General features: G+C 67.7%; 82 protein-coding genes, 6 tRNA genes, 1 pseudogene and 1 riboswitch. Of the genes and pseudogenes, 36 read left to right on the forward strand and 53 right to left on the reverse strand.

The window, feature by feature from the left end; all coding sequences use genetic code 11:
• Positions 1-196: 196 nt before the first annotated feature.
• From hisF to AC1DDO_RS19400, 15 genes are all read right to left on the reverse strand, one after another.
• Positions 197-973 (reverse strand): imidazole glycerol phosphate synthase subunit HisF, encoded by a 777-nt coding sequence (gene hisF / locus AC1DDO_RS19330; protein ID WP_390203010.1) that lies wholly within the window; start codon positions 971-973, stop codon positions 197-199.
• 60 nt (positions 974-1033) lie between these two features.
• The gene (gene hisG, locus AC1DDO_RS19335) at positions 1034-1876 is read right to left on the reverse strand and encodes an ATP phosphoribosyltransferase (RefSeq protein WP_476869082.1); all 843 of its coding nucleotides are present in this window, start codon (positions 1874-1876) and stop codon (positions 1034-1036) included.
• A gap of 104 nt (positions 1877-1980) precedes the next feature.
• Entirely contained in the window at positions 1981-2244 is a 264-nt protein-coding gene (locus AC1DDO_RS19340) for a phosphoribosyl-ATP diphosphatase (protein WP_018772463.1), read from the reverse strand.
• A gap of 142 nt (positions 2245-2386) precedes the next feature.
• Positions 2387-2872, reverse strand: a complete 486-nt coding sequence (gene ribH / locus AC1DDO_RS19345; protein WP_476972537.1) for a 6,7-dimethyl-8-ribityllumazine synthase — start codon at positions 2870-2872, stop codon at positions 2387-2389.
• Between the two features lie 55 nt (positions 2873-2927).
• Positions 2928-3590: a GTP cyclohydrolase II gene (gene ribA, locus AC1DDO_RS19350; RefSeq protein WP_476972566.1), complete on the reverse strand. Its 663-nt coding sequence runs from the start codon at positions 3588-3590 to the stop codon at positions 2928-2930.
• Between the two features lie 46 nt (positions 3591-3636).
• A complete protein-coding gene (ribB, locus tag AC1DDO_RS19355) occupies positions 3637-4347 on the reverse strand; it encodes a 3,4-dihydroxy-2-butanone-4-phosphate synthase (protein WP_476972538.1) in 711 nt (236 codons plus the stop codon).
• Positions 4344-5048 (reverse strand): riboflavin synthase, encoded by a 705-nt coding sequence (locus AC1DDO_RS19360; RefSeq protein ID WP_476972539.1) that lies wholly within the window; start codon positions 5046-5048, stop codon positions 4344-4346. The genes ribB and AC1DDO_RS19360 overlap by 4 nt, the downstream gene beginning before the upstream one ends.
• Positions 5048-6313 (reverse strand): bifunctional diaminohydroxyphosphoribosylaminopyrimidine deaminase/5-amino-6-(5-phosphoribosylamino)uracil reductase RibD, encoded by a 1266-nt coding sequence (ribD, locus tag AC1DDO_RS19365; RefSeq protein ID WP_476972540.1) that lies wholly within the window; start codon positions 6311-6313, stop codon positions 5048-5050. The genes AC1DDO_RS19360 and ribD overlap by 1 nt, the downstream gene beginning before the upstream one ends.
• Entirely contained in the window at positions 6310-7029 is a 720-nt protein-coding gene (gene pnuC / locus AC1DDO_RS19370; RefSeq protein ID WP_476972541.1) for a nicotinamide riboside transporter PnuC, read from the reverse strand. The genes ribD and pnuC overlap by 4 nt, the downstream gene beginning before the upstream one ends.
• Before the next feature lie 94 nt (positions 7030-7123).
• A riboswitch (FMN riboswitch) is annotated at positions 7124-7275 on the reverse strand.
• A 110-nt stretch (positions 7276-7385) separates the two neighbouring features.
• Complete coding sequence (rpe, locus tag AC1DDO_RS19375) at positions 7386-8042, reverse strand: ribulose-phosphate 3-epimerase (protein ID WP_476972542.1); 657 nt, start codon at positions 8040-8042, stop codon at positions 7386-7388.
• Between the two features lie 81 nt (positions 8043-8123).
• A complete protein-coding gene (locus AC1DDO_RS19380) occupies positions 8124-9719 on the reverse strand; it encodes an RsmB/NOP family class I SAM-dependent RNA methyltransferase (protein WP_476972543.1) in 1596 nt (531 codons plus the stop codon).
• A complete protein-coding gene (gene fmt / locus AC1DDO_RS19385) occupies positions 9716-10636 on the reverse strand; it encodes a methionyl-tRNA formyltransferase (RefSeq protein WP_476972544.1) in 921 nt (306 codons plus the stop codon). The genes AC1DDO_RS19380 and fmt overlap by 4 nt, the downstream gene beginning before the upstream one ends.
• The gene (gene def / locus AC1DDO_RS19390) at positions 10633-11205 is read right to left on the reverse strand and encodes a peptide deformylase (protein ID WP_476972545.1); all 573 of its coding nucleotides are present in this window, start codon (positions 11203-11205) and stop codon (positions 10633-10635) included. The genes fmt and def overlap by 4 nt, the downstream gene beginning before the upstream one ends.
• A gap of 89 nt (positions 11206-11294) precedes the next feature.
• Complete coding sequence (locus AC1DDO_RS19395) at positions 11295-12140, reverse strand: cytochrome (protein ID WP_441409831.1); 846 nt, start codon at positions 12138-12140, stop codon at positions 11295-11297.
• Positions 12141-12226: 86 nt separating this feature from the next.
• Positions 12227-12298, reverse strand: a tRNA-Val gene (locus AC1DDO_RS19400).
• Positions 12299-12721: 423 nt separating this feature from the next.
• Between AC1DDO_RS19400 and AC1DDO_RS19405 the strand changes: the two genes are divergently transcribed.
• The 6 genes from AC1DDO_RS19405 (at position 12722) to AC1DDO_RS19430 (ending at position 13800) form a co-directional block, all read left to right on the forward strand.
• Positions 12722-12794, forward strand: a tRNA-Gly gene (locus AC1DDO_RS19405).
• A gap of 46 nt (positions 12795-12840) precedes the next feature.
• Positions 12841-12911, forward strand: a tRNA-Cys gene (locus AC1DDO_RS19410).
• 39 nt (positions 12912-12950) lie between these two features.
• A tRNA-Val gene (locus AC1DDO_RS19415) sits at positions 12951-13025 on the forward strand.
• A gap of 60 nt (positions 13026-13085) precedes the next feature.
• Positions 13086-13158: transfer RNA gene (locus AC1DDO_RS19420), tRNA-Gly, on the forward strand.
• A gap of 49 nt (positions 13159-13207) precedes the next feature.
• A tRNA-Val gene (locus tag AC1DDO_RS19425) sits at positions 13208-13282 on the forward strand.
• A 248-nt stretch (positions 13283-13530) separates the two neighbouring features.
• Positions 13531-13800 carry an antitoxin gene (locus AC1DDO_RS19430; protein ID WP_476972546.1) on the forward strand — a complete coding sequence of 90 codons (270 nt, stop codon included), beginning with the start codon at positions 13531-13533 and terminating at the stop codon, positions 13798-13800.
• Between the two features lie 192 nt (positions 13801-13992).
• Here AC1DDO_RS19430 and zapE read toward each other — a convergent pair whose 3' ends face one another.
• Complete coding sequence (zapE, locus tag AC1DDO_RS19435) at positions 13993-15030, reverse strand: cell division protein ZapE (RefSeq protein WP_026536986.1); 1038 nt, start codon at positions 15028-15030, stop codon at positions 13993-13995.
• A gap of 225 nt (positions 15031-15255) precedes the next feature.
• On the opposite strand from zapE, the gene AC1DDO_RS19440 reads away from it, so the two are divergent.
• From AC1DDO_RS19440 to ybaK, 3 genes are all read left to right on the forward strand, one after another.
• Entirely contained in the window at positions 15256-16176 is a 921-nt protein-coding gene (locus AC1DDO_RS19440) for a sulfurtransferase (protein ID WP_476972547.1), read from the forward strand.
• 94 nt (positions 16177-16270) lie between these two features.
• Positions 16271-16744 (forward strand): SufE family protein, encoded by a 474-nt coding sequence (locus tag AC1DDO_RS19445; protein ID WP_476972567.1) that lies wholly within the window; start codon positions 16271-16273, stop codon positions 16742-16744.
• A 28-nt stretch (positions 16745-16772) separates the two neighbouring features.
• The gene (gene ybaK, locus AC1DDO_RS19450) at positions 16773-17270 is read left to right on the forward strand and encodes a Cys-tRNA(Pro) deacylase (protein WP_476972548.1); all 498 of its coding nucleotides are present in this window, start codon (positions 16773-16775) and stop codon (positions 17268-17270) included.
• Positions 17271-17369: 99 nt separating this feature from the next.
• Here ybaK and AC1DDO_RS19455 read toward each other — a convergent pair whose 3' ends face one another.
• Entirely contained in the window at positions 17370-18773 is a 1404-nt protein-coding gene (locus AC1DDO_RS19455; RefSeq protein ID WP_476972549.1) for an alpha/beta hydrolase family protein, read from the reverse strand.
• A 179-nt stretch (positions 18774-18952) separates the two neighbouring features.
• Between AC1DDO_RS19455 and AC1DDO_RS19460 the strand changes: the two genes are divergently transcribed.
• From AC1DDO_RS19460 to AC1DDO_RS19500, 9 genes are all read left to right on the forward strand, one after another.
• Entirely contained in the window at positions 18953-19441 is a 489-nt protein-coding gene (locus AC1DDO_RS19460) for a hypothetical protein (RefSeq protein WP_390202991.1), read from the forward strand.
• A 14-nt stretch (positions 19442-19455) separates the two neighbouring features.
• On the forward strand, positions 19456-19983 hold the full coding sequence (gene msrB, locus AC1DDO_RS19465; RefSeq protein ID WP_476972550.1) for a peptide-methionine (R)-S-oxide reductase MsrB: 528 nt from the start codon (positions 19456-19458) through the stop codon (positions 19981-19983).
• 241 nt (positions 19984-20224) lie between these two features.
• The gene (locus tag AC1DDO_RS19470; RefSeq protein ID WP_476972551.1) at positions 20225-21637 is read left to right on the forward strand and encodes a DUF6421 family protein; all 1413 of its coding nucleotides are present in this window, start codon (positions 20225-20227) and stop codon (positions 21635-21637) included.
• Positions 21634-22398: an SDR family oxidoreductase gene (locus AC1DDO_RS19475; protein ID WP_476972552.1), complete on the forward strand. Its 765-nt coding sequence runs from the start codon at positions 21634-21636 to the stop codon at positions 22396-22398. Before AC1DDO_RS19470 ends, AC1DDO_RS19475 begins: the two co-directional genes overlap by 4 nt.
• A gap of 73 nt (positions 22399-22471) precedes the next feature.
• On the forward strand, positions 22472-23560 hold the full coding sequence (locus AC1DDO_RS19480) for a threonine aldolase family protein (protein WP_476972568.1): 1089 nt from the start codon (positions 22472-22474) through the stop codon (positions 23558-23560).
• A gap of 72 nt (positions 23561-23632) precedes the next feature.
• A complete protein-coding gene (locus AC1DDO_RS19485; protein WP_476972553.1) occupies positions 23633-24280 on the forward strand; it encodes a DUF3000 domain-containing protein in 648 nt (215 codons plus the stop codon).
• 61 nt (positions 24281-24341) lie between these two features.
• Entirely contained in the window at positions 24342-25700 is a 1359-nt protein-coding gene (locus tag AC1DDO_RS19490) for an HRDC domain-containing protein (protein ID WP_476869059.1), read from the forward strand.
• Between the two features lie 149 nt (positions 25701-25849).
• On the forward strand, positions 25850-27172 hold the full coding sequence (locus AC1DDO_RS19495) for a thiolase family protein (RefSeq protein ID WP_476972554.1): 1323 nt from the start codon (positions 25850-25852) through the stop codon (positions 27170-27172).
• Positions 27169-29346: a 3-hydroxyacyl-CoA dehydrogenase NAD-binding domain-containing protein gene (locus tag AC1DDO_RS19500; RefSeq protein WP_476972555.1), complete on the forward strand. Its 2178-nt coding sequence runs from the start codon at positions 27169-27171 to the stop codon at positions 29344-29346. Before AC1DDO_RS19495 ends, AC1DDO_RS19500 begins: the two co-directional genes overlap by 4 nt.
• Positions 29347-29478: 132 nt before the next feature.
• On the opposite strand, the gene AC1DDO_RS19505 is transcribed toward AC1DDO_RS19500, so the two are convergent.
• From AC1DDO_RS19505 to AC1DDO_RS19555, 11 genes are all read right to left on the reverse strand, one after another.
• Positions 29479-31047, reverse strand: coding sequence for an ABC transporter ATP-binding protein (locus tag AC1DDO_RS19505; RefSeq protein WP_476869056.1), 1569 nt, complete (start codon positions 31045-31047; stop codon positions 29479-29481).
• A complete protein-coding gene (locus tag AC1DDO_RS19510) occupies positions 31044-31802 on the reverse strand; it encodes an energy-coupling factor transporter transmembrane component T (protein ID WP_476869055.1) in 759 nt (252 codons plus the stop codon). Before AC1DDO_RS19510 ends, AC1DDO_RS19505 begins: the two co-directional genes overlap by 4 nt.
• A gap of 71 nt (positions 31803-31873) precedes the next feature.
• Positions 31874-32758 carry an ECF transporter S component gene (locus AC1DDO_RS19515; protein WP_476869054.1) on the reverse strand — a complete coding sequence of 295 codons (885 nt, stop codon included), beginning with the start codon at positions 32756-32758 and terminating at the stop codon, positions 31874-31876.
• A gap of 112 nt (positions 32759-32870) precedes the next feature.
• A complete protein-coding gene (locus AC1DDO_RS19520; RefSeq protein WP_476869075.1) occupies positions 32871-33914 on the reverse strand; it encodes a nucleoside hydrolase in 1044 nt (347 codons plus the stop codon).
• An 86-nt stretch (positions 33915-34000) separates the two neighbouring features.
• Positions 34001-34978 carry an aldo/keto reductase gene (locus AC1DDO_RS19525; RefSeq protein ID WP_476869053.1) on the reverse strand — a complete coding sequence of 326 codons (978 nt, stop codon included), beginning with the start codon at positions 34976-34978 and terminating at the stop codon, positions 34001-34003.
• Positions 34979-35040: 62 nt separating this feature from the next.
• Positions 35041-35259 carry a helix-hairpin-helix domain-containing protein gene (locus AC1DDO_RS19530; protein WP_441409850.1) on the reverse strand — a complete coding sequence of 73 codons (219 nt, stop codon included), beginning with the start codon at positions 35257-35259 and terminating at the stop codon, positions 35041-35043.
• Positions 35260-35355: 96 nt separating this feature from the next.
• On the reverse strand, positions 35356-35913 hold the full coding sequence (locus AC1DDO_RS19535) for a hypothetical protein (protein WP_476869052.1): 558 nt from the start codon (positions 35911-35913) through the stop codon (positions 35356-35358).
• 75 nt (positions 35914-35988) lie between these two features.
• The gene (dxs, locus tag AC1DDO_RS19540) at positions 35989-37962 is read right to left on the reverse strand and encodes a 1-deoxy-D-xylulose-5-phosphate synthase (RefSeq protein ID WP_476869051.1); all 1974 of its coding nucleotides are present in this window, start codon (positions 37960-37962) and stop codon (positions 35989-35991) included.
• A 155-nt stretch (positions 37963-38117) separates the two neighbouring features.
• Positions 38118-40931 (reverse strand): aconitate hydratase, encoded by a 2814-nt coding sequence (locus AC1DDO_RS19545; RefSeq protein WP_476869050.1) that lies wholly within the window; start codon positions 40929-40931, stop codon positions 38118-38120.
• Between the two features lie 224 nt (positions 40932-41155).
• Positions 41156-42544, reverse strand: a complete 1389-nt coding sequence (locus AC1DDO_RS19550) for a class I SAM-dependent RNA methyltransferase (protein WP_476869049.1) — start codon at positions 42542-42544, stop codon at positions 41156-41158.
• Positions 42541-44517 carry an APC family permease gene (locus AC1DDO_RS19555; RefSeq protein ID WP_476869048.1) on the reverse strand — a complete coding sequence of 659 codons (1977 nt, stop codon included), beginning with the start codon at positions 44515-44517 and terminating at the stop codon, positions 42541-42543. The genes AC1DDO_RS19550 and AC1DDO_RS19555 overlap by 4 nt, the downstream gene beginning before the upstream one ends.
• A gap of 155 nt (positions 44518-44672) precedes the next feature.
• Between AC1DDO_RS19555 and AC1DDO_RS19560 the strand changes: the two genes are divergently transcribed.
• Positions 44673-45344, forward strand: coding sequence for a potassium channel family protein (locus AC1DDO_RS19560; protein WP_476869047.1), 672 nt, complete (start codon positions 44673-44675; stop codon positions 45342-45344).
• Complete coding sequence (locus AC1DDO_RS19565) at positions 45345-46088, forward strand: potassium channel family protein (protein ID WP_476869046.1); 744 nt, start codon at positions 45345-45347, stop codon at positions 46086-46088.
• A 79-nt stretch (positions 46089-46167) separates the two neighbouring features.
• On the opposite strand, the gene AC1DDO_RS19570 is transcribed toward AC1DDO_RS19565, so the two are convergent.
• The 4 genes from AC1DDO_RS19570 to dut all read right to left on the reverse strand — a co-directional run bounded on the left by AC1DDO_RS19570 (position 46168) and on the right by dut (position 49076).
• Positions 46168-47025, reverse strand: coding sequence for a DUF3159 domain-containing protein (locus AC1DDO_RS19570; RefSeq protein ID WP_476869045.1), 858 nt, complete (start codon positions 47023-47025; stop codon positions 46168-46170).
• A complete protein-coding gene (locus tag AC1DDO_RS19575; RefSeq protein ID WP_476869044.1) occupies positions 47022-47480 on the reverse strand; it encodes a hypothetical protein in 459 nt (152 codons plus the stop codon). Before AC1DDO_RS19575 ends, AC1DDO_RS19570 begins: the two co-directional genes overlap by 4 nt.
• Positions 47473-48219, reverse strand: a complete 747-nt coding sequence (locus AC1DDO_RS19580) for a DUF3710 domain-containing protein (RefSeq protein ID WP_476869043.1) — start codon at positions 48217-48219, stop codon at positions 47473-47475. The genes AC1DDO_RS19575 and AC1DDO_RS19580 overlap by 8 nt, the downstream gene beginning before the upstream one ends.
• A 338-nt stretch (positions 48220-48557) precedes the next feature.
• On the reverse strand, positions 48558-49076 hold the full coding sequence (dut, locus tag AC1DDO_RS19585) for a dUTP diphosphatase (RefSeq protein WP_441409861.1): 519 nt from the start codon (positions 49074-49076) through the stop codon (positions 48558-48560).
• Between the two features lie 210 nt (positions 49077-49286).
• On the opposite strand from dut, the gene AC1DDO_RS19590 reads away from it, so the two are divergent.
• The gene (locus tag AC1DDO_RS19590; RefSeq protein ID WP_476869042.1) at positions 49287-49772 is read left to right on the forward strand and encodes a DUF3093 domain-containing protein; all 486 of its coding nucleotides are present in this window, start codon (positions 49287-49289) and stop codon (positions 49770-49772) included.
• Between the two features lie 121 nt (positions 49773-49893).
• Here the strand turns inward: AC1DDO_RS19590 and AC1DDO_RS19595 are convergent, their stop codons facing one another.
• Positions 49894-50193: a DUF4193 domain-containing protein gene (locus AC1DDO_RS19595; RefSeq protein WP_091255680.1), complete on the reverse strand. Its 300-nt coding sequence runs from the start codon at positions 50191-50193 to the stop codon at positions 49894-49896.
• Between the two features lie 333 nt (positions 50194-50526).
• Between AC1DDO_RS19595 and sepH the strand changes: the two genes are divergently transcribed.
• Both sepH and AC1DDO_RS19605 read left to right on the forward strand, forming a co-directional pair.
• Positions 50527-51942: a septation protein SepH gene (sepH, locus tag AC1DDO_RS19600; RefSeq protein WP_476869041.1), complete on the forward strand. Its 1416-nt coding sequence runs from the start codon at positions 50527-50529 to the stop codon at positions 51940-51942.
• 26 nt (positions 51943-51968) lie between these two features.
• Positions 51969-52412, forward strand: a complete 444-nt coding sequence (locus AC1DDO_RS19605) for an N-acetyltransferase family protein (protein ID WP_476972556.1) — start codon at positions 51969-51971, stop codon at positions 52410-52412.
• Positions 52413-52476: 64 nt separating this feature from the next.
• On the opposite strand, the gene AC1DDO_RS19610 is transcribed toward AC1DDO_RS19605, so the two are convergent.
• The 3 genes from AC1DDO_RS19610 to AC1DDO_RS19620 form a co-directional block, all read right to left on the reverse strand.
• The gene (locus AC1DDO_RS19610; RefSeq protein WP_476972557.1) at positions 52477-53703 is read right to left on the reverse strand and encodes an alkaline phosphatase family protein; all 1227 of its coding nucleotides are present in this window, start codon (positions 53701-53703) and stop codon (positions 52477-52479) included.
• A gap of 52 nt (positions 53704-53755) precedes the next feature.
• The gene (locus tag AC1DDO_RS19615; RefSeq protein WP_441409865.1) at positions 53756-54499 is read right to left on the reverse strand and encodes a DUF5998 family protein; all 744 of its coding nucleotides are present in this window, start codon (positions 54497-54499) and stop codon (positions 53756-53758) included.
• An 80-nt stretch (positions 54500-54579) separates the two neighbouring features.
• The gene (locus AC1DDO_RS19620; protein WP_476972558.1) at positions 54580-57291 is read right to left on the reverse strand and encodes a bifunctional acetate--CoA ligase family protein/GNAT family N-acetyltransferase; all 2712 of its coding nucleotides are present in this window, start codon (positions 57289-57291) and stop codon (positions 54580-54582) included.
• A gap of 68 nt (positions 57292-57359) precedes the next feature.
• On the opposite strand from AC1DDO_RS19620, the gene AC1DDO_RS19625 reads away from it, so the two are divergent.
• Positions 57360-59888, forward strand: a complete 2529-nt coding sequence (locus tag AC1DDO_RS19625; RefSeq protein WP_476972559.1) for a DNA gyrase/topoisomerase IV subunit A — start codon at positions 57360-57362, stop codon at positions 59886-59888.
• 162 nt (positions 59889-60050) lie between these two features.
• Here the strand turns inward: AC1DDO_RS19625 and AC1DDO_RS19630 are convergent, their stop codons facing one another.
• Both AC1DDO_RS19630 and AC1DDO_RS19635 read right to left on the reverse strand, forming a co-directional pair.
• Complete coding sequence (locus AC1DDO_RS19630; protein WP_476972560.1) at positions 60051-60434, reverse strand: VOC family protein; 384 nt, start codon at positions 60432-60434, stop codon at positions 60051-60053.
• A 449-nt stretch (positions 60435-60883) separates the two neighbouring features.
• Positions 60884-62752: an HNH endonuclease gene (locus tag AC1DDO_RS19635; RefSeq protein WP_476972561.1), complete on the reverse strand. Its 1869-nt coding sequence runs from the start codon at positions 62750-62752 to the stop codon at positions 60884-60886.
• A 238-nt stretch (positions 62753-62990) separates the two neighbouring features.
• Here AC1DDO_RS19635 and AC1DDO_RS19640 point away from each other — a divergent pair, with 238 nt between their 5' ends.
• Positions 62991-63509, forward strand: a complete 519-nt coding sequence (locus AC1DDO_RS19640) for a DinB family protein (RefSeq protein ID WP_476972562.1) — start codon at positions 62991-62993, stop codon at positions 63507-63509.
• 94 nt (positions 63510-63603) lie between these two features.
• Here AC1DDO_RS19640 and AC1DDO_RS19645 read toward each other — a convergent pair whose 3' ends face one another.
• The 4 genes from AC1DDO_RS19645 to AC1DDO_RS19660 are packed head-to-tail and all read right to left on the reverse strand — an operon-like array spanning position 63604 to position 71122.
• A complete protein-coding gene (locus AC1DDO_RS19645) occupies positions 63604-64698 on the reverse strand; it encodes a GNAT family N-acetyltransferase (RefSeq protein ID WP_476972563.1) in 1095 nt (364 codons plus the stop codon).
• A 21-nt stretch (positions 64699-64719) separates the two neighbouring features.
• The gene (gene cydD / locus AC1DDO_RS19650; protein ID WP_476972564.1) at positions 64720-68409 is read right to left on the reverse strand and encodes a thiol reductant ABC exporter subunit CydD; all 3690 of its coding nucleotides are present in this window, start codon (positions 68407-68409) and stop codon (positions 64720-64722) included.
• A 7-nt stretch (positions 68410-68416) separates the two neighbouring features.
• The gene (cydB, locus tag AC1DDO_RS19655) at positions 68417-69466 is read right to left on the reverse strand and encodes a cytochrome d ubiquinol oxidase subunit II (RefSeq protein ID WP_476869578.1); all 1050 of its coding nucleotides are present in this window, start codon (positions 69464-69466) and stop codon (positions 68417-68419) included.
• Positions 69467-69520: 54 nt separating this feature from the next.
• Entirely contained in the window at positions 69521-71122 is a 1602-nt protein-coding gene (locus tag AC1DDO_RS19660) for a cytochrome ubiquinol oxidase subunit I (RefSeq protein WP_476869579.1), read from the reverse strand.
• A 356-nt stretch (positions 71123-71478) separates the two neighbouring features.
• Here AC1DDO_RS19660 and AC1DDO_RS19665 point away from each other — a divergent pair, with 356 nt between their 5' ends.
• On the forward strand, positions 71479-71865 hold the full coding sequence (locus tag AC1DDO_RS19665; protein WP_441409875.1) for a BlaI/MecI/CopY family transcriptional regulator: 387 nt from the start codon (positions 71479-71481) through the stop codon (positions 71863-71865).
• A 6-nt stretch (positions 71866-71871) separates the two neighbouring features.
• Positions 71872-72861 (forward strand): M56 family metallopeptidase, encoded by a 990-nt coding sequence (locus AC1DDO_RS19670; RefSeq protein WP_476869580.1) that lies wholly within the window; start codon positions 71872-71874, stop codon positions 72859-72861.
• 45 nt (positions 72862-72906) lie between these two features.
• On the opposite strand, the gene AC1DDO_RS19675 is transcribed toward AC1DDO_RS19670, so the two are convergent.
• Positions 72907-75015 carry a DNA gyrase/topoisomerase IV subunit B gene (locus AC1DDO_RS19675; RefSeq protein ID WP_476869581.1) on the reverse strand — a complete coding sequence of 703 codons (2109 nt, stop codon included), beginning with the start codon at positions 75013-75015 and terminating at the stop codon, positions 72907-72909.
• Between the two features lie 251 nt (positions 75016-75266).
• Between AC1DDO_RS19675 and AC1DDO_RS19680 the strand changes: the two genes are divergently transcribed.
• On the forward strand, positions 75267-75488 hold the full coding sequence (locus AC1DDO_RS19680; protein ID WP_208748566.1) for a DUF7455 domain-containing protein: 222 nt from the start codon (positions 75267-75269) through the stop codon (positions 75486-75488).
• Positions 75489-75775: 287 nt separating this feature from the next.
• Here AC1DDO_RS19680 and AC1DDO_RS19685 read toward each other — a convergent pair whose 3' ends face one another.
• The 7 genes from AC1DDO_RS19685 to AC1DDO_RS19715 all read right to left on the reverse strand — a co-directional run bounded on the left by AC1DDO_RS19685 (position 75776) and on the right by AC1DDO_RS19715 (position 84545).
• Entirely contained in the window at positions 75776-77110 is a 1335-nt protein-coding gene (locus AC1DDO_RS19685; RefSeq protein WP_476869582.1) for an RNA polymerase sigma factor, read from the reverse strand.
• Positions 77111-77394: 284 nt separating this feature from the next.
• Positions 77395-78963 (reverse strand): DUF4192 family protein, encoded by a 1569-nt coding sequence (locus AC1DDO_RS19690; RefSeq protein ID WP_476869583.1) that lies wholly within the window; start codon positions 78961-78963, stop codon positions 77395-77397.
• A 215-nt stretch (positions 78964-79178) separates the two neighbouring features.
• Positions 79179-80054, reverse strand: a complete 876-nt coding sequence (locus AC1DDO_RS19695) for a hypothetical protein (protein WP_476869584.1) — start codon at positions 80052-80054, stop codon at positions 79179-79181.
• Between the two features lie 91 nt (positions 80055-80145).
• On the reverse strand, positions 80146-80802 hold the full coding sequence (locus tag AC1DDO_RS19700) for a response regulator (protein WP_476869585.1): 657 nt from the start codon (positions 80800-80802) through the stop codon (positions 80146-80148).
• Positions 80799-82058, reverse strand: coding sequence for a sensor histidine kinase (locus AC1DDO_RS19705; protein WP_476869586.1), 1260 nt, complete (start codon positions 82056-82058; stop codon positions 80799-80801). The genes AC1DDO_RS19700 and AC1DDO_RS19705 overlap by 4 nt, the downstream gene beginning before the upstream one ends.
• 181 nt (positions 82059-82239) lie before the next feature.
• Complete coding sequence (locus AC1DDO_RS19710; RefSeq protein WP_441409883.1) at positions 82240-83571, reverse strand: MFS transporter; 1332 nt, start codon at positions 83569-83571, stop codon at positions 82240-82242.
• Positions 83572-83606: 35 nt separating this feature from the next.
• Entirely contained in the window at positions 83607-84545 is a 939-nt protein-coding gene (locus AC1DDO_RS19715) for a proteasome assembly chaperone family protein (RefSeq protein ID WP_476869587.1), read from the reverse strand.
• 399 nt (positions 84546-84944) lie between these two features.
• On the opposite strand from AC1DDO_RS19715, the gene AC1DDO_RS19720 reads away from it, so the two are divergent.
• From AC1DDO_RS19720 to AC1DDO_RS19735, 4 genes are all read left to right on the forward strand, one after another.
• Positions 84945-86486 carry a leucyl aminopeptidase gene (locus AC1DDO_RS19720; RefSeq protein WP_476869588.1) on the forward strand — a complete coding sequence of 514 codons (1542 nt, stop codon included), beginning with the start codon at positions 84945-84947 and terminating at the stop codon, positions 86484-86486.
• Between the two features lie 270 nt (positions 86487-86756).
• Positions 86757-88142 (forward strand): dihydrolipoyl dehydrogenase, encoded by a 1386-nt coding sequence (gene lpdA, locus AC1DDO_RS19725; RefSeq protein WP_476972565.1) that lies wholly within the window; start codon positions 86757-86759, stop codon positions 88140-88142.
• 123 nt (positions 88143-88265) lie between these two features.
• On the forward strand, positions 88266-90005 hold the full coding sequence (gene sucB / locus AC1DDO_RS19730; protein ID WP_476869590.1) for a 2-oxoglutarate dehydrogenase, E2 component, dihydrolipoamide succinyltransferase: 1740 nt from the start codon (positions 88266-88268) through the stop codon (positions 90003-90005).
• A gap of 157 nt (positions 90006-90162) precedes the next feature.
• A complete protein-coding gene (locus AC1DDO_RS19735; protein ID WP_476869866.1) occupies positions 90163-90513 on the forward strand; it encodes a hypothetical protein in 351 nt (116 codons plus the stop codon).
• A 107-nt stretch (positions 90514-90620) separates the two neighbouring features.
• Here the strand turns inward: AC1DDO_RS19735 and AC1DDO_RS19740 are convergent, their stop codons facing one another.
• A complete protein-coding gene (locus tag AC1DDO_RS19740; RefSeq protein ID WP_476869867.1) occupies positions 90621-91004 on the reverse strand; it encodes a VOC family protein in 384 nt (127 codons plus the stop codon).
• Between the two features lie 150 nt (positions 91005-91154).
• Between AC1DDO_RS19740 and AC1DDO_RS19745 the strand changes: the two genes are divergently transcribed.
• Positions 91155-91583, forward strand: a complete 429-nt coding sequence (locus AC1DDO_RS19745; RefSeq protein WP_476869868.1) for an OsmC family protein — start codon at positions 91155-91157, stop codon at positions 91581-91583.
• 135 nt (positions 91584-91718) lie between these two features.
• Here AC1DDO_RS19745 and AC1DDO_RS19750 read toward each other — a convergent pair whose 3' ends face one another.
• Positions 91719-95309 carry a S41 family peptidase gene (locus AC1DDO_RS19750; protein WP_476869869.1) on the reverse strand — a complete coding sequence of 1197 codons (3591 nt, stop codon included), beginning with the start codon at positions 95307-95309 and terminating at the stop codon, positions 91719-91721.
• Between the two features lie 74 nt (positions 95310-95383).
• Between AC1DDO_RS19750 and AC1DDO_RS19755 the strand changes: the two genes are divergently transcribed.
• The gene (locus AC1DDO_RS19755) at positions 95384-96277 is read left to right on the forward strand and encodes a TIGR01777 family oxidoreductase (RefSeq protein WP_476869870.1); all 894 of its coding nucleotides are present in this window, start codon (positions 95384-95386) and stop codon (positions 96275-96277) included.
• Here the strand turns inward: AC1DDO_RS19755 and AC1DDO_RS19760 are convergent.
• Positions 96274-98235 carry a serine/threonine-protein kinase gene (locus AC1DDO_RS19760; RefSeq protein ID WP_476869871.1) on the reverse strand — a complete coding sequence of 654 codons (1962 nt, stop codon included), beginning with the start codon at positions 98233-98235 and terminating at the stop codon, positions 96274-96276. The genes AC1DDO_RS19755 and AC1DDO_RS19760 overlap by 4 nt on opposite strands.
• 107 nt (positions 98236-98342) lie before the next feature.
• Here AC1DDO_RS19760 and lipB point away from each other — a divergent pair, with 107 nt between their 5' ends.
• Both lipB and AC1DDO_RS19770 read left to right on the forward strand, forming a co-directional pair.
• Entirely contained in the window at positions 98343-99011 is a 669-nt protein-coding gene (gene lipB / locus AC1DDO_RS19765; protein ID WP_476869872.1) for a lipoyl(octanoyl) transferase LipB, read from the forward strand.
• Positions 99008-99830: pseudogene (locus AC1DDO_RS19770) on the forward strand (lipoyl synthase); the annotation flags it as partial. The gene lipB and the pseudogene AC1DDO_RS19770, both read left to right, overlap by 4 nt.

Genomic DNA, 99830 nt, shown 5'->3' on the forward strand with positions numbered 1-99830 from the left:
CACCGCCGAGGACCTCAACACCATCGCCGACAAACTCAACAACCGGCCCCGGCCCACCCTGGACCTCGAAACCCCAAAGCAACGCATGCGCCAACTAATCGCCACCGCGGCCTAAACCCCGATGTTGCAACGACCAATTGACTTTGGACCTGCGGGATGGGCGCTGAGTGACCCCGCGTTGCTTTAAGCGAGTGGCTTAGCGGACCTCGAAGCCGGCCTCGCGGATTGCGGCCTTGACCTGGGCGATCATGTCGAGGGGCCCGAAGTGGAAGACCGAGGCCGCCAGGACAGCGTCGGCGCCTGCGGCCACTGCCGGCGGGAAGTGCTCGGGTTTGCCGGCGCCGCCGGAGGCGATGAGCGGGACCTTGACCCCAGCCCTCGCCAGGCGGATCAGTTCCAGGTCAAAGCCGTCCTTGGTGCCGTCGGCGTCGATCGAGTTGAGCAGGATTTCACCCACCCCGCGGTCGGCCGCCTCCTTTGCCCACGCGATGGCATCGATTCCGGTCCCCTGCCGTCCGCCGTGCGTGGTCACTTCAAAGCCCGACGGCGTGGGCTCTGAGCCCGGGCGCGTGCGCCGGGCGTCGAGGGAAAGCACCAGGACCTGGGAACCGAAGTGCCGGGTGATCTCGTCGATCACATCCGGCCGGGCCACGGCCGCGGTGTTGATGGCAGCCTTGTCCGCCCCGCAGCGCAGCAGTTTGTCCACCTCGGCGACGCCGCGGACGCCGCCGCCGACCGTCAACGGGATGAAGACTTCCTCGGCGGTGCGGCGGACGACATCGAACGTGGTCTCCCGGTTGCCGGAGGAGGCAGTGACGTCCAGGAAGGTCAGCTCGTCGGCGCCGCTGTTGTCGTAGCGGTGCGCCAGTTCCACCGGGTCCCCGGCGTCGCGCAGGCCTTCAAAGTTGATGCCCTTGACCACGCGGCCGGCATCGACGTCGAGGCACGGGATGACGCGCACGGCAACAGTCATGACTTCTCCTGTTATTTGTTGGAGGGACGTGTTTGCTGGAGGGAGGTGGCCGGTGGATGCTCAGATGCGGCAGGCGTGGATGCTGCTGACCAGGATGGCGCGGGCGCCGAGGTCGTAGAGCTCATCCATGATCCGGTTGGTTTCCCGCTTGGGGACCATGGAGCGGACGGCCACCCAGTCCGAATCGCGCAGCGGCGAGACGGTGGGCGATTCCAGGCCCGGAGTCAGTCCGGCGGCCTGTTCGACAAGTTCCTTGCGGATGTCGTAATCCATGAGCACATACTGCCGCGCCACCAGGACGCCCTGGAGCCGGCGGATCAGCACTTCAGTGGCCGGGTTCTGCTCGCCCTTGCGGCCGATCAGCACCGACTCGGAATTCAGGATCGGCTCGCCGAAGATCTCCATGCCGGCAGCCTTGAGCGTGGTGCCGGTCTCGACGACGTCGGCAATCGCGTCCGCGACGCCGAGGCGCACGGAGGATTCCACGGCGCCGTCGAGGCGGACCACCTTGGCGTTGATGCCGCGCTCGGCCAGGTAGCCGCGCAGCAGTCCGTCGTAGCTCGTGGCGAGGCGCTTGCCCTCGAGCTCGGCGACGGTGGTGAAGTCGCCTACCGGGCCGGCGAAGCGGAACGTGGACGCGGCGAAGCCCAGCGGCAGCAATTCCTCCGCCTCGACCTCTGCGTCGAGGAGCAGGTCGCGGCCGGTGATGCCGACGTCGAGCGTTCCCTGCCCCACGTACACGGCGATGTCGCGCGGGCGCAGGAAGAAGAATTCAATGTCGTTGTCCGGGTCCACCATGACAAGCTCGCGGGTGTCGCGGCGCTGGCGGTAGCCTGCCTCGGCCAGCATGGCCGCGGCAGCTTCGGACAGGGATCCCTTGTTTGGGACGGCAACTCTAAGCATGGGAAAAGTCTCTCTTGGGTGTGGAAGTCTCTGTGGGGGCACATCGGCCACGCGGTGCACGGGATCCGCCAGGGAAGTCATGGCGGATTCCGGTGCGGGCGCGGCTACAGATGCTTGTAGACGTCTTCCAGAGTGAGTCCTTTGGCGAGCATCAGAACCTGCAGGTGGTACAGCAGCTGCGAAATTTCCTCAGCTGCGGCTTCATCGGATTCATACTCGGCAGCCATCCAGACCTCGGCTGCTTCCTCCACGACCTTCTTGCCGATGCCGTGGACTCCGGAATCCAGTTCGGCGACGGTGCGGGAGCCTTCCGGGCGGACGGCTGCCTTTTCACTCAGTTCTGCGAACAGCGACTCGAAATTCTTCACGCCCCCAAGCCTACTTGCTCCCGGCGCGGGAACGCCTGCCGGGCCGTTGCATGACGGACGGGATGTGAGGCACTACACAAAACACAGCCGGCGCGGAACGCCAGGGTGGCCTCCGCGCCGGCTCTTGCTGGAGCCTGGGTGCTCAGCCGAACTGCTTGAGGGTCACTGCCGTGGCCAGGGCAGCGGTGACCGCCTCGTGGCCCTTGTCCTCGGTGGATCCCGGCAGGCCGGCCCGGTCGATCCCCTGCTGCTCGGTATCGCAGGTCAGCACGCCGAAGCCCACGGGGACACCGGTGCGGACGCTGACCTCGGTCAGGCCCAGGGTGGCTGCCTCGCAGACGTATTCGAAGTGCGGCGTGCCGCCGCGAATGACGACGCCGAGCGCCACGACGGCGTCGAAGTGCGGTGCCAGGCGGGCCGCCGCGACGGGGAGTTCAAAGGTGCCGGGGACCCGCAGGACGGTCGGTTCGCTGATGCCGGCCTCCTTCGCGGCGCGCAGGGCGCCGTCGAGCAGTCCGTCCATGATTTGGGTGTGCCAGCTTGCGGCCACGATGGCCAGTTTGAGCTGCGAGGTTTCCTCGGGCTTGAAGGTGCTGAGGTCGATCTGGGGGGCGCCGTGGCCGCTCATTGGTTAATCCTTGCTGTTGGGTCTGGTGGGTGGGACGGCCCGGGGGGCCACCCGGTCAGTCGTGGTCGGGCTCGAATCCGGCCATTCCGGCGGCCGGCGCGGGTTCACCGTCCAGGACCAGGCGGTGGTCCATCCGGTCCTTCTTGGTCTGCAGGTAGCGGATGTTCTGCTCGCGCGAGGGAACCTCGGTGGGGACCATCTCCACTACCCTGACCCCTGCCCGGGCGAGCCGGTCCTGCTTGTCCGGGTTGTTGCTCAGGAGCCGGATCTCATGGAGGCCCATCTCTGCAAGGATCTGGGCCGCGGCCTTGTAGCAGCGCGCGTCGACCGGCAGCCCGAGCTGTTCGTTGGCCTCCACGGTGTCAAACCCGGCTTCCTGCAGGGCGTAGGCCTTCATCTTGTTCGCCAGGCCGATCCCGCGACCCTCCTGGCCGCGCAGGTACAGCAGCGTGCCGCCGAGTTCGTTGATCAGCTCGAGGGCATAGGCCAGCTGCTCGCCGCAGTCGCAGCGGTAGGAACCGAACACGTCGCCGGTGAGGCACTCGGAATGGAGGCGGACCAACGGGGCCTGGCCGTCAGTGGGGGGCATCGGCGAACTGACCGCCAGGTGTTCCGCGCCGGTAGCCAGGTCGGTCCAGGCCTGCGCCACGAAATTGCCGAAGGCGGTGGGCAGCTGGACGATGGGTCCTGCGCTGACCGGATGCGGTTGGCGCGCCATGGGCATCTCTTCTCGGGTCTTCGAAGTCGTCACTTTTTCTCCTCCATCAGACGGGGTCCGTTGCGTGGCTGCCGTGCTGCCCCGCCTCGAGGTAGGCCACCAGATCCGCAATCGAAATCAGGGGGCAGCCATGCTCGATGGCGAAGCCACGCAATCCGTCCAGCCGCATCATTTCTCCGTTGTCGTACACCAGCTCTGCTATCACTCCCACGGGCTCCAGGCCCGCCAGCCGGCACAGGTCCACTGCCGCCTCAGTGTGGCCGGGACGTTCCCGCACTCCCCCCTTAACGGCGCGGAGGGGGAAAACATGCCCGGGACGGGTCAATGATTTCGGCTGGCTTTGCGGGTCGGCCAGGATCCGTGCCGTCAGGGCGCGGTCCGTGGCGGAAATTCCGGTGCTGACACCCACCGCCGCGTCGCAGGACACGGTGTAGGCGGTGCCCTTGGCGTCCTCATTGACTGCCACCATCGGCGGCAGCGCAAGGGCGTCGGCGCGGTCGGCGTCCAGCGGTACGCAGATCACACCGGAGCTGTAACGGACCGTCCAGCCCATCAGTTCCGGGGTCGCGTGCTCGGCGGCGAAGATGATGTCGCCTTCGTTCTCGCGGTCCTCGTTATCCACCACCAGGACCGGCCGTCCGGCGGCCACGGCGCTGATGGCGTCCTCGATCGGGTCCAGGCCTACCCGGCCGGCATCTGGGGTGACGGCGCCGAGCGCCTCTGCCAGGCCGTGGGCGGGATCTTTGACGCGGCTCATTTCGTGGCCCCTTCCGAGAGTGCTGCCTCGCCTGCGGGCACCGCGGCTGCTTCTGCGGCAGCGTCGGGCGCCCGGTGCGCGGCGGGGCCGGTTCCGCCGGCAAAGGACAGGAGGCGTTCGGTGTACTTGGCCAGGACGTCGACCTCGAGGTTGACGTGGCCGCCGACTGCCTTCTGGCCCAGCCCGGTTTCGGCCAGGGTTGTGGGGATCAGCCCCACTTCGAACCACGGTGCCCGATCGTTGGCCGGGCTCACAGTGGTAACGGTGAGGGAGACGCCGTCCACGGCGATGGAACCCTTTTCGGCGATGTAGCGGGCCAGTCCGGCCGGCACTCCAAACCGGAGCCGGTCCCAGTTGCCGAGGCCCTCGCGTTCCAGGAGCCGGCCGACGCCGTCGACGTGCCCCTGGACCACGTGGCCGTCCAGCCGCCCGCCGGCGGGCACGCAGCGTTCCAGGTTGACCGGATCGCCGGCGGTGAGTTCCCCGATGGTGCTGCGGTCAAGGGTCTCGCCCATGACGTCGACGCTGAAGTCCCTGCCGTCGATCTGCGTGGCGGTAAGGCAGACACCGTTGACCGCGATGGAACCGCCCAGGGCGAGGCCGTCCGTGGTGCCGGGCGCGTGGAGCCGAACGGTGGCGCTGTCCCCGTTGCGTTCAACGGAGAGCACCTTTCCCTGCTCGGCGATAATTCCGGTAAACATCAGTTGCCTCCTGCGGCGGTGTCCGCGCCGGTGCGGTGCGGGGTTGTATCGGATGAAGTAGGGGTGGCGGCCGCGACAGCCGCGGTGGCTGGTGTGGCCGGGGCAGCCGGGGTGGCCGCCGTGGCCGGGACAGCCGGGGCGACTGCCGTGGCCGGGCGAAGATGCAGCCGGAGGTCGCGGCCGAGGGCCTGGACGGCACCCCCGGAGGCCGGGTCCCATTCCCAGTGTTGGGCGTCGGCCAGGGTGGCGATGCCAAGGTCCTCCAGGGCCGCGGTGCCCGAGCCAAGGAGCGTCGGCGCCAGGTAAACGATGAGCTCGTCGACCAGGCCCGCCGCAAGGAACGCGCTCAGCACGCGGGAGCCGCCCTCCACCATGAGGTGCCTGACCCCGCTGTCGAACAGCTGGTCCAGGGCCTCGCGCGGGTCGCGGGTGGCAAGGTGCAGGACGTTGCCGTCTGCCCCGTGGATGGCGGCGTCCTCGGGAATCCCCCGGTACCCCATGACGGCGCGCAGCGGCTGTTTGCCGGCCGCCTCGCCGTCGGCGTTCCGGGCCGTAAGCCGCGGGTTGTCGACGAGGACTGTCTGGGTGCCCACCAGGATCGCGTCAATCCTGCCCCGCAGTGCGTGATTGTCCGCGAGCGACTCCGGGCTGGAGATCCACTGGCTGGTGCCGTCGCTGGCGGCGATGCGGCTGTCGAGGGTCTGCGCGATGTGCAGGGTAACGAAGGGCCGTTTGGCGTCGACGGCGTCGAACCAGCGCCGGTTCAGGTCCAGTGCGGCGTCGGCGGCCAGCCCGGAGCGGACCCGGACGCCCGCGGCGCGGAGCGTCACGGCGCCGCCGGCGGCAGGATCGTGGGGGTCATCAATGGCATAGATGACGTCGGTGATGCCGGCGTCGATGATGGCCTGGGCGCAGGGGCCGGTCCGGCCGCAGTGGTTGCAGGGTTCCAGCGTCACCACCATCGCGGCGCCGCGCAGGTCCTGGCCCGCCGCCGTCGCCTGGGTGATGGCATCAGCCTCGGCATGCGCGGTCCCCGCTCCCCGGTGGTAGCCGGTGGCGAGGTGCGTTCCGTCGGGCCCCATAATGACGGCGCCTACGAGCGGGTTGGCGCCCCGAGGGCCCTGCGCGGCGGCGGCGAGGGCATCCTGCATCGCAGCATTTTCGGCAGCGCTGAATTCGCCAATGCTGGATTCGGCGGCGCTGGATGGGCGGACGGCGTCGGGCACGCCGATTGCGGCCGTCGCGGCGGGCTGTGAGCCGCTCATGCCCTGAGCGCCAGGTCGGGGGCCGGGTCATCGGATGCTGCCGTGGCGGAAACTGCTGCGCCGGAGAGTGCGGCGACCCTGGCCGCGCGCCACCAGACAAAGAACCCGGCCAGCGTGAAGAAGCCGTAGAACAGGTACATGAAGGCGCTGGCGAAGTACCCGGCGCTGAAGAGCAGGGGGACGCCTACGATGTCGACGGCTACCCAGATGAGCCAGAACTCCGTCCAGCCGCGCGCCATCCCGTAGGTGGCGAGCAGGGACCCCATGAAGGTCCAGGCGTCGGCCCAGACCGGCGGGTAGGAGCCGAGCGAATCGAAGACCGGGGTCAGTGCCAAGGTGCCGGCCACCAGCGATGCTGCCAGGAGCAGCCGGGTCTTGTTGCTGGCCCAGCGTGGCGCAATGGCTTCCGCGGCGCCGCTTGTGTGTGCGGCCTGCCGCCAGCGGTACCAGCCGTAGACGGCGACGCCGATGAACATGACCTGGCGACCGGCCTGGCCCCACAGCGTGGCCGGCGTCGCCGAGCCGAAGACATTGCCGAGGAAGACGGTCAGGAGCAGGAGATTGCCGGCGATGCCGACGGGCCAGGCCCAGACCCGGCGGCGCATGCCGCCCAGGGCGCCGGCGAGCCCAAAGATGTTGCCAAGCACTTCGCGAAGAATCAGGACAGATCCGCCTACCGGGATCTGTGCTTCGAAGAGCCATCGCAGAAAGTCCATGTGTCTGTCGTTCCTTCCCTCAAGAACCGCGATGGCTCCGGGGGTATACGACAGCACAATTATGCGGTGCCTTCTGGGCACCGCCGTAACAGCTGTACGTGCTTCTCTCATCCAGACTTTAACTGTCGGTATCGGAATTTCACCGATTCAACCGTTTGCCGGTGTCCCTCCCGAAGGAAGGCGCTGGCGCGCGGGTCGCGGACTGTCACCGCCGGTTCGGACTTACACCGACCCCGGAGCACGTATGTGTGTTGCTATTCTGACACAACCCGGACCGGTCTCCGGCTATTCCCGGTCGCGGAAGTTACGGTCTGAGTCATCTTTGCGTGGCAGCTCCCCCGGGGACCGCCGGACCCTCAGCGGCTCCCGGCCGCGCGGAGCCGTTCGATCGCGTCCGCCGGGTCCGCGGCGCCATATACGGCCGATCCGGCGACGAAGACGTTTGCTCCCGCTTCCGCCGCACGCACGATCGTCTCCTCGGTGATGCCGCCGTCGACCTGCAGCGCCACGCCCACGCCGGAGCCGTCAATGGCCGCGCGGGCCCGCCGGATCTTCGGCAGCGTCAGGTCCAGGAATGACTGCCCGCCGAAACCGGGCTCAACCGTCATGATCAACAGCAGGTCCAGTTCCGAGAGCATGTCCAGGTAGGGCTCCACGGGGGTGCCGGGACGCAGTGCCATGCCGGCCTTGGCGCCGCGGGCCCGCAGTTCCCGCGCGAGTTTGATGGGCGCGATCGAGGCTTCGGCGTGGAACGTCACTGAGGCGACGCCGGCGTCGGCGAAGCCCGGCGCCCAGCGGTCGGCGTCGGCGATCATCAGGTGGGCGTCCAGCGGCACCGGGCTGACGGCCTGGATGCGCTGCACTACGGGCAACCCGATGGTCAGGTTGGGCACGAAGTGGTTGTCCATGACGTCCACATGCACCGCATCGGCATTGCTGATGCGGCGCAGTTCGGCTTCAAGGTTGACGAAATCTGCCGAAAGGATGCTCGGGTTGATGCAGCACTGGGCCATGGATGTCCTTCGTGTTCGTACTCAGCTGGTTCGTTATGGCTGGTTCTTTTCTAGGTATCAGTGCCCCAGTATCGGTGAAGCTCAGGCCTTCTTGTGAATCAGCGCCAGGAACATTGCGTCCGTGTGGTGCACGTGCGGCCAAAGCTGCGCGGTGAGCTCATTTCCGGCCTCGAGGTGGCCGGTGAGGCTGACGCTGTCCAGCACGGCGCCGGCGTCGAGGAGCTCGAGGTCCTCCCGCTTACGCAGGACATCACTCACGACGGCAGTCGTCTCCGCCGGGTGCGGCGAGCAGGTGACGTACGCCACCACGCCGCCGGGTTTGACGGCGTCGATCGCTGAGTTGAGCAGCTGGCGCTGCAGCGGACCAAGGTCTACGAGGTCCTTGGGCGTGCGCCGCCAGCGTGACTCCGGGCGCCGGCGCAAGGCGCCCAGGCCGGTGCACGGGACGTCGACGAGGACGCGGTCGAAGGATTCCGGCTGCTCCGCGCCAATCTCACGGCCGTCGCCGGTTCTGACTTCCCAGGCCTCCCGCGGGACGGCCGAGAGGGCTTGGCGGACCAGTTTGGCACGGTGCGGGGCGAATTCGTTGGCCAGCAGGTGCGCGCCGCGCTGCCGGGCGAGGGCTCCGAGCAGGGCGGCCTTGCCGCCGGGGCCGGCACAGAGGTCGAGCCAGCGTTCCCCCGCGCCTCCGCTGTCCGTTCCCGTATCTCCGTCTGCGCCGGGATTCCCGCCGAGGTCGACGGCGGCCATGGCCCGTGCCACGAGCTGCGAACCGACGTCCTGGACACGCGTGCTTCCGTCGCGGACCGAGGCAAGCCGGCCGAGGTCTCCGCCGCTGGAGAGGGCCGAACCCTCGACGAGTTCACCCGGGGTGGCCCCGCCTTCCAGGGCCTCGTCCAGGCTGCCGACGCCGGGCAGCGCCACAAGGTTCACCACGGGCGCGGCGTTGTCGGCCTCGAGGAGCGCGTCAATCTCGGCAGCCGACCGGCCGTGGGCCACGAGCGATTGGCGGAGCGCGCGGACGATCCACTCCGGGTGGGCGTAGCGGATGGACGCGATCCGGGTGGCATCGGTCTCGGTGCTGAGCAGCAGCTCAAGCCATTCTTCAAGGGTGCGTGCTGAGACCTTTCGCAGCACGGCATTGATCAGTGCCGAGGGCCCGGCGCCGATCACGGCCCGGGCCAGGCCGACAGTCTGGTCCAGGGCGGCGTGGGCGGGCACGCGCATGGCGAGCAGCTGGTGAACGCCGATCCGGAGCGCGTCCAGGATGGCCGAATCCAGTTCGTCCAGCGGCCGGTCAACGCATCGCGCCAGGATCGCGTCATATGTGCCTTGGCCGCGGAGGGCGCCGTAGCTGAGCTCGGTGGCAAAACCGGCGTCGCGCTTGTCCAGCCCGTGGTGCCGGATCCGGGCCGGCAGCACGAGGTTCGCGTAGGCGTCCTCGGACGCCACGGCGCGGAGCACTTCGAAGGCAACCAGCCGGGCGGGATCGGCGCGGCGGGTGCGCTGTGACGGTGCGTTCTCGGTGAAGCCGCGCTGTGGGCCGCGGTTGCGTTCCCGGCCCTGGGCGTTGCGGATGCTGCCGTCACGTCCCCGGCCGCTCTGGCCACCGCCCTGCCCGGCGCCGCGCTGAGGGCCCCTGCCTCGGCTGCTGCCGCTGGTCCCGGACTCGCTCATTCGAATACCACGCTTTCAAGTGTTGCCTGCCCACGCGCCCAATCAGCGGCGGTCATCATTTTCTTGCCCGCGGGCTGGACCCGGGTCAATTCCACGGGGTGCGACCCCGTGCCTACAAGGACGCGTTTCCCGTCCATGGCCAGCTGTCCGGGCCGAAGCGCGGCGGACTCCGGGGCGGGTTGCACCGGTTCCAGCTTGATCCGTTGGCCATCGAGCAAGGTCCAGGCTCCGGGCTCCGGCGTGACGCCGCGGGCCCTGCGCCCGATCGCCAGGGCGGGCTGCCGCCAGTCGAGCCGGCCGTCCTCGAGGCTGAGCTTGGGTGCCAGGCTGACCTCCCCCTGTTGCGGCATCGCGACGGCCTTGCCGGCGTCGATGGCGGACAGCGTCTGGGCCAGCAGGACGGCGCCGCTGTGGGAGAGCCGTTCCAGCAAGGCCCCGGCGGTGTCGCCGGGGTGCACGGTCTCCGTGAGCGTTCCGAAGACGGGACCGGTGTCCAGCCCCTCTTCGAGACGGAAGGTCACAGCACCGGTGACGTCGTCGCCTGCGATGACGGCACGCTGCACGGGGGCGGCGCCGCGCCAGGCCGGGAGCAGGGAGAAGTGCAGGTTCACCCAGCCGTGGCGGGGAACGTCCAGGGCGGCACGGGGAATCAGGCCGCCGTAGGCGACGATCGCCGCGACATCCGGGGCCGTGGCGGCAATGCGGGCGGTGACCCCGGCCTCCACTTTGGCGGCGTGGATGACCTCGATGCCGAGCTCGGCGGCCCGGGCCGCCACCGGCGACGGCGTCAGGACCCGTTTGCGTCCCAGCGGGGCATCAGGTCGGGTGAGGACAGCGACGACGTCGAACCCGGCGTCAACAAGGGCGTCCAGGGAGGGCACGGCGACGGCGGGGGTCCCCGCGAAAAGAACCCTCACGGGTTGAGCCCGAAGCTGGACCCGCCAAAGCTCGTCCCGACGTTTTTCGCGCGCTTGGTTGTGGTCTGTTCCGTAATGGCGTCGTAGTTGGCATTGCGGATGGCGCGCAGGGCGGCCTTCCGGTCATCGCCCTCCAGCCGGTCCGTGTAGAGGATGCCGTCCAGGTGGTCGGTCTCGTGCTGGAAGCAGCGCGCCAGCATGTCCTCGCCCTCCACCGTGACGGGGTTCCCATGAAGGTCCACGCCGGTCACGCGGGTATGGCGATACCGGCGCACCGGGAAGCCGAGGCCCGGGATGGACAGGCATCCCTCCACCTGGTCCGGCTGGAAGTCCTCGCTGTTTTCCAGCACGGGGTTGATGATGTGCCCCTCAACCCCGCCGATCCGGTAGGTGAAGACACGCAGGCTCACACCGACCTGGGGCGCGGCCAGGCCTGCGCCCTCGACATCCTCCATGGTTTCAGTCATGTCGGCGACGAGCTTTGCCAGTTCAGGCCCGAATTCCGTCACGGGATCGGCGACTGTGCGCAACACAGGATCGCCGATGATGCGGATATTCAAAATGGCCATGTGCAGTCTGTCCTCACGGTGGTCGGCTAGGGATCCAGTCCAGTTTAGTTGCAGCTGCCGGGCCAGCGCTCCGGCTCAGGGTTCCCGGCTCAGCGCTTCACGGGAGGTGCCAGCGGGAGCAGCGCCGCTCCGGCGGTTGCCGTATCGGCGGACATCTCCCAGACGCGGCGCAGCGCGCAGAATTTCCACCAGTGATGCTTCAGGACATCGGGGTTGGCCCGCTGCGGACGGACTTCGGTCTCGCCCACCGCCACCGCCAGGAGGATCGGGGATTCACCGTGCTGCCAGGCCTCCCACTCCCCCGCCACGGGATCGACCAGGCTCTCCTCTGCCTTCATGCCGGCGACGAGCTGCATGACCACCTTGTCATCCAGCGGCTTGACGGTGCCGTCGCGGCTGGTGCCCTTCGTCTTGTAGTCGATGAGGCACGTCCTGCCGTTGATCTTTGCCACGAGGTCCAGGGTGCCGGCGTAGCCGACCGTCTTGTTCCACACCGTAATTTCCGGGGCGATGGGCTCAACCTGGAACAGCTCCCACCATTCGTCGAAGCGCGCCGCGAAGGCTTCCTCACCGTTGGCGGCCAGCGCCTCCCGCGTTTCCTTCATCTGGTGCGGCCGGCCGAGCGCACGCAGCGCAACCTGCTCACAGTAGTTGTGGACCCGGTCCCCGCGCTTAGCTGCCTCGTCCCGGTACGACTCCGCCGCCTTGGCTGCGCGGCTTACGGCCTGGCGCAGTTTGGCGGGGCTTCCAAGGATGCCGGAGAGCTCGGGATCCTGGGCCAGGCTGTTCGCGCCCATGTATCCAAACCAGCCATCCAGGCCATGAGGCTGCTGGCCGATCACCGTGGTGATGGAGGGGACGGAGAACTGTGCCGATGTGGAGCGGGCGTACATGCGGCCGTAGTCAGTGGCGTGGGCGAGGAGTGGAGCGGTCATATGAAGACTCTTTCACGGGGGTCAGACAACGGTGAAAAGCAAAATGGCCCACCCCGCTGAGTCAGCGGAACGGACCATTTCGTTAGTGGGCGATACTGGGTTCGAACCAGTGACCTCTTCGGTGTGAACGAAGCGCGCTACCACTGCGCCAATCGCCCTAACGACATTGAATGCTAGCCCACCCGGACGGATTTTAGAAATCGGCCAGCAGAACCCGGCCGCACCTCGGATCCGCACTCCCTTCACCAGTGCCGAGGTCCCGTGTCTGCGAGGCAGTCATATTGCTCAGCGTCTTCGCCCTATCTCCATGACGCTTTCTCTACGACGCTTTCTCTACGGCCCAGTCTTTACGGTCCGCTGCATCCAGATCCGCATTCAGCTGCGACTTGTTCCGCGGCTCGGGAGGAGTGCGCTAATTACAGCGCTGTAATTAGCAAAATCCCCTAGAAATCAAGGAAGTAGGGACATCGAAGGAAGGCCGACGCGTCTCGATTTGTAGATTCTCTGAACCTCCTATAGAGTTCTTACTCGTTGGAACGCGAGGAAATGCCAAATGCGGCAGGGAAATGCACTCCAACAATGCGGACGTAGCTCAGCTGGTAGAGCACCACCTTGCCAAGGTGGATGTCGCGAGTTCGAATCTCGTCGTCCGCTCGCAGGACACTGTCACGGCAAAGGTTCTTCGGAATCCTGTCTACACGGTGGGTTGGCCGAGAGGCGAGGCAGCGGCCTGCAAAGCCGTATACACGGGTTCGAATCCCGTACCCACCTCGGTGAAAACCCTGGTTTCCGGTTCCGACCGGATGCAAGGGGCGATTGGCGCAGCGGTAGCGCGCTTCCCTGACACGGAAGAGGTCACTGGTTCGATCCCAGTATCGCCCACCAAAGCAAGGCAACTTGCTTGATGCAGCACCACCGGCCCAGCCGGCAAGGACTTCATAAATTGCGGACGTAGCTCAGCTGGTAGAGCACCACCTTGCCAAGGTGGATGTCGCGAGTTCGAATCTCGTCGTCCGCTCTGTTGTGTATTAGATTCACAAAAATCCACTCCGGATTCTTCCGGTTGCGGGCGATTGGCGCAGCGGTAGCGCGCTTCCCTGACACGGAAGAGGTCACTGGTTCGATCCCAGTATCGCCCACCATCAAGCAGCTCTCCGGAGCTGCTTTTTTCATGCCCACAACCGGAGCGGCCCGCGCCCGCGGCGCCTCAGCGCCCGTCCCGCAGCGGCACTTGCCCCGCGAACCCCACGCCGCCCGTTCCCCGACCGGGCCACAAGACTCTTGACAGCGCCGACTTCGGGAAGCGGATCAACCCTTGGCACGATCTTCTGCGGCAGTTACTATCGAAGCCGGAGGAGCGATCTGGCTCCGCGACCGAAGGGAGGTGCCCGTGGGTTTACTTGACGATCTGAAGGGCAAGGCTCAGCAAGTCATTGGTGGCAACGAAGAGACCATCAAGGACGGCATCGAGAAGGCCGGCGATTTCGTCGACTCGAAGACCGGCGGCAAGTACGCCGATCAGGTCGATGCAGTGCAGAAGGGTGCTTCCGACTTCGTGGACAAGGCAGACGACGAGCCCAACGAGGCTCCTGTCGCCAATCAGCCGCCCGTCGCGGAAGAGCCCCCTGTAACCGGTGAACCCCGGCAGCAGGGCCTCTGACCCAGGTACGTCAGCGAGGTGTCGGTCCCGCCGGGAGGCGGCGCCGGCACCTTCGGCGTTTAAGGCGCCTTAAAGAACAACGCGGAGTCACTCCGCGCCCATCCGGTAGGTCAGGAGGGCGCGGAATGACTCCGCGTTGCTGTGTGCAGTGGGAGCGCCACAAGCCGGGTAAGCCGGGTGGGCCCGGAGCGGCTACGACGGTTCGTGGTTTTGGCCCTCGCGGGCCAGCGCCGTGAGCCGGGAGACGGCGCGGAAGTACTTCTTCATGTACCCGCCGGTCATCATTTCCTCGGTGAAGAGCTGGTCGAACGGCACACCGCTGGCAAGGATGGGCACGTCCTTGTCGTACAGCCGGTCCGCCAGCACCACGAAGCGCAGCGCCACGGCCTGCTCGGTGATCGTGTGCACGTTCTTCCAGACGACGCCCTCGATCCCCTCCAGCAACTGGCGGTAGCGGCTTGGGTGCACGCCGGCCAGGTGGTTGATCAAGGTGCTGAACTCATCGCGGGCCACTGTCTTGCCGTCGAATTCGGCATGCATCTGGTGCGTCAGGTCATCGTTGCGCAGCGGCGCGGGCGCGGCCGGCAGGCCGCGATGGCGAAAGTCCTCGCCGTCGATCCTCACGACGTCGAACTGGTCGGCCAGCACCTGGATCTCACGGGCGAAGTCGACGGCCGCGAAGCGCCCGTCGCCCAGTGAGCCCGGCAGGGTATTCGAGGTTGCGGCGAGCTTCACGCCGGCGTCGGCGAGTTCGCGCATCAGCCGGGACATGAGCACCGTGTCGCCCGGGTCGTCGAGCTCAAATTCATCGATGCACACGAGCTTGTAGTGGCTGAGGGCCTCCACGGTCTTGCGGAAGGACAGCGCACCGACCAGGTTGGTGTATTCGACGAACGTGCCGAAGGCCTTGGGCCCGGGCGCGGCGTGCCACAGCGATGCCAGCAGGTGGGTCTTTCCCACACCGAATCCGCCGTCGAGGTAGATGCCGGCGCGGGACGTGTCCTTCTTGCCGAAGAGCCGCTTGAACAGGCCGTCACCGTCGCGCGCGCCAACACCGGCCGCGAAGTGCTGCAGGGCGTGGACCGCGTGGGCCTGGCTGGGCTGGGCGGGATCGGGCCGGTAACTGGCAAACGACACCTCACCGAACCGCGGCGACGGATAGAACCCATTGAGGAGTTCGTCCACGGAAACTGCCGGCGTACGGGCGGCGAGCTGTTCGATCTGTACCAAGGTGGTCCGTTCTGCTGGTCTTGTCCCCAGCAAGAATACCGGCAAAGAATGGCCGGCCTGCGTGCGCGGGCGCGAACGCGGCGCAGGCGTGAGCAAGGCCACATTTCCCCGTATGAACCCGGTGGAGCATTCCCGCCGGCCCGTGACTAGTGTTGTAACAGGCCCGGCGCCGCGCACGCTTTCCGCGCCCGGGCCTCCTGACCGTTCCAGTGAAAGGCCATCGAAATGTCCTACCCCGTTGAACAGAACGAGAAATTCTCCGCCTACGCCCACCCCGAGCGCCTGGTATCCACCGAATGGCTCGCAACGGAAATCGAGGCCGGAGCCCTCGACGGCGGCAACCTGGTGGTGGTCGAGTCCGACGAAGACGTCCTGGTGTACGAGACCGGCCACATCCCGGGGGCCGTGAAGATCGACTGGCACACCGACCTCAACGACGAAGTGACCCGCGACTACGTCGACGGCGAGGCCTTCGCCGCGCTGGCTGCAGCCAAGGGGATTTCCCGGGACAGCACCGTGGTGATTTACGGCGACAAGTCCAACTGGTGGGCCGCCTACGCCCTGTGGGTTTTCACGCTGTTTGGCCACGAGGACGTTCGGCTCCTGGACGGCGGCCGGGACAAGTGGATCGCCGAGGACCGGGCGCTCTCCACCGAAACAACCGTCCCCTCCCCCGCCCACTACCCCGTCGTGGAGCGCAATGACGCCCCGATCCGGGCGTTCAAGGATGACGTCCTGGCCCACTTCGGCAAGCCGCTGATCGACGTCCGCTCGCCCGAGGAATACACCGGCCAGCGGACCCACATGCCCGCCTACCCTGAAGAAGGTGCCCTGCGCGGCGGCCACATCCCCACCGCGGCCTCCATCCCCTGGGCCCGCGCGGCCGCCGGTGACGGCACCTACCGCAACCGCGGCGAACTTGAGGCCCTGTACCTCGGTGAGGCGGGGCTCAAGGAAGGCGACGACGTCGTGGCGTACTGCCGGATCGGCGAGCGGTCCAGCCACACCTGGTTTGCGCTGAAGTACCTGCTGGGCTTCGAGACTGTCCGGAACTATGACGGTTCCTGGACCGAATGGGGCAATGCCGTGCGCGTCCCGATCGTCAAGGGCGCCGAACGCGGCACGGTTCCGGCACAGTACAACTGAGGGCACAGCACAACTGAACCGGAGCCACTGGCATCATGGGCCGAAACCGGACGCGACAGGGACACATTCGGCGCGCGTGCGTAAGCTGGGAATGATGAATACTTCAGCCCTCCCCGCCGCGCTGGCGGAAATTGTCGACGACTTCCAGGCCCTGACCGAAGCAGACCGGCTGCAGCTGCTCCTCGAGTTCTCACAGGGACTCCCGGAACTTCCGGAGCGGCTCCGGGACCACCCGGAGCTGCTGGAGCAGGTTGTGGAATGCCAGACGCCGCTCTTCCTCACCGTCGAGACGGAACAGGCCGACGGCGTTGAGCCGGAACGCGTCCGGCTCTACTTCAAGGCACCCAAGGAAGCCCCCACCACCCGCGGCTTCGCCGGGGTGCTCCATGAAGGACTCGACGGCCTCAGCGCCGCCGAAATCCTGGCCGTCCCGGACGACATGCCCGAACTGCTGGGCCTCACCCGGGCCATCACTCCGCTGCGCATGCGCGGGATGACGGCCATGTTGGGCCGGATCAAGCGGAAAGTCGTCGCGTCCGGAAACCGGCAGTCGCCGGCACAGTCCTGAGCCCAGGCGCCCGGACAGCCAAGGGAACATGGCACGCAAACACGCCTCGCAGGGAACTCCGGCCACCGCAGCACTCGCGGCCGCCGGGGTTCCCTTTGTCGCCCATCCCTACACGCATGACCCCAGCGTGGCCAGTTATGGCCTGGAAGCGGCGGATGTGCTCGGCGTCGACCCGGCCCGGGTCTTCAAGACGCTCATGGTCGACGTCGACGGCCGGCTCGCCGTCGGCGTCGTTCCCGTGAGCGGAAACCTGGACCTCAAGGCGATGGCCGCCGCCCTGGGCGGTAAGAAGGCCGAGATGGCGGACCCGGCCGCGGCGCAGCGCCGGACCGGTTACGTGCTCGGCGGCATCTCACCGCTGGGGCAGCGCCAGCCCTCCCCCACGGTGGTCGATGAGAGCGCCCTGGCGCTGCAGACCATCCTGGTTTCGGGCGGACGGCGTGGCCTGGACATCGAGCTGGATCCGGCCGAACTCATCCGCCTCACGGCTGCCCGGACCGCCAGGATCGGCACCCGGCGCGACTGACGGCCGTAGTCGGCGTCGAGACGGCAGATCACGGCAGTGCCAGCGCGAAACACTGCCGTGTTCTGCCGTTTCGGCGGGGCCGCTGGTTCGGCGGGGCTGTTAGTTAGATGCCGCGTTCCCGGCCGCCGGCTCCTGGCCGCCGGGGTTGGCGCGGGGGGCCAGCTGCAGCCGGAGCCACGCCGTGACCTGCCGCTCCCACCGCTCCGGATCCACGTTCCATTCCTTAGTGTGCAGGGCCCGGTCGAAGGGCTCGAACGTGACCATCTCAGGATTTTTTTCGGCCAGCACGGCAGAGGGCCCGTAGGGGACGTATTCGTCGTCCACGCTGTGCACAATGAGGGTCGGCGTCCGCAGCTCCACGGCCCGCGAAACCCAGTCCATCGCCTTGAGGTCAACGGGGGCGGCCAGCCCGGTCAACCGCCTGCCCAGGCGGTGGCTGAGCATCAGTTGCCCGTAGCGGCCCACGGACGACGGGATCCGGTTCAGTTCAGCGTGGTGGGCCAGCACATTGACCCAGTTGATCACCGGCGCGTCCAGGACCATTGCCCGGATCAGGTGGCGATGCCGGGAGAGGTCAGCCGTCTGGAGGCAGATCGCGCCGCCCATCGACCAGCCGAACAGGACTACCTCGCGGGCACCCTGCTGCAGGGCAAAGTCAATGGCGGCCTCGACGTCGCGCCACTCGGTGGAGCCCAGGCCGTAGCGCCCGTCGCTGGCGGACGGGGCCAGTCCGTCGTTCCGGTAGGAGATCAGAAGACTGGACATGCCCAGTTCCCGGGCCGGACGAAGAGCGCGCAGGCCCTCCAGCCGGGTGGCGCCCCGGCCGTGGACCATGATCGCCCAGACGTTCGGTTCCTCATCCCGCGGTTCCGCATCCCGCGATGCCGCATCCTCCGCTTCAACGTCCCCCGACGCCGGCGCTGCGCGGACCAGCCAGGCCGGCGCCGTGCCGGCATCGACGTCGATCAGCACGTCCTCCACCGGGAGCCCCATTGCCGCCGGGTCCGGATAGGCAGCCCCGCTCCACCAGCCGCGCCGGACCGTGGCCAGGTCCCCGCTGTAGACGTGCTCCACCTCGCGGAGGACTGTGCGTTCGGCGGGCGAGTAGGACAGGATCCGGCCGATGCGCGCGTGGCCCCGGCCGCCGTCGAAGAAGAAGCCATAGACGCCGTCGACCGTCGAATCCGGGGTGGCGGCGAGAATGACCTGCAGCCCCCGCCCCTCGCCGATCACCGCCAGCACCTCCTGGTCCTCGGCGCGGAACCTGGCCGGAGTGATGACGCGGCGGGCGAAATACAGGGCGAGGGCGGACGACCCGGCGGCGAGCACGCCCGCGGCGGCGCTGCCGCCGATGATTCCCCCCAGCGCCCATTTGGCGCTCCCCGACGGCGAGGGGCCAGGGGCGGCCGCAACGGGGACCGCTTTCCCCCGGGGCACAGACCGGGCGGCGGCGCGGCGGAGGTCGGGGCGAGGGTCCGGGCTGAGGCGCAAGGAGGATGCCATGGCACCATTCTGACGGAACTCCGGCGCAACCACGGCATTGCTGCTGCTCAGGCAACCAAGGCAACGGGTTGCGCCGGCACAGACACAGGCACAGACACGGCCACGAACACGGGCACAGACACGCAGGCTCTGCGGGGCACAAGCATGCGGGGCAACACGAGCGCGACTAGGCTGGGGTCATGAGTGATCCAATCGTCATTTTGACAGAAGAGCCCCTCGGTGCGGATGACCGCGTCAACATTGAAACCCTGGTTGCCGGCGGTGATTCGCCCCTGCTGATCCTGGTGCCGGCCAACACCGAGCGGCACCTGGTGGTGGATTTCCTGGAGAACCTTTCCCTGCTTGAAATCGCCAAAGCCTTCCGCGAACTGACTGCACACTCCGATCCCGCCGGTGAGCGGGCCGAAGCAGCCGACACCCTGGCCGCGTCGCTGGCCGCGCTGGCCGGCCTGGGCGGCGGTGTCACGGGCGAAGTCGTCGAGGGCAAGGCCGTCGACGGGCTGGTTGCCAAGGTCAAGGAACTCAGCGCCGGCCAGGCTGTGGTGATCACCCGTCCGCACGCTGTCGCCGACACCTTCCACACAGACTGGGCCACCAAGGCTCAGGACAAGCTCGGCCTGCCCGTCCTGCATCTGTACGCCGGTTCGGGATTTATCGGGGACTCCTGAGCGTTATTTAGGCTATGAGCATCTTTAACAGGTCCAAATCCATGCCCCAGGCCATTCCCGGCGCAGCGTCTGCCGCCGACCCCGCCGGCGATCCTGCCGGTGCGCCTGACGGACAGCAGCCCGCGGCCGGGCAGCCGGCCGGAAAGACCGATGCCCAGTGGCGCGAGGAACTGACCCCGGAGGAGTACCGCGTGCTCCGCCAGGCCGGCACCGAGCGTCCGTACACCGGCGAATACTGGGACACCCACACCCGGGGCGTCTACCAGTGCCGGGCCTGCGGCACCGAACTGTTCACCAGCAACGAAAAGTTCGACTCGCACTGCGGCTGGCCCTCTTTCTGGGCGCCGCTCGCCGAGGGCACCGTGCGCTACATCCATGACCGCACCATGGGAATGGACCGGGTGGAGGTCCGCTGCGCCACCTGCGATTCCCACCTGGGCCACGTGTTCGACGGCGAGGGCTACGGCACCCCCACGGACCAGCGGTTCTGCATCAACTCGGTCTCATTGAAGCTGGTTCCCGCGGACGACGCCGGGAAGTAGCCAGGCAGCCGCGCCGGCAGCCAGTCCGGCGCCGCGCACTGCGGGTCCCTGCGGTTTCCCTGCAGGGGTCCGCAGTGGCCGGCAGGCCTCCCTTTCCTTCCGCTGGAACGGCTTCCCGGAATCACTTGCCACAGTCTTTCTTATGCTCAAGGCAATTTTGCATTAGGGCTCCTGTTTGCTTGCTACGCTCGATTTAGATTCAGCGACATGCTCCACAGCAACCAGAAAGGCGACGTCGACGATGACCACGACCGCTCTCACCGCCCCCGCCCCGATCACCTCCGGCAACCAGGAATGGCTGCGCCTCAAGGCTGCCGCCACCGCCCTGCAGGCCCTCCAGGTCAAGGACGGTTCCGTCCCGGATGCCGAAGCCCACGACGCCGCGGCCGGCCACGTCGCCACCATCACCGCCGCGATTTCGGCCCTGGCCCCGTCCTTCCCGCACGACGCCCGCTACCTGGATCTGCTCGTCACCGACTTTGGCCGGTGGGGCGACGGCGGGTTTGGCGTCCCGGACTTCCTGGATTCGCTCCAGGCCTTCCAGCCGCAGCAGCACCGGGTCAACGGACTCCAGCACCTCGTCGTGTTCCCGATGTACACCCAGAACGGCAGCAGCAGCCGCCTGGTCGAGGCCGTACTGATCGAGGTCATCTGGCCCGAATTCATCGGCGGCCTGGAAACGGGCGAGTACTCCAACAAGCTCTTCGTCCCGATCCGCTTCCTGGACTTCACGCCGGGCTACAACACCAACTCCGCCGTGCTCTTCCCCGAGACCGTCGCCGTCCGCGAGACCCCGACGTTCACGTGGGGCGCGATCTTCGCCGACCGCGAGGCCGCCCGTTTCCGCCGCGTCCTGCGCGCCGCCGCCGAGATCACGTCCCTGCAGCTGCCCGAGGACGCCGCCGCACTGCTGGAGGACCAGGAGCTGACGCAGGAAACGTTCGTCATGTGGGACCTCATCCACGACCGCACCCACATGCGCGGGGACCTGCCTTTCGACCCGTTCATGATCAAGCAGCGCATGCCGTTCTTCCTGTACTCGCTGGAGGAACTGCGCTGCGACCTCACCGCTTTCCGCGAATCGGTGAAGATCGAGAAGGACGAGGACGCTGATCCGGAGGCTCGCCGGCACGCCAAGCTTGTCCAGTACGCCGTGATCTTTGACCGCATCTTCCGCTTCGCCATCACCGGGACCCGCGTCCGCAACTATGACGGCCTCGGCGGCCAGCTCCTCTTCGCCTGGATGCACCAGCACCACGTCCTGCACTGGACCGACAGCAAGCTCAGCATCGACTGGGACGAGGCGGCCGACGTCGTGGTTGAACTCGCCGCGAAGATCGAGGAACTGTACTGGCGCTCGATCGACCGCCCCAAGATGGCCCACTGGCTCGCCGCCTACGAGCTCATCTCCGGCACGGTCACGCCCAACCCGGCCTCGGTGTGGGCCAAGGGTCCGGACGCCCTCCCGCTGGACGGCCCGCCCCGCGGCCTCACCGACCAGGTTCTCGACGACGAGTTCCCGCTGTCCATGTTCTACGAGGCCCTGGAGAAGAAAATGCGCCCGGTCATCGAATCCACGGCCGGCATCACCGGTTCCTCGGATACGGCGTCCTCCGACGCCAGCGCAGCCGCCCAGGCCCTGAACGCCGGATGAGCAACGGACGCACCTTGAACGTGCTGGTCACGGGCGGCAGCGGCCCCTCCGGGATCGCCACCGCCCGTGCCCTTCGCGACGCCGGCCACCGGGTCTTTACCGTCGGCTCCGATGCCGCCCGCATCGAGGCCGCCGCTGTCGAAGCCGGCAGCGGCGTCACCCCGCTGGTGAGCGACCTCGCAAGCCTGGCCGACGTCCAGGCCCTGCGGGCGAGCGTCGCCGGCATGGCCGGAAACGTCGACGGCGTCATCCACCTTGTGGGCGGCTGGCGCGGCGCGAAAGGCATCACGGACCAGAGCGACGACGACTGGGACTTCCTGGAGCGCAACGCCGTCACCACACTGAGGAACGTCACCCGCGTCTTCTTTGACGACCTCGCCGCCTCTGACACCGGACGCTTTGCCATGGTCTCCTCCACGGCAGTGAGTGCCCCGACGGCGGGCGGGGCCAGTTACGCCGCGGCCAAAGCCGCCGCCGAGGCCTGGACGCTGGCGGTCGCGGACGGGTTCAACCGGGTCCACGCTGCAGCCGCCGGCCCCGGCGCGACCGGGGATACCGCCGGCCAGGAAACCCCGGGAATTCACAGCGCCGCCGCCATTTTCGTGGTGAAGGCACTGGTTGACCCCGCAATGCGGGCCAAATCCCCGGAACGCACCTTCCCCGGCTTTACCGATGTCGAAGACCTGGCCGCGGCCGCCGTCGGGCTCTTCAGCACCCCGGCGGCCGAGCTGAACGGGCAGCGGCTGCCCCTGAGCCGCTGAACTGGCTCCTATTCAGCGGCGCGGACTTAGTCCCTGCGGCCCAACCTCTTAGACTGAAAGCGTGAGCAAAGCGATGACCAGCACAGTTGAAAATGCCCCTGCCAGCACTGCGGTGCGGCTCCACGATCCCTCAGTCCGCGGCTTCGCCTCGGACAACTATTCCGGCGTGCACCCGGAGGTCCTCGCGGCCCTGGCCGCAGCCAACGAAGGCCACCAGGTCTCCTACGGCGAAGACGACTACACCGCCCGCCTGCAGCACCTGATGGAAGACCACTTCGGCGAAGGCATCGAGTGCTTCCCGGTGTTCAACGGCACCGGCGCCAACGTCCTGTCCCTGCAGTCGCTGCTGCCGCGCTGGGGTGCCGTCATTTGCGCCTCCACCGCCCACATCAACATGGACGAAAACGGCGCACCGGAGCGCATCGGCGGCATCAAGCTGCTGCAGGTCCCCACCAGCGACGGCAAGCTCACCCCGGCACTGATCGACCAGGAAGCCTGGGGCTGGGGCGACGAGCACCGCGCCCAGCCGCTGGCCGTGTCCATCACGCAGACCACCGAGCTTGGCACCTGCTACACCCCGGACGAGGTCCGCGCCATCGCCGAGCATGTCCACTCCAAGGGCATGAAACTGCACATGGACGGTGCCCGGCTGGCCAACGCCGCAGCCCACCTGGGCGTCCCGCTGCGGGCCTTCACCCGCGACGCCGGCGTGGACATCCTCTCCTTCGGCGGCACGAAGAACGGCCTGCTGTTCGGCGAAGTTGTCATCGCGCTGAACCCGGAAGCCGCCCACGGCCTGATCTACCTGCGCAAGATGAACATGCAGCTGGCGTCCAAGATGCGCTTCATGTCCGCCCAGTTCATTGCCCTGCTCGAGGGGGACCTGTGGCTGCGGTCGGCCTCGCACGCCAATGCCATGGCCGCCCGGCTGCGCGCTGGCGTCGAGGGGATCCCCGGCGTCGAACTGAGCCAGAAAACCGAGTCCAACGGCGTCTTCGCCGTCCTGCCTGCCGGCGTCGCGGACCGGCTGCGCAAGTCCTTCCGCTTCTACGACTGGAACGAGGCGGCCCGCGAGGTCCGCTGGATGTGCTCCTTTGACACCACCGAGGAAGACGTTGATTCCTTCATCGCGGCCATCAAGCGCGAGCTCGCGGCCGCCTGAGCCGTGCACGGCTTCCCCTGCCCGGCGGCGAGTCTGCCGGGCAGGGGCCCGGCCGTTGCATAACCTTCCAAGGTGAGCTCCCTCGATCAGGTCCCGGCAGATTTCCTCTTCGCCTTGGGGACCCTTCGACAGGCACGCTGCCGCAGCGAGCTCCACCTGGACGAGATTCCTGCACCGTCGCGGCTGGCGCCGTTCGCCGTGGCCTTGGGAGCCGAGGTCATCGGCCCCGGCGGTGCCCCCGCCAGTGGCCCCGTCCACGGCCCGGCCGCCGCAGCCCTGGCACGGGCATCGGGCAGTGACGACGTCGAACTGGCCACCGGCCGTTTCATCCTGCTCCACGATCCGGACGGTTCTGCCGTGTGGGACGGGGAGTTCAGGATTGTCACCTACATCCGTGCCCAGCTGGAACCCGAAATGGGCAACGACGCACTCCTGGGATCCGTGGCGTGGGACTGGCTGGTCGAGGCGCTGGAAAACCACCAGGCCCCCTACCGCTCCGCCGGCGGCACGGCCACCAGGGTGCTCTCGGAGAGCTTTGGCACGCTGTCCGACCGCCCGGATTCGATCGACATTGAACTCCGGGCCTCCTGGACACCGGCCACCCCGGATATCACCTCGCACCTGGAGGCGTGGTCTGACATGGTCTGCACGTTCGCCGGACTGCCGCCGCTGCCCGAGGGTGTAACGGCCCTTCCCAGGCGCCCCCGCGGACACGCATGAGGCGCATGTCCGGCCACGGTCACGGCCTTATACGCCATGTTGTCGGTAAACTGTAGAGACCATGACCCCTCAAAATCCGGAAATCAGCACGGCCGGCGCCATGCGCAACACTGCCGAAGCCACTGACACCACAGCCCACATCACGGTGGAAGGCTTCGACAGCCTGGTCCCTGAAGTGATCGACCTCGACGTACCCCGCGACGGCGTGCCACTGGTGATTGAAACCCAGTCCGGACTCGAACGCTGCGCGGCAGCCCTCGCAGCCGGCCACGGCCCTGCGGGCGTCGACGCGGAACGGGCCTCAGGCTTCCGCTACGGCCAGCGCGCCTTCCTGGTCCAGATCAGGCGCGAAGGCTCGGGGACCTGGCTGATCGATCCCGAACCGTTCGGGGACCTGGGCATCATCCATGACGCTCTGCGCGGTGTCGAATGGATCCTGCACGCCGCCAGCCAGGACCTGCCCTGCTTGTCCGAGCTCGGCATGTGGCCGGACAAGCTCTTTGACACCGAGCTCGCCGCGCGCCTGGCCGGGCTGCCCCGGGTGGGCCTGGCCGCAGTCATCGAACAGCTCCTGGGCTTCGGCCTGGCCAAGGAACACTCCGCCGCCGACTGGTCCACCCGCCCGCTGCCCGAACCGTGGCTGCGCTATGCCGCGCTCGACGTCGAAGTCCTGACCGAACTGCGCGAGGAACTGATCGAACTCCTCGTGGCCGACGGAAAACTGGAGTACGCCGAGCAGGAATTCGCCGCCATCCTCGAGGCCGGACAGGCCCCGCCGCGCGTTGATCCGTGGCGCAAGACGTCCGGACTGCACCAGATCCGTGACCGCCGCCAGCTGGCAGCGGTCCGGGAGCTGTGGCTGGAACGCGATTCCCTGGCCCAGAAACGCGACGTCGCCCCGGGCCGGCTGATCCCCGACTCCGCGCTGGTCGCCGCCGCCAAGGCCATGCCTTCCACGGTCCCCCAGCTTCTTGGCACCAAGGGCTTCCATGGCCGCGCCGCCCAGCGCGAGGCCCCCCGCTGGCTGCGGTGCATCAGCACGGCAAGGGCCTTGGAGGACCTGCCGCCGCTGCACCTGCCCACCAACGCTCCCCCGCCCCCGCGCGTCTGGGCGGACCGGGATCCGGAGGCGGCCGCCAGGCTCGCCACCGCGCGCCCGAAACTCCAGGCCAGGGCCGAGGAACTGAACCTGCCGGTGGAAAACCTGCTCACTCCGGACTACCTGCGCCGTGTCGCGTGGCGTCCGCCGGCAGAACTCAGCGAGGAAGGCGTGGCCGAGGAACTGGCAAACCTCGGCGCGCGCCAGTGGCAGATCGAAATTACCGCCCCGCTGATCGCAGAGTCCTTCCTGCACCCCGAGCCGCTGCCCGCGAAGGAGCCCAAGGCCCCCGCCGAGGCGCCATCGCGTTCCACGGTCTAGGAAATCTGCCCGGGACCCCTCCCCACCTCCTTGCCAGCTATGTTACTGGCGAGTAACATGATTCATGATGTCGCCCGGATCCCTCCTGCCAGTGGCAAGCCCTGCCACCGGCACGGGTCCGGCAACCATGTCTCAATGAGGAGTCCCACGTGAGCGAAGCCCACACCAGCGGAAAAACCAGCAGCGCCCGCCCCCGGGCCATTCGCGAGGTCGTCTTTGTCGACGGCGTCCGAACCCCCTTCGGCCGCGCAGGCGAAAAAGGCATATACGCCGGCACCCGCGCCGACGACCTCGTGGTCAAGTGCATCCGCGAACTGATGCGCCGCAACCCCTCCCTTCCGGCAGACCGGATCGACGAGGTCGCAATCGCGGCCACCACCCAGACGGGCGACCAGGGCCTGACCATCGGCCGCACGGCCGCCCTGCTGGCCGGACTCCCGAGGACCGTGCCCGGCTTTGCGATCGACCGCATGTGCGCCGGCGCCATGACGGCGGTAACCACGACGGCGAGCGGCATCGGCTTCGGCGCGTACGACGTCGTGATTGCCGGCGGCGTGGAACACATGGGCAACCATCCGATGGGCGCCGGCGCGGACCCCAACCCGCGCTTCATGTCCGAAAGGATCGTGGACCCGGCAGCCCTGAACATGGGCAACACGGCCGAGAACCTGCACGACCGCTTCCCTGCCATCACCAAAGACCGCACCGACGCCTACGCCGTCGCCTCGCAGGACAAGCTCGCCGCTGCCTACGCCAACGGCCAGATCCAGCCCGGTCTGGTACCCGTCGCCACGATGAAGCCGGGCCAGGGCTGGACCGTCAACACCGTGGACGAACCGCCGCGCCCCGGAACCTCGGTCGAAGACCTTGCCGCCCTCAAGACCCCGTTCCGTGCCCACGGCCGGGTCACCGCGGGCAACGCCGCCGGGCTCAATGATGGCGCCACAGCTGCCCTGCTGGCATCCGCCGACACCGCCGAGGAACTCGGCCTGCCCGTCAGGATGCGCCTGGTCGCCTACGCCTACGCCGGCGTGGAACCCGAGGTGATGGGCATCGGCCCCGTCCCGGCCACCGAAAAGGCACTCAAGAACGCCGGCCTCGGCATCGGGGACATCGGCCTCTTCGAGATCAACGAGGCCTTCGCCGTCCAGGTCCTGAGCTTCCTGGACCACTTCGGGATCGCCGACGACGACCCCCGCGTCAACCGCTACGGCGGCGCGATCGCCGTCGGGCACCCGCTCGCCTCCTCCGGGGTCCGGCTGATGAACCAGCTGGCCCGGCAGTTCGAGGAGGACCCCTCGGTCCGCTACGGCATGACCACCATGTGCATCGGCCTGGGCATGGGCGCCACCGTAATCTGGGAGAACCCGCATCACGCGGACTACGGCACGGATGCACCTGCCAGCCAGGCACCCGACACCGACGCAACCCCGGCCGAGACCACCGCCACCGAGACTGGAGCCACAGCATGAGCGCCGCTGATTTCCGCAAGCTTGCCGATCTCTTCCCCAACGAGACGGTCACCCACTCCTACGTTCAGGACATCGAGCTGCCGCCCGTCGACGGGAAGAGCCCCGGCACCTTCGCGCTGGTCACGCTGGACAACGGCCTGGACCACTCCAAGCCCACCACCCTCGGTCCGAACACCCTGATTGAACTCGGCACCGTCCTGGAAGGGCTCAAGGAACGCGCAGCCCGCGGCGAGCTTGCCGGCGTCGGGGTCACCGGCAAGCCGTACTTCCTCGTGGCCGGCGCCGACCTCTCCACGGTCAAGTCGGTCAGCGGACGCGAGCAGGGCCGGTGGATGGCCCAGCTCGGCCACGACGTCTACGCCACGCTGGCCAACCTGGGCGTGCCAAGCTTCGCGTTCATCAACGGCCTGGCCCTGGGCGGCGGCCTGGAGATTGCCCTGCAGTCCACCTACCGCACAGTCTCCACCGGCGCCGGCGCCCTGGCCCTGCCCGAGGCGTTCATCGGACTGATCCCGGGCTGGGGCGGGGTCTACATCCTGCCGCGGCTGATCGGGCCCGAGAACGCGCTCAAGGTGATGATCGAAAACCCGCTCAGCAACAACCGCACGCTCACCGGGCCGCAGGCCTACGAACTCGGCGTGGCTGACGCGATGTTCGAACCGGCCGACTTCATCGAGCAGTCCGTCGCGTGGGCAGCACAGGTCATTGCCGGCGCGGTGGTGCCGGAGCGGTCCAACGCCGTCGACCCCTCCGACCCCGACGTCGCGGCCCGCTGGGCGGCCGCCGTCGCCAAGGGCCGTGGCTTTGTGGAGGCCAAGACCTCCAACGCCTCGCCGGCGCCAGCCAAGGTCCTGGACGTCATGGAAGCCAACCGCACCATGACCCAGGCACAGTCCGCCGAGCTCGAATGCGAGACCCTGGCGGACCTCATGCAGACCGACGAGTTCCGCTCCACGGTCTATGCCTTCCTGGACCTCGTGCAGCGCCGCGCCAAGCGCCCGGCCGGCGCCCCGGACCGCAAGCTCGCGCGCCCGGTGACCAAGATCGGCGTCGTGGGCGCCGGGCTGATGGCCAGCCAGCTGGCCCTGCTCTTCGCCCGCCAGCTCAAGGTTCCGGTGGTGCTGACGGACATCGACCAGGTCCGGGTGGACAAGGGTGTGGGCTACGTCCACGCCGAGGTGGACAAGCTGCTGGCGAAGGGACGGATCAGCCCCGACGCCGCCAACCGGACCCGCGCGCTGGTCACGGGATCGGTTTCCAAGGAGGCCTTCGCCGACGCCGACTTCGTCATCGAGGCCGTGTTCGAGGAACTCAACGTCAAGAAGCAGGTCTTCAAGGAGGTCGAGGCGATCGTCTCGGCAGAGTGCATCCTCGCGACCAACACCTCCTCGCTGTCAGTGACCGCGATGGCCGAAGACCTGGAACACCCCGAACGACTGGTGGGCTTCCACTTCTTCAACCCGGTGACCGTCATGCCGCTGCTGGAGATCGTCCGCGCCCCGAAGACCGACGACGCCGTGCTGGCCACCGCGTTCGAGCTCGCCAAGGGGCTCAAGAAGTCAGCCGTGCTGGTCAAGGACGCCCCGGCGTTTGTGGTCAACCGCATCCTGCTGCGTCTCATGGGCGAGGTGACCGCGGCCTTCGACGAGGGCACCCCCGCCGAGGTGGCGGATAACGCGCTGCGCCCGATGGGACTGCCGATGACGCCGTTCGTCCTCGGCGCCATGGTGGGCCTGCCGGTCGCGCAGCACGTCCAGGAATCCCTGCACGCCGCCTTCCCCGACCGCTTCACCGTCTCGCGGAACCTCCAGGCGCTGATCGACAACGGCGTGAAGTCCATCTGGGCCGTCCAGAACGGGGCGCCGCAGCCGGGTCCGGACGGCCAGCCGTTCATCCCGGCCGAAACCCTGGCGCTGATGTCCTTCGGGAGCACGCCGTCCACCGGCAAGGAGGTGCTGCGACGGACGCAGGACGCGCTGGCGCAGGAAATCGGACTCATGCTCGAGGAAGGCGTGGTGGCTGGACCCGAGGACATCGACCTCTGCATGATCCTGGGCGCCGGCTGGCCGATGTTCCTGGGCGGCATCACGCCGTACCTCGACCGCGTCGGGGCCTCGGAGCGGGTCAACGGCAAGAAGTTCCTGGCACCCGGAGTGGCGTCCGCACCGGCGTAGGGCCGGCAAAGGAAGCAGCGCGGCCTGGCTCCTTGCGGCGCCGTCGTCTGGACTTTCGTCCGGGCGGCGGCGCCGCTTTCGATTGAGGCGCGTGTGTTGGGCGCGCGCGGCAATCACTGTCCGGGAAACGGCCTAGATCTCGCTCAGCCGGCCGCCCTTGAGTTCCAGGACACGGTGCGCGTTCTTTCGTGCGTAGGCGAGGTCGTGGGTAACCATGACGACGGCGGTCCCCCGCGCTGCCGCGGCGTTTACGGCCCGTCCCAGATGTTCGAGGCCGTGCCGGTCCAGCCCGACTGTGGGCTCGTCCAGGGCCAGCACCGCCGGTTCACGGGCCAGGACCGTGGCGAGGGCGAGCAGCCGTTGCCGGGAGGAAGAGAGTTCGGCCGGGTGGACCGCCTCCATCCCCGACAATCCCACCGCGGCCAGCGCCGCCCGGGCCTTCCCCAGCGCCTCGGCTTTCCCGAACAGCTGCCTGAGCCCGAACGCGGCTTCGCGCAGGAGCGTCCGTTCGAACAGCTGGTCCCGGGGGTGTTGGAACAACAGGCCCATGGAGGCGGCTGCTGCTCCCACCGGCACGCCGGAGATGCTGCGCCCGCAGACGAGCACCTCCCCCGCTGAGGGCCGGAGCAATCCGTTGAAGTGGCGCAGCAATGTCGATTTGCCGGCCCCGTTGGGCCCGGTCACGGCGATGATCTCCCCTGGGAACACGGCGAAGTCCACGTCCCGGAGAACCCAGTCCTGCGCACCGGTCCCACACCGCCGCGGGTCCTGCCCGTAGCCAAACCCCACCCGGCGCAATTCGAGCGATGCGGGCCCGGGACTGCCGGGGCCAATGGCGTCGGGACCGCTAGCCTTCAATCCTGAAACACCGAATCCCGAAACACCGAATCCTGAAACACCGAATCCCGCAACGCCCGCGCCGGTGCCGTCGACAACACCAGAGCGCCCCAGCTCGGCCGAACCCGCCAGTTGTGCCGGCGCTCCCGCCGCGGTCACCGTCCCGCCGTCGAGAACGCTCCAGTGCGTGGCTTCCCCGGCGAGCCGGTCCACCGCCTGGCTCAACACGACGACGCCGGTGCCCGTGCGGCAGAGGCTGCGGACAAGCTCCTCAATCTGTGCTGCCCCGGCCGCGTCGAGCGATGCCAGCGGCTCGTCCAGGATGAGAACCTCCGGTTCTCCAATGACGGCGCAGCCCACGGCGAGCCTGCGCAACTCTCCCCCGGACAGGGTGGCCGGGTCCCGGTCCAGCAGGTCCGTCAATCCCGTGCGCGCGGCCGTCCGCTCCACCGCACGGAGCATGTCCGCCCGCGGTGTTGCGTGGTTTTCCAGGCCGAAGGCCAGCTCCTCCGCGACTGTGGCCCGCACGGTGGAGAGCATGGCCGCTGGGTCCTGGGGTACGAAGGCCACGCGACGGGACCATTCGGCGGGGTTGATCCGGGGATCCTCTGGCGTGCCGTGGAACTCCAGTAAGGTGTCGTCGAGTTCCAGGCTGCCGCGGAATTGTCCCGCGTGGCCGGCGCGGAGCCAGCCCGCCAGCAGTTTGCCCAGCGTGGATTTCCCGCTTCCGGAGCCGCCCAGGACGGCGGTCAGGGTACCCGGGGTGACCGAAATCGCCGCGTCGGCCAGGACAGGCGTGTCCTCGCCGTGGAACGTGAATGCCTCGATCCGGATCCGCAGCGCCGTCCCGGTGGTCGCGGTCATGACGGCGCCCCGGCGGGCCAGGAGGCAATAATCCGCACGGCGACGGCGGCTGCCGTGAGCACCAGGGCTGCGGCCCGGAACAACCGCTGGGCGGGCGGGTCCACTACGTCGCGGTAGCTGGTCCGGGGACCCGGGCTGCCGAAGCCGCGGGCGTCGAGCGCCTGGGCGCGGCTGCCGGCGTCGTCGATCAGGGCGAGGACCAGCGGCACCATCTGCAGGCGGAGAGCCCCGAGGCGGGACAGCAGGCCACGCCGGACCACCAGTCCGCGCGTTTCCTGGGCCTGCCGGATCCGGTCCAGGCGGCCTACGACGGCGGGCAGGAGCGTGAGGGTGGAGGCCAGCACGAAGCCGAACTGCGGCGGGATCCTGCGCGCGGCGAGGGCGGAGACGAGGTCGGGAACGCTCACGGTGAAGGAGAAGAGCAGGAACACCAGGACGCAGGCAGTGGTCCGGGTTCCGAGCTCCAGCGCGAACGCGAGGCCTTCGGCCGTGACCCGGGCGGGGCCCCACTGGGCCAGGACAGTCTGGCCTTCGGGGAAGAACAGGCCGTGCAGCACCAGCAAGGACAGCAACAGCGGAGTCAGGATCACCGCCGCGGCCGGCAGGACCCGGCCCGCGACTCCACGGCGCGCGGCGAGGACCGCCGCGACGAGTGCCACGGCGACAGACAGCGGCCAGCTGGCGGCCGCCGTCGTGATGACGGCGGTACAGGCGGCCGCGGTCAGCGCGGTGAGGGGGTGGAGGCGCGCTTTCATGGAGGAAGTGTCATGGAGGGAACGTCATCGAGGATTCGTCACCGTGTCACTGTGTCAGGCAGTCACAGGTCTCAGGCGTCCGGCGTTGAGTGTGTTGCCGGGGCTGCAGGGGCTACTGATGTTGCCGGGGCTGCTGGCGTTGCCGGCGTCGCCGGGGCCTTGCCGGCGAGCACCCGGTAGCGCCGCACGAACGGGAACTGAAAGGTGGTCCGGCGGGGCAGGGCGTAGGCCAGCAGCGCTGCGATCGTGAACACGATCGCCTTGTCCATGGGGTCAGAAATCAGTGCCTGCTTGGTGATGGCGGCCAGGAGTGTGTCCCCCATGGCGCGGAAGGCGCTGACGATCGCTCCCGTACCCAGGCCAGAGGTGCCGCCGAAGACGAACGCGGCGATCGGTGCGGAGACGACGCCGGCGAGGATGCCGGTGGCGAAGCCGGCGAAGGGGGCGAGGTAGAAACGGCGGAACAGGCCCCCGCGGGCGGCCATGCCGGCCAGGAAACCGATAAGGGCCGCACCGGCGGCGAACGGCAGGACGGTGGGGTTGAAGAAGGACCAGACGATACTGCTCAGCGCCCCCGTGGCGGCGCCGGCGGCGGGGCCGGCGAGGACGGCGATCAGGACGGTGCCGATCGCGTCGATGTAGAACGGCAGGCCCGTGCTGCCCATGAGCTGTCCGAGGACTACGTTCAGGACCAACGCCACGGGGATCAGGACCAGGGTGGAGGTGGGCAGTACGGGCACGACGGCCACAATCAGCAGCACCGCACCAAGCAGGAAGCCGCCCAGGGCCACAAGTGCCGAGAAGCTCGACGGGCCGTTGGCGATGTCCGCCGGCTGGGTCAGGACCAGGAAGATGTAGGTGGCGGCGATCGCGGCGGCACCTGCGATTTCGAGCAGGCGGCGGCCGCGCCCGGCCGCCTGTCCAGGGGCAGTGACGGTAAGTGCTGGCTGTGACATGGGGGGTGGTCCTTCGGCTGGGTGCGACAAGATCCGCCTCATGTCACCTCGGCGCAGCTACCATCTTAGCGATCCGCTGACAGGCCGGGAACTCCCTCCGGCCGGCCCAGCCTCAGGCCGTCGGTGACGTCGAGGTCGCTGACCCCGTGCCCACGTCGCGCGCGAGGGAGCCGATCGAGGAAATCAGCTCGTCGAAACAGCGCGCCGGGATGTTGTCGGAGACAATCCTGGCGTTCGGCGGCAGGCCCCACAGCCCGCGGTAGTCGGCCACCGTGGTGCCGATCAGCAGCGGGGCGTCCGTTTCGACGTCGACCGTGGCCAGCCGGGTGGCGAATGGCGTCCGGCCCGCGGCGACGCAGGCCGCGAAGGCGTCGTGCACGTGCGCCACGTAGCCCTGGTCGTAGAGCCGGTGGAACTCCATGTAAAAGCGCAGGGCGTCGGACAGGCAGGCGACCAGGGGGTTGCCGGACAGGCTGCGCTGGCCTTCGGGCTGCTCTGGAAGGACGAGTTCAGGCTCCGGCGCGCCGGCGGCCTCGCCGAGCTGGCGCAGGTGCTCCGGGTGCATTTCGATCCGCTCGGTCATTTCCAGGGCGCACAGGATCGGCAGTTTGTCCTCGGGCAGGCCGCGGTAGGCGGCAAACACTTCCTTGGCGGCATGCGGGTCCACCGAAGTGTTCCACTCGGCCGTCGGCGTCGTGTTGCCCTGGTAGTAGAAGCACCCGCCCATGATGACGAGCCCCTTGAGCAGCCGCGGGAGTTCGGGTTCGCGGCGCAGGGCCAGCGCGAAGTTGGTCAGCGGGCCGGTAATCAGGCCTGTGATCTCCCCCGGGTGCGCCCGCACCTCTTCCACCCAGACGTCGACGGCGTGCCTTGCCGAGATCTGCTGCGCCGGCGGCGGCAGCTCGGCGTAGCCGATCCCCTGCGGCCCGTGGGTTTCCTCGGTGGTGACCAGCGGGATCTCCAGCGGGACCTCGGCGCCGATGGCCACCTCCACACCCTCGCGGCCGCACAGTTCGAGCAGGGCCAGGCTGTTCATCGCCACCTGCCGCGCCCCAACGTTCCCGGCCGTGCAAGTGATCGCCTGGAGGCGCACCTCCGGCCGGGACAGCAGGTAGACCAGGGCCAGGGCGTCATCGATCCCGGTGTCGAGGTCCATCAGGATCGACTGGGTGGCGGCCGGGACCGCTGCCGTGGTGCCCAGGGCCGGGCCGTTCAGAGCTGGATCGTTCACAGCTGGATCGTTCAGAACAGCGCCACCTTGGGCGTGCGCGGGAAAAGGTCGTCCAGTTCGGCAAGATCGGCATGGCTGGGGATCCAGGCGACGGCGGCGGCATTCTGGCGCACCTGCTCCGGGGTGGTGGCGCCGGCGATGACGCTGCTGACGGACGGCTGGGCGGCAAGCCACGAGAACGCCACCTGGACCTCGTTGAGCCCGCGCGCGGCGGCGAACTCGCCGAAGGCGCCCAGCTGTTCCCAGTCGGCGTCGTGGACCAGGTTGGTGCGTGTGTGGCTGAGCCGGGAGCCCTCGGGGGCGGCGCCCTTGGAGTATTTTCCGGTGAGCAGGCCGTTGGCGAGCGGGAAGTACGGCAGGACACCCAGGCCGTAGGCCTCGGCCGCAGGGGTCACCTCGAGTTCGGCGCGGCGGTCCAGGAGGTTGTAGTGGTTCTGGCTGGAGATGAAGCGTGCTCCCCCGCGGGCGCGGGCCACGAACTCGGCTTCGGCGAGCTGCCAGCCGGCCCGGTTGGAGTGGCCGATGTAGCGGACTTTGCCGCTGGTCACGAGGTCGTCCAGGGCGGCCAGCGTCTCGTCGATAGGGGTCAGCGGGTCCGGGGTGTGGAACTGGTAAAGGTCGATCCAGTCCGTGCCGAGCCGGCGCAGGGAGGCTTCCGCTGCTTTGATGATGTAGCGGCGGGATCCGCGCGCGCGGAAGTCCTCGCCGTTGGCGCCGCGCATGTCCATGCCGAATTTGGTGCCAATGACGGCGTCGCCGCGGCGGGCGCCAAGGGCCTGGCCAAGCATGGACTCGCTGAGCCCGGGTTCCCGGCCGTAGGTATCGGCGACGTCAAAGAAGGTGATCCCGGCGTCCAGTGCCGCGTGCACGACGGCGTCCGTACCCTCCTGCGATTCAGTCACAGTCCCGGAGCGGCCCAGGTTATTGCACCCAAGCCCCACGACCGAGACGGACAGTCCGGAATTTCCCACGCGGCGGTATTCAGTCATGGAATCAGCCTATATCGACCAGACCGGCATCCCGTTCAAGCCCGCCGCGGGCGGCAGTGCCACTACCCTGCCGGCAGTTCCAGCCCGTGCTCGTCCATGGCGTCCTGGAGTTGCGCGACGGTGCGCGGGCAGACGCCCGGCATGCCGGCAAGCCGGCGCCGGCCAAGCTCCACGAGGTGTTCGAGGGTTTCGACCCCCGCGTGCGCGAGCGACTTGCGCGCCGGCGCGTCCAGACCCGCCGGGAGAGGAGTGCAGCCTGGTTTCGTGGTTTTTCGCGTCATTGCGTTCCCTTCCAGTCGGATCCCCCAAATTGATGTGAGCCGTGCCCGGCTCCCTACAGGTGATGCCCAAACAGGTAATGCGCAAACAGGTAATGCCTAGAGCGTGAAGCTGTTGGCCGGCTTCGGCGAGTGCTTAAGCTTGAAGGTCTCTTCGCCATAGTGCGCGGCGCCGATGCTCAGCTTGGTGAAGTCCAGGTCCTCGCCCCGGATGCAGACCTTGATGGCGTTGACCGTCTTGTTGACGTCGGGCGTGAGGCAGAAGATGTTGAGCCGCGCGTCGGAAAACTCGCTGCGGTCCACAATCCCCAGGCCCCGCCAGGCCAGGTGGCTGATGAGGGCGTCTTTGGCCTTTTCCTCGAGATAACGGTCGCGGCTGGTCCCGTCCTTGGTCTTAAGCGCGTACTGGGCCACCACCCAGGACTGCTCCTCCACCGGGATTTCGGCGTAGCCGTCCTCGGCGCACTGCACCGCGAAGGCGTCCATGAGTCGCTCGGCGGCCTCGGCGTCCACGACGTCGGTCTCATCGGTCTTGCTCTGGTGTCCCACGACGCCGTGGTTCATCACGAACTGGCTGTAGTCCTCGTCAAACCAGGCTTCCCTGAACTGCAGGATGCCCTCTTCGTCACGTTTGTAAACCCTGATAATTCCACTCATATGCCAGTTCCTTCCTGGGCCGTCCGGCGCCGGAAGTGATGGCGCCGTACGGGTTGTGCTCAACAGATGTGCTGGCTACAGCAGCGGCAGGCTGCCGGTGCTGGGGTGTTCCTGGCCGGGCAGGGGACGCGCAAACGGCACCTTGGTGCCCAATACCTGGGCGACGACGTCGTGCGTGATCTGCTGGGCAGTCATCCCGACGCGTTCGAGCACCTGGCTGCGGGTGCCGTGATCGAGGAACTCCACCGGGAGGCCGACCTCGTTGAGGGCGGTGTCCACGCCGGCGGCCCGCATCTCCTGGCGGATCCGGGAACCGACGCCGCCGGCCCGCACACCGTCCTCGATGCAAATGACCAGGCGGTGGCTTGCGGCGAGGTCGATGATGGACCGCCGGACCGGGAGGACCCAGCGGGGGTCCACCACCGTGGAACTGATGCCCTGGGCGCCGAGCCGGTTGGAGACGTCCAGCGCGAGTTCGGACATTGCGCCCACGCTGACAATCAGGACGTCGTTCTCGCTGGAACCCTCGGGGCGGCGGGCCAGTACATCCACCCCGTCGTCCAGGCGCTCGACGGCCTCGACTTCGGCGCCGACGCTGCCCTTGGAATAGCGGATCACGCTGGGGGCGTCTTCAATGGCCACGGCCTCGCGCAGTTCCTCCCGCAAGCGGGTGGCGTCGCGCGGTGCCGCGAGGTGCAGCCCGGGGACGATCTGGACCATGGCCATGTCCCACATGCCATGGTGGCTGGCGCCGTCGGGTCCGGTGACGCCGGCCCGGTCCAGGACGATCGTGACACCGGCTTTGTGCAGGGCCACATCCATCAGCAGCTGGTCGAACGCACGGTTCAGGAATGTCGCGTAGACCGCGACCACCGGGTGCAGTCCCCCGAACGCCATGCCGGCGGCGGAGGTGAGGGCGTGCTGTTCGGCGATGCCGACGTCGAATACCCGCTCCGGGTGCCGGGCGGCGAACTTGTGCAGTCCGACCGGAATCAGCATGGCCCCGGTGATGCCGACGATGTCCTTGCGTTCGTCGGCGATGTCGGCGATTTCATCGGCGAAGACCGCGGTCCAGGATTTGGCGCCGCCGGCCTCGGTGGGTGCGCCGGTCTCTGGATCGATGATCCCCACGGCATGGAACTGGTCCGCCTCGTGGGCGCGGGCCGGGGCGTAGCCGTGGCCCTTTTCCGTCATGGCGTGCACGATCACTGGGCCGGCGTAGTTCCGGGCAGTGGAGAGGGCGTTTTCCATGGCCTGGAGGTTGTGGCCGTCGACGGGACCGATGTATTTCATGCCGAGGTCCTCGAACATGCCCTGCGGGGCCCACCAGTCCTTGATGCCCTTCTTCATGGCGTGCAGGCTCTTGTACGTGAACTGGCCCGCAGGCCCGCCGTTCTGCAGTTTCCGCTTCCACCAATCGAGGGTGCCTTCGTAGGAGGGGGCAGCGCGTAGGGAGTCGATTGTGGGGCGCAGGGACGCGAGGTGGTCGGCCAACCCGCCGACGGTCGGGGCGTAGGAGCGGCCGTTGTCGTTGACCACAATCACCACCCGGCGCTTCTTGTCCGCCGCGATGTTGTTGATGGCCTCCCAGGCCATGCCGCCGGTCAGGGCGCCGTCGCCCACCACCGCGACGACGAAGCGGTCGCCGTCGCCGGTCAGCTGCCGGGCACGGGAGATGCCGTCGGCCCAGGACAGTGACGAGGACGCGTGTGAGCTTTCGACGATGTCGTGCTCGGATTCTCCGCGGTCGGGGTAGCCGGACAGGCCGCCCTGCTGGCGAAGCGTGCTGAAGTCCTGCCGTCCGGTGAGGAGCTTGTGCACGTAAGACTGGTGCCCTGTGTCGAAAACGATGCTGTCGCGGGGGGAATCGAAGATCCGGTGCACCGCGATGGTGAGCTCGACGACGCCGAGGTTCGGGCCCAGGTGCCCTCCCGTTTGGGAGACGTTGCCAATCAGGAAGTCCCTGACTTCGGCTGCCAGCTGTTCCAGCTGCGCCTCGGACAACTTACTCAGGTCCTGCGGATTCCGGATGGTGTCCAAGATTCCCAACGGCCCCTCCTTCGGGTGGTAGACATGCCTTTTAACTCTAACGCCTCGGGACGGGCCGCCGCGCCGGTGTCCGAATCCGGGTACGCAAAGGCCCCGGCCGGTCAGTGACCGGCCGGGGCCTTTGACTGCGTTACCGGACCAGCCGGCAGCTCCGCCTAGTTCGCGGAGATCTGGCGCAGAACGTACTGCAGGATCCCGCCGTTGCGGTAGTAATCCGCCTCGCCCGGGGTGTCGATGCGCAGCACGGCGTCGAAGGACGTGACCGAACCGTCTTCGGCGGTGGCGGTGACCTTCAGCGTCTTCGGCGTGGTGCCTTCGTTCAGGGCGGTGACGCCCTCAACTGCGAAGGATTCCGTGCCGGTCAGGCCCAGGGTGGCAGCGTTCTGGCCGGCCGGGTACTGCAGCGGCAGGACGCCCATGCCGATCAGGTTGGAGCGGTGGATGCGCTCGTAGCTCTCGGCCACAACAGCCTTGACGCCGAGCAGCGCCGTGCCCTTGGCCGCCCAGTCACGGGACGAACCGGAACCGTACTCCTTGCCTGCCAGGACCACCAGCGGGGTGCCGGCAACCTGGTAGTTCTGCGCGGCGTCGTAGACGTAAGCCTGCGGGCCGTCAGCCTGGCTGAAGTCGCGGGTAAAGCCGCCCTCCACGCCGTCCAGGAGCTGGTTCTTGATGCGGATGTTCGCGAACGTGCCGCGGATCATGACCTCGTGGTTGCCACGGCGTGAGCCATAGGAGTTGAAGTCCTTGCGCTCCACACCGTTGGCCAGCAGGTACTGGCCGGCCGGGGTGTCCGACTTGAAGGAACCGGCCGGGGAGATGTGGTCCGTGGTGACGGAGTCGCCGAGCTTGAGCAGCACGCGCGCGCCGGTGATGTCCTGGACCGGCTCCGGCTGGGCCTTCATGCCCTCGAAGTACGGGGGCTTGCGGACGTACGTGGACTTCTCGTCCCAGGCGAAGGTGTCGCCGGCCGGGGTGTCGAGCGCCTTCCAGCGATCGTCGCCTTCGAAGACGCCTTCGTAGCCGCGGGCAAACATGTCCTTGTCGATCGAGGAGTCGATGACCTGCTGGACCTCGACCGGGTTCGGCCAGATGTCCTTCAGGAAGACGTCGTTGCCGGCCTCATCCTGGCCCAGCGCGTCGTTGTCGAAGTCGAAGTCCATGGAACCGGCCAGGGCGTAGGCGATGACCAGCGGCGGGGAGGCCAGGTAGTTCATCTTCACGTCCGGGTTGATCCGGCCTTCGAAGTTGCGGTTGCCGGACAGCACGGCGGTGACGGAGAGGTCGTTGGCCTGGATGGCCTCGGAGATCTCGGCGTCCAGCGGACCGGAGTTGCCGATGCAGGTCGCGCAGCCGTAGCCCACGATGTAGAAGCCGAGCTTCTCCAGGTACGGGGTGAGGCCGGACTTGTTGTAGTAGTCGGTGACTACCTTGGAGCCCGGAGCCACGGAGGTCTTGACCCACGGCTTGGACGTCAGGCCCTTGTCGACTGCGTTGCGGGCCAGCAGCGCGGCGGCCAGCATCACGGACGGGTTGGACGTATTGGTGCACGAGGTGATCGAGGCGATCGACACTGCGCCGTGGTCCAGCTCGAACTCACGTCCGTCCGCGGTCTTGACGCTGACCGTGTTGGACGGACGGCCGTTGGACTTCGGGCCGTGTGCGTGCGGGGCCACGTCGCTCAGGTGCGAGGCTGAGGCGGTGAACGAGGGCGAGTCTGAAGCCGGGAAGCTTTCGTCGATCGCTTCGTCGAGACTTCCGTCGGCCAGGTCTTCCTTCACGTAGTTGCGCAGGTCCTCGCGGAACTGGGCCTTGGACTCGGTGAGGATGATGCGGTCCTGCGGGCGCTTCGGGCCGGAGATCGACGGAACAACCGTGGACAGGTCCAGCTCGAGGTACTCGGAGAACTTGATCTCGCGGGAGGGATCGTGCCAGAGGCCCTGTTCCTTCGCGTAGGACTCCACGAGGGCGACGTTCTCGTCGGACCGGCCGGTGAGGCGCAGGTAGTCGAGGGTGACGTCGTCGATCGGGAACATCGCGGCGGTGGAGCCGAACTCCGGGCTCATGTTGCCGATCGTTGCACGGTTCGCCAGCGGCACAGCCGCGACGCCTTCACCGTAGAACTCGACGAACTTGCCCACCACACCGTGCTTGCGCAGCTGCTCGGTGATGGTCAGGACGACGTCGGTGGCGGTGGCGCCGGCCGGAATCGAGCCGGTGAGCTTGAAGCCCACGACGCGCGGGATGAGCATGGAGACGGGCTGGCCGAGCATGGCTGCCTCGGCTTCGATGCCGCCAACGCCCCAGCCGAGCACGCCCAGGCCGTTGACCATGGTGGTGTGCGAGTCGGTGCCGACGCAGGTGTCCGGGTATGCGCGCAGCGCCCCGTCAACTTCGCGGGTCATGACGGTGCGGGCCAGGTACTCGATGTTGACCTGGTGCACGATGCCGGTGCCCGGGGGGACAACCTTGAAGTCATCGAATGCGGTCTGGCCCCAGCGCAGGAACTGGTAGCGCTCACCGTTGCGCTGGTATTCGATCTCCATGTTGCGCTCCAGCGCGCCGGAGTTGCCGAAGGCGTCAATCTGGACCGAGTGGTCAATGACCATTTCGGCCGGTGCCAGCGGGTTGACCCGCTTCGGGTCACCGCCGAGCTCCTTGACGGCCTCACGCATAGTGGCGAGGTCAACGACGCAGGGCACGCCGGTGAAGTCCTGCATGATCACGCGCGCCGGCGTGAACTGGATCTCGGTGTCGGGCTCGGAGCTGGGGTCCCAGCCTGCAAGCGCACGGACGTGGTCGGCCGTGATGTTGGCACCGTCCTCGGTCCTCAACAGGTTTTCAAGCAATACCTTGAGGCTGAACGGAAGGTTTTCTGCACCTTCGACGGAGTTCAACCGGAAAATTTCATATTCGGTTCCGGCTACATTAAGTTTGCCTTTTGAACCGAAGCTGTCCACAATGCTCATCGCAGGACTCCTCTCGCAACAGTTTCATCTTTGTCGCGCCGCAGGACCCAAGCTAGTTAGGTCGGCCTAACTAATACAGGCATCAGTACATCGTGGTACGAAATGCAGGTAAGAAACGCAGGGAACGGCCGCTTCAATAACGCCAATCTCATGCACAGCAACGCTGAAGTACAAGCTGTGGTGATGCAGCGCGACGACGGACTACTACGCCCATCCTAGTGGCATCACGGTTGGGGAGTCAGTAACGCCACCGTCTCCATGTGATGGGTGTGCGGATACAGGTCGAAGGCACGCAGCCCGGCCAGCCCCCAGCCGCCCTGCCGGAAGTAGCCGAGGTCGCGGGCAAACGACGCCGGATCGCAGGAGACATACGCGACGGCCCGGGGACCGGCGTCGATCAGCTGCTTGACCACGGCTTTGCCGGCACCGGCGCGCGGCGGGTCCAGAATCAGGGCATCGAAGTTGCGGGGCTTCTGCCGCAGCACCCGCTCCACGCGGCCCTGGACGATCTCCACCTGGGTGGCGTCGTGCAGGTTCTTGCGTGCATCACGGCTGGTGCCGGGCGCGCCCTCGACCGAGAGCACCGATCCCGTGACGCCGACGGCATCGGCCAGCGGTGCCGTGAACAGCCCGGCACCGGCGTACAGGTCCGCCACCACCGAGCCCGGCGCGAGGTAGCCGCCGTCGTGCAGGAACCCGGTCACAGCCCCGACGAGTGTCTCCGGGGCGTCCTTGTGGATCTGCCAGAAGCCGTCGCCGGTAACCCGGTAGTCGTGGCCTGCCGCGGTCTCCTGGACATAGGTGCGGCCGCGCAGTTGCAGCACCTCTCCCGTGGCCGGGTCCAGGCTGGCCACCGAGACGTCGTCGGGGAACTGGGCCAGGATGCCGCCGAGCCGTTTGGACCGGGTGCCGGGGGCGGGGACGAGCAGTACGAGCGGCCGGGAGCCGTTCGCCGGGGCGGCGACCTCGACGCGGTCGATGCCCTGCAGGTCCATTTCCCAGAGCCGGAGTGCGTTGATGCTGTCCACGGCCAGCGGCATTTCGCGCACGGGCAGGATGGCGTCTGAGCGGTGGGCGTGCATGCCAAGCTTGCCGGCGGGAGTCACCGCGAAGCCGGCGCGCGTCCGCCAGCCAAGGCCGGATACGCGAGCGCCGCCCGGGGCGGCAGTTTCGGCGGCAGTTTCGGCGGCAGCGCCGACGGCTTCGACGGTGATCTCCCCTGCGGGAGAGAGTTCGACGCCGGCGAGCCGCTTGAGCTGTTCGGCCAGAACGTCGGCCTTGAGGCTGCGCTGGCGCGGCAGCGAAATGTGGCCGAGTTCGGCGCCGCCGACCGGAGGATGCCGGTGTGACCAGGAGCGCGCCGAATCGGCGAGGTCCCAGAAGTGCGGGACGCGGTCCGGTGAGGCCTCCAGGACCTCCACCACATCGGCGCGCCAGAACTTGGCGTCGGGGCCGGCGTCGGTGAGCCGGACCCGGACCTTCTCGCCGGGAATGCCGTGCCGGACAAACACGACGCGTCCCTCATGCCGGGCCACGCAGTGCCCGCCGTGGGCGACGGGTCCGACGTCGACGACGAGATCGGTGTGGGTGTGCGTCCGGGTGTCGGGGGTCATTGGATATCCTGCAGTTTCTTGGCTTCTTCGGATGATTTCAGCTGCCACGGCACACTGCACACCATGACGCCAGACTCGAAGTGCAGCCTGGTCTTGATGCGCAGCGCGGTCTGGTTGTGGACCAGTTGCTCCCACCATTTGCCCACGACATACTCGGGAATGTAGACCACGATCAGGTCGCGGGGCGAATCCCGGCGCATGTTTTTGATGTACTCCATGATCGGAGTCACCGTTTCGCGGAACGGGCTGGCAAGAACGGTCAGGGGCACCGGGATTTCGAGCTTTTCCCAGTCCGCGACAGTCGCTTCGGTCTCCTCCGGGCTGATGTCCACGGTGATGGCGTCCAGCCGCGACGGGCGTGAGGCCCGGGCGTAGGCCAGGGCGCGCAGCACCGGTTTACGCACGTGCGAGACAAGCAGCACGGCGTGCACACGGGTGGGCAGTGCGCGCGGCGAGGAGTCCTCGTCCACGGCGAGTTCCTTCGCCACGTTGTCATAGTGCGCCCGGATGCTCCACATGATCAGGAACAGCACGAACATGGCCAGCAGCGCGATCCAGGCGCCCTGCGAGAACTTGGTGATCAGGACGATGACCAGAACCAGGGCGGTCATGCAGAAGCCCACGGTGTTGATGGTCCGGGACTTGATGATGCGCAGCCGCACGGCAGGCTCCTTGGACAGTTTCAGTTCCCGGCCCCAGTGCCGGATCATGCCCAGCTGGCTCATGGTGAACGAGATGAAGACGCCCACGATGTAGAGCTGGATGAGTTTCGTGACGTCCGCGTTGAAGGCGATGATCAGGACGAGGGCGCCTGCGGCCAGGGCCAGGACGCCGTTGCTGAAGGCCAGCCGGTCGCCACGGGTGCGCAGTTGGCGCGGCAGGTAGCCGTCCTGGGCCAGGATGGAGCCGAGCACCGGGAAGCCATTGAACGCCGTATTGGAGGCGAACACCAGGATGACGCCGGTGGCGGCCACCACGATGTAGAACGGGATGGAGCCCGCACCGAAGACGGTCTGCGCGATCTGGCTGATGGCCGGGTTCTGGATGTACCCCTCTGGCAGCGGATTGCCGTTCAGGAGGAACTCCGTGGCCGGATCCTGCACGATGTGCACCTTGGTGGCGTTGGCCAGGTAGATGATGCCGGCGAGCATGGCGGAGGCAATCACGCCGAGCAGCAGCAGCGTGGTGGCAGCGTTCTTGCTCTTGGGCTTCTGGAAGTTGGGCACACCGTTACTGATGGCCTCGACGCCGGTCAGGGCCGCGGCGCCGGAGGAGAAGGCGCGCAGCAGCAGGAATGCCCCGGCCAGCCCGACGAGGCCTTCGTCGAAGCCCTGCTCCGGCACGATCTCGAACGCTGCCGACGGCGCCTGCCCCAGCTGGCCGGTGGCCGCCTGGAAGACACCGACGGCGGTCATGCCGAGGATTGAGGCCATGAAGATGTAGGTCGGGACGGCGAAGACGCTGCCAGCCTCCCTGATGCCGCGCAGGTTCACGAGGGCCAGGATGACGACGCCGATCGTGGCGATCGCGGCCTGCTGTCCGTGCAGCGAGGGCACGGCGGTGGTCAGGTACGTCGCGGCCGAGGACATGGACACGGCAACGGTCAGCACATAGTCAACCAGCAGAGCCGAGGCTACGGTGAGCCCTGCGTACTTGCCGAGGTTGACGTTGGCGATCTCGTAGTCGCCGCCGCCGGAGGGGTAGGCGTGGACGTTCTGGCGGTAGGAGGCAACCACGGTCAGGAGCACCACCATGACGGCGAGGCCCACCCACGGCGCAATGGCCACCGCGCTCACGCCGGCCAGGGCCAGGGTCAGGAGGATTTCATCCGGCGCATAGGCCACCGAAGACAGGGCGTCCGAAGCGAAAATGGGCAGCGCGATCCGCTTCGGCAAGAGCGTGTGGGCCAGACGGTCGTTCCGGAAGGGCTTGCCTACCAGCACCCGCTTCACGGCATTGAAAATTGTCAGCACCACACAAAGCTAGTCTGATTCGGACGCGATGTCATGACGGCGAAGTTGGCGTGCACAGGAACGCCGGCCGGCGCCCCGTGGCCGTGGCCTCCCGCCGCCGCGTGGCCGGTAGAGTTTTACGCAGTATCAGACGTAAGAACCAAGAGGAGGCCCATGTGGCGCACTTCGTGATCATGGGTTGTGGCCGTGTCGGGTCAACCCTGGCGCACACGCTCGAGGACGCCGGCCATTCGGTGGCCATCATCGACCAGGACGACCGTGCCTTCCGGCGGCTCCGCGCAGGGTTTTCCGGACGGAAGGTCACGGGGGTCGGATTCGACCGCGAGACGATGAAGCGGGCCGGCGTCGAGGAAGCCTATGCCTTCGCCGCCGTTTCCAGCGGCGACAACTCCAACATCCTCGCCACCCGGGTGGCCCGGGAGACCTTCCACGTTCCTCACGTGGTGGCGAGGATCTACGATCCGGGCCGCGCGGAAATCTACCAGCGCCTCGGCATTCCCACGGTCGCCGCGGTCCGCTGGAGCGCCGACCAGGTGCTGCGCCGCATCCTGCCCGAGCAGCACATCGCCGGCGACTATCGGGAGCCCTCGGGCCGGCTGGTCCTCGCCGAGGTGGACCTCAACCCCGACTGGATCGGGCACCCGGTCTCCTCGATCGAGAAGGCGGCCGGCATCCGCATCGCGTATCTGACCCGGTTCGGCGAGGGCATGCTACCCGCTGCCGGCACGTCCTATCAGGACGGCGACACCGTCCACGCCATGCTGAACGTGGACCGGAGCTCCGAGATCGGCCACATCCTCGCCAAATCCCCCGCCAAGGAGTCCTAAGTGAAAGTCGTCATCGTCGGTGCCGGAAGCGTCGGTTCCTCGATCGCCCGGGAGCTGTTGGCCCACAAGCACGAAATCCTGCTGATCGACGAGAAGCCGGAGGTCATCGGCCGGAGCGGCCTGCGCGGCGCGCACTGGCTGGTCGGTGACGCCTGCGAGCTGAGCACGCTGCAGGACGCCAAACTTGAGGACGCCGACGTCGTGGTCTCCGCCACCGGTGACGACAAGGTCAACCTCGTCGTTTCCCTGCTGGCCAAGACGGAATTCGGCGTCGGGCGAACGGTCGGCCGGGTCAACAACCCCAAGAACGACTGGATGTTCGACGACTCATGGGGCGTCGACGTCGCGGTCAACACCCCGCAGCTCATGACCGCCCTCGTGGAGGAGGCGGTGGAGATCGGTGACCTGGTCCGGCTGCTGACGCTTCAGACCGGGGTGTCCTCGCTGGTTGAGTTCACGGTTCCCCACGACTCCCATGTGATCGGGCTGACCGTGGGTGATGTCCAGTGGCCCGAGGACTCCACCCTCGTCGCGATCCTGCGGGATCAGGCGCCCATCACGCCGAGCCGGGACGACGTGATCGACGGCGGCGACGAATTGTTCTTTGTGACCACGATCGCGGCCGAGGACGAACTCCGCGCCCTGCTGGCACCGGAATCCCCGCTCGAGGACCAGCACCCCGTGACTTCGGACCAGCACGGCCACGGCCCCCAGCCGGCCGAGAACGACGGCTTCGACGGCTAAGCCCGTTTTAAACCAGTTGCGCTGTCAGTTGTGGCCGTTCCCAACGCTCGGGAACAGCCACAACTGACAGCGCATCGGGTCAGTTGGCTTTTTCGGCCTCGTTGGCCTCGGCTGGCTCCCGGGCCGGCCGGGTCAGCAGCCAGGCAATCCAGACGCCGAGGATGTAGAGCGGGGCGCCCATCAGAAGCCGGGTGGTTGCCAGGGCGGCGAGGCCCTGCTCCCCCATGAAGTACAGCGGCACCTGCACCACCAGCCGCAGGACCAGCACCGCGACAATCACCCATGTGCCGATTGAGTACGCCCTGACCCGCTTCGGGTCCTTGCGCCATTCCAGGCCCTCGTTGCGGATGAAGCCGAAGAGCAGCCCTGCGATCGGCCAGCGCACGGCCACGGAGATGGACATCGCCAGGATGTAGCCGAGGTTGGTAAAGAACCCCAGGACGTAGAAGTTCTCTGCCTTGCCGGTCGAGGTGGCCAGCCACGCGGAGAGTCCGACGCCGATGAACCCGGCCAGCGCCTGGGTCAGCGGCTTGCGCTGGACCAGCCGGGCCACGGTAAAGACGGCGGCGACCGCAAGCGAGGCGATAACGGCCAGCGTCAGGTTTTCCCGGTCGATGGTGAAGGCAATCAGGAAGACGAGTCCCGGCAGGATGCTTTCCGCGATGCCCTGGACGCCGCCGGCGCTCTTGAGCACATCGATGTTGCCGTTGCTGGAGCGGTGCAAACCAGCCTTTGCGGCATAGTCCTCGGCCAGCTGGGCCACCGTGGGCTGGGTGCTGGTCGGCTGGGTGCTGGTGGGCTGGGACGCAGCAGGTGCGGCATCGTCCCGGGTCAGCGCCGCGGCTTCCCCCGCTTCCTGCTGGGCTGTTTCCTCTTGTGACCGGTCCTGATGCGCCCGGTCCGGGCGTGCCCGCTCGGGATGTTCGGGCAATGTCATTGCTCCTCCTGGCGGGAGAGTATTTCGTAGCGGGGATTGAAGATCGTGGGCAGCCCGTCGCGCATGGTGACCATGCCCTCGAGCCGGAGCTCCGTTCCGGCGTCGACACCGGGAATCCGGCGGCGGCCAAGCCACACGACGCGCAGCCGTTCCTTGGGCCCGGCGGGCCGCTGGCGCTGTGCACTGGGGCTGACCTTGTGCGTGGCCACCCCGTTGGCGGGAAGGCTGTTGGCCGTTCCGGCACCTTTGCCGCCCTGGCCCTTGCCGCCGAAGGGCAGGAGGCGGGTAACGGGAGGGGGCGCTTCGTGATCGATCAGGATCGCGATGAAAGACGCCACCTGGCTGGCGGGCACGTACGTGACGGACTCGATGAAGCCGTGGCACAGCACCCGCCCGCGGTCCGGCAGCTCCCGGACGGACACGGCGGCCGCTTTTTTGCCGGCGGCATCAGCCAATCTGGGTTATCTCCGGTCCGCGTTCGGGCTGTCCGAATTCCGGGGCCGCCTGAGGCGTCGGGGCGGCGGGGGTGTCCTTGGGCAGGCGGAGCTGCAGCAGGTCGCGCGGAGGCATGGGGTTCTCGCCGCGGACGACGACGATCTGCCGGAACAGCTCTTCGAGCCCGGCTGCGGCGTCCCGGTCCATTGCCGCCTCGCCGCCGAAAACGCCGCGGAGGAACCAGCGCGGGCCGTCGACGCCGATGAAGCGGGCCACACGGTACCCCTGGCTGCCATCCGCCGCTCCGGCCGGAAGCTTGGCCACGAGCTCGGTGCCGAAGCCGCCCTCGACCTCCTCGACCTGGCCGCCCTGGCTCCCGACCGACTGGCCGATCTGTTCACGGATTTCATCCCACAGCCCCTCGGAACGGGGGGCGGCGAAGGCCTGCAGCTGCAGGCTGGAACCCTCCAGGTCCATGGTGACGGCGACGACGCGCTGGCTCGCTTCTTCAACTTCCAGGCGGAGCTGGAGTCCCTCGCGGGGGGAGATCAGGAGCGCGCCGAGGTCCACGTACCCGTCCTGGGCCTCGATCTCCGAGACGTCGAAGGGCCCGGTCGCGGCCCGGCCGGCAGTTTTGGCGTCATTCCCGGCCGGCGTGCCGGCGCCGTCAATCGCAGCGTCCGCGGCCACAGCGTTCTGGTCCGTATCGGCCCCGGTCGGCTGCTCCTGTTTGGCTTTCCTGCCACGCCCAAAAACCATGGGGGTTGTCTCCTTCAGTTGTGATCCTGTGCCGCCGCCCGGCGCCGTCCTGGCGCCTGTCCGCGTGGCTGCCCGCTACCCTGCGGCCGCCTGCTCAATACTCCTGCACCCGTTGGTGCACCGCTGCTGTTGCCTGGATGCGTGTCTCGTGCAGTGTTGGTGATGCTTCCGTGCTGATGTTCTTACGTGCTGGTGTTCTCAGATGCTGGTGTTCTTCAGTGCCTGCGTTGGTTCAAAGTGCGCGGCGCCGAAAATCCCCGGTCGCCCAGCGCCCGGTTGTCCCAGCGTTCAATTGTCCCAGCGCCCGGTTGTCCCAGCGTTTAGGGCGAACCTGGGCTTCAGGCCGGTCCGCCGAAACCGCCGGTGGAGCCGAAGCCGCCCCCGCCGCGGACCGAGCCGTCGAGCTCCTCGACCGGCAGGAACTTCGCGTACTCCACGCGCTGAATGACCATCTGTGCAATTCTATCGCCGCGCCGCAGCTCGATCGCCTCGTCACGGTCAGTATTCAGCAGTGTCACCGCGATTTCTCCGCGGTAGCCGGCGTCCACCGTCCCGGGGGCGTTCACAACCGTCAGTCCGTGCTTCGTGGCGAGGCCAGAGCGTGGGTGGATGAGCGCAACAAAACCATCCGGGAGCGCAATGGCGACGCCGGTCGGAACGAGGCGGCGCTCCCCCGGCGCGAGGACGACGTCCTCGCGGGCGCGAAGGTCGGCGCCGGCGTCGCCCGGGTGCGCATACGACGGCGGCTCCAGCCCGTCGTCGAGCATTTTCAGCTGTACCGTCAAAGTGGGCGTTCCGTAGGCTGCGTCGCCGGCCGTAGGTGCGGCACTGGCGACGGCGGTGTTTTCTTCAGTCACAGTCCCTCACTCTAACGCCCGCACGTAACATCGACCTAGCCGCCGCTGGCCGCCCGCGCATGCCGCCCGCGGTGTTCACGCAGGCTTGTAGCGGCGTTCAGGGTGGCCATCAAGCGGCCTTCAAGTGGGGCGGCAGCAGCCCTGAAACGGGGTGCCCCCTCAGCAAGGGGCCGAGATGAAATACCCAGCTAAAGATGAAAAGCTGTGCCTATGCCCGAATCCAGCGCAGCTGCGCCTGCCCCGAAGAGCGCCCCGAGCGACTCCCCTGTCCTTTACGCCGAGAAGCTCTGGCCGAACTTCTGGATCTGGCTGGTGTCGGTGTTGTTCTCCAGCGCAGGGATCCTCATGCTGGCGCCCATCAGCATCTGGGCCGGCATTACCGCGGCGATCGTGATCTTCGTCGTCATCTCCGTGCTGCTGGTGCTGTCCACGCCCTCGATCACGGTCACCAGGACCACGCTGACGGTGGGCAGGGCCACGATCGAACGCGGGTTCCTGGGCAAGGCCACGGCGTTCCGGGGCAAGGAAGCCACGGCCGAGCGGGGAACGCGGCTAAATGGACTGGCATTTCTGTGTATCCGCGGCTGGGTGGATCCGGTGGTCCGGATCGAGATCGAGGACCCCTCGGATCGCACCCCCTACTGGCTCACGTCCACACGGCACCCGGAGCAACTGATCGCCGCGCTGGCCTCCTAGCTAGCTGGGCTCCTAGTTAGCTGGGCTCCTGCTCCTAGTTGTTAGTGGCCCGCGGCCCGCTTCGCACCGTCGCGGGCCCCGGGCCCCGGGATCCGGGTTCCTCTCCAGGGCTGCCGCCTGCCTAGCCCTCGCAATCCTTGCAGTACTTCAGGCCGTCCTTTTCGCGGGCAATCTGCGAACGGTGGCGGACCAGGAAGCAGGAGGCACAAGTGAATTCGTCTGCCTGGGCGGGCAGGACCCGGACCAGCAGTTCCTCCCCGGACAAGTCAGCGCCGGGAAGTTCGTAGCCTTCGGCAAGGTCGGACTCGTCTTCATCCACCACGGCGGAAGGCTTCTCTGTACGCCGCACCTTCAGGGCCTCAATGGAATCCTCACTGAGGTCTTCTTCGGTCTTGCGCGGCGCATCGTAATCGGTCGCCATTATTTGTCGCTCACACTCCGCATTCGTTCGGTTGGCTCGCCGCTCCAAGATGGCCCCGCCGGGATGGTAACCCTGGGCTCCGGGAGCGGTTCACCGATGTAACACCGGACATGCGGTTTTTGTGCCCGGTGTCGGGTCATTTTTGCTTAAGCGCCTCAGGAATGCCAGAGCCCACGGGTCTCCTCCCTGGGATCTTTTCCGTGGAGAATCCGAAACCGGCGGAAAGTCGCGGAATGTCGCGGAAAATCACGGCGCGCCAGCCGTCCTAACCCGAAATGTGTCCCGCTGGTGGCAGAGTTTCGATTGTTAGTAATGCCAGGGTGGAGGATTTGTATGCAGGATCTACGGCTTGTAGGCGTCCACGACGACGGAGAGCATCTCCTGTTGAGTGGCACCGGCGGCGAGATGTTCCAGCTGCCGATCGATGAAGCACTTCGGGTGGCTGCCAGCCGGACGGCGGCGAAGGCCGCGTCCAGCGCGGCCGCAGCTCCCATTGCCATGTCTCCGCGCGACATCCAGACGAGGATCCGCAACGGGTCAACCGCCGCCGAAGTGGCAGAGCTCTCCGGTATCCCGCTGGAGAAAGTCCAGCGCTACGAGGGACCGGTCCTTGCCGAGCGCGAGTACATTGCCCAGCAGGCCCGCAAGGTGGAAGTGGCCTCCCCCGCCCCCGGCCAGGACCTCTTCCGGTCCGTGTTCGGCGACAACCCGGCATCCCTTAACGACATGGTCGAACACCGGTTGCGGGCCTACGGCGTGGAGCCCTCAACACTGGAGTGGGACTCCTGGCGGCGCCAGGACGGCAGCTGGAACGTCGTGGCCCGTTTCGAGCCCAAGCCCGGCGGACCGGCCGGCATCGGCGAGGAGCCGCCGGCTATGTGGACCTTCCATCCCGCCCGGAAGTCCCTGCAAAACGCCAACCGCTGGGCGCAGCAGCTGAGCGAGCTGGAGCCGCTCGAAGGCCCCGTGCCGACCCGGCGCCTTACTGCCGTCTCCGACCGGCCCTTTGACTTTGAAACCGACGCCGAGGCCGCAGCCCGGACAGCGACCGGCCAGCACAGCATCATTCACCAGATGCTGCTCCAGCAGGACAGGATCCACCAGGAGCAGGACGCCGACGGGCTGCTGGACATGCTGCGTTCCCGCCGCGGCCACCGGATTGGAGTGGACGAGGACGCGGACGACGCCCTTGCCATGCTCATGGCCACCGGGGTTCCCGCAGCTCACCCCCGCCCGGCAGAGGTACCCGAGGCGCCCGAAGTTCCGCAGCCGACAGAACCGGAGTCGGCTTCCGAAACCGCCGGGGCTGACGAACCCGCTCTGGCCGAAGTTCCGACCGCGGACCCCGCACCGGCCGACGTTCCGACCGCGGAGGCCGCGCCCTCGGACACCGATGCCTTCACGCGGCGACGCGACGGCAGGCCGTCCATGATGTCCCGGCTGACCCTCGCGCCGCGCCTCCCGGAGGAGGACGATGCCCTGAAGCTGCACGACGGCGTCAGCACCGAGACCCGGGAAGTCACCATCGCAGCTTCGCAACTGCGTCCGGCGGGCAAGAGCCCCACCGCTAGCCCAGGCCTGGATGAACTGATCGGCGGCGGCACGTCCCGGCGGCAGCACCGCGAATCCAACGCCGCTGGCAGGAATGAAGCCGGCACCGACCAGCCTGAGCGCCAGCCAACCAAGCCGAAGCGCTCAAGCGTTCCCAGCTGGGACGAAATCGTCTTCGGAACCCGCAACGACCAATAAGGCAGCCGGCAACTTGGGGTGACCCCATGCTGATGGTTCGAGAAGGACGTCCGGAAGACACACCCGGCCTTGCGGGGCTCCGCGTGGCATGGGCCGCAGAGCAGGATCCCTCCCTCACGGACGACCCCGATTTCGAGGGGACCTACCGCGAGTGGGCAGACGCCCATCCCCGCACATTCTTCGTCGCCGAGCAGGACGGCGAGCTCGTCGGGATGCTTAACCTGATGATCTTCGAGCGGATGCCCAAGCCCGGGAAGGAACCCTCCCGCTGGGTCTACCTGGGCAACGCCTATGTGCTGCCGCAGTTTCGGAACGCAGGGATTGGCGGCCGCCTGGTGCGGGCATCGATTGAGTTCTCGCGGGACATCAAGGCAGTCCGGATGGTGCTGTCCCCCTCCCCCGAATCAAAGAGCTTTTACGCCAGGCTGGGCTTCGAGCCCGCAGGGGACCTGAACATTCTCAAGTTCTGAGCCGCCGGATCCAGGTACCTGCCGGGTGCGGGGATCGCCTCCACCGGGAATCGGGCTCCGGCAGTCAGCGCCGCGGCGCTCTCTTGCCGTCGGCTTGGAAGCACAGCAGCGGGACTTCCCGCTCGGCCTTCGTGAGGGAACCGTGCTGGCCCACGACTTCCAGGGCGGTGGGACGGACCCTGCGCGTATCGTAAAGCGCCAGGGCATCCCGAGCCGCGATCATGACGTCGCCGATCCGCAGGGCGGCCTCGGCCCGCACGTCGCCAAACAACCCGGCCCCGATCGCTTCCTCACGGGTGAAGGCCCAAATTCTGTCTCCAAAACGGGACCGCCAGTTCGCCAGCAGCCGGTCGCGGGCGCCGTCGTCGTTTCCATCCTCCAGGTACAGGTGGACCATCCGCGGCTCGCCGGCGGTGTGCCGCACACCGGCAAGGAGCGCCGGCTCGGCGGAGTAGTCGATCCGCTGCGACTCGGGCACATCCACCATGCCGTGGTCAGCGGTCAGCAACACGGTGGTGCCCGGCGGCAGGGTGGCGTTGAGCCGGCTCACTGTGGCATCGAGTTCCTCGAGCTGGTGCTCCCACTGGGGTGACTGGCAGCCGTGGCGGTGCCCGGCCTTGTCGAGCTCGTTGACGTAGAAGTACATCAGCGAGGGCCCGGGGCCGGCCATGGCTTCGGCGGCCGCCTCGGTCCGTGCGTGGGACGTGGTTCCGGTGATGAAGCGGCCTCCGCGGAGCGCGGCCTCGGTCATGGCCGAGGTGCTGAACTGCGGGAGGCTGACGGTGGTGACATCGACGTGGCCTTCGGCCCTTTCGAAGACCGTCGGGAACGGCTGCCACGTCCGCGGGTCCACGCCGGCGTCCCAGTTGCCAAGCATGTTCACCACCCGGTCCTGGTCCGGATCCAGGACGTCATAGCCCACCATGCCGTGCTGGCCGGCCGAGAGTCCGGTGCCAAAGCTTGCAAGCGACGCAGCTGTGGTGGACGGGAACGCCGAGTCCAGCGACGCGGGCACCTGGCCCTGGCCGGCCTGCTGGATTCCTCGCAGGAAAGGGGTGTGGGCGATCTTTTGCTTCAACAGGTTCCGGCCGAGCCCGTCGGCCAGCACCACGCACACCCGTTTGGCGGCCGGAAGGTTCAGTTTGTTCTCGAACCCCGGGACTCCCAGGCTGGCGGCGGCGCTGGTCAGGACCTCGGCGATGGAGCGCTGTCCGAACGCCGGCGCGGGGGGCAACGGGGAGGTGCCGGCGGACAGCGGGACCGGGGAGGCGGCCAGGGAGGGAATGGGCATCGGATCTGACAGCTGATCCTGCGCGGGCTCAGGCTGGCGGAAGTGGGCCATGTCAGCGCTGGTGGCCGCGGCTGAGGCGGTTTCCGAACACGCCCATCCGCGGTCGGGGCGGCAGGCCGGGCCCAATGTGCGGGACCGGGGCCGCGGAGCCGGTGTTCACTGCCCGCAAGGCGCGGGCGAAGAGCTTGGCGTCCTGCACAGCCTGCAGACCGTCCGCTTCGGCGCTGATCCGCAGGACGATGTCTTCCTGCGCGATGGTGCCGCTGTAGCCATGATCGGCCTCGCACTGCGGGTCCCCGCAGCTGGCCGGGCCCATGTCCAGGCGCTGGCCGCCGGACCACGCAATGGAGAGCGTCAGCTCCCGCACCGGGTCGGAGGGCTTGTAGTCCTGCGGCTGGGCGTAAACGTAGCTCAGGACCACCGAGCGGATCTGGGTTACGGGGACGGACTCGGTCGACACCTGCGCGACGGTCTGCTCGCCGGCCTCGTCGAGCTGCTGGTCGTCCACGTGGGTGATGACCAGCATGTCCTCGGTCAGCACCAGGACCGTAATGTGGCGGCGGACCTCGGCGCGGTCGAAGTGGGTCTCGAGATGAACCAGGTGGGCCACGCAGTCGCGGCCGTCCAGGGCGTCGGCGACGACGTCGGCCACGAGCCGGGGGTAGAAACCGGCCTGCTGGAGGGACCCTTCCAGGCTCTGGCCCTGCGCACTGTGGTCATGGAGCCCGTGGTGGTGCGCGGTCTGGCGTCCGGGGGCGGTCGCCAGTGGCTTGGGTGTTGGAGGCTGGGAGCTCATAGTCTCCATTTTCACAGATCGGCTGGGGACTTGCTAACTGCCCGGCCCGGAATGCGGCTTAGGGCCGGGCAGCAACCGGCCTAACTGCGCATCGCCCGGCGTGCGCTGTCGGTGCGTTGGGCGGCGTTCGCGATCCTGACGTCGGCGGCAAGGATTGAGGCGCCGTCGGGCCCGGCGAGGACGGGGTTGAACTCAACCAGGGCTACCTCCGGATGGTTGTCCTTGAGCCTGGTGAGGCGGGCGGCGAGATCCTCCAGCGCCGTGGCGTCAACGGCCGGCAGGCCCTGGTACCCGAAGAGTTTCCTCGACGCCCGGGGTGCCCGGATGAAATCGTGCACATCGGAACCGGAGAGCGGCGGCACACGGTGCGCCCAGTCATCGAGCAGGTTCACGGCGTCGCCGGCCAGGCCGAAAGAGATGACCGGTCCCAGCAGCGGGTCTTCGATGGCGCGGAAGGTGCAGGCCTGCCCGACCGGCATCATCGTCTGCACTTCCAGGGACGGGGACCCGTACCGCTCAAGCGACTTGCGCATTTGCGCCACGTTGAGCCGCAGGGAGTCCGTGTCCTGGATGTCCAGCCGCACGCCGCCAAGGTCCAGCCGGTGCCGAAGTGCGGGATCTGTAGTCTTTAGTGCCACCGGCCAGCCGAGCTGCCCGGCCGCCGCTACGGCCTCCTCCGCCGTCTCGAATCCCACGGACGGGACCACCCGGATGCCGTAATGGCCCAGCAGCCGTGCGGCTGTGTCCTGGTCCAGCCGGACGAGCTGCTCGCCGCCCACCTTGCGCAGCAGCTGCTCCAGGTCCTCCCGGGCGGCGTCCGGGTGGCAGCCCTCGGGTTCCACGAAGAGGCCTTGATCCCGGTCCAGCCACTGGGCGTACCGCACGACGGCGGCCAGTGCCGCCACCGCCGCACCCGGGTTGGAGTAGCACGGAACCGGCAGGGCGAGCACGGAGCCGTGTGGGTGCTCCGGCTCCGCACCGACCATGCCCTCCACATAGATGGACGGATCAAGAATTCCGCTGAACGCTGCCACCACGGGTTTACCGGCCGCCGCCGAACATTCAGCCAGCACGCCGGCGATCTTTTCGACCGTAAGACCTTGCGCAGGAAGCAGCGCCACCACCGCCGCGTGCACGGTGTCGGCGGTCAGGATTTCCTGCAGGCTCCGCCGCAGGGCCGGCAGCGCCCGGGACATGCCCGCATCGAGATCAAGGTCCCCGATGATCCGTTCCACTCCGAGCCCCTGCCTGGCTGCACTGTCCGCGACCACCTTGCCCAGCGCGCGCGAGTTGCTGAAGACGGCAATTCCCGGGCCCCCGGGCAGCGGCTGGCTCGACACAATCTGGGCGACATCCATGAGCTCTTCAATGGTCTCGACCCGGATCACGCCGGCCTGGCGCATCATGGCGTCCAGCGCTTCCGGGGGCGCCAGCGTGGTGCGGACGGCATGCCCGGGCGGCAGGTTCAGGCCCATGGCGTCGGACTTGGCCACAATCACGGGCTTGGTCCGGGCGAGGCGTCGGGCCAGCCGGGAAAACTTGCGCGGGTTGCCGATCGATTCCAGGTACAGGCCCACGGCAGTGGTGTCGGCGTCGTCCTCCCAGTACTGCATCATGTCGTTGCCCGAGACGTCCGCTCGGTTGCCGGCGGAGAGGAAGGTCGAGATGCCGACCCGGCGGCGGCTGGAGGCGGCGTAGAGGGAGACCCCGATCGCGGCCGACTGGCTGAACAAGCCCAGGCCACCGCGGCGTGCCAGGGCCGGCGCCATCGAAGCGTTGAGGGACACCGCAGGGTTGGTGTTGACGATGCCCAGGGACGCCGGGCCGATCACGCGCATGCCGTTGGCACGTGCCTGCCGCACGAGTTCGCGCTGGCGCGCGAGGCCGCGTTCGCCGTCGTCCGCGTATCCGGCGGTGGCCACCACGATCCCCTTCACTCCGGCTGCCGCGCATTCCTGGACCACCTTGGGAACCTCGTCGTACGGGACCGCGATGATGGCGAGCGTGACCTGGCCGGGGACCTCGGAGAGCCGGGCGAAGGAGAGCATGCCGGCGAGTTCCAGGGCTTCGGGGTTGATCGCATAGACCGGGCCGCTGAAGCCGCCTTCGATGACGTGCTCAAGGAGCTGGTATCCCACTTTGCCCCATTTGCGGCTGGCGCCGATTACGGCGACCGATGACGGGGCGAGCAGCTCCTGGATGCTGCGCGCCTCGGCGCGGTGCTCGCGGGATTCCATCACCGCACGGGACTTGTCGGTGGGGTCGATGTTGAACTCAAGGCTCACCACGCCGTCGTCAAAGTGGCGTTTGACGTCGTAGCCGGCATCGGAGAACACCATGAGCATCTTGCGGTTCTCCGGGAGCACTTCGGCGCTGAATTTGCGGATCCCGTTCTCGCGGGCGGCCGCGGCAAGGTGTTCGAGCAGGATGGAGCCGATGCCGCGGCCCTGGTGGGCGTCGGCGATGTTGAAGGCGACCTCGGCCTCGGCCGGGTCGTCGAGCCGGTCGTAACGGCCGATGCCGAGGATTTCGCCGCCGATGGTGATCACCAGGGCCACGCGGTCTTTGTAGTCCACCTCCGTGAAGCGTTTGAGTTCCTTGGCGGAGAGCTTGGACTTGAAGGCGAAGAAGCGCATGTAGATGGACTTCTGGGACTGGCCCACGTGGAAGGCCTGGACAGCGTCGGCATCGGAGGGGTGGATGGGGCGAACATGGGCGGTGCCGCCGTCGCGCAGGACAACATCGGCTTCCCAATATTCCGGATATACGCCGTCCGCGGGCTGATCCACCATAGGCTTAGCCTAGTCATAAACTTACGCAGTACCCGTTCAGCACTCCCTCAGAAGGACCCACCAGCCTTATGGCACGCCGCCAAACCACGCCCCCGGCAGGGGAAGCCAGCCAAGATTTCACCGAAAACATCGTTGATATCGATGTCACGTCCGAGATGGAAGGCTCATTCCTCGAATACGCCTATTCGGTGATCTACTCTCGGGCCCTCCCGGACGCCCGCGACGGGCTGAAGCCCGTGCAGCGACGCATCCTGTACATGATGTCCGACATGGGGCTGCGCCCGGACCGCGGCCACGTCAAGAGCGCCCGCGTGGTGGGCGAGGTCATGGGCAAGCTGCACCCGCACGGCGACGCCGCGATCTACGACGCCATGGTGCGCATGGCCCAGGACTTCTCGCTGCGGCTGCCGCTGATCGACGGACACGGCAACTTCGGCTCGCTCGACGACGGTCCCGCGGCCCCCCGCTACACCGAGGCCCGGCTGGCGGCTGCCGCCCTGACCCTCACGGACCACCTCGACGAGGACGTCGTCGACTTCGTTCCCAACTACGACAACCAGCTGACCCAGCCGGACGTGTTGCCGGCCGCGTTCCCGAACCTGCTGGTCAACGGCGCTACGGGCATCGCCGTCGGCATGGCCACGAACATGGCTCCGCACAACCTCGTGGAAGTCATCGCCGCCGCCCGGCACCTGATTGACAACCCGGACGCCACGCTTGAGGACATCATGAAGTTCGTCCCGGGACCGGACCTGCCCACGGGCGGCCGGATCGTGGGCCTGGACGGTATCCGCGACGCCTACGCCACGGGCCGCGGCTCGTTCAAGACCCGGGCAAAGGTGGAAATCGAGCAGCTCTCGGCCCGCCGCACCGGCCTGGTGGTCACGGAACTGCCGTACATGGTGGGCCCGGAAAAGGTCATCGAGAAAATCAAGGACGCCGTCAACGGCAAGAAGCTCACCGGCATCAGCGACGTCGTGGACCTCACCGACCGCAAGCACGGCCTCCGCCTGGTCATTGAGCTCAAGAACGGTTTCAACCCCACGGCCGTGCTGCAGCAGCTCTACCGCTTCACCCCGATGGAAGACTCCTTCGGCATCAACAACGTCACGCTGGTCGATGGCCAGCCACAGACCCTCGGGCTGCTCCAGCTGCTCTCGGTTTACGTGGACCACCGGACTAATGTGGTCCGGCGCCGCACCGCGTTCCGGCTGGGCAAGAAGAAGGACCGCCTCCACCTGGTCGAGGGCCTCCTGGTCGCGATCGTGGACATTGACGAGGTCATCCAGATCATCCGGTCCTCCGACGAGGTTGCCGCCGCCCGGACCCGGCTGATGTCCATTTACGACCTCTCCGAAATCCAGGCCAACTACATCCTGGAACTGCGGCTGCGGCAGCTGACCAAGTATTCCCGGATCGAACTGGAGAAGGAGCAGGAGGAGCTGCGCCGGGAGATCGCCGAACTCGAAGCGATCTTGGGCTCCCCCGCACTGCTCCGCGCCCTCGTGTCGGACGAACTGGGCGAGATCGCGGAGAAGTACGGCACCCCGCGCCGGACCGTGCTGCTGGAATCCGAGGCCGTCTCCCCCACCGTGGCAGCCGCCGCGGGCGCCGCCGCCGGAGCCAAGGGCAAGGCCGCACCGCTGGCCCTTGAAATCGCCGACGATCCTTGCTGGGCCATTCTCACCGTGTCCGGACAGATCGCCCGCACCGCAAACCAGGACAGCTTGGCGGAGGCCGGCCCGCGGACCCGGCACGACGTTTTCTCCTCCGTGGTCAAGACCACTGCCCGCGGCGAGATCGCTGCCGTGACCTCGCAGGGCCGCATGCTGCGCCTGCAGGTCATGGACATGCCTGTCCTGCCGCCAACTTCAGGCACCCCCAATATGGCCGGCGGAGTACCGGCCAAGGACTTCATCACGCTCCTCAAGGGCGAGACGCTGGTGGCCTTCGCGCCGCTGGACCAGGTCCTGGCCATCGGAACAGTCCAGGGCGTGGTCAAGCGGGTGCAGCCGGACTATCCGCTGAACCGCGAGGACTGGGAAGTGATCGCCCTCAAGGACAAGGACACCGTTGTTGGCGTTGCGCCCGCCGGATCCGACGACGTCGACCTCGTCTTCATCACTCGCCAAGCCCAGCTTTTGCGCTTCGGCGCCTCCACCGTCCGCCCGCAGGGACGGACCGCCGGCGGCATGGCCGGCATCAAGCTGGCCGCCGGGGACCGAGTGATGTTCTTCGGGACAGCCAGCGCCGCTGACGCCGCCGCCGTCGTGGTGACCATTGCGGGGACCGACGGCGCGCTGCCGGGCACGGCACCGGGGGCTGCGAAGGTCACCGCGCTGGAGGAATATCCGGCCAAGGGCCGGGCGACGGCGGGTGTGCGCGCTCACCGTTTCCTCAAGGGCGAGGACACTTTGCTTCTCGGCTGGGCCGGCCATGGTCCGGCCAAGGCTTCCTCCCTGGCCGGCGTGGCGCGCTCACTCCCGGGCGAGCATGGCCGCCGCGACGGCTCGGGAATCCCGCTGTCCCAAGCGATCGACGCGATCGGACCCAGCATGGCGTGGGCAGAGGAACAGGCCGCCGCGACGGAGGCGTAGCGCCGGGACCGCCCGCGGCCACAGGCATGCCGCAGCCCGGCCGGAGTCGTTTTCGCGCTCCGGCCGGGCTGCGTTTCTTTGCGTTGGCTGTTTGTGATCTGGATGCGTGACCGGCCCCAACAGAGTTCGCGAGGCCTCGCCTGCATTCAGTGAACGGGCCGATTAGGGCATATGGCTGAGGTTCAGGATGTTGCCCTCGGTGTCCAGGAACCACGCGGCGGTGCTTCCGTCCGGAGTGGTGGCGATGCCGCCCTCGGTTTTTAAGCCCGGGAAATCGTATTCCTCGAAGACGATTCCCTTGGCGCGGAGTTCGGCAACAGTTGCCGGCAGGTCATCGACCAACCACCCGATCTGTGTGTTCTTGGCTGTTCCGGCATTGGGTGTCTGATACAGGAGGAACCCGCTTCCCCCACCGCATTTGTACTGCAGATTGTCCTCGGCATCCGGGTTTTCGGGCTCGAGCCCGAGCTTATCGCGGTAGAAATCCCGCGCACGGGTGATGTCCGCTGCCGGTAGCACTGCAACGGCTTGCACGTCCTTGAGCATGGCTATTCCCTTTCCAGGCCCGCCCCCCGGGAGGAATGATACTCCTCCCGCCGCCCAAGTACCTGTGAGCCGAACAGCGGATTCCAGCGGTCTCCAGCTGCGTGGCCTGCGCCTTTGTCCGTAGTGCGGGGGTTACTGCTTCGGCTGGCGCGTCGCGGCGCCCGCGTGAGCCGTGAGCCGTGAGCCGTGAGCCGTGAGCCGTGAGCTAAGCCTGGAATCGCCATGGCGAGAGTCGCGGTCATCGCCTCACGGGCCTGATCCTGCGGCGCCCCTGCCGCTCTGCCCCCGTGGGGCACGGTCACGCGGCGCCCTGTCACTCTGTTCCCGTGGGGACCTGTCACTCTCTCCCGCGCCAGCTCTTTCATCGGCGCCCATTCACGCCGCACGCATTCGGGCGATTTCCGGCCGGGTATCCCGTTTCGTTCGACCCCCAGTCTCCCGGGCCATGGTCATGCGGCGGTGGTGAGGTCGTCGGGGTGGAAGTAGTGGTTGCGGCGGGGCGCCTGGCGGGGGTCGAGGTGGGGTGGCGGGATGAACCAGGGGATCCCATTGGTGAGCCGGATGCTCCAGTGTTCTTTGTGGATTACGTGGTGGTGGTGGGAGCAGAGCAGGGCGCCGTTCTCGGTTCCGGTGGTTCCGCCGCGGGACCAGTAGGTGATGTGGTGGGCCTCGCACCAGGTGGCCGGGATGGTGCAGCCGGGGAAGGCGCAGCCCCGGTCCCGGGCGATGAGGACCTTGCGGATGTGGGGCGGGAAGATCCTGGAGGCCCGGCCGATGTCCAGGACCCGGCGGCCGCCGCCGAGGAGGACGGGGAGGATGTCCGCGTCGCAGGCGATCTGCCGGACGGTGGAGGCGGTGACGGGCCCGGTGAACAGCAGCGACCCGGTACCTATCCCGGTGCCGGTCCCGGGTGTCCGGTCTGCCGGTCCCGGCCCGCCGGCGTCGACGTCACAGTTGTTGGCGGCTGTGCCGAGCCGGGTGAGCAGGTCGCGGTAGTCGATGGTGGCCATGATCTGGGGCCGGAGCCCGCCGGTCGCGGACAGGGTCCCGGTGGTGAGGGCGACCTTGCACGCCCCGACCAGGCCGTCGAGCAGCTTCTGGGCCCGGGAGCGCAGGTCCAGGGACGGCAGTCCGGGATCCTGGCCCGGTAACCCGAGGTCCTCGGCCGGTAACCTGTCCGGGCCGGCGGAGTTCCCCGTGGCCGGGACGGCGGCCGAAACACCCGCGACGGTCACTGCTGCGGCCGCTCCAGCGCCGGCAGCCCAACTGGCGGAACCCTCCCCGGCACCCGCAGCCTTACCCGTGTTGTCCCCGGAGTCCTGGCAGCTCGCGGCGGATTGCCCGGCGGTGCCAGCGGCCGGGGCAGCCGCCGGCACCATCGCGTCCGTGGGGTTGGTGCGGGGGTTGGCGCCGGTGTTCATGACGGTCAGGAGGTGTTCAAACTGTTCGGTGGTCGCGTAGATCTCCACGTGGTGCAGGCCGTGGCGGCGGCGCCGGATGAAGGCGCCCTGGAGCTGGCGCAGCAGTTCCTCGGAGGGTTCCGTGCCGTCCTGGTCCAGCGCGTCGGCCCAGGAGCGGGTGACACGGACCAGGAAGTCGGCGTCGTTCTCCGCGGCCGTGCGGGTCAGGGCGTGTTCCATCCGGGTCTCGGCGTCGGTGCCGCACAGGGGCTTGACCCGATCCAGTGCCACCGCGATTACGCTCGCGGCCCGGGAGGCGATCTCCCCGGCGGCGACGGCGGCGGCGAGCTCCGGGTGCGCGGGCGGTGCCTGGCGTCCGGCGAGCCCCGGCCGGGGCAGCAGCCCCTCGGCCAGGGAAAGCCGGCGTCTGGTCTCCGCGGCGCCGATCCGCAGCCGCGCCCGGAGGAACTCCGCGGTGTTCCGGTACCCGTCATCCGCCGCCGCCCGGGCCTCCCAGGCATCCCCGGCCGCCGTCGCCACCTTGGATGCCGGGGATGACGCGTCAGCCGCGGACTCCGCATCGGATACGGCCGTGCCTGCCACAGGGGTGCCGGCAGGGTCCGGCGCCCCGGATCCGCCAGTCTCCCAGCCGGCGGGGCTCTCACGCCAGCCCGTGGTCCACGACGTCGCAGCCCCGGCAGCCGAAGCCGCGGCGGCGGCCGTGGACTCCTTCCTGGTCCGGTCCACGGCTGCGGCCGCCACGAGCTGAAGATACTCCGCCGTGCGGGAAATCTCCTCCACCCGCCCGGCGAAATCCGACGCGGCCCGGAAACCCCATGACGCCGCGTCCTCCGCCGCCGTCGCACTCACCGCCCGTAGCACGGCCAGGGCGCCGTCCACACCCTCAACACCGCCCAAGCATTCAACGCTGCACGCGCCGTCCGCGCCGGAGGGCCGAGCCGGGTCCAAACCCAGCCCCGCGTCCCCGCAAGGAACGTCCCCGCAAGCAGCGTCTTCGCAAGAAATGAAATCCCTGATGGCTTCCATAACCTAACCCTCGCAGAGGGGTCTGACAATTTAGACAGGACTGCGCCAGACACCGGCTGCCGCAACGGGCCGGGATGCCCGCAGGAACAAATGCACCTACACTGCTGGAATGCCTATCATTCCGGATGCCAAGGACTGGACCTGGGTCCTGTCACGGCCCTGCCCCGAGTGCGGCTTCGATGCCTCCGCCGCGACCCCCGCCACCGCTCCCGGGATGGTCACCAGCATGCTCCCGCGGTGGCGGGCTGCCCTCCGACGGCCGGACGCTGCGGAACGCCCCAATGAGGCCACGTGGTCCGTCCTCGAGTACGGCTGCCACGTCCGGGATGTCTTCACGCTCTTCGATCACCGGCTGAACCTCATGCTGACCGAGGACGACGCCCGGTTCGATGACTGGGACCAGGACAAAACGGCAATCGAGCAGGACTACGCCAACGCCGACCCAGCCGTGGTCGCCGTCGAACTGACTGCCGAGGGCGAGCAGATTGCCTCCTCTTTCGCACGGGTCCCGGAGGAAGATTGGGTCCGTAAAGGGACCCGGAGCAACGGCTCGGTGTTCACTGTCCTGACCTTCGCGCAGTACTTCCTGCACGACGTCGTCCATCACCTCCACGACGTGGACGGCTAGTAGGCGGTTGGCCGGCACCCAGGCGGCTGCAGACGGCGAGCAACCAGACGGACGGCGGGTCTGCGAACCTGAGGACTGTCCCTAGCGCGGTCCCCTACCCCGCCGGCTGGAGAACTTTGTCCCACGCCATGCTGCGGTTGACGGCCGCGTAGCCCATCTTGAGGTAAAGCGCGAGGGCACCCGTGGGGTTTTCCGAATCGACGTCCAGTGAGGCCACATCCATTCCCGCGGCGGCGAAACGGCGCATGGCGTCCGCCAGCAACACCTGCGCGATACCGCGGCCTCGGAACTCCCGCCGGACGCCCAGGAGCTCTGTGTAGCCCTCACGGAAACCTCGGGTCTGGGCCCCTTCGGCGTCGTGGGTGGCCAGCTGGTAGCCGGCCACCGTCCCGGTGGAACGGTCCAGTACGACGCCGCTCAGGTCCGGCCGGGCTTGGGGATCGTTCACCACAAAACCCCACGATTCCTCGTCCCGTGGTTCGCTGCCCCAGTGATCCCGGAACGCCGAGTTGTGCGCCAGCCGCACGGGCTCATGCAGCGCCGGCCCAAACGTCACGAGCTCCATCCCCGGGTCCAGAACGACTTCGGGGACCCCTTGATTCAGCGGCCGGTGCATCTCGTTGTAGTAGCGGATAACTTCGTAGCCGGCCCCGGCGAACAAGGCCGCCTGGTGCTCGTGCTGCTGCTCCATGTAGAGCCGCAGCCTCGGGCGCAGCACCGCCGCCACTCCCGGGACTGCCAGCACATCGCCGTCCCCGGCGGCCGCCGTGCGCGCGTCGCCGGCCTCGTCGGTATCTCCCCCCGCCCGTGCGTCCTCGGCGAAGCGGGCCCGGGTCCGTTCTTCCATCCAGCCCAACAGCCCGGTACCGATCCCGCTCCCCTGCCACTCGGGATCGACGCAGCCCGAGCCGTTCGCCTTGTCGCCGTCGCGGTTCTTGGTGATCCGGGCGTAGGCGCGGGCAACGCCGTCCGGATCAAACCCGAGGACGGCGTTCGCCGACACGGGATTGTTCTTCGATTCCAGGATCTGTTCCAGATCCGCCCGGCGCTCGAACCAGACGGGTTGTTCGACGGCGGCGGTCCGGGCGATCAGCCCGGCCCACGCATCGAGGTCGCGGTGCTCTGCTGCACGCCAGAGAAGCCGGGGATCGAGCGGCGGCCGGGGCTGAAGCTCGTCGTTTCGGGTCATGCCAACAGGCTAACGGGCAGCCTACCCCCGCGCCAGCATCGCGGCCGGCGTCGGGCCTTCGCCAGCAGTACCCGCGTCAGCAGCCCCCGCGTTAGCAGCAGCCGCGGCATCGAGGTCGAGCCTGGCGTCCGCGGCGTCAATATCGTTCGGGTTGTGGGTGACAAGGACGACGGTCCGGTCGCGCAGCCCTTCCCGCAGTTCGGCGAGCATGAGCCTGCCTGACTCCGCGTCGAGGTGCGCCGTCGGTTCATCGAGCAGGATGACGTCAGCTCCGGTCATGAGCGTGCGTGCAACGGCCAGGCGCGTACGCTCCCCGCCGCTGAGGAACGCCCCGCCCGGGCCGATCCGGGTGTCCAGTCCGTCCTCAAGCCGGGCCAGCATCGGGCCGAGCCCGACAGCGTCCAGTGCCGCACGCATCTGTTCTTCGTCTCCGACCGACGCAGCCTTCCCGGAGCCCGCCGGAGCAGGCTCCGGCCGGGCCAGCAACAGGTTGCCGCGGATGGTCGAGTCGAACAGGTGCGCCTCCTGCGGGCACCACGCGGCGCGGCCGCTCAGGTACAGGTGGCCGCCGGCCGCGGGCAGGAAGCCCAGGGTCGCGGCCAGCAGGGTCGATTTGCCAGAACCGGAGGCCCCGGTGACGGCCAGCCAACGCCCCGGCCCAGCCTCGGCGGTGAGTCCGGCAAAGACGTTGCCGCCGCCAGGCCACGCCACAGCCAGGTCCACGAGTTCAATTCCGGGCGCCCCTCCGGGCCGCGAAGCCACGGGCACCAGCCCGCCGGCAGCGGCGCCGTCGCCCTCAGGTTCATCATTCGCCCTTGAGTCCAGGACCCCGGCCTCGCCGATCCGCCGCAGGACGGCACGCAGCGCCGGGTACTGCCGCACGGCCGTGGTGATGGCCGCGTAGGGGTCCACCAGGGCAAGTTGCACGAGGACCACGACGGCGACCGTTGCCGGTTCGACGGCGCCGCTAAGGGCGAGCGGGGCAGCCAGCACGGCGGCGGCAAGCGCGGCCCCGGTGCACGCCAGGACGGTCAGTGCCTGGCCGAGGCCTTCGGCCCACGCCGAACGCTGGGAAGCGGCCGTCGCGGACCGATCGGCCCGGCTGATCGCATCAAGCACGGGGGCGCTCACGCCGTTCGCCTGGAGTTCTGCACGGGCGTCCAAGGCGGCGGCGACGTCCCGGAGCACGCCGGAACGGAGTCTCTGTTCGGTGCCGGCGGACATCCGGTCGGCGGCCAGCGCGAGCGCAGGGGCAACGAGGAGACTCAGCACCGCTGCCGCCCCCACGGTGGGCAGCGCCGCCGGAAGCAGCAGCCCGATCCCGACCACAGCGGACGCGGCGACAGCAACAGCAGTCACGGGAGGGAGCACGACGCGGGGCAGCAACTCCCGCACACTGTCGACGTCGTCCACCACTGTGCCCAAGACGTTGCCGCCCTGCAGGAGCCGACGCAAAGACAGTGCCCGGCGGCTCAGCGACTCCCACAGCCGGCCCCGGAGCCTGGTCAGGGCGGCGAACACGGCGTCATGCAGCAGCAAACGCTCGGCGTACCGCAGGCACGCCCGGCCGATGCCGAAGAACCGGACGCCGACAATCGCGGTGAGCAGGTAGAGGATGGGCGGCTGTTCGCTGGCACGGATGATCAGCCAGCCGGACAGCCCTGCGAGGGCGACGGCGAACAGGGCCGCCAGCGTGCCTACGACTCCGGCGGCGGCAAACCGGCCCGCCACCGGGGCCAGCAGGCGGCGCAACTGGGCGGCGACTGTTCCGGCCGGGCTTGCTGACCCGTCCGGGTCAGCGGAGGTCACTGGCGCGGCGGCACGCGCCGGGCCGTTCGATATCGGGGCTCCGCTCGCGTACGGCGACGGCGTCCCGCCAGGAGCTGCGTCAGGGCCCGTATCAGGGCGTGGGGCAGCGTTCAGGGTCGAATTCGAGCTCGTCGACGCGACGCTCACGGCGGAACGCGCTCCGACGGCCGCAGCCTGCACGCCCAGATCTCCCCCGGAAGTTGCCGGCAGCAAGGTCGCGGAGTCCGGATGCCCGACGCCGCCGTGCCCGACCCCGTGCTGCCCCCCACTGCGCGGCGCCACAGACACAAGCGCGTCGGCAAGGTCCCGGGTGTGCCGGTCGTGCGCGACGAGGAGTACGGTGACGCGTCCCCGGAGTCCGGCTAGGGCACGATTGACCGTTGTGGCAGATCCCCGGTCAAGATGGGCGGTGGGTTCATCCAGGAGCAGTACGCTGGCGCCTGCCTCGATCCGCGCCAGTCCGCGGGCCAGCGCCACGCGCCGCAGCTCCCCCGGGCTCAGCTCGGCCGGGTGCTTGGCGGCCAGATGCTCCGCGGCCACCGCCGCCAGGCACCGCCGCGCGGCTGCATCGCTTTCTGCGCCAGCCAAAGCACCTGCGCCGGCGTCGCGTCCGTAGACGGGAACGCCGAGATAAAGGCGGATCTCAGCCAGCACCGTGGAGGCCACCATGACGGGGTGCTGCGGCACCCAGGCGACGTCCGCCGTCGTGAGTCCTCCAATGCATCCGGACACGTCGGTTCCCGTGCCGGTCCCGATGGTCCCAGCGAGGACTCCGAGCACGGTGCTCTTCCCGGCGCCGCTGGGGCCGTCAAGGGCCGTGATCAAGCCGGCAGCGGCCGTGAAGCTCAAGGGGCCAACGGCGGCGTCCGTGCGTCCGCCGAATCGAACGCTCAGCCCGTCAACGGTGACTGCCGGCGGTCCAACAGCTCCCGCGGCAGTCCTGGCGGACGGTGCGGGGATCAGCGCAGCGGCTCCCGGGTCCGCCAGGACCGCAGTGGTTTCGGCGAGCGCGGCCCGCCCTTCGTCGCTTGCGTGGTGTGCGGTGCCAAGCTCACGCAGCGGCAGGTAGCAGTCGGGGGCCAGGATGAGGGCCAGCAGGCCGGCCTCCAGCGCCATGTCGCCGTGAACCAGGCGTACGCCGATGAACACGGCCACCAGGGCAACGGAAATCGTGGCGATGAGCTCCAGGGCCAGGGCGGAGAGGAAGGCCGTGCGCAATGTCCCCATGGTCCGGGAACGGTATTCCTCGGACATGTCCTCCAGTGCCTTCCGCTGGGCGGTGGCCCTTCCCAGGCCAACGAGGACGGGCAGGCCCTTGGCGAGTTCGAGCATGTGGCCGGAGAGCCGGGCCAGTGCGGACTGGGCTTCCCTGACCCGTTCCTCTGTGTACCGGCCGATCAGGATCATGAACAGCGGCACCAGCGGCACGGTCAGCACGATCACCACAGCGCTGATCCAGTCGGCGAACAGGATGCGGGCGCCCAGCAGCAGCGGGATGGCCGCGCAGTTCACCAGTGCGGGCAGGAACTGGGTGTAGTAGTTGTCCAGGGCATCCAGCCCCCGCGTTGCCAGGATGGCGAGGCCGCCGTCGGTAGGCCCGGCACGCCGCGTTCCGTTCCTGAGCGCCTGCTCCAGCAGTTGGTTGCGGAGCTCTTCCTTGACGCCGAGCGCCGCCCTTCGCGAGGCCACCGACTGCCCCCACACGGTAAGTGAGCGCAACACGGCCCCGGCAACCCCGAGAACCAACTGGTCCGCCCAGCCGGGGTCATGCGCCACGAGCCCGGCGAGCATGGATGCCACTGCCTGGGCCATCAGCACAAGGGACAGCGCCTTCAGGGCAGCCAGCAGGCCCAGCAGGTAGAGCGCGGAACGAGTCGCCGGGCCGGCGGGGAAGGGTCGCATCAGGGAGTTAGTCCTTAGGTGCCAGTGCTTTGGCGGCGATCGCGGGAAGGAAACTGTGGGCCTCGGGAATGTGCGCCGCGCTCACCCGGCGCCGGAACACCCAGTATGTCCAGGCCTGGTATGCCAGGACCAGGGGCAGACCGATGCAGGCCACGATGCTCATCAGGCCCAGGGTGTAGTCCGAGGATGAGGCGTTGGAGACGGTCAGGTTGAACGCGGGATCCAGCGTGGAGGGCAGCACCACGGGGAAGGCGGCACCGAAGATTGATGCGCTGCCGAGGAGGAGGAACACCCCCAGCGACATGAAGGCGCGGCCCTCGGCACCCTTGCGGGCGAAGTTCCACGCGAGAACCGCAGCCACGACGGCGGCGACGACAGCGGCCATGGTCCAGGCCTCGCCGCTGAGCAACTGCAGGCTCACCGCCCAGCCGGCGATGGGCAGGAGCAGTGCGGGCAGCAGCCGCACGAACCATGCCCGTGCCCGGTGGCGGACTTCGCCGTCGGTCTTCAGCGCCAGGAAGCCCAGCCCGTGCAGGAGGGAGAACCCGACGACGGCGAGGCCACCGAGCACGGCGTAGCCGCTGAACCAGGCGAAGGGCCCGCCCACGCGGTCGCCGTTGGCATCCAGCGGCAGTCCTGTGGTGGTCAAGGCCAGCGCGGCGCCGACGCCGAAGGCCGCGACGAACGACCCTGCCGAGATAGCCCAGTCCCAGCGGGCGCGCCACTTCGGGTTGTCCACCTTCCCGCGGTATTCGAAGGCGACGGCACGGAAGATGAGCGCCACGAGGACCAGCAGCAGCGGCAGGTACAGCGCGGAGAACAGGGAGGCGTACCACAGCGGGAAGGCCGCGAAGGTGGCACCCCCGGCAGTGAGGAGCCAGACCTCGTTGCCGTCCCAGACCGGGCCGATCGTGTTGATCAGGACGCGGCGCTCCGTGTTGTTCCGGGCGAAGACTTTCATCAGCATGCCGACGCCAAGGTCGAAGCCCTCGAGAAAGAGATAGCCGGTCCACAGCACCGCGATGGCAATGAACCAGATGGTGGGTAGCAGTTCCATGCTGAGAATCCTCTGCGCTTTTCTTGGGGGTGGCTGGGTTAGGTGGACGGGCGGTTAGTAGGCAAACGCCAGGACGTCGTCGCCGTCGGGTTTGCCCGGCGTCCCGTCCGGAGGCGTGCCATCCTTCGGCGTGTCTTTTGGTGCGTGTGCGAGTTCCGGCATGGCCGAGGCCACGCCGCCGCGGATGTATTTGACCAGGAGCTTGACCTCCACCACCAGCAGCACCGCATAGATGGACGTCAGGACCACGAGGGAGGTCAAGATCTCACCCGCCGAGACTCCCGGTGAGACTGCCGCGGCGGTGAACATGAACACCTGGTCCACTCCGCTGGGGTCCGGGTTCGGGGCGACGACGAACGGCTGGCGGCCCATCTCGGTGAAGATCCAGCCCGCGGCGTTGGCACCGAACGGTGCGAGGATTCCGAACACCGCCAGGCGCATGACTCCGCGTGAGGCGGGAACGGTGCCCTTGCGGGTGGCCCACAGGGCTACAAGGGCGGCGAGGGCGGCCACACCGCCGAAGCCGATCATCATCCGGAAGCCCCAGTAGGTGACTTCCATGACGGGCACGTACTGGATTTGCTGGCCGGCGCGGTCCCCGTAAATGGGGTTGTCCGGCAAGGTGGTGCCGTACTTGGCCTCGTACTCGCCCAGCAGGCTGTTCACGCCCTTGACCTCCGTGGTGAAGTCGCCTTTGGCCAGGAAGGACAGGATGCCGGGGATCTCGATCACGGCCTTGATGTCGTCGCAGTTCCTGGAGCCGACGTTGCCGACGCTGAGGACCGAGAAGCCGGTGCCGTCGTGGCAGGCTGCCTCGGCGGCGGCCATCTTCATGGGCTGCTGCTCGAACATCAGCTTGCCCTGCAGGTCCCCGGTGACGGCTGTGCCCGCGAAGGAAATCATGGCGACAACGGCGCCGATCCGCAGGGAGCGGATCCAGACGGTGTGGTCGTTGCGGTCCCTGCCGAGGATTCCGGCGGCTTCGCCGGGAATGACCTTGCCGTCGGCCCCGACCGTGTCGATACCGTCGTGGCGCCGCCGCCACAGGTGGTACCAGGCGATCCCGAGGAGGAAGGCCCCGGCGACGGCGAGGGCACCGAAGAGGGTGTGCGGCACGGCGACGAGGGCGGTGTTGTTGGTGAAGACGGCCCACGCGTCGGTCATGACGGGCCGGCCGTTGACCATTTCGACGCCGACGGGGTGCTGCATCCAGCTGTTGGCCACGATGATGAAGTAGGCCGAGAAAACTGAACCAATCACGGCGACCCAGAGGCAGGCCAGGTGGACGCCGGGCTTGAGTTGCTTCCAGCCAAAGATCCACAGGCCAAGGAACGTTGACTCAACGAAGAAGGCCAGGAGCGCTTCCATGGCCAGCGGGGCGCCGAACACGTCACCGACAAAGCGGCTGTACTCGCTCCAGGCCATGCCGAACTGGAATTCCTGCACGATTCCGGTGGCGACGCCCATGATGAAGTTGATCAGGAAAAGCTTGCCCCAGAACTTGGTCATGCGCAGATACTCCGGCTTGCCGGTGCGGTACCAGAGCGTCTGGATCACAGCCACCAGCAGCCCAAGGCCGATGGTGAGCGGCACCATCATGAAGTGGTAGACGGTGGTGATTCCGAATTGCCAGCGTGCGATTTCCAAGGCGTCCAAGGCAGTCCCTACTTTTGGCTAGGTCCGAGCAACTTCTACGTGGCGTAGAAGTGCGTCTTCTACAGAGTGTAGAACACAATGGCACTTCCCCGTAACTCAGACTCCCACGGCGCGTCACGGCCTGCAATGGCCGAATTGCCCCGCCTCCAGCCTCCCCTTTCGGCCCCCGCACGGGCCCCGACCGGCCCCCTCCGCCCGGCTGCGCGACACGCCGGGAGGCCGTGTTCTACTTCATGTAGAAAGAACGCGCAAAACACGGTAAATTTGGTATCAAAGTATTCACATACACCGCACCGGCAGGCTCCAGCGTTTCCCCAGCATCACGCCGGCGCGGCAGTCATAGAAGGATGTACGCCATGGCAAGTCTCGGTGAACTGGAACGGGCAGTGATGGATCTGCTCTGGGCAGGCCAAGAAGCTGCGACCGCCAACACGCTGCGGGACCTCCTCGCACAGAGCACCCGGTCCCAGGACGGCACCGCCGGACACGAGGGCAAGGACCTCGCGGTCACCACCGTACTGACCGTGCTCTCGCGCCTCGAGCGGAAGGGGCTCGTGGAACGTGAACGCGGCACCCGCCCGCACCGCTACCAGGCCGTCTCGAGCCGCGCGGACCACACCGCGGAACTCATGCACGAGGTCCTTGGCTCGGCACCGGACCGCGAGGCAGTGCTGGCCCGGTTCATCGGTTCGGTCACGGATAACGAGGCAGAGACCCTGCGCAAGCTGTTGGGCCGCAGCTAGCGCCCGATGTTCTGGACCTCATATTTCCTGGCGGTCCTGGCGATAGTGCTGGCGTGGCCGGTGCCTGTCCTCCTCTCGCGCGCCCAGTGGCCGGCGCGCTCACCCTTCATGGCGATGCTGCTGTGGCAGGCGATCGCCTTGGCCGGCGGGCTGTCCATGATCGGGGCCATGCTGGTCTACGGGCTCGAGCCCATTGGCGATAACCTGCTTTCCGGCCTCCGCGCGCTGGCGGGGATGGTCTTCAACAATGCCCCCACCACGGATCTGGGCTTCTGGCACATTTTTGCGCTCTCGGCCGCAGCCCTGCTGACGGCCCACCTGGTTTTCACCCTGCTGCTGACCTACTACAAGATCCAGCGCCAGCGCCGGCGCCACCGGGAGCTCCTGGACCTGCTGGCCTCGCCATCCTCGGACGGCCCGGGAACCGTGGTCCTGAACGTCGACTCGCCCGTCGCGTACTGCCTGCCGGGCGGCGCACGCTCGGTGACGGTTCTCTCCGACGGTCTCATGGCCGCACTGGAACCCGATGAGCTCCGCGCCGTGTTGATTCACGAGAACGCCCACCTGAGCCAGCGCCACCACCTCCTGCTGTGGGCATTCGCCGCGTGGCGCCAGGCCCTGCCGTGGCTCCCCACCACCCGGCTGGCGCAGGAGTCGGTGAACTCCCTCATCGAAATGCTCGCCGACGACGTCGCACTCAAGACGGAGAGCAAGGCCACGCTCATCCGGGCGATTGCCATTGTGGCCAGCGGTTCCCCGGCCACTCCGGGGGCACGCCTGGCGTTCGGCGAAACAGGCCTGCCCGACGCGGACCCCAGCCAGCCCGGCGCCACCGGAGGCAGTGGCTCGGCGGGTACGACGGCATCCCGCGTCAGCCGCCTTCTCTCGCCCCGGCCGCCGCTGTCGGAACCGCTGAGGGTCGCCGTGCTCGCATGCTGCGTGCTGCTGCTTGCCGTGCCGACGGCCCTGCTGCTTGTCCCGGGCCTGCTCGGCTAGGCAGTTCAACCCGACCGGCGGGAAACCCCGCCGGTCCCGCCGTCGTCAGGCGTCGATGCGCTCCCGGTCCAGGTTTGCGGCTCCGGCAATGATGAAGTCCTTGCGCGGCGCCACGTCGGATCCCATGAGCAGGTCGAAAGTATCCTCGGCTTGCTTGGCGTTCTCAATCCCGACCTTGCGGAGGGTCCGGTGGCGCGGGTCCATGGTGGTTTCGGCCAGCTGCTCGGCATCCATCTCGCCGAGGCCCTTGTACCGCTGGATCGGCTCCTTGTAGCGCTTGCCTTCCTTGGCGAGCCGCGCCAGCAGGACGTGGAGCTCAGCCTCGGAGTAGGTGTAGATCATCTCGTTGGCCTTCTGGCCGGCATTGACCACCTCCACACGGTGCAGCGGCGGCACGGCGGCGAAGACCCTGCCCTCGTCGATCATGGGACGCATGTAGCGGAAGAAGAGCGTGAGCAGCAGCGTCCGGATGTGGGCGCCGTCGACGTCGGCGTCGGTCATCAGGATGACCTTGCCATAGCGGGCGGCGCTGATGTCGAACGTCCGGCCGGAGCCGGCCCCCACGACCTGGATCAGGGCCGCGCACTCGGCGTTGGAGAGCATGTCCCCCACCGAGGCCTTCTGGACGTTCAGGATCTTGCCGCGGATCGGCAGGAGCGCCTGGAAGTCCGAGGACCGGGCCAGTTTGGCTGTACCGAGCGCGGAGTCACCTTCGACGATGAACAGTTCGGAGCGTTCGACGTCGTCCGTGCGGCAGTCGGCGAGCTTGGTGGGCATGGAGGAGGTTTCCAGCGCGTTCTTCCGGCGCTGGGTTTCCTTGTGGACGCGGGCCGAGATGCGCGACTTCATCTCGCTGACGATCTTTTCCAGCAGCAGCGCAGACTGGGCTTTGTCGTTGCGGTTGGCAGAGGTCAGCTTGGCGTTGATCTCCTGCTCCACCACTTTGGCCACGATGGCCCGTACTGCCGAGGTGCCCAGGATTTCCTTGGTCTGGCCCTCGAACTGCGGTTCGGCCAGCCGGACGGTCAGGACGGCGGTCAGGCCCGCGAAGATGTCGTCTTTTTCGATCTTGTCATTGCCGGCCTTGAGTTTGCGGGCATTGGTCTCGACGGCCTTGCGGAAGGTCTTGAGCAGGGCCTGTTCGAAGCCGGACTGGTGGGTGCCGCCCTTGGGCGTGGAAATGATGTTGACGAAGGTGCGGACCGTGCTGTCGTAGCCGATCCCCCAGCGCAGTGCGACGTCGACCTCGCAGTCGCGTTCGACCTCCGCGAGTTGGCTGTGGCCTTTCTCGTCGAGGACGGGAACGGTTTCCTTGAATTTCCCGGCGCCGTGGAGGCGCCAGATGTCCGTGATGGCCGGGTCTGCGGCGAGGTAGTCGACGAACTCGGAGATGCCGCCGTCGTGGTGGAAGATCTCCTCATGCGGGCCGGATTCGCCGGGTGTGCCGGGAAGCTTGCGTTCGTCCCGGACGGTGAGCTTGAGCCCCGGGACCAGGAACGATGTCTGGCGGGCGCGTGAGGCGAGGTCCTCGTAGGAGAACTTGGCGTCGGGCGTGAAGATCTGCCGGTCCGCCCAGTAGCGGATCCGGGTGCCGGTGACGCCGCGCTTGGCTTTGCCGACGACGTCGAGCACGGAACCGTCGATGAAGGGTTCGAAGAGGGTCGCGGGGTCCGGCTTCGTGCCCGGATCCTTGAACCGGCCGGGTTCGCCCCGGCGGAACGACATCTTGTACGTTTTGCCGCCGCGGTCCACCTCGACGTCGAGGCGGGCCGAGAGCGCGTTGACCACGGAGGCACCCACGCCGTGCAGGCCGCCGGAAGCCGTGTAGGAGCCGCCGCCAAACTTTCCACCGGCGTGCAGCTTGGTAAAGACCACCTCAACACCGGTCAGCCCGGTCTTCGGCTCGACGTCCACGGGGATGCCACGGCCGTCATCGTGAATCTCCACCGAGTTGTCCGCGTGGAGGATGATCTTGATGTCGTGGCCGAAGCCGGCGAGGGCCTCGTCGACAGAGTTGTCGATGATTTCCCAGAGGCAGTGCATAAGTCCGCGGGAATCCGTGGAGCCGATGTACATGCCCGGGCGCTTACGGACGGCCTCGAGGCCCTCCAGCACTGAGAGATGCCGGGCGGTGTAATCAGAACTGGGTGCCACGGGTCGTGAACTCCTTACAGGTTCGGGACTGCCCCCGCGGTGTGCGCAGGGATGCAGTCACAGTATTTAACGCTCTTCCTAGGTTAGTCGGACTCCGGGTCCTCCCCGGTTTGCCACTCCCCGCACGCGTTCTCCGGCGGCGCTCCGTTACGCAGACGTGATACGCGGACAGCGAAAGTGGGCCATCCGTGCCATGGATTGGCCCCGAATGCTGGTTATATAGGTATACCGATCTACTAAGGAGGCCGAACATGACAACAGCAGTTGCGGACCGCACACTGACCGCCGCAGACCGGTGCGATCGTTGCGGAGCACAGGCATATGTCCGGGTTGTTCTCGGTGCCTCCGGCGGTGAGCTTCTCTTCTGCGGCCACCACGCACGCGCCGTAGAACCGACACTGAAGCCGCTCAGCTCAGACTGGCACGATGAGACCGACCGCCTTCACGAGAAGGCACCGGTCCCGGTCGACTAGACCGCGCCGGTCCCCGCCCGGTGCCCCCAATAGGGTTCCCCGGGCGACCTTAAAAAGCTCAGACCAAAGTCATCAGACCTATGCATCAGGGCCTCTCCACACCGGAGGGGCCCTGATTCGTTAACTGACGCGTAAACCGACGTGTCCGCTGTGGGCCGCGCCGTGTGGAATGGCGGCGCCCGGGAACAGCAACGCGGGGCCGCTTCCGGCCCATTCCTCCGAGGAAGATGGGCGGAAGTGACCCCGCGTTGTTGTTGGACTGCCGTTGGGCCTGTGGGCCGTGGGACTTAGTCCAGGTAGTCGCGCAGGACCTGTGAGCGCGACGGGTGCCGCAGCTTGGACATGGTCTTGGATTCGATCTGGCGGATGCGCTCACGCGTCACACCGTAGACCTTGCCGATTTCGTCTAAAGTCTTCGGCTGTCCGTCGGTGAGGCCGAACCGCATGGCAACCACGCCGGCTTCGCGCTCGGACAGTGTGTCGAGCACCGAGTGCAGCTGTTCCTGCAACAGGGTGAAGCTCACTGCATCCGCCGGAACCACGGCTTCGGAGTCCTCGATGAGGTCGCCGAACTCGGAGTCGCCGTCCTCGCCAAGCGGGGTGTGCAGCGAGATGGGCTCGCGGCCGTACTTCTGGACCTCGACGACCTTTTCCGGCGTCATGTCGAGTTCGAGCGCCAGCTCCTCCGGGGTGGGCTCGCGGCCGAGGTCCTGCAGCATCTGGCGCTGGACGCGGGCCAGCTTGTTGATGACTTCCACCATGTGCACCGGGATGCGGATGGTGCGGGCCTGGTCGGCCATGGCGCGGGTGATCGCCTGGCGGATCCACCAGGTGGCGTACGTGGAGAACTTGAAGCCCTTGGTGTAGTCGAACTTCTCGACCGCACGGATCAGGCCCAGGTTGCCTTCCTGGATCAGGTCCAGGAACAGCATGCCGCGGCCGGTGTAGCGCTTGGCCAGCGAGACGACGAGGCGGAGGTTGGCCTCCAGCAGGTGGTTCTTGGCGCGCTTGCCGTCGTGGATGACGAATTCAAGCTCACGCTTGAGCTTCGGATCCATGGTGCCGTCGTCGGCGGCGATCTTCTCCTCGGCGAAGAGGCCGGCCTCGATCCGCAGGGCCAGGTCCACTTCCTGCTCTGCGTTCAGCAGGGCGACCTTGCCGATCTGCTTCAGGTAGTCCTTGACGGGGTCGGCGGTGGCGCCGGCGGACATGACCTGCTGCACCGGGGCGTCGTCGTCGTCGGCATCGGAGTACACGAAGCCGGAGCCGGTGGTGGCTGCGGCCTTGCCGGCTACCTCTTCGCCTTCTACTTCGTCACCGAGTTCGGCGGGGTCCGGCGTGATGTCGTCGAGATCCTCATCGGCTTCGACTTCATCGTCATCGCCGGATGATTTGCCGGCGGCTTCTGCCGCGGCTTTGGCGCCGGGCTTGGGCCCGCGCTTCTTGGGCTCAGGCTTGGCGACTCCGGTTAAGGTGTCGCCACCCTCTGCGGAAGCGGCGTCCTTGACTGCCTTGTTGGCTGCGCGCGTAGCGGCGCGCTTGGCGTTGGTCGCCGCCTTCTTCTCATCAGGGGACATTTCGGCCTGGTCGGCGGGTTCCTTCTTCGCGGAAGACGGGGTCACTGAAAACCTTTCTAGCTGCGGTCTGCGGAATCACCATACGGGCAACACCACTATGACCCTGTCAAGTCCGTGTTCAACATCAGGTGCGATCACGGCCAGCAGAGCCACTAAGTAGAACTGCTGGGGCGGCCTTAATGTTCCCTGTTTCCAAGGTTCATTGAGGGCACTTGATACACGGACCCAACCGGGTCGCGGCAACCATTGTCTCACGGTTTTCCCCGTGAGTGCCTTTCGGGACGCCGGGTCCAGAATATTGCAGTGGGTTCTCAGGCTCCGTCAGGCGCTCATGCCGCGTCAGGCGCAAACTTCTGCCAGGCCGCCTCCCGCCTGGCCGCCCAGCCGCATAGCGTGCCGCGCCGGCCCAGCTCTGCCAGCAGTTCCGCCAGCCTGTACCCCGGGTGTTCCTGCAGGGCCTGGCAGTACAGGGCATCAGCGTACGAGCCGCGGCCGCGGCACCATTCGATCCAGCCACGTGCCGTCACGGCGGCGGCAGTGGACTCCCCGTAACCAAGACGGCCGAGCTGCTCCAGGACCCGTTCGAGGCCAACCATCAAAGTCCAATCCGGAACCGATGGCGCCAGCCCGAGCAGCACCTCACCGTAGCCGGGGACCGCGTCGGTGCCCGGAACGACGCCGGACGCCTCCTGCAGGGCCGTCTGCGGCTTGGACGGGGAACCAGCGGTGGAACCGGAGGTGGTATCGGAGACGGTACTGCGCTCCGAGCCGAACCGCGGCCCTGCAAGAGGACTGGGCGTCGGTCGGAGCCGTGATGCGGGTCTGGTTCCGGAGGGGAAGGCGGACCACGCTTCCGTGTCGAACATGCCGAAGTCCTCTGCCCCGCGTTCGGCCGCTGACCGCCCGGCGGCCGCCATGACGAGCACCGCGTCCCGCCACGAGGGTACGCATAGGCTGGCCCGCAGGTAGCTAGCCAGCTCCGGCGGCAGCTCGAGCGGGCCGTCCGCGGTCGTCCTGGGATCGGAGCTGCTGGGATCGGAGTTGCTTGGATCGAGGCTCATCTTGCTGGGCGTCGCGGTATTGGGGACGGAGACCCCCGGTGCCGGGGAGTCCGAGGTGGCGCCGAAGGGACCCTGCTGGACGGTGGCAGCCTGCATGGCCGTCGTCCAGACGTCGAGCACCTGGTCGAACTGTGCCCGGTCGCGCCGGCGCGGGGAGAATTGCTCCGCCCAGCCGGACTCGGCGGCAAGCATTGCCGGGTCCACCGGCAGTGGCGGCGCCTGCGTCACGTGCGTGCCGGGGGCGGCGCCTACACTGCTGCCGCGGTAGACCATCTCGGCGTTGAGCCTGCTGTTTTTGATCTCCTCAACCGGGCGGCCGGTTGGGCCACAGCATTCCGGATCACTGCAGTGCGCGCTGCGCCAGAATTCGGCACCGATAATCCACGCGTCCCTCAACGGCATTCCGGCTGCTTCAAGGGCAAGTTCGAGTTCGTTGAGCAGGGCAGCCCACTCCGTGCCGTCGCTGTTCGTGTCAGTGCCGTTGTCAGTGTGGGCGTCAGTGAAGAAGGCCAGCAACGATCCGTCGGCTGCCTCGTCCGCCTGCAGGTAGCTCACAACATTCCGAGCGAAGGCGGCCAACATGGCCGTGCGGCCGGATCCGGAGCGGTGTTTGCGGGCGGTGCTGCCGCGGCCGCCTGTTATGGGCTCATCCAAAGGGTCACCGCCGCTGCCGCCACCGCCGGATGCGGGGAGGTCTACGCGCAATGTGGCTCCGAGCCGTTTGCCTTGCAAGGTCATGGCCACAAGGCTGTTTTCCGGCCAGTAGCCAAGGGAATGCGGGATGAAGCCGAGGATGTCCTCGGGGCCGGTAATTCTCAGGTGATCGGGAGCTGTCATGAGCCCAGCTTCGCGGTTGGCGCGACCCCGCGGCATCCGCGGATTGCGCTATGTGGATAACCGGGTGCCGCCAAAGGTGTCATCCACTTCCGCCAAGGAGTCGACGCTACCGCCCAGCTCGCAACCAATGGGACGGCACCGGCACTCCGACCCGGCAGGGTCATGTCACCCCCGAATGCTGACAGGACCCTGCCGGATTGTCGTGCCGCCGTCGATTACTTCGCGGCGGGTCCGCCCAAGGCTGCCGCGTTCGCCGCGGCGATTCGGCGAATCTCCTTGACTTTCTCGATCTGCGGAGCAAGCTCCTGCATGCGGGTTGTCAGGTACTTGTCCAGGACTTTGTCCAGCGCGGAGTGGAACCCGGTCTTGTCCCGGCAGACGGCGTCGGTGACGGCGATTCTGAACTCTTCCTGGCCACCTGCAGCCTTACCCGCCTCGGCCGCCTGGCGCGGGTCCGCAAAGGAGGGGTAGGGACTCTCTTTCATGCAGTCCGCCCAGCCGGTGACGGCTTTGGCAATTCCTGAGTCGCCGGAGGCGGACAGACTGGCCGGGAGGACTGAGTTGTAGGCGATGCCGGTGGCGAGCATGTAGTTTTCCGCGCTGCCGTAGATCTGTGCCATGGCTTCGCCGCGGCATCCAGCCGAGGACGTTCCCATACCGCCCACCGTGGACATTGACGCGGTATCCCCGGGGCCGGTGAGTGCCTTGGTGAAGGCCGGATTGGCGAAGAGTTTGCCGTCCGCGGACCCGGGAGCCGGCTCGTGGGGTCCTTGTGGCCCGGTGCTGGCGTAGCCGCTGGCCTTGGCGGCCTCGACCGTGAGCCGTTTGAATCCGATGGCCCCGTTGAGGTCCATGGTCATCTCGGAGCTTGGCGGCGTGTAGTCAAAGCCGGCCTGGGCCATGCAGCGCCGGACAGCCTCCCGCATGCCCTTTTCGGCGACCGGATCTGTTGAGGCGTAGGCCTCTGCTTGGCGGATGACGCCGGGGGCGGGCTCCGGGGACGCGGTGACCGACGCGGCCGGGATGGCGGCAGCAGCAAGCGCGGCGCCGGTGCCGAGGATCAGCACTGCTGCGCCGAAGATTTTCTTCATGGTGGACTCCTTCGATTGATTTGGGCAATGCGGCGGCCGGCCTTGCCCCTGTGGGAAGGCCTCGGCGGCTGGGACGGTGCAGCGGTGGCGGCTAGTTGAGGACGTTGTTTTCGTAGGCAAACGCGACTAGCTGGATGCGGTTCTTCAACTTCAGTTTCGCCAGGATGCTGCCCACGTGGGACTTCACGGTCGCCTCGCTCAGCACCAGTGAAGCCGCGATCTCGGCGTTGCCTAGCCCTTTTGCGGTTAGCAGGAATACGTCGCGTTCCCTGCCGGACAGCTCTGCCAGAGCAGCGTCGTTCCCGGCAGAGGGCGTGGTGTAGTCGCGCAGCAGTTCGTTGGTGATGGCCGGTGCGATGACCGAGTGCCCGGAGTGGACCGTTCGGATGGCGGCCAGGAGGAAATCGGGGGTGGTGTCTTTGGTCAGGAAGCCGGCAGCGCCGGCCTGGATGGCCCGGACGACGGCTTCGTCATGCTGGATCGTGGTCAGAACGATGATCTTGGTGGCAGTTCCACTGGACTTTGCCAGGATTGCCCGTGTGGCCGTAATGCCGTCCATAACAGGCATCCGAATGTCCATCAGGAGCACGTCGGGGCTTTTCTCCTGCACGAGGTCGACGGCGGCCTCTCCGTTGACGGCTTCGCCTACAAGATCCATGTCCTCCTGGCTGCGCAGGATCATCTTGAGTCCGGCGCTGAACAGTGGCTGGTCATCGGCCAAGGCAATCCGAATCGGGGTGACTGTCACAGCAGCGCTCCGTCCAGGACCGGAACTTCAGCTGTCGCGGGAATTGAATCCGGATACCGGTCAGGTCCCGTCGCAGGGAGGAACGCCAGCACTTCGAAGACCTCTTCGCCCCGGACTGTTTCCACCCATCCGCCGGCAGCTGAGGCTCGGGCCTTCATGCCCACTATCCCGCGACCAGATGTGGTGGTCTCCGGCGTCCCGCCTGGGCCGGTGATCAGCGACGATCTGCTACGAAGTTCGAGGGAGTCCGCGGTCCAGACCAAATACAGGTGCGTGCCCTGGCTCCGGTCCCCGTGTTTGAAGGCGTTGGTCAGGCTTTCCTGTGCCAGGCGATAAACGGTCAGCTCCTGGGCGGCGGTCAAGTCCCACGGTTCGCCCGTAGTTTCGATCGTGACAGGCATGCCGCTGGCGCTCAGCCGTTCGGCTAGAACCCCCAGATCTTCAACCCCGTGAGTCGGGTGGCCGCTGATCGCCGCGGAGAAACCTTCGATCAGCCGGCGGGTTTCGACCAGCGCAGTCCTCGCCGATTCGGCGATGATCTTGGAGGCCCCTTCGACGGATTCCGGTTCTGCGCGGTGGATGAAGCGAATCCCGTCGGCCTGGGCCACGATCACTGTCAGCGAATGCGCCAGGACATCGTGCAACTCCCTGGCGATTCTGTTGCGCTCCTGTTCGAGAGCGAGTTCGGTCGTTGTTTCCCGGAGCCGGCTTTCGGCTGCGAGCTGCGCTCTCCGGCTCCGGGATGCGCTATGTGCTGTCATGCCTACGGCCCAGGCGGCGAGGTTGAGGGCGGCGAACGCTCCGAAAATCAGAAAAGCGTATGTGAAGGTTCGCAATAGACCCGTGCCGTAGATCGGGCTGGCGAAGATGACGTTGATCCAGGTCTGGTCGGCGAACCAGTTCACGGTTGTGATGCCGGCGAATATGACGGCAGACACGGGTGCCACCCACCGGTTACGGGTTCGCCAACCGATGACGGCGAAGAAGATGACCACGGGAACCGCAACGTAGCTCAGGACGCCGGACAGGAAGACCGGCTGGAGGACCGCGAGGCTCTGCATTACCAAGGCGGCGAAGACAAGCCCAAGGGCGGCCGCCGGCAGGATCTCGGCCACCGCGACACCCGTCAGGAGCGCCAGCAGCAGGGCACTGTTCTGGTCGAAATGGCGCTCCTCCAGGATAAGGAGGGTCCCCATGAGCAGCACAGCCGTGGCCGGTGCCGCGAAAGGTCTCAGCGACTGGATCGTTTTGAACATGCCTTCACCCTAAGCGGGCTTCCACACCAGGGAGGCTGATTCTGAGTGAGTTCCACCCGGATGATGAACAACTTCACTCTCACGGATGATCCATCTACCGGGCCTGGCGTTGCGGAGGCACGTTCACTTCGGCGCAGGTGCCATGAGCGTCTGCCCCAAACCGCCCCCGCCTAGCAACGGTTCAGGGCGTGCGGCGACGCTCGGCGACCAGCCTGCGCTGCGCGGCGAGAGTCTTGAGCAGCGGCGGAACCATGACGCCCTGGGCAGCCATCTGGCGCCGGACTTTCCGCCGGGTGGTGATGATGCCAATGGCTCCCCCGGCAAGCAGGAGGAACTGCACGCTGAGGGCGACGCGGAACGAATCCAGGCCGTACAGCTCCCCCTGGGAGAACCCGCTGGCATGCAGGAGGTCGAGCATCAGCCCAATGAGGTAGATGGACACGAGCGCGGCGATGAAGCCACCCACGTTGACGATTCCGGTGGCGGTGCCGAGGCGGTGCGCCGGGTTGAAGGTCCGGGCGAAGTCGAAGCCAATCATGGAGCCGGGACCGCCTACGGCCAAGGTCACCACCAGAACGGCCAGGAGCCACAGTGGTGCGCGTCCGGGCAGCAGCAGAACGGCTGCCCAGGCGGCAGCGGTGCAGCCGGAAATCAGGAGCACCATGGTGGAGCGACGCAGCGGGTGCCGGGCAACGAATCTGCCCATCAGGGGTCCGGCGGCAATGGCGGCGGCGACGTACAGCGACATGAGTGCCGAGACTGTTCCCCGGTCCAGTCCCTGGGCGGAGATCAGGAACGGGTAGCCCCACGTCATGGCAAAGACCGTGCCGCTGAACTGGACTGTGAAATGGCTCCACAGCCCGAGCCGGGTCCCGGGTTGCCGCCAGGCGTGCCCTAGGGAAATGCCTGTGGCCCGCAGTCCCTGGGACTTTTCCGGAGCGGGGTGCCCGGGCGGAAGGTCCTGGAGCAGGAGCAGCACCAGCACGACGGCGAGGCCCGACATCGCCGCAAGCGTCAGGAAAGCAGGGGTCCACCCTGCGGCGTGCAGGATCATCGCGAACGGCACCACGCTGAAAAGCTGGCCCAGCTGTCCGGACATGCCGGTCAGCTGCGTCAGCAGCGGCACCCGGGCCGGGGCGAACCAGAGCGGGATGAGCCGGATCACGGAAATAAACGTCATGGCGTCCCCGGCGCCCACCAGGACGCGACCCAGGACTCCGCCGGGGATGTTGTCGGCAAAAGCCAGTTGCAGCTGGCCGAGGCCCATCAGGACGCCTCCGCCGGCCAGCATGGCACGCGAGCCGAACCGGTCCACGAGGATGCCCACGGGAATCTGCAGCGCGGCATAGACCAGCAGCTGCAGCACGGTGAAGAAGGAGATCTCGGCCGCGGTGGCGTGGAAGCGTTCCGTTGCCTCCAGGCCGACCACCCCGAACGAGGTGCGCTGGCTGACCGCCACCAGATAGGCAAAGATCCCAACGATCCAGATCAGCCAGGCGCGGGGAGAGGTCACTCCCCCATTATGCCCCGGTCCTTCATAAATAGTATTTATTCGCCGGGTTCTTTACGGGCCAGGTACGCTTCCACGGCGGCGCCCAGGGCATCGGCGTTGGGAATCTGGTCGTTCTCGTCGGCCAGCAGCGACCGCCGGACCGTCCCCTCTGCCTTTTCGTCGTACCGGGTCTCCAGCCGTGAGACCACCTGCTGCACTTCCTCGGACGCCTCGATCTGCTCGGCGATCTGCCGGCCCACTTCACGGCCTGCCTCGCGCAGGCGGTCCGTCGGCAGCATCAGGGACGTCGCCGCGCCGAGGTACTCGAGTCCGGCCACGGCGGCCGTGGGGTACTCGGCTTCGGCCAGGTAGTGCGGCACGTGGATCACATAGCCGGCAACGTTCCGGCCCGCTTCCGTCAGCCGCAGCTCCAGGATGTGGCCCACCGCAGCCGGAACCTCCACGGTCGGTTTCCAGACGGAGATGCCCTCGATCAGCTCGGGCCGGTTGCCGTGCACGGTTACCCCGACCGGCCGGGTGTGGGGCACGGGCATCGGGATCGAATGGATCCAGGTGACGAGGTTGACCTCCAGCTCCTCGACGATCCCGACGACGGCGCGCGCGAAGCGCTCCCATTGCAGGTCCGGCTCGAACCCGGCAAGGAGCAGGAACGGGCTGCCCAGCCCGTCGACGAGCCGGTACAGGGCCAGGGTAGGTGCCTGGTAATCCTGCAGGTGGTCTTCGACAAAGCTGATCTGCGGGCGCCGGGACCGGTAATCGATCAGCTGGTCGGCGTCGAACTCGGCAATCATCTCGGCATCGAGCGTGTCCAGCAGTTCAGCCGTGATCTGCCGGACAACGTGGCCGGCGTCGGCGAAGCCGGTGAACCCCATGACGAGGTTGAGTCCGCGCAGTTCGGTGCTGGAGAACAGCGCGTCATCACGGATGTAGAGCGACTGGGGATCCAGCAAAGAGCCGGAAATCCGTTCAATCACGGCGTGTTCCTTTCACGATGGCGGCGATGGGAGAAGCGGGGTGCGGTCCCTCGTCTGGACAACCAGGCAAATTCTGGACAACCAGGCAAATTCCGCACAGTCAGGCAGGTCCTGCCGCACGGCCAGTCCCAAGGGGGATCACCGCATGGCAGCGCCGCTATCTCTAACAACGCCCCGGCGCCCGGGCTAATTCCTGCCCGGGGTGTGCTCCAGCTCTCATTCGATTGAAATTCCGGACTGCCAAGAGACTACGATCGGACATGGCCCCAGGGCCTGTAGTACAGACACCGGGTTGTGTCCCAGACCGACGGCGCCCCCGGGATCCGTGGCAGGGCGCCAAACATGCAGCTCCTGCCGAATATCACCGAGAACCATCACAGAGAATTGAGGACTGTCCTCGTGGTCAAGAATAGTGAAGTCAAACTTAGTGCAGTCGCAGGGGATTTGAAGAAGTCCCCCAGCGACGCCCTCGTCATCGGCGTCGGACAGGGTCCCGACGGGCCCGTCCTGCTCGACAATCCGCTGACGGCCAAGGCCGCGGAGGCCCTGGCGGAATCACTGAGCGTTCTTGGCATCACCGGCGCGGCCGACCAGGCCCACCGCCTGCCGGGCCTGCCCGAGGTTGGCGCCACCATCCTGCTCCTCGCCGGCGTCGGCAAGCTGCCGGCGACTAAGGTCTCGGCGACGCAGCCGCTGTCCGAGGAAGCCCTGCGCCGCGCCGCCGGCTCGGCTGTCCGCCAGCTGGCCGGCGTCAGCACCGTCACCCTGGCATTTCCGACGACGACCCTCGCCGAGGTCGCGGCGGTCGCCGAGGGCGCCGCGATGGGCGCCTACTCGTACACCGAGTTCCGCTCCTCCCGGGACGGGCTCAAGGATCCGGTGAAGAATGTCGTCATCCGCACCGACTTCGCCGCGGACAAGGCGCTCCAGCCGGTCCTGAACCGGGCGTCCCTGATCGGCACGGCCGTGAACGCGACGCGCACCCTGGTGAACCAGCCGCCGAGCCACCTCTACCCCGAGACCTTCGCCGACGCCGCCAAGGAGCTGTCAAAGGGCCTGCCCGTCAAGGTTACGGTCTGGGACGAGAAGCGCCTCGAGAAGGAAGGCTTCGGCGGCATCCTCGGCGTCGGCAAGGGTTCCACCCGGCAGCCGCGCCTCGTAAAGGTCGAGTACACCCCGGCGAAGGCCACCGCCAAGATCGCCCTCGTGGGTAAAGGCATTACCTTCGACACCGGCGGCATCTCCATCAAGCCGGCCCTGGGCATGGGTGAGATGAAGAGCGACATGGCTGGCGCCGCCGTCGTCCTTAACACCGTCCTGGCCCTGGCGGGCCTCGGCCTGCCCGTCAAGGCGACCGCGTGGCTCTGCATCGCCGAAAACATGCCCTCCGGCGCCGCCCAGCGTCCCGCAGACGTCCTGACGATCTTCGGCGGCAAGACCGTCGAGGTCCTCAACACCGACGCCGAGGGCCGCCTGGTCATGGCTGACGGCATTGTCGCCGCCAGCCAGGAGTTCCCCGACGCCATCATCGACGTCGCGACGCTCACCGGCGCCCAGCTGATCGCCCTCGGCGACCGCACCGCCGGCCTCATGGGCTCCGAGTCCCTGACCGGTGCCATCAAGGCCGCCGCGGACCGGGCGGGCGAGCTCGTATGGCCGATGCCGCTGCCGGAAGAACTGCGCGCAAGCCTGGACTCCCAGGTCGCGGACATCGCCAACATTGGCGAACGCCATGGCGGCATGATGACCGCGGCTGTGTTCCTGCGCGAATTCGTGGGCAAGGGCAAGGACGGCGAACAGATCCCGTGGGCCCACATCGACATCGCCGGCCCGTCGTTCAACAACGGCAGCCCCTACGGCTACAACCACAAACAGGGCACGGGCTGCACCGTCCGCACCCTGGTGGCCTACGTCGAGGACATCCTCGCCAAGACCGCCTAGCCGCACTGCGGTCCAGGCTTCCGCGCGCTTTGTGACCGGGGCTGTGATGCCCCGGCCACAAAGCCGCGTGACACTGGACACAAAGCGCTCCACAAACGCCTTGGCAAGGTGGAGCATGTATTAGTGGTTCGCTAAGGTGAACTGCGGTAGACCCAAATGAAGTAGTCACAAATGAAAGGGAACCGGCCCGCTGGCATAATCACGGCAGGCAAGTTCCAAGACCAGATGATGCGTACTCTCGTGTCATCGTTCACGCGAGGGAGCGTTTTAGTGGCCGATCAGGCAACTGCGCAAGAATTCGACATCCTGGTACTCGGCGGCGGCAGCGGCGGCTACGCCACCGCGCTGCGTGCTGTCCAGCTCGGCCTCACCGTCGGCCTCATCGAAAAGGGCAAGCTCGGCGGCACGTGCCTCCACAACGGCTGTATCCCCACCAAGGCGCTGCTGCACTCCGCAGAGCTGGCGGACCACGCCCGTGACGCGTCCAAGTACGGCGTCAACGTGACCCTCGACAGCATCGACATCAACGCTGTCAATGCGTACAAGGACGGCATCATTGCCGGCAAGTTCAAGGGCCTGCAGGGCCTGATCAAGGGCAAGAAGGGCATCACCGTCATTGAGGGTGAGGGCAAGCTTCAGGGCACCGACACCGTCGTCGTGAACGGCACCGCATACAAGGGCAAGAACATTGTCCTCGCGACCGGCTCTTACTCCCGCACCCTCCCGGGCCTGGAAATCGGCGGCAAGGTCATCACCTCCGACGAAGCACTCACCATGGATTACATTCCCAAGAGCGCGATCATCCTGGGCGGCGGCGTGATCGGCGTCGAGTTCGCCTCGGTCTGGAAGTCCTTCGGCGTCGACGTCACCATCGTCGAAGGCCTCCCGTCGCTGGTTCCGAATGAGGACGCCACGATCGTCAAGGCCTTCGAGCGCGCCTTCAAGAAGCGCGGCATCAAGTTCTCCACCGGTGTCTTCTTCCAGGGTGTCGAGCAGAACGACGACGGCGTCAAGGTCACCCTGGTGGACGGCAAGACGTTCGAAGCCGACCTCCTGCTCGTCGCCGTCGGCCGCGGCCCGGTCACGGCCAACCTCGGTTACGAAGAGGCCGGGATCACGATCGACCGCGGCTTCGTCATCACCAACGAGCGCCTGCACACCGGCGTCGGCAACATCTTCGCCGTCGGCGACATCGTTCCCGGCGTCCAGCTGGCGCACCGCGGCTACCAGCAGGGCATTTTCGTCGCCGAAGAGATCGCCGGCCTGAAGCCCGTGATCGTCGAAGACGTCAACATCCCCAAGGTCACCTACTCCGACCCCGAAATCGCCACCGTCGGTTACAGCGAGAAGGCCGCCAAGGAGAAGTTCGGCGAGGACCAGATCCAGACCCAGGAATACAACCTTGCCGGCAACGGCAAGAGCTCCATCCTGGGCACGAGCGGCCTGGTCAAGCTGGTCCGCCAGAAGGACGGCCCCGTGGTTGGCGTCCACATGATCGGCGCCCGCATGGGCGAGCAGATCGGTGAAGCCCAGCTGATCGTGAACTGGGAAGCCTACCCGGAGGACGTGGCCCAGCTGGTCCACGCCCACCCCACCCAGAACGAATCCCTGGGCGAGGCGCACCTGGCGCTGGCTGGCAAGCCGCTCCACGGCTAACTGCCCCCGCACCACCGCAAGAACTCAGAGTTTGGTGCACCCGGCCCGAAATGCCGGGTGCACTAAGCTCGACCAAGGCAGCAATCATCCGCACTAAAGATCAATAAGGAGAACGGGGACGATATGTCTGAATCCGTTAACTTGCCCGCCCTCGGTGAGAGCGTCACCGAAGGAACCGTCACCCGCTGGCTCAAGCAGGTCGGTGACCGGGTAGAGGTGGACGAGCCGCTGCTCGAAGTCTCCACCGACAAAGTAGACACCGAGATCCCCTCTCCGATCGCCGGCGTGATTGAGGAAATCCTTGTCGCCGAAGATGAGACCGCTGAAGTTGGCGCCCCGCTGGTGCGCATCGGCTCCGGCGACGCCGCCCCCGCCGCCGCAGAGGCTCCGGCCGCCGCACCCGCCGAAGAGGCCCCTGCTGCAGCCCCGGCCGCTGAAGAGGCACCGGCCCCCGCCGCCGAAGCCCCCGCCGCACCGGCCGCCGAGGCACCTGCCGCGGCTCCGGCCGGCGAAGGACACGACGTCACGCTGCCGGCCCTCGGTGAGAGCGTCACCGAAGGCACCGTTACCCGCTGGCTGAAGAGCGTCGGCGATACCGTCGAGGTCGACGAGCCGCTGCTCGAGGTCTCCACCGACAAGGTCGACACCGAAATCCCGTCCCCGGTTGCCGGCACCCTGCTGGAAATCCGCGTGAACGAGGACGAGACCGCCGAGGTCGGTTCCGTCCTGGCCGTCATCGGTTCCGGCGCCGCAGCCCCCGCTGCCCCGGCACCGGCAGCAGCACCCGCACCGGCTCAGGAAGCTCCGAAGCAGGAGGCTCCGGCTGCACCCGCACCGGCAGCAGCTCCCGCTGCCCCGGCTCCGGCTGCACCCGCACCGGCAGCAGCCCCGGCCGCATCGGCCGCTCCGGCGGCAGCAGCCGCATCGGCAGAATCCGGCTACGTCACTCCCCTGGTCCGCAAGCTGGCCAACCAGCAGGGCGTCGACATCGCCTCGGTGACCGGCACCGGCGTCGGCGGCCGCATCCGCAAGCAGGATGTCCTGGACGCTGCCGAGGCACAGGCCGCACCGGCCGCAGCCGCACCGGCAACCACCTCGGCTCCCGCCGCCGCCGCCCCGGTCTCTGCTGCCGCGTCGGCACTGCGCGGCACCGTCCAGAAGGCCCCGCGCATCCGCCAGGTCATCGCCCGCCGCATGCGCGAGTCCCTGGACATCTCCACCCAGCTGACCCAGGTCCACGAGGTCGACATGACCAAGGTGGCCAAGCTGCGCGCCAAGGCCAAGAACTCCTTCCAGGCCCAGAACGGCTCCAAGCTGACCTTCCTGCCCTTCATCGCCAAGGCTGTTGCCGAAGCGCTGAAGCAGCACCCGAAGATCAACGCCTCCTACGACGAGGACAAGCAGGAGATCACGTACCACAACGCCGAACACCTGGCGATCGCCGTGGACACCGACAAGGGCCTGCTGGTCCCGGTCATCGCCGACGCCGGCAACCTGAACCTCGCCGGCCTGGCCGGTAAGATCGCCGACGTCGCAGACCGCACCCGCAACGGCAAGATCGGCCCGGACGAGCTCTCCGGCGGAACCTTCAGCATCACCAACATCGGTTCCGTGGGCGCCCTCTTCGACACCCCGATCATCAACCAGCCGCAGGTCGCCATCCTCGGCACCGGCGCGATCGTCAAGCGCGCCGTGGTGGTCTCCGATGAGAACGGCGATGACTCGCTGGCCATCCGCTCCATGATGTACCTCTCCCTGACGTACGACCACCGCCTGGTGGACGGCGCCGACGCGGGACGCTTCCTGCAGACGCTGAAGGCACGCCTCGAAGCGGGCGCGTTCGAAGCAGACCTGGGCCTCTAGGCCCCCGGCAAAACGTTAGACCCACATCGACGGCGACGGCGGTGCGGGACCGGTGGACAACCACCAGTCTCCGCACCGCCGTCGCCGTTTTGCCGGTCCTGCCCCCACCCGGCGGGTCTTACTACGCTGTGTAGAATTCTCTGGCTAGACTGTGCACATGAAAATCGCCATCGACATCCTGGTCTTCCTGCACATCCTGGGCGCTGCCGCAATCGTCGGCGGCTGGTTCGCCACCTTCAAGAAGCCCACTGTTCTGCCGGTGCAGCTCTATGGTGCCATTGCGCAGCTGGTCACCGGCCTGGCGCTTGTAGGGATCTTGGGTGCCACCCACGAGCCGGTCAACTACGTCAAGATCGCCGTCAAATTGCTGATCGCCGTCGTTGTTCTCGTTGCCGCTGTGATCGGGTACCGGAAGGCTGCTTCCGGCGCTTCCGTCTCCAAGGGTTTGGCACACGCGGTGGGTGGGATGGCACTGATCAACATCGCAGTCGCCACGCTCTGGAACTGATTCCGGACGACACTTCCGACAGCGGCGCCGCACCCCTCACCCGGGGGTGCGGCGCCGCTGTCTTTAAAGCGCCACAGTTAAATCGGCACTGTGGTTAGGCCGGTCTGTCAGTCGCCGGCGATGCAGAACTCATTGCCCTCGGGATCCTGCATGACGTCCCAATGGAAATCGCCAATGTCGTTTCCCTCCACGAATCGGGCACCCAGGGCCTCGGCGTGGGCACGCAACGCCGAGGGGTCGGACCCGTGGATGTCCAGGTGCAGGCGGCGCCTGCCCTCCGAAGGCTGCTCAACCTGCTGGAAGGCCAGCTGCGGGGCTCCGGGGCCGGCCGGGTGGAGCCAGAGGAACTGTTCGAAACGCGACGACACCGCTGTGCCCAGCAACGCGGCCCAGAACTGGGCCAGGCGTTCTGCGTCGACGGCGTTGACCATGATCGTGGCGATGCGCGCTGACGGCGACGCACGCACCTGCGCATCTTGAGTGGTTTCCATGACGACACTGTACGGACGGCACGCTGCTGGGTCACAATCCTCTGACAGCGGAACCCCCGTGCGGGGGCCGCCCAGAATCCCTAGGATTGATCACGGCAGGATCCGGCACCGGGCCGGATCGCTGATTCACATCGACGTCGAGGAGTGGACATGGCAACAACACGCACCGCACACACTGTATGGAATGGCGACCTGATGACAGGCGCCGGCAACACCAACCTGGACAGCTCCGGGCTGGGCAACTTCGACGTCACCTGGAAGGCACGCGCCGAGGCCGCCGAAGGCAAGACCAGCCCCGAGGAGCTCATCGCGGCAGCGCACTCCGCCTGCTTCTCCATGGCATTCAGCAACGGCCTGGCCCAGGCCGGCTTCACGGCCGAGGAGATCAACACCAAGGCCGACGTGACGTTCCAGCCCGGCACCGGGATCACCGGCAGCCACCTCACCGTCGCCGCGCGGGTCCCCGGCATTTCCGCGGATGACTTCCAGCGACTGGCCGGCGAAGCCAAGGTCGGCTGCCCCGTCTCCGCCGCCCTGACCGGCATCGAGATCACCCTGGACGCGACGCTGGCCTCCTAGTCTCGCCGCCGGCAAGTAGCCGCAGCACAGCGTCCGCGGTACGGCAAAGGCCCCCGTCTCCCTGGAATATCCAGGAAGGCGGGGGCCTTCGTCATGGGCCTTGGCCGTGGATCACGCGCCGTCGCGCGGGACCGCCTACGCCTGGCCGGCCTGCTGGCGCTTGGGCAGCGGCGCGGGCCGGACCCTGCGGTATCCCTCGCGCAGCGGCGGACGGTCCGTGGGCAGTTCCTGGATCATTTCCTTCAACGCCCCGATTCCGTACTCCAGTTGCGGGTCGGTGCCGGCGGCGTACGCGTGCGGCGGGAAGGTCACCTCGATGTCCGGGGTGACTCCGAAGTTCTCCACGCCCCAGCCAACGCCGCCGGCGAACCAGGTGGCGTAGCGCGGCTGGGTGACGCCGGTGCCGTCGGCCAGGGCGAAGCGGTTGTCGATTCCCACGACGCCGCCCCAGGTACGCGTGCCAATGACGGGCCCAATCCCCCGCAGCTTGGAGACCTGCGTGATGATGTCGCCATCGGAACCGGCGAACTCATCGGTGAGGATGATGACCGGTCCACGGGGAGCGTGGTGCGGGTACGTCCGCGGCTTCTCCCCGCGCGGCATGCTCCAGCCGGTGACCTTGCGTCCGATGAGCTCGGCCACGAGCTGGGAGGTGTGGCCGCCGCGGTTGCGCCGGACGTCGACGATCAGTCCGTCCAGCGCCGTCTCGGTATCGAGGTCGCGGTGCAGCTGGGCCCAGCCGTTGGCCATCATGTCCGGGATGTGCAGGTAGCCGAACGTCCCGTTGGAGGCTTCCCGGACGGTCCGGCGGTTGCCGGTGACCCATTCCTGGTAGCGCAGGCGCTCCTCGTCCTTGACCGGGACCACTGCCACCCGGCGCTGGGCTCCGGCGGCCGCGCCGTGCCCGGCACCGTTGCGCAGGGTCAGTTCCACTGCCCGGCCGGCCGCCCCGACGAGTTCAACTGCCGGGGTCCGGGATTCGGTGAGTTCGACGCCGTCGATCGCCAGCAGGACGTCGCCGGGCTTGGCGTCGGCGCCGGGCCGGGTCAGCGGCGAGGTGGCCAGCGGGTCTGAGGACTCTCCGGCGAGGATGCGGGTGATTTCCCAGCCTTCGCCGGTGAACTCCAGATCGGCGCCAAGGCGCCCCTGGGGGCTGCTGCCATTCTCGGCTACGGCCACCGGGCGGACGTAGGCGTGGGAGGTGCCCAGCTCGCCGTGCAGCTCCCACAGCAGGTCCACCAGGTCATCGTGGGAGCCGAGGCGTTCGACCACCGGACGGTAGCGTGCGTGGACGGACTCCCAGTCCTGGCCGGCCATGTCCTCGGTCCAGAAGAAGTCACGCTGCAGCCGCCATGCCTCGTCGAAGGCCTGGCCCCACACACTCAGCGGGTCCATTTGCACCCGGATGCGGCCAAGGTCCACCTTGACGAGCTGGCCGGAGTCCTCGTCGGCCTTGGCGCCGGCGGGCGCGACCCGGATCTGCTTGTCCTGGATGAACACGATCTTTTCTCCGTCGCCGGAGATCCGGTAGCTGTCCAGGGCCTCCACGATCGTGGAGGTGCGGCGCTTGGCCAAGTCGTACCGGACCAGGCTCGGCGCGGCGCCCTTGTCCTCGAGGCTGGCCCGGCCTTCTCCGGTGGTGCCGGAGAGTTCGCTGTCGAGCCACAGCAGGGCCCCGGCGGCGGCGGTAAGGGACGAGTAGTTGCCCTGCGGCACCGGCACCCCGATGACGCGGTGCGCCAGGCCGTCGGCGTCGACCCGTACGGAAGGCACGGGCTTGGCGGCGGACGGCGTACCGGATGCGGAGCCTTCCCCCGCGGCGGGGGTTACCGCGGCGTCCCGTTCGCCATCCTCAAGGGCGACGCTCGGACCGAAGGGTGACGGCGTGTCCGCGGCAAGGGCGACCAGGTAGGGCTTGATCGGGCTCGGGAAGGACAGGTCGAAGGAGTGGCCGTCGTAGACCGGGTCGAAACTGCGGTTGGAGAGGAAGGCGAGGTATTTGCCGTCCGGGGTGAAAGAGGGTGATTCGTCGCGGAACCGGCCGTCGGTGACATCGATGATCGCCGCGCCCGTGCCGCCGTCGATCCTGGTGATCCGCAGACGGCTGCGGGAGCCGAAGGACGTGACCGGCTCGGACCAGCCGAGCCAGGCTGAGTCCGGGGACCAGCTGAATCCTTCGATGCTGCCTTCGCCGATGCTGCTCAGCAGGGACATCGTGCCCGTGCTTGTGTCGGCAAGGTAAATGTCACCGAAGGACGTCCCGACGGCGAGCCAGCGCCCGTCGGGGCTGGCTTCGATGGCGCTGGCCCGGCTGGGCTTGGGGAAGTCGATCCGCGTCAGCTCACCGGCTGCAGGCGCCTGCACGGCGGTGCCCGCACCGGCAAGGGCCTGGTGGCCGGCGCCGGGCGCGTCACTTCCACCAACGGCCGGCACTGCGGCTGTGACGGGGCTGGACACGGGGCTGGTTGCCGCGGCGGCGGTTGATCCTGAACCCGTTGACCCTGAACCGGTCAGCGCGGCTGCGGACACCGGCCTCGGCAAGGCCACTCCGGCGTCTTCGGACTGCCGTGTGGACTGCGGGCTCGACGGCGCTGCGGGCTGTGACGCCTTCGAGGCTGCCACAGGAGCGCCGGCCAGCGGCGCCGCAATAGCCTTCAGGTAGAGGGCCTCGACGCCGTCGTGGTCGGCCACATAGGCGATCCGGCCCTCGCCGAACGGGCGGGGCAGACGTGCCCGGACGCCCGGGGTGGCTTCGAGGACGCGGGACGGGCCGTCCTTGTGCCGCAGCCAGTGGACAGTTCCGTGCGATTCGACGGCGCTGGAGGTGCCGGTGTGGTCCGGGACCACGTCGCCGAGGTGCCGTGAGGGCTTCAGCGGGGCGGAGCGCCGTGCTTGCGAGGCCGACCCCAGCGTGATGTCGAGTTTGACGGCCTCGGCGTCAAGGCTGGCCAGCAGCCAGAGCTCGCCGGCCGATTCGAAGACGATGCGTTCCCCGTCGGTTGCGGCGTGACGGACGTAGAAGTCCTCGTGGTCCGTGTGGCGCCGCAGGTCGCTGCCGTTGGGCAGGACTGAGTAGAGGTTTCCGTAGCCCTCGTGATCGGACAGGAACGCGATCCGTCCCTTGACCCACAGTGGGTCCGTCAGGTTTCCGTCCAGCCCGGCGGCGAGCCTCTCGAATTCGCCGTTTCCGTCGGCGTCGATCCACAGCTTGCCGGCGGCGCCGCCCCGGTAGCGCTTCCACCAGGCCGGCTCACGGGACAGGACGCTCGAGAGCACCACGGGGCGTTCGTCGCCGACGACGGGACCGAAGGCAACCGATTCGACCGGGCCGAAGGGCAGCTCCTGCGCCCAGCCGCCGGTCACGGGGAGGCTGTAGGCGTGAGTGTGACGGCTGTCTGACTGGCGGAACGCGCTCGTGACCAGGACGTCGCCCTTGGGCGTGAAGCCCTTGACCCGGGTGGAGCTGTGGCCGAAGTAGCTCAGCTGGCGGTAGCCGCCGCCGTCGACGTCGGCTGTGACGACCTCCGGGGCCGTTCCCTGGACGACGGTCCAGACCAGGCGCTTTCCGTCTGGGGTGAAACGGGGGTTGCGGGCCGGCAGCTGCAGGGAGGACACGCGCCAGGCACGGCCCCCGCCCACGGGTGCAATCCAGACGTCGTCCTCGGCCACGAAGGTGACCAAATCGCCGTGGACATGCGGGAAACGGAAGTAGCTCGAGGGGGTCATCGTTCGATCATAGCGACAACGGCCCGCACGGCCCGGGAGGTTTCGCGGCCGTGCCGGGCATGGTGAGATGGATCATGCGAATCCTCATTGCCGGGGCCTCCGGGCTGATCGGAACTGCCCTTTCCAGCGCACTGCGCAGCGAAGGGCATGACGTCGTTGCCCTGGTCCGGCGCGCCCCGGCATCGCCGGCCGAGTTCCAGTGGGACCCCGCCGCCGGCCGGATCGACGAGACGGCGCTGAAGGGCGCGGACGCCGTGGTCAACCTCTCTGGCGCCGGAATTGGCGACCGGCCCTGGACCCGGGCCCGTGTCGACGAACTCCGCAGCTCCCGGCTGGGGGCGACGGGGACCCTGACGGCGGCGATGGCCCGGCAGGACACGCCGCCTGCGGTGTTCCTGAGCCAGTCCGCCTCCGGCTATTACGGCAACGCCGGCGCCGCCGTACTTCGTGAGAACGCGCCGGCCGGCAGCGGCACCTTGGCCCGGATCTGCGTCGACTGGGAGGCCGCGGCGCATGAGGCTCCCGCCGGCGTCCGCGTAGTTACCCCCCGCACAGGTGTGGTCCTGAGCCGATCCGGCGGCGCGCTGGGCCGGTTGTTGCCGCTGCTGCGCCTGGGCGTTGGCGGCCCGCTGGGCAACGGCCGGCAGTACTGGCCGTGGATCACCTTGCCGGATGTGGTCCATGCCTTCTCCTTCCTTCTTGCCGCGCCCCTGTCCGGACCGGTCAACGTCTGTGCCCCCGAAACCGCGGACGTGAACTCACTGATCGCGCAGCTGGCCGGTGCGCTCCACCGTCCGGCAGTGCTGCGCGTGCCCGCACCGGTGCTGCGGCTGGTGATGGGCCAGCTCGCCGAGGAACTGTTGCTCGCCAGCCAGCGGGTGGAGCCGGCGGCCCTGGCCGACAACGGCTTCGCCTGGCAGCACCCGTCGCTCGGCGAGGCCGCGGCGTGGGTGGCCGGACGCGATTAACCCAAGTCCGGCTCCGCGGCGAGGACCTGCGCAATCCGCCACCGTCCGTCAATGCTCGCCAGCACAAGCCTTAGCCTGATTTCCTCCCCGGCAGGGGCTTCAGCCACGACCTGACCGGCGGCATCGCGTTCCTGGTACGGCGAGGAGACGACGCTGATCTCCACCACGGTGCGGTCCGGCCCACCGTCGGCAAGAGTCTGCACGCGTGCCAGCGTGGTCTCGAAGCCGGCCAGGACGTGTCCGGCCGCCGTCAGCCGGGCGCCGATGCTGGCGTCCGCGTCCGCCGCCGCCGACGCAGGGACGTTCACCTGCTCCAGCAGGCGCACATCCCCGGTGCTGAAGGCCAGTGAGCGGAGTGCGGCGAGTCCCCGGACCGCTTCGCCGGGGTCCGCGGACTCCAGCCTGTCCCGAAGTTCGCGCGGGATGCCAGCAACGCCCGGCACTGACGCCGGCGACGTCTCTGTTGCCGCCGCGGGAGGCGGTGCGGCAAACAGTTCCGCGATCCCCGGACGCCACGATGCCGCGCCAAGCCCGGCCAGCAATGCCACCGCCAATGCGACGCCTGCCCACCGGTTCCGCCGACGCCGACGGCGCCGTGCCTCGAAAGTGCCGGGGCGGATACCGGGTTGGGTCCCGCTCCGGGTCGATTGCCGGAAGCCCTCCCCGGTGCGCTGCACTGTACCGTCCCGGACGTCGGACGAATCGCTGGGCTCAGCTATGGACCCGGCGCTGGACGCGGCGACGCCTCCGTTCCCGGTGTCTCGTCCCCGGTGGGAGCCTGGTCCGGAACCGGCGGCGGCGTGGCGTGCGGCACCCCCGGCTGCCGCGTGCCTCGCAGTCGCGACAGTGGATGTCCTGGCATGTGCCCCCGGCGGCGCCGCGAGGGGTACCTGGGGTGGAGCGAGGGGTACCGGCGGCGCTGGCGTGGGTGCACGTTCCGGCAGGGGCGCGCGGCTCACCGGGGTCTTGCGCAGCCACCCGAGGAGCCGCCGGGCACGCCGTTCTCGGGCGCTGCCGGCCAAGACGCGGCGGGTCAGCAATTGCGGTGCCACGCTCGCGTGGGCAGTGACGGAAAGGTCCACCGGCTCCGCCGCAGTGCTGCGATAGACCGCCGCGGCGAATTCGGCCGCCGAGGGCCTTCTGCGCCGGTCTTCGTCGAGTCCGGCTTCCAGTGCGGCGGCCAGCGCCGGGGGCACGTCGGGCACCAGGAATGGCAGCGGGGGACGCCCAGCGCCCGCGTCCGGTGGCCGGCCGGTCAGGCAATACCAGCCAAGCGCCGCCAGAGAATAGATGTCACGCTCTGGCTGGAGGCCCGCCCTGACGGCGTCCACAGGCGCCGGATCGGAAAATCCCTCCGTCCCGGCGGTGCGGCCGGACGCTGTGTCCGCCACCATCCGCGCGACGCCCAGGTCCGCCAGCAGCGGTTTCCCATGCGCCGTGAACAACACGTTGCCCGGCGAGAGGTCCCCGTGGGTGAAACCACGCGAATGCAGGTACTGCAGGGCCTGGGCCATGGGCGTCAGGACCGTCACCGTCTCGCCGGCACCGAGCCGCCCGCGTCCCGCGACCAGGTCTGCGACGGATCCTCCGGGCGCGTAGTCCAGCACCAGACCCAGGGCTTCCGTTCCCTCCGGCCCGGACCGCGCATCGTGGAGCCGCAGCACCATGTGGGCACGGAGCAGGTGGTCGTGATCCAGGGCCGAGAGGATCCGGACCTCCCGTCGCATGCCTTCCTCGGCTTCCTGGTCTGCGCTTCCACGGTCCACTTCGCCAGTCCCGCGGCCTGGCATTCCGCCGGCCTTGATGCCGGCGCCGAAGCACTTGAGGGCGTAATCGCGCCCTGTCGACCGTTCCGTTACCAGCCACACGGCGGCTGTGCCCCCGCGCCCCAGCAGGCGCCCGACGTCGTAACCGGGAACCTCAGGGGCGGCGCCGCCAGGGTCTGGGATCTCTTCCATACCCAAGGAATAGCCGATCCAGCGGAATCGCGCAGAAGTTATCCACAGGCATGAGAGCTTAAGCACACAAACGGGCTGAGGATGCGGCTGGGTCTAAGCTTGATGCCATGACTCTTGAGTTCAAACAGCTGGGTCTCGCCCCGGACTTCATTGATTACACGCGCGGCTGGGAAATCCAGCGCGAATTGCATGAGAAAGTCCTCGCGGGCACTGCGCCCAGCACCGTACTGCTGCTCGAACACGCCGCGGTCTATACCGCCGGCAAGCGCACCGAAGACCACGAACGGCCCTTCGACGGAACTCCCGTTGTTGCGGTAGACCGTGGCGGCAAGCTCACGTGGCACGGCCCGGGCCAGCTCATCGGCTACCCGATCATCAAGCTGAAGAACAAGGCCGGCATCCGCGACTACGTGGAGCGGCTGGAAGCCGTGATCATTGCTGTCCTGGCGGACTACGGCATCGACGCCGTACGGATCAAGGGCCGCGCAGGCGTCTGGATCGAGCAGGACGCGAAGGGCCCGGACCGCAAGATCGCGGCCATCGGCATCCGCGTCCACGAGGGCGTCACCATGCACGGCTTCGCGATCAACTGCAACAATGATCTGGCCCCCTACGGCCAGATCATTGCCTGCGGCATCAGCGACGCCGGAGTCACCACCATCGCCCAGGAAATTGGCAGGGACGTCACGCCGGCGGACCTCGTTTCGCGGATCACCGAAGAACTGCGCAACAATGAACAAGCCCTAGTTGCAACCCCAGAAGGAGCTCTACTGTGACACTGGCACCAGAAGGCCGGAAGATGCTGCGCATTGAGCAGCGAAACGCGGCCACACCGGTGGAACGTAAGCCGGAATGGATCAAGGCCAAGGTCCAGATGGGCCCCGAGTTCGTCCAGCTCAAGAACCTCGTCAAGAAGGAAGGCCGGTCCAGGCCATGGCGCTGCGCTACGCCACCGTGACCGGTGTGGCCCGCGACGACCTCGCCGACGAGGGTGTGTGGCTCTACGCCGAGACGGTCCGCAAGATCCACGAACTGAACCCGGGCACCGGCGTCGAACTGCTGATCCCGGACTTCTCCGGCAAGCCCGAGCACATCGAGGCSATCTGCGACTCCAAGCCCGAGGTCTTCGCCCACAACGTCGAGACCGTGCCCCGGATCTTCAAGCGGATCCGCCCGGCCTTCCGCTACGASCGYTCCCTGGACGTCATCACCCAGGGCCGCAAGCTCGGCATGGTCACCAAGTCCAACCTGATCCTGGGCATGGGCGAGACCCGTGAGGAGATCTCCGAAGCACTGCGTGACCTGCACGAGGCCGGCTGCGACCTGATCACCATCACCCAGTACCTCCGCCCCTCCGAGCGCCACCTTCCCGTGGACCGCTGGGTCAAGCCGCAGGAATTCGTGGACCTGCAGAACGAGGCGGACGAGATCGGCTTCCTCGGCGTCATGTCCGGGCCGCTGGTGCGCTCCTCCTACCGCGCCGGCCGGCTCTGGGCCACCGCGATGCGCAAGAAGGGCTGGGAAATCCCCGCCGAACTCGCGCACATCGAAAGCTCCGGCAGCACCCGCCAGGAAGCCAGCTCCCTGCTCGCCGC

The sequence above is a fragment of the Arthrobacter sp. 10N43 genome (assembly GCF_056394525.1).

Coding starts and splice junctions, on each gene's coding strand:
- AC1DDO_RS19505 (WP_476869056.1), bottom strand. CDS start 31,047: ATGACCGCGACCACCGGGACGGCGCTGCGGATCCGGATCGAGGCATTC.
- AC1DDO_RS19665 (WP_441409875.1), top strand. CDS start 71,479: ATGGCAAGTCTCGGTGAACTGGAACGGGCAGTGATGGATCTGCTCTGG.
- AC1DDO_RS19750 (WP_476869869.1), bottom strand. CDS start 95,309: ATGACCCCCTCGAGCTACTTCCGTTTCCCGCATGTCCACGGCGATTTG.
- ribA (WP_476972566.1), bottom strand. CDS start 3,590: ATGGCGCGCCAACCGCATCCGGTCAGCGCAGGACCCATCGTCCAGCTG.
- AC1DDO_RS19740 (WP_476869867.1), bottom strand. CDS start 91,004: ATGGAAACCACTCAAGATGCGCAGGTGCGTGCGTCGCCGTCAGCGCGC.
- AC1DDO_RS19460 (WP_390202991.1), top strand. CDS start 18,953: ATGAGTGATCCAATCGTCATTTTGACAGAAGAGCCCCTCGGTGCGGAT.
- AC1DDO_RS19475 (WP_476972552.1), top strand. CDS start 21,634: ATGAGCAACGGACGCACCTTGAACGTGCTGGTCACGGGCGGCAGCGGC.
- AC1DDO_RS19445 (WP_476972567.1), top strand. CDS start 16,271: ATGAATACTTCAGCCCTCCCCGCCGCGCTGGCGGAAATTGTCGACGAC.
- AC1DDO_RS19745 (WP_476869868.1), top strand. CDS start 91,155: ATGGCAACAACACGCACCGCACACACTGTATGGAATGGCGACCTGATG.
- AC1DDO_RS19620 (WP_476972558.1), bottom strand. CDS start 57,291: ATGGTGGATCAGCCCGCGGACGGCGTATATCCGGAATATTGGGAAGCC.
- cydD (WP_476972564.1), bottom strand. CDS start 68,409: ATGCGACCCTTCCCCGCCGGCCCGGCGACTCGTTCCGCGCTCTACCTG.
- AC1DDO_RS19735 (WP_476869866.1), top strand. CDS start 90,163: ATGAAAATCGCCATCGACATCCTGGTCTTCCTGCACATCCTGGGCGCT.
- AC1DDO_RS19360 (WP_476972539.1), bottom strand. CDS start 5,048: ATGTTTACCGGAATTATCGCCGAGCAGGGAAAGGTGCTCTCCGTTGAA.
- AC1DDO_RS19630 (WP_476972560.1), bottom strand. CDS start 60,434: ATGCTCAAGGACGTGCAAGCCGTTGCAGTGCTACCGGCAGCGGACATC.
- msrB (WP_476972550.1), top strand. CDS start 19,456: ATGAGCATCTTTAACAGGTCCAAATCCATGCCCCAGGCCATTCCCGGC.
- AC1DDO_RS19580 (WP_476869043.1), bottom strand. CDS start 48,219: ATGGTTTTTGGGCGTGGCAGGAAAGCCAAACAGGAGCAGCCGACCGGG.
- AC1DDO_RS19380 (WP_476972543.1), bottom strand. CDS start 9,719: ATGAGCGAGTCCGGGACCAGCGGCAGCAGCCGAGGCAGGGGCCCTCAG.
- AC1DDO_RS19705 (WP_476869586.1), bottom strand. CDS start 82,058: ATGTTCAAAACGATCCAGTCGCTGAGACCTTTCGCGGCACCGGCCACG.
- AC1DDO_RS19395 (WP_441409831.1), bottom strand. CDS start 12,140: ATGACCGCTCCACTCCTCGCCCACGCCACTGACTACGGCCGCATGTAC.
- rpe (WP_476972542.1), bottom strand. CDS start 8,042: ATGGCCCAGTGCTGCATCAACCCGAGCATCCTTTCGGCAGATTTCGTC.
- cydB (WP_476869578.1), bottom strand. CDS start 69,466: ATGGAACTGCTACCCACCATCTGGTTCATTGCCATCGCGGTGCTGTGG.
- lipB (WP_476869872.1), top strand. CDS start 98,343: ATGACTCTTGAGTTCAAACAGCTGGGTCTCGCCCCGGACTTCATTGAT.
- AC1DDO_RS19690 (WP_476869583.1), bottom strand. CDS start 78,963: ATGACAGCTCCCGATCACCTGAGAATTACCGGCCCCGAGGACATCCTC.
- AC1DDO_RS19530 (WP_441409850.1), bottom strand. CDS start 35,259: ATGACGCGAAAAACCACGAAACCAGGCTGCACTCCTCTCCCGGCGGGT.
- AC1DDO_RS19545 (WP_476869050.1), bottom strand. CDS start 40,931: ATGAGCATTGTGGACAGCTTCGGTTCAAAAGGCAAACTTAATGTAGCC.
- AC1DDO_RS19645 (WP_476972563.1), bottom strand. CDS start 64,698: ATGACCCGAAACGACGAGCTTCAGCCCCGGCCGCCGCTCGATCCCCGG.
- AC1DDO_RS19550 (WP_476869049.1), bottom strand. CDS start 42,544: ATGACCCCCGACACCCGGACGCACACCCACACCGATCTCGTCGTCGAC.
- AC1DDO_RS19595 (WP_091255680.1), bottom strand. CDS start 50,193: ATGGCGACCGATTACGATGCGCCGCGCAAGACCGAAGAAGACCTCAGT.
- AC1DDO_RS19570 (WP_476869045.1), bottom strand. CDS start 47,025: ATGACATTGCCCGAACATCCCGAGCGGGCACGCCCGGACCGGGCGCAT.
- AC1DDO_RS19755 (WP_476869870.1), top strand. CDS start 95,384: ATGCGAATCCTCATTGCCGGGGCCTCCGGGCTGATCGGAACTGCCCTT.
- AC1DDO_RS19625 (WP_476972559.1), top strand. CDS start 57,360: ATGGCACGCCGCCAAACCACGCCCCCGGCAGGGGAAGCCAGCCAAGAT.
- hisG (WP_476869082.1), bottom strand. CDS start 1,876: ATGCTTAGAGTTGCCGTCCCAAACAAGGGATCCCTGTCCGAAGCTGCC.
- AC1DDO_RS19455 (WP_476972549.1), bottom strand. CDS start 18,773: ATGGCATCCTCCTTGCGCCTCAGCCCGGACCCTCGCCCCGACCTCCGC.
- AC1DDO_RS19760 (WP_476869871.1), bottom strand. CDS start 98,235: ATGGAAGAGATCCCAGACCCTGGCGGCGCCGCCCCTGAGGTTCCCGGT.
- AC1DDO_RS19520 (WP_476869075.1), bottom strand. CDS start 33,914: ATGGACCTCGACACCGGGATCGATGACGCCCTGGCCCTGGTCTACCTG.
- sucB (WP_476869590.1), top strand. CDS start 88,266: ATGTCTGAATCCGTTAACTTGCCCGCCCTCGGTGAGAGCGTCACCGAA.
- sepH (WP_476869041.1), top strand. CDS start 50,527: ATGCAGGATCTACGGCTTGTAGGCGTCCACGACGACGGAGAGCATCTC.
- AC1DDO_RS19605 (WP_476972556.1), top strand. CDS start 51,969: ATGCTGATGGTTCGAGAAGGACGTCCGGAAGACACACCCGGCCTTGCG.
- AC1DDO_RS19510 (WP_476869055.1), bottom strand. CDS start 31,802: ATGAAAGCGCGCCTCCACCCCCTCACCGCGCTGACCGCGGCCGCCTGT.
- AC1DDO_RS19640 (WP_476972562.1), top strand. CDS start 62,991: ATGCCTATCATTCCGGATGCCAAGGACTGGACCTGGGTCCTGTCACGG.
- AC1DDO_RS19500 (WP_476972555.1), top strand. CDS start 27,169: ATGAGCGCCGCTGATTTCCGCAAGCTTGCCGATCTCTTCCCCAACGAG.
- AC1DDO_RS19680 (WP_208748566.1), top strand. CDS start 75,267: ATGACAACAGCAGTTGCGGACCGCACACTGACCGCCGCAGACCGGTGC.
- AC1DDO_RS19525 (WP_476869053.1), bottom strand. CDS start 34,978: ATGACTGAATACCGCCGCGTGGGAAATTCCGGACTGTCCGTCTCGGTC.
- AC1DDO_RS19670 (WP_476869580.1), top strand. CDS start 71,872: ATGTTCTGGACCTCATATTTCCTGGCGGTCCTGGCGATAGTGCTGGCG.
- ribB (WP_476972538.1), bottom strand. CDS start 4,347: ATGAGCCGCGTCAAAGATCCCGCCCACGGCCTGGCAGAGGCGCTCGGC.
- AC1DDO_RS19480 (WP_476972568.1), top strand. CDS start 22,472: ATGACCAGCACAGTTGAAAATGCCCCTGCCAGCACTGCGGTGCGGCTC.
- AC1DDO_RS19615 (WP_441409865.1), bottom strand. CDS start 54,499: ATGAGCTCCCAGCCTCCAACACCCAAGCCACTGGCGACCGCCCCCGGA.
- ribH (WP_476972537.1), bottom strand. CDS start 2,872: ATGAGCGGCCACGGCGCCCCCCAGATCGACCTCAGCACCTTCAAGCCC.
- AC1DDO_RS19515 (WP_476869054.1), bottom strand. CDS start 32,758: ATGTCACAGCCAGCACTTACCGTCACTGCCCCTGGACAGGCGGCCGGG.
- AC1DDO_RS19590 (WP_476869042.1), top strand. CDS start 49,287: ATGCCCGAATCCAGCGCAGCTGCGCCTGCCCCGAAGAGCGCCCCGAGC.
- AC1DDO_RS19490 (WP_476869059.1), top strand. CDS start 24,342: ATGACCCCTCAAAATCCGGAAATCAGCACGGCCGGCGCCATGCGCAAC.
- def (WP_476972545.1), bottom strand. CDS start 11,205: ATGGCCATTTTGAATATCCGCATCATCGGCGATCCTGTGTTGCGCACA.
- pnuC (WP_476972541.1), bottom strand. CDS start 7,029: ATGGACTTTCTGCGATGGCTCTTCGAAGCACAGATCCCGGTAGGCGGA.
- AC1DDO_RS19695 (WP_476869584.1), bottom strand. CDS start 80,054: ATGAAGAAAATCTTCGGCGCAGCAGTGCTGATCCTCGGCACCGGCGCC.
- ybaK (WP_476972548.1), top strand. CDS start 16,773: ATGGCACGCAAACACGCCTCGCAGGGAACTCCGGCCACCGCAGCACTC.
- hisF (WP_390203010.1), bottom strand. CDS start 973: ATGACTGTTGCCGTGCGCGTCATCCCGTGCCTCGACGTCGATGCCGGC.
- ribD (WP_476972540.1), bottom strand. CDS start 6,313: ATGAGCGGCTCACAGCCCGCCGCGACGGCCGCAATCGGCGTGCCCGAC.
- AC1DDO_RS19440 (WP_476972547.1), top strand. CDS start 15,256: ATGTCCTACCCCGTTGAACAGAACGAGAAATTCTCCGCCTACGCCCAC.
- AC1DDO_RS19610 (WP_476972557.1), bottom strand. CDS start 53,703: ATGCCCATTCCCTCCCTGGCCGCCTCCCCGGTCCCGCTGTCCGCCGGC.
- AC1DDO_RS19470 (WP_476972551.1), top strand. CDS start 20,225: ATGACCACGACCGCTCTCACCGCCCCCGCCCCGATCACCTCCGGCAAC.
- AC1DDO_RS19535 (WP_476869052.1), bottom strand. CDS start 35,913: ATGAGTGGAATTATCAGGGTTTACAAACGTGACGAAGAGGGCATCCTG.